The organism is Pseudomonas sp. B14-6 (assembly GCF_013260315.1).
In the GTDB taxonomy this organism is placed as follows: Bacteria; Pseudomonadota; Gammaproteobacteria; order Pseudomonadales; family Pseudomonadaceae; genus Aquipseudomonas; species Aquipseudomonas mandelii.
In genome coordinates, this window is sequence record NZ_CP053929.1 from 6,102,066 (window position 1) to 6,213,514 (window position 111,449).

Sequence of the window (111,449 nt, forward strand, 5' to 3'; positions counted from 1 at the left end):
CCACACGGGCAAACATCAGCACGTTGTAATCGGTCGCCATGGCACAGAGCAGGTTGCCGATGATGAAAATGCCCATCAACGCTACCAGTGCAGCCTTGCGCGGTAATCGGGAGGTGGCCAGTGCCATGAATGGCGCACCGATGGCCACGCCCAGGGCGTAACCGGTCACCAGCCAGCCAGCGCCCGGGATCGACACGCCGAGGTCAGCCGCCACATCGGGCAACAAGCCCATGATGACGAACTCGGTGGTGCCGATGGCGAAGGCGCTCAAGGCCAGAATGAGAAGCGAGAGGGGCATTGGTTAATTCCTTGTCGGAGCGCTGAGCTCCTTGACGATGGCCGCGAGGAACGCCTGGATCACGTCCTCGTTGCGCTTGAAGAAGTGCCATTGACCGGCTTTCTGGCTGCTGATCAGTCCCGCACGTTGCAAGGTCGCCAAATGGGCGGACACGGTCGACTGCGACAGGCCGCAGCGTTGATCGATCTGTCCGGCGCAAATGCCGTACTCGTGGTTGTGGATCTGTTCCGGGAACTGGGTCTTGGGGTCTTTCAGCCAGATGAGGATGTCTCGGCGGACTGGGTGTGCCAGGGCTTTTATTATTTCGTCGAGGTCGATGGTCATGGGTTTGGGCTCGTGATGAGTAAAACGCTATATCGCGATGTGGCGAACTTTAAATCGGTAGATCGCGATATACAAATATGATTTTGGTCTGACGAGCGCATAAATCGCTATATCGGGTTATAACGATACGGTGAGTGTCAACATTCGAAGGCGCAATGCTAAGCTGCGCCCATGAACTATCTCGCCCATCTTCACCTCGGTGGCCAGCGCCCCGGTCAATTGCTCGGCAGTCTGTATGGCGATTTCGTCAAGGGACGGCTGCAAGGGCAGTTCAACCCGGAGATTGAAGCGGCCATCCAGCTACATCGCAGCATCGACGTCTTCACCGACCGCCATCCGTTGGTGGATGCCTCGCTGTCGCGATTTTCCACCACACGCCGGCGTTACGCCGGGATCGTGCTCGACGTGTTTTTCGACCACTGCCTGGCGCGGGACTGGACCCTCTACTCGGACCAGCCGCTGGAGCGGTTCACCTCGGATGTGTATCGGGTGCTGTCGACTGAGCCTCAATTGCCGGAGCGGTTGGCGAGGATCGCGCCGCACATGGTGGCGAATGACTGGTTGGGGTCTTATCAGGAGTTTGATGTGCTGGACCAAGTGCTGCGGGGGATTTCGCGGCGGTTGACCCGGCCTGAGGAACTGGCGGGGGCGATGCAGGAATTGCGTCGGCTGTACGAACCGCTCAGTGAGGATTTCCGGTTGTTCTATCCGCAGCTTCAGGATTTCGCCCAAAACTACCCAGCACCCTAAGCCCCTTGCAGGAGTGAGCCTGCTCGCGATAGCGGTGTGTCATTCAGCATCATTGTTGAATTTAAAACCGCTATCGCGAGCAGGCTCACTCCTACAAGGATTAGTGCTTGTTCAGGGAATTTGTTTCACGCCGCGATGGCGGGGCGCAGCGGTTCCGGTTGCGCCTGAGGGATGGCCCCAAACAACGACTTCTGCACCGCCTGCTGTGCCTCGAACGCCAGCGCCGCACGCTCCCGGCCTTCGCAAGCGATCGGCTTGAGCACTTTGATTTCCACTTCCCCGCGATCATTGGCGAACAACCGCATCAAGTGCGACAGCAAATCATCATCGCCAATGAACGGCGCCAGTGAGTCGAGTTCACCGTCACGTAGATAACGAATCGCCACCGGCTGCAGCTTCACTTCAGAATCAATCGCTGCTGACAACAAGCGACCATGAAAGGTACGCAACGAACGTCCATTGGTGGTGGTGCCTTCAGGGAACATCAGCAGTGGGTGTGCCTGCGCCAGGTGGCGCGTCATCTGTTTGCGAATCAGCTGGCTGTCACCCGAGCCGCGACGGATAAACAGGCTGCCGGCCTTGGCCGCCAACCAACCGGCCACCGGCCAGGTGCGCACTTCGGCCTTGGACAGAAACGACATTGGCGTGAGCATGCCCAGCAACGGAATGTCGGTCCACGACACGTGATTGCTGACCCAAAGCATCGGCTCCTTCGGCAGTTCACCGTGAACCGTCACGCGAAAGGGCAGGGCGTTGCTCAACCGCGCCATGAAAAACCGCGACCAGCGTTGGCGGCGGACCATCGAATGGGCAATGCCCAGCCGCTCGAAAAGCCCGAACACGCTGGCCATGCTCAACCCCAGCGCGACCACCACCAGTACTCGCGCAATCCGTGCGTACACCCGCAACCGGCTCATCAGACTGCCGCCTTGAAGTGCTTGGCATAACGTGGGCAGAGTTCGTCGCGCTTGAGCAGGATGAACACATCGGCGACCTGGAAGTCTTCGTCCCAGCACGGCTCACCGCAGATCTTCGCGCCCAGACGCATGTAGGCCTTGAGCAGCGGCGGCATTTCGGCGATCACGTTGGACGGGAGGTCCAGGACCGGCAGCGGTTTTTTCGGCTCGGCCCGCAGGTGTTCGGTGCACAGATAACGTTCCCGCAGACGCTGCATGATCGCGTGGGCCTGAATCCCGCCGTCTTGCATCGGAATGCTCGCGCAACCCATCAAATAGCTGTAGCCGCCCTGATTCAGCACTTCGGCCAGTTCGCCCCAGAGCACCGCGATGGTGCCGCCGTTGCGATAAGCCGGGTCGACGCAGGTGCGGCCGATTTCCAGGATCGGGCCTTTCAAGTGGACCAGACCATGGAGGCTGAACTCTTCTTCGCTGTAGAACTTGCCCAGGCTGCTCGCGGCCGTGTGATCGAGCAAACGGGTGGTCGCCACCAGGCGCCCGGTGTTCAAGTCACGCACGCCAATGTGGGCGCAGTGAACATCATAGTCGTCCATGTCCAGACCCAACTCCGCGCCTTTGAGCTTGGCGTTGAACTCGCCGCTGAAGACGTTGAAGCGCAAGGCCTGGGCTTCCTGCAAGGCCTCGGCGCCCACCAGGCGTTCGGCTTGCAGGCGGCGTTCATTGCCGGTGTCGCTGATGCGGGCGATCTGAGTCATGGGAATCTCCGTGCGGGCTGGTCAACCCGTCTTGGGTTAAAGCCGATCGACTTTCTTTATGCAGCCGTGTTGTGCAAAGTCAGGCTATGTAGCCCCGGTGTCATCGCCATGAAGCTTTGGTGATGCTTACATGACAGCCCACAAGGAGCCTCTTATGCCCTGGCAAAACCTGTTGAATCGCCGCGATCGCCTGCCCGTCAACCCGGACCTGGCGGAGGGGTTCGCGACCTTGTTGCACACGTTGGGCACGGTCACGCCATTGGAACTGGCGGTGGTCGGCGGGCGTTTGATGTCGACGCCGGGGCTGGCGTTTCTGGTGGGCTATCAGGCGGCGCTGCGCATGCTCTGGCCGAGCGCGCCGCTGAGCCTCGGCGCGTTGTGTGCCACCGAACAGCGCAGTCTGCGGGTGGCGGACATGCAGACGCGTCTGAGCGATTTACGCGTGAGTGGGCGCAAGGATTTCGTCACCGCTGGCGATGCGGCCGACTGGCTGCTGGTTGCCGCGCGCAGTGAAGCGTCCGGCGAAACGCCGCGCTTGAGTCTGGCGGTGGTCTATCCCGATGAACCGGGCGTGCGCCTGGAAAAACTCCCGGCCATCGCGCTGATGCCGGACATCAGCCACGGTCGGTTGTTTCTGGACAACGTCCAGTGCGAACTACTCGCGGGGGATGGCTGGGATGCCTACGTCAAACCGTTCCGCACGCTGGAAGACATCTATGTATTGAGCGCGATGACCGCGTGGCTGTATGGGGTGGGGCAGGACAGTGACTGGCCGCAGGCCCTGCAATTGCGGTTGCTGGCGCTGCTGGCCGGGTGCGCGGAAGTCAGCCGGCAGGCGCCGAACAATCTGGCCGGGCATGTGCTGCTGGGGGGATTGTTTGCGCAATTCGAGGGGCTCAAGGCTGAGCTGAACGAGGCTCTGGCTGATGGCCCGCAGCACTGGGCGGCGATGTGGCAGCGTGATCAGAGTGTGATGGATCTGGCGGCGGGGGCCAGAGGCAAGCGATTGGCCAAGGCATTGGCGGCGATCTGACAGGCCTCTTCGCGGGCAAGTCGGATCGCCGCACCGCTCGCTCCTATATTGGATCGCGAACTCCTGTAGGAGCGAGGCTTGCCAGCGAAGGCGGCCGCATAGGCGACACACATTCCAAAACTGTCATCAACCTCGACTAGGCTCAGCAAGCCCACCCCGCCGAGCCCCCGCCATGTTCAAAGGCTTGCCCCTGATTTTCACGCTGCTGCTCTGCCTCACGGCCCACGCCGAAACCTGGCCCGCCGAGCAATGGGCGACCGGCCCGAACGTCTCCGGCCCCGCACTTCAAGCCCTGGAGACTTACGCCTTTCCACCTCGCGATGACACCACTCGAAAAGGCATCCGCACCGATGCCTTGCTGGTAATCCGCGACGGCCAACTGATCTACGAACGCTACGCCGGCCCGACCACGGCCGACACCGCGCACCTGACCTGGTCCATCAGCAAAAGCCTGATGGCCACGGTCCTGGGTGTGGCCTATGGCGAGGGCCTTTTCAAACTTGAGGACCCAGCGGTGCGGTTTTACCCGCCGTTGGCGAAACACCCGGCAATGACCCTGGCCGACCTGTTGCACTGGGCTTCAGGCCTGGACTGGCAGGAAGACTACGAATACGCCCCGTTGAAGTCCTCGGTGGTCGCCATGCTCTACACCCTGGGTCATCACGACATGGCGGCGTTCACCGCTGATCACGCTGAGTACGCCAAACCAGGCCAGGCCTTTCGGTACTCCAGTGGCGACAGCAATCTGCTGGCCGCCGCGCTGAAAACCATCGTCGGTCCGGCCCGTTACCCGGACTATCCATGGACATCATTGTTCGAGCCGCTAGGGATTCGCCATGCCGTCTGGGAAACCGATGCCACGGGCACTTTCGTCGCGTCCTCTTATGCCTACCTCACCGCCCGGGACCTGGCGCGCGTCGGCCTGCTGATGGCGCGTGACGGTCGTTGGGGTGATCGACAGCTGCTGCCCAAAGACTGGGTCGCCTTCAACCGCGAACCCTTCGCCCGTTATCAAGCCAATCAGGATGATGCGGTCCCCGGCGGTCATTGGTGGCTCAATCGCGCGGTGGAGGGCGCTGCCCGACCCTGGCCGGATGCTCCGGCCGACACCTTTGCCGCTTTGGGCCATTGGGGGCAGGCGATGTACGTGATTCCCGGCGAACAGCTGGTGATCGTGCGCTACGGCGATGACCGCGACGAGATCTATCAGCACAACGAATTGCTCAAGCTCGCGCTCAAGGCCTTTGCCGGGAAGGTGCAGCCATGAACCGCCACCGTTTTGTTCGTCGCCGACCGTTTAGCGCGCTGATGTTAGTAGCGCTGATAGCTTTGCTCGGCTGGATCTGGCAGGAGCGAGTGGCGTTGCGGGCGTTCCCCGACATCATCAGCGGCTACACCGCCAAGGAATATTGCTCGTGCCGGTACGTGATGAAGAACGACGCCGAGTATTGCCACCGCTACGTGAAGCAGTGGTTGCCCACCAGCGGTTTCACCGAAGACCCCGCCAGCCAGCGCGTGACCGTCAGCGGCATGGGCCGCAGCAACAGCGCGCAATGGATCGGCGAACACCAAGGCTGCCGCCTGCAACCCTGAACACGCTGGAATTACTTGTGGTGCAGGGCTGTTGTGGCATTAGAGTTTGCAACCTGCCTCAGGGCGGTTAAGGTTCGCTCAGGTTTATTTGCCCCATGAGTCTCTATGTTCAAGCGGTCCCTTTCCAAAACCCTCGCCTTCCTGCTTCTGGCCGGCGCTTCGTTGTCGGCCGAGGCCAATTGGTATCTCGATGGCGAGTCCTCTCGGCTGTCCTTCATCAGCACCAAAAACGCCAACATTTCCGAAGTGCAGCGCTTCCTGGTGTTGCACGGCAAAGTCAGCCCCAAGGGCCTGGCCGAGGTGGAAGTCGAGATGGAGTCGGTGAACAGCGGCATCCCGCTGCGCGACGAACGCATGCGCAAGGAACTGTTTGAGATCCAGACCTTCCCTGAAGCGCTGATCACCGCGCAGATCGATCTGCGCCCGATTAGCGATCTCGCGCCCGGTGCCCAACTGGAGCTGCGCTTGCCGCTGACCGTCAACCTTCACGGTAAAACCCACGAATACAACGCCGAACTGCTGGCGACCCGTCTTGATGACCGGCGCTTCCAGGTGGTGACCCTCGAGCCGATTATCATCAATGCCGAAGACTTCGATCTGGCACCGGGCCTGGAAAGTTTGCGCAAGGTCGCTGGATTGTCGGCCATCAGTCTGTCGGTGCCGGTGGGTGCGGTACTGATTTTCACGGCGCGCTGACATGGCCGGTGCAATCTTTCCCTGGCGGGCAGGCAACCACTTTGAACTGCTGATCGACGGCCCGGAGTTTTTCCCGCGCATGTTGGTCGCGATTGCCCGCGCCGAAGAACAGGTCGAGCTGGAGTTGTATCTGGTGGAAGCGGGCGCCTGTGCCGAGGCCATGGTGCAGGCGTTGGTGCAGGCCGCCGAGCGCGGCGTGCGTGTGCGCTGTCTGTTCGATGACTACGGCAGCCTCGCGTTCACCCTGACCTTGCGTCAGCGCCTGATGGCGGCGGGGGTGGAACTGCGTTTCTACAATCGCCTGAGCTGGCGACGCTGGGTCGGTAACTTTTATCGCGATCACCGCAAGCTGTTGCTGGTCGATCAGACTCTGGCGGTGGTCGGCGGCACGGGCGTCACGGACGAGTTCTGGACGCCGGGCGAAGACACCAGCGAATGGCATGAAGTGATGGTGGAAATCACCGGCCCCTTGGTCATCGACTGGCAGCTGCTGTTCGACCGGCAATGGATCGCCAACCGCCATCGCCGCGCCTGGAGACCTGCGGCGCACTTCGGCCTGCCGCGTCTGCCACGGGTGCCGTCCATGGGCGAAGGGATGGGGCGGGTGGCCTATGCCGACGCCCGCCAGCACCGCGACATCCTGCAATCGCTGATTCGAGCGCTGAACAGCGGTCAGCGGCGGGTCTGGCTGGCCACGCCGTACTTTCTGCCGACCTGGAAAGTCCGCCGTTCATTGCGCAGGGCTGCCGGCCGAGGCGTCGATGTGCGTCTGCTGCTGACCGGGCCACGCACCGATCACCCGTCGGTGCGCTACGCCGGGCATCGTTATTACCCGCGATTGCTCAAGTCCGGGGTGAAGATCTTCGAATACCAGCCGTGTTTCCTGCACCTGAAAATGGTCTTGATCGATGACTGGGTGAGCATCGGCTCATGCAATTTCGATCACTGGAATCTGCGCTTCAATCTGGAAGCCAACCTTGAAGCGCTGGACCCAGGGTTGACGCGTGCGGTAGTGGCGAGTTTCGAGAAGGACTTTGCGCAGAGCCAGGAAGTGAGCCTGGAGGCATGGCAACGCCGGCCACTGTGGCGGCGGGTCAAGCAAAGGGTTTGGGGATGGGTGGATCGGCTGGTGGTGAATCTGCTGGATCGACGCGGATAGTCGTCACACCCAAAATCACTGTGGGAGCGAGCCTGCTCGCGATGGCGGTGTAACAGCCAACAAAAATGTTGAATGTTATGCCCTCATCGCGAGCAGGCTCGCTCCCACAGGATTATTGCGGTGTGTCAGGGGTTACAGCAATTCAAAGCTCTGCTGCGTCACGTCCTGGGAATCCAGGCCGATCTGCACGTTGAACTTGCCTGGCTCCGCTGCGTATTTGAGCTGGGCATTGAAGAACTTCAGGTCGTCTTCGGTGATGGTGAAGTGCACGACTTTCTGTTCGCCGGCCTTCAGCGTGATTTTCTGGAAGTTCTTCAGTTCCTTGACGGGGCGGATCATCGAGCCGGTCACGTCCTGGATGTACAGCTGCACCACGGTTTCGCCGTCGCGCTTGCCGGTGTTTTTCACCATGACGCTGGCGTCGAGCTTGCCGGTCTTGTTCAGCGTGGTCGACGACAAGGCCATGTCGCTCAGGCTGAAATCGGTGTAGCTCAGGCCGAAACCGAACGGAAACAGCGGGCCGGTGGTGTCATCGAAATACTGCGAGGTGTAGTTGCCCGGTTTGCCCGGCGTGAACGGCCGGCCAATGCTCAGGTGGTTGTAGTAGGTCGGAATCTGGCCCACCGAACGCGGGAAGGTGATCGGCAGTTTGCCCGATGGGTTGTAGTCGCCGAACAGCACGTCCGCGATGGCGTTGCCGCCTTCGGTGCCGCTGAACCAGGTTTCCAGAATCGCGTCAGCCTGTTCCTTCTCTTCGAGAATCGACAGCGGGCGGCCGTTCATCAACACCAGCACCAGCGGTTTGCCGGTGGCTTTCAGCGCCTTGATCAGGTCGCGCTGGTTGGCCGGGATGTTCAGGTCGGTGCGGCTCGACGATTCGTGGGACATGCCACGGGACTCGCCGACAGCGGCAACCACGACATCAGCGTCTTTGGCGGCCTTCACCGCTTCGTCGATCAGCACTTGGGCGGAACGCGGATCATCCACCACTTCCGGGGCATCGAAGTTGAGGAAGTTCAGGTAATCCAGCACTTTCTTGTCGCTGGTGATATTGGCGCCACGGGCGTAGATCAGCTTCGATTTGTCTGAAACAGCGGCGTTCATGCCGTCGAACAAGGTGACCGATTGAGCCGGACGGCCAGCGGCGGCCCAGCTGCCCATCATGTCGATTGGCGCCTTGGCCAACGGACCGACCAGCACGATCTTCGCGGTTTTCTTCAGCGGCAGGGTCTCGCCCTGGTTCTTCAGCAACACCAGGCTGCGGCGCGCGACGTCACGGGCCTCAGCGCGGTGCAGACGGCTTTCGGCGTAGGTGTCGGCCGGATCGTCTTCAGCCTTGCCGATGCGCAGGTACGGGTCCTTGAACAGGCCCATGTCGTACTTGGCGGCGAGCACTTCGCGGACGGCGTTATCGATGTCTTTCTGTTCGATCTCGCCGGCCTTCAACAGTCCCGGCAGCTCTTTGCCGTACAGGGTGTCGTTCATGCTCATGTCGATGCCGGCCTTGATCGCCAGCTTCGCGGCTTCGCGACCGTCACGAGCGACGCCATGCTTGATCAGCTCGAAAATCGCCCCGTGGTCACTGACCGCCAGGCCCTTGAAGCCCCAATCCTTGCGCAGCAGGTCGTTCATCAGCCAGGTGTTGGCGGTGGCTGGCACGCCGTTGATCGAGTTCAGCGCAACCATTACGCCACCCGCGCCCGCATCGATGGCGGCGCGGTACGGTGGCAGGTAGTCCTGGTACATTTTGACCGGGCTCATGTCGACGACGTTGTAGTCGCGACCGCCCTCGACCGCACCGTACAGGGCAAAGTGCTTGACGCTGGCCATGATGCTATCGGCCGCGTTCGCGCCGGTGCCCTGGAAGGCCCGGACCATGACGCCGGCAATGCGCGACACCAGGTACGTGTCTTCGCCGAAGCCTTCGGAGGTGCGGCCCCAACGTGGGTCACGGGAAATGTCGACCATCGGCGCGAACGTGATGTCGAGGCTGTCTGCCGCGGCTTCCTTGGCGGCGATGCGCCCGGACAGACCGATGGCGTCCATGTCCCAGCTCGAGGCCAGGGCAATCGGGATTGGGAAAATCGTGCGGTGACCGTGGATCACGTCATAGGCGAAGAACATCGGGATCTTCAACCGGCTGCGCATGGCCGCGTCCTGCATCGGACGGTTTTCCGCGCGCGTGATCGAATTGAAGGTACCGCCGATGTTGCCGGCGGCGATTTCCTTGCGGATCATCTCCCGAGGCATCTCAGGGCCGATGCTGATCAGGCGCAACTGGCCGATCTTTTCATCGAGGGTCATTTGTTTCATCAGGTCAGTGATGAAAGCGTCCTTGTTCTCCAAAGGTGCGGGCGTCGTGGCGGCCAATACGGTATGACTGGCCAGGCTGACGAACAGGCCCAGCAAACACAGCTTCTTCATGAATAGTTTTCTCAAAGGCCTAAACGGCAGTGAATACGCGCCGATCAGCCAAAATTTAGGGAGCGACTATTGTTGTTCAGGTAAATGCAGCACACTTCTGCAGCGTTTGGCGCTGGGGCATCTTTTAGCCCATTGGCTCGATGCAATCCAGTGGCGGGGGCAGATTATGCCCCAAGAGACCGCTCAGAAGGTCGCTGGTTGTTTTTCAACGGAAGGTGCAAGGGAGCGTCAACCAGATGAATGTACGACACCACACTCGGTCGAGCCTGCAGGTTGCAGCCTTGATGTTGCTCACCACGCTGCTGGCGGGCTGCGGCATCAACAACATTCCTACCCTCGACGAACAGGCCAAGGCTGCCTGGGGCCAGGTGCAGAACCAGTACCAGCGCCGCGCCGACCTGATCCCCAACCTGGTGGAAACCGTCAAGGGCTACGCCAAACATGAGGAAGAAACCCTGACCGCGGTGATCGAAGCCCGAGCCAAGGCGACCTCGATCCAGGTGGATGCCAGCACCCTGGACAACCCGGAAAAACTCAAGCAGTTCCAGCAGGCGCAGGATCAGCTGACCGGCGCCTTGAGCCGTTTGATGGTGGTGTCCGAACGTTACCCGGACCTCAAGGCCAACCAGAATTTCCTTGCGTTGCAATCGCAGCTCGAGGGCACCGAGAATCGCATCGCCGTGGCGCGTCGCGACTTTATCCTCGCGGTGCAGAAGTACAACACCGAAATCCGCACCTTCCCGGGTCGCCTGTGGCACACGGTGATGTACAGCGATTTGCCGATCCGCGAAACCTTCGAGGCCACCAGCCCCGATGCCGAAAAAGCGCCAGAAGTGAAGTTCTGATCGGCTTGACGCGTCACCACGGATGAGGTTGCCAATGCGCGTGTTGAAAGTGGGCCTGGTGCTGGTGCTGTGGGTGTTTGCCCTGACAGCCCAGGCCGAGTTGAAGTTTCCGCAGCTGACCGGACGGGTGGTGGATAACGCCCAGATGATCGAGCCGTCGGTTCGTGAGCAACTGACGCAGCAGCTCCAGGCCCATGAAAAAGCCACGGGCGAGCAGTTGGTCGTGGTGACGTTGCCGAACTTGCAGGGCACCGACATTGCCGATTTCGGCTATCAGCTGGGGCGCTACTGGGGCATCGGCCAGAAGGATAAAAACACCGGCGCGTTGCTGATCGTTGCGCGCGATGATCGTAAATTGCGCATCGAAGTCGGTTACGGCCTGGAAGATCGCCTGACCGATGCGCAGAGCTCGGTGATCATCAACCAGGTGATCACGCCAGCGTTCAAGACCGGCAACTTCAGCAAGGGCATCAGCGACGGGGTCGCCGCGATGCTGGTGGTGCTGGGCGGCAATCCGCTGGATGAACCGTCGACGGTCTATGAGCCGAGAGGGGATGAGGGCGACGATTTCGTATCCCGCCATCCGGGCGTGTTCGTGTTCCTGGTGTTGCTGTTCATCCTGACGATTTTCGTCTGCCAGATGCTCGGTATCCTGCCCAGCGGTGGCGGTGGTCGAGGCAGTTCAGGGGGCGGTTTCGGCGGTGGAGGTTTCGGCGGCGGTGGCGGGGGCTTCAGCGGGGGTGGCGGCAGTTTCGGGGGCGGCGGTTCGTCGGGCGGCTGGTGAGCATAATAATGAATGGGCACTTTTAGACATGGCATTACTGACTGAACACGAACAACGCAAAGTCGCCGAGGCGATTGCCCGGGTCGAGCGCGACACCGACGCCGAACTGGTGACGGTGCTCGCGGCCCGCGCCGACGACTACGCGTACATCCCGCTGCTCTGGGCCAGCCTGCTGGCGCTGGTGGTGCCGGGTATCGTGCATTACCTGACAGGCTGGCTGACCCTGCACAGTTTGCTGCTGGTGCAATGGATCACGTTCATCGTGCTGTGCCTGGTGTTCCGGATTCCGAAAGTCACCACCCACCTGATCCCGCGCTCGGTGCGGCATTGGCGAGCGTCAAATCTGGCGCGCCGGCAGTTTCTGGAGCAGAACCTGCACCACACGGTGGGCAGCACCGGGATGCTGATTTTTGTCTGCGAAGCTGAGCGGTACGTGGAAATTCTGGTGGATGAAGGGATTTCCAAGCGGCTGGACAACAAGAACTGGGACGCGATCGTTGCGGCGTTTACTCAACAGGTGAAGCAGGGCCAGACGTTGCAGGGGTTTGTGACGTGCGTCGAGGCGTGCGGCGAGCTGCTCAAGGTGCATGTGCCGGTGACGCACGTGCGCAATGAGTTGCCGAATCGGTTAGTGGTGTTGGGCTGATTTCACTTCTGGAATTGATACACCTTCTGTGGGGAGAGGGCTTTTGTGGTGAGGGAGCTTGCTCCCGCTGGGGCGCGAAGCGGCCCCCCAAACCAGCCAATGCGGTCATTCAGATAAACACGGTTGCAGGGGGTAGGGCTGCTTCGCAGCCCAGCGGGAGCAAGCTCCCTCGCCACACAATCCCACACAATCCCACTCAACCCAGTAGCGTTTTTGCTTCGGGTTTCGCACCGTTCGGGAAATTACCCGTGCCCTCGTATGCCATCCCCCCTAAAATACCCGCCATTCCCGATCCGCTCCGCCCGAGGCCGTTTTTTCCATGTCTGTCACCGCCACTCCCGCCAGCCTCGCGCCGGATCACCACGCCCAGTTCATCGACCTGCTGCAAACCAGCCTCGACCAGAATGCCTTCATCAAACTGGTCCTGGCCAAGTACGTCGGCACCGAAGCCGATTTGCAGCGGTTGATCATCAAGCAACTGACGGTCAAGGATCAGGCCTGCCTGTCCTTCGTCTACCGCTACAAGACCCGCGACATCACCAAGAACCTGCCGCTTGCCGAGGGCGTCGCGACCATCGGCGCGCTGTTGCCGGCCTCGTTCAAAAATGCGCATTTACTGTCGCTGACTGACGAAGCCCAGCTCGAATACAGCAAAAAGGGCAAGTCTTCGCTGTTCAAGAGCAAACCTCAGCAATTGCGTGAAGTGCCGTCCGCCGAGCATAACCGCGAGAAGAACCGTTTCCTCGACCTGAACCGGCCGTTCCTCGCTGACCTCGGCGTGACAAACAGCAAGCACGAGCTGATCCCGGCGATGTCGCGCAAGTGGAAGCAGATCAACAAGTTCATCGAAGTCTTCAGCCATGCGCTGACCACCTCGCCCTTGGCCCTGGATAAGCCGGTACAGGTGGCGGATTTCGGTTCGGGCAAGGGATACCTGACCTTTGCGATCCACGACTATCTGCGCAACACCTTGAAGGCCGAAGCCGTGGTGACCGGCGTCGAGTTGCGCGAAGAAATGGTCAACCTGTGCAATGCCGCTGCCGCCAAGCTTGAGCATCCGGGGCTGGTGTTCAAGTGCGGTGACGTGCGAAGCGTCGCGCCGAGCGAGCTGGACGTGATGATCGCGCTGCACGCCTGTGACATCGCCACCGACTACGCGATTCACACCGGCATCCGCTCCGGCGCCTCGATCATCATGTGCTCGCCGTGCTGCCACAAACAGATCCGCCTGCAAATCCAGAGCCCGGCGCTGCTCAAGCCGATGCTGCAATACGGTCTGCACCTGGGCCAGCAAGCGGAAATGGTCACCGACAGCCTGCGAGCGCTGTTCCTGGAAGCCTGTGGTTATGAAACCAAGGTGTTCGAGTTCATCTCACTGGACCACACCAACAAGAACAAGATGATTTTGGCGGTCAAACGCGCCGAGCCGGTCGACCCGGCCCAGCTGTTGGTGAAGATCCAGGAGCTGAAGGATTTCTACCACATCAGCGAACATTGCCTGGAAACCCTGCTGCGCGCCGACGGCTACCTCTAAAACACCGCATGACCCTGTAGGAGCCAGGCTTGCCGGCGAAGGCGATAGTGCCGACGCCTTCGCCGGCAAGCCTGGCTCCTACAGGTCACGTAGTGGCAATGCGGGCGGGTTTGATGGCGGTCTTGCGTCCGAGCATCACCGTCACGATCACCCCGGCGGCAAACAGCCAGGTGATCGGCTCGATATGTTCACCAAAGAACAGCGCCGAAAACGCGATGGTGAAGAAGATCTGCAACAGCTGGATCTGACTGACTCGGGCAATGCCGCCCATCGCCAACCCGGCGTACCAGGCAAAGAACCCGATGAACTGCGAGAACAGCGAAACATAACCAAACGCCCACCAAGTCTTGGCGGATATTTCGCCCTGGTGTTGCAGCGCCAAATAGACCACCGGTCCGATCAGCAGCGGCGTCGATAACACCAGCGCCCAGCAGATCACCTGCCAGCCGCCCATCTCCTTGGCCAACCGGCCGCCCTCGGCATAACCCAGGCCGCCCACGGCAATCGCCCCGAGCATCAGCAAATCACCGGCCTGAATACTGCCGGCCCCGCTGATCAGCGCATAACCCAACACCAGCGCACTGCCCAACGCCGCGCAGGCCCAGAAGGCTTTCGACGGTCGTTCGTGGGACAACCACGCGGCGTAAAGCGCGACGCACAGCGGCTGCAAACCGTTGACCAGTGCGCCGTGGGAGGCCGGCAAGGTTTGCATGGCCCAGGCCGACAACACCGGAAAACCGAGGATCACGCCTGCGATCACCAGTGTCAGGCCTTTGACCTGTTTCCAGGTTGGCCATTTTTCCCGGCGCCACAGCAACAACATCGCCGCCGGCACCGCCGCAAACAACGCCCGGCCCAGGCCGTTGAGCAGCGGATGAAGTTCCTGCACGACGATCCGCGTGAAGGGCAAGGTGAGGCTGAAGATCACAACGCCGAGCAGGCCGAGGGCCATGCCGGTGTTTTCGCGCGAGGACATGATGGGGGACCAGAATGTTAGGTGGCGGGAAGAGACTTCATCTAGCCATAAACCACGGGGATCGCGCTGTTACAGATAGGCGCAGAGTTATCCGTACAGTTGAAGGGCGCCTTCGCGGGCAAGCCTCGCTCCTACAGGTATGGTGGTGCCTTTGTAGGAGCGAGGCTTGCCCGCGAAGAACGATAACGCGGTTTTCAGGTAGTAGCTGGTTATTACCCGACCCGCTGGATAAGGACTACCTTGAATACTCCTATGCATTTCCCAGAGGAGTCCTCCCCATGGCTGCCAAGAAAATTCTGATGCTGGTCGGCGATTACGTCGAAGACTACGAAGTGATGGTGCCTTTCCAGGCGCTGCTGATGGTCGGCCACACGGTGCACGCCGTTTGCCCGGACAAATCCGACGGCCAGACTGTGCGCACGGCGATTCACGACTTCGAAGGCGACCAGACCTACAGCGAAAAACCCGGTCACTTGTTTGCCCTGAACTTCGATTTCGCCAAAGTCGCTGAATCCGACTACGACGCGCTGCTGATCCCCGGCGGTCGTGCGCCGGAATACCTGCGCCTGAACGAAAAAGTCCTGGAGCTGGTGCGCGCATTCGACAAGGCCGGCAAACCGATCGCTGCCGTGTGTCACGGTGCGCAACTGCTCGCGGCAGCTGGAGTTCTCGAAGGTCGCGAGTGCAGCGCTTACCCGGCCTGCGCGCCGGAAGTGCGTCTGGCCGGCGGTACGTTCATCGATATTCCGGTGACGGAAGGCCACGTACAAGGCAATCTGGCCACTGCGCCCGCCTGGCCGGCGCACCCGAGCTGGCTCGCCGGTTTCCTTGGGTTGCTGGGCACCAAAATCACGCTGTAACGAGGGGCTTTTCCATGTGCGAGCTGTACGTCAAAGCTGATCCGATTCTCTATGAATCGCGCTCCCGCTCGCTGCGCATCTGCGGGGTGGTCACCACCCTGCGCCTGGAGAATCAGTTCTGGGACATCCTCAGCGAAATCGCCGAGGTCGACGGCATGACCACCAACCAGTTGATCGCCAAGCTGTATGAAGAGGTGATGGACTACCGCGGCGAAGTGGTGAATTTCGCCTCGTTCTTGCGGGTGAGTTGTACGCGGTATCTGAGTCAGCGACGGGTACAGGCGCCGGAGTTGTCGGTGGTGCGGGCGGTGGTGAAATAGGGTTGGTTTTGCGCTGGCCTTACCGGCCCCATCGCGAGCAGGCTCGCTCCCACGGGGGAACGCATTCCAATGTGGAAGCGAGCCTGCTCGCGATGGCGGTGTTACAGGCGACAGATGTCCCGGGCTGGTCTTTACTCTGAAGCGCGAGACCACTCAATCGCCAAGGAGAAAGAGCATGTCCGGATGGTACGAAGTGAGCAAAAGCAGCAACGGTCAGTTCAAGTTTGTACTGAAAGCCGCCAACGCCGAAACCATTCTGACCAGCGAGCTGTACACCACTCGCGGTGCTGCCGACAACGGCATTGCTTCGGTGCAGAAGAACAGCCCGCTGGATGAGCGCTACGAAAAGAAAACCACCAAGGATGGCCATCCTTACTTCAATCTCAAGGCCGGTAACCACGAGATCATCGGCAGCAGCGAGACCTACTCTTCCGCTGGTGCGATGGATAAAGGCATCGCCAGCGTCAAGGCCAACGGGCCGACCACCGTGATCAAGGACAAGACCTTGCCGGTGCTTTGATCGCTCCCTTCAGGACCAACACAATTCCCCCCGTAGGAGCGAACCTGCTCGCGATAGCGGCTTAACATTCGACGAAGATGTTGAATGTCAGTCCGCCATCGCGAGCAGGCTCACTCCCACATGGGTTTTGTGTGCGGCTTGAGATCAACGCAAGGCTTTCAGCAAGTCTTGCAACTGGCTGATCCCGGCCTCGCCGAGTGGAAACACCGGCAACCGCGGATCGCCCACTTCCAGCCCGGTCGCACGCAGCCCCGCCTTGATCGTCGCCGGCAAGCCACCCTTGAGGATGAAGTCCAGCAGCGGCAACTGGCGATAGAACAGTTCACGCGCCTTGCCCAGGTCGTTCGCCAGCACCGCGTCATACAGATCCAGATTGAGCTGCGGAATCAGGTTCGGCGCCGCTGTGCACCAACCTTTCGCACCCGCCGCGAACGCTTCCAGCGCCAGCGGGTTGCAGCCGTTGTAGAACGGCACCCGGCCTTCGCCAAGCAGTTGCAGCTTGTGCATGCGCTGGATGTCGCCGGTGCTCTCCTTGACCATGGTCACGTTCTCCACGGCGTTGACGATCCGCAGGATCAGCTCCACCGACATGTCGGTGCCGCTGGTGGCCGGGTTGTTATAGAGCATGATCGGGACGCCGATGCTGTCGCCGATGGCGCGGTAGTGGGCGAGGATTTCCGCTTCGCTGAGTTTCCAGTAGGACGTCGGCAGCACCATCACCACATCGGCGCCATGGGCTTCGGCGAAACGGGCGCGGCGCACGGCTTTGGCGGTGGTCAGGTCGGACACACTGACGATGGTCGGCACGCGCTTGGCCACATGCTTGATGCTGAATTCGCTGACCTGATCCCACTCCGCATCGCTCAGGTAAGCGCCTTCGCCGGTGCTGCCCAGTGGCGCGATGGCGTGGACGCCGCCGTCGATCAAGCGGTCAATGGAACGCCCGAGTGCGTCGAGATCGACGCCTTCGCCATTGGCGGTGAACGGGGTGATGGTGTAGCCGATGATGCCGTGAATGGTGGGGGTCGACATGTTGTGTCTCCTTCAGGAAATGGGTGGGTTCAGTTCAGGCAATCGGCGTGTTGACGCAGGTGCTGCCGGGCGTAGTAGTTGAACGCGGCGCCGTGGCGCTTGGGTTTCGAGATCCAGTCATGGGCTTCGCGGCCCAGGTCCGGCAGGATCGGTTTGATGGTCCCGGCACTCATCGCCAGCAGTTGCAGCTTTGCGGCACGCTCGATCAGCTGAGCAATGACACAGGCTTCTTCGATGGTCGTGCCGGTGGACAACTGGCCGTGGTGCGACAGCAGGATGGCCCGTTTGTCGCCCAGTGCGCCGGCGATCAAATCACCTTCTTCGTTGCCCACCGGTACACCCGGCCAGCCTTCGAGAAACGCGCAATCGTCGTAGAGCGGGCAGAGGTCCATGTGGGAAATCTGCAGCGGCACTTCGAGCATCGACAGCGCCGCGACGTGGGTCGGGTGCGTGTGAATGATGCAGTTCACGTCGGGCCGGGCGCGGTACACCCAACTGTGGAAACGGTTGGCCGGGTTGGGCATGCCGTGGCCTTCGAGCACTTCCAGGTCTTCGTTGACCAGCAGCAGATTGCTCGCTGTGATCTCGTCGAAACCCAGGCCCAGTTGTTGAGTGTAATAGGTGCCAGGCTGAGGGCCACGGGCGGTGATTTGCCCGGCCAGGCCGGAGTCGTGACCATTTTCAAATAGAATCCGGCAGGTCAGGGCCAGCTTTTGCCGGTCGGTCCACGTATTATCCGCCAGGGTGTTTTGCATCTGGGTCAACGCTTGCTTGACCAATTGCTCTTTGGGTAATGCTAAGGTCTTGGCCATCTCGGTGTCCTTGGGGTGGTTCATGCAAATGACACAGCAGAGGCTATATGACACTTTGTGTCATAGACAAGGGCAAATCGTCGCCTCCTTGATGGATTAATCGTTCTTCATGTCTATCCGTTTGAAATTACTTAGAAAAAAACTTGGCGTGACGCTGGAGGCCCTGGCCGAAAAATCCGGCATGACCAAGAGCTATCTGTCGAAAGTCGAGCGCGGGCTGAATACGCCGTCGATCGCGGCTGCCCTGAAACTGGCCAAGGCGCTGAACGTGAAGGTCGAGGAGTTGTTCTCCGAAGACAACATCAGCCTCGACAGCTACAGCCTGGTGCGCAGCGACGAGCGCCAGTCCCTGGCGGCCAACGATGAAAGCCCCGGCTACGCGGTGCTGGCCCACCAGGTCAGCGAGCGCAGCCTGCTGCCGTTCATGATTTATCCGCCGACAGAATTCGCGGACAAAACCTTCAAGGAACACGTGGGGGAAGAGTTTCTGTTCGTCCACGAAGGGCAGGTGGAAGTGGACTTCATGAACGAGCGCGTGCTGCTCAATCGCGGGGATGCGCTGCACTTCAATGCGCAGAAACCGCACCGGATTCGCTCAGTGGGGGAGGCTCAGGCGCAGTTGCTGGTGGTGGTGCATAGCGCTGAGGAATGAAGTTGCGGTGCTGTTGTGGCGAGGGAGCTTGCTCCCGCTCGGCTGCGAAGCAGTCGTAAAACCTGACAATGCGTTTTCTCTGAAAGAATGCAGGGGCCGCTTCGCAGCCCAGCGGGAGCAAGCTCCCTTGCCACAGGTTCGGTGTTCGCTTCAGACCTCGACGGGAACTGTGAGCTTCGGGCTGCCGAGCGCATGGGTCTTCGAATCAAAAAACCGCAGTTCTGACCCCGTTCCCTCAAACACCTTCGTGTAATGCCGCTTCTGATGCTGGATAAACGCCTTGCTGCGCGGGTAAATCGAGATTGCCACTACCTTGGGTTTCGCCTGGCGCAACGCATGGATGATGTGGCTGTCCTGCTCGCCCAAGGCATGCCCGAACAGGCATAACCCCTCACCATGGCTCAGCAACTGGTCATAGCAAAACGACAGATAATCCGAGCTGCGAATGGTCTTGAGCTTGTCCTGCGCCGGCCCTTCGTTGACGAACAGCGGCACATCGTCCAGCGTCTTGATGGTGTTGTTGATGGCGAAACTGCCCAGCAATGTGCCCTCCGTCGACATCAGCTTGCGCGCCGTGCCGTCCTGATTGCGCACCAGGTGCAAGCCACCGTGCAGGTACAACAAACGGGTTTTATCGGTCGCCGTGGCGCTCAAATCAAAACCCGGTTCGGCGCCCTGGAACAGATCGGTGATGGCATCCGGCTGATGCTGGATCGCCCAATAGTTGAGCAAGTCGTAATTGGTGGTGAACACCGTTCGATAGCGTCCCAGTTCCTGACTGATCGTCGCCAGGGTCGAGGGCACCACAAGCCGCCACGGGATGTGCACCGCGTGGACTGTGTTGATCAGCGCTTCCTTGATCGCGTAGTAACGATTACGCGGCGCAGCGGAGCTGACGGCCAGGGCCTTGTTGACCCGGCTGGTGATTTTCAGCGCGCTCAGCACCTGTTCGAAACTGCGGGTCTGCATGGCGTCGAACACGCTCAGCTCGGACTGGCTCAGGGGTTTTTCTTCGACGGTGCGGGCATTTTCGAACAGCGAGTCGTAGCCGAAGTCGTCCCACACCGCACGGCTGGCGCCGTTGCCGACCAGCAAACCGCTGAACGAGGCGGTGGCGCGCAAGGCGTTCCAGTCTTCAAGTTGGGCATCAACATCCTGGAAATCGGTCATTGCGGTCAAAGTCTCAAAGCAAAAGGTCTGATGGGCGGCGACTTTATCACGACCGGGACTTGAGCCAGATCAAGTTACTGCCTGCCCGAAGCGTCGATCCTGTGCGCACCCGCCGGATCGGCACCACCGATTCGGCCTAGCCAGGAGAATCGCTCATGAGCAGCACGTTTTTCATTCCCGCCGTTAACATCATGGGCAATGACTGCCTGGACGAAGCCATGGTTGCCATTGGCAAATACGGCTTTCGCAAGGCGCTGATCGTCACCGACACCGGGCTGGCCAAGGCCGGTGTGGCGAAGATGATTGCTGAAAAACTGGCAATGCAGGACATCGACTCGGTGATCTTCGACGGCGCCAAACCGAATCCGAGCATGGCCAACGTCGAGCGCGGCCTGGGCCTGCTCAAGGAAAGTCGCTGTGATTTTGTGGTGTCGCTCGGCGGCGGTTCGCCCCATGACTGCGCCAAGGGCATCGCGTTGTGTGCGACCAACGGCGGGGAGATCCGCGACTACGAAGGCGTCGACCGATCGACCCAACCGCAATTGCCGCTGATCGCGATCAATACCACCGCCGGCACGGCCAGCGAAATGACCCGTTTTTGTATCATCACCGACGAATCGCGCCACGTGAAAATGGCCATCGTCGACCGCAACGTCACGCCGTTGCTGTCGGTCAACGACCCGGCGCTGATGGTCGCCATGCCCAAGGGATTGACCGCCGCCACCGGCATGGACGCGCTGACTCATGCCATCGAAGCCTACGTGTCCACCGCCGCCAATCCGATTACCGATGCCTGCGCACTGAAAGCCATCACCTTGATCAGCAGCAACCTGCGTCTGGCCGTGCGCAATGGCAGCGACATGGCGGCACGGGAAAACATGGCTTACGCACAGTTTCTCGCCGGCATGGCGTTCAACAACGCCTCCCTGGGATTTGTCCACGCCATGGCTCACCAGTTGGGCGGGTTCTATGACTTGCCGCATGGCGTATGCAACGCGGTGCTGCTGCCCCACGTGCAGAGTTTCAATGCGCAGGTCTGCGCCCCGCGCCTGACCGATGTGGCCCACGCGATGGGCGCCGATATCCGTGGCTTAAGCCCGGAAGAGGGCGCTCAAGCGGCCATCACGGCGATCCGCAGCCTGTCCAGCGACATCGAGATTCCCGCCGGTTTGCGTGAACTCGGCGCCAAGCTCAACGACATCCCGACGCTCGCGACCAACGCGCTGAAAGACGCGTGCGGCCTGACTAATCCACGGGCGGCGGATCAGCGCCAGATCGAGGAGATTTTCCGCAGCGCGTTCTAGTCGGTTTGCCGGCCGGGCGCGAGCCTCACGCACACCATCGCGCCCAAGGCCAGCAAGGTGCAAAACAGGGACAGTGGCCATGCTTGCTGGCTTGCGATCAGACTGGCAATCGCGCCGATGATGGCGGCCATCAGCTGGTGGATGAAACCACTCAACGCCATCGCATAAGCCCCGCCGACCGGCGAGCCGTCGTTGGCCAGGGACAGGCTGATCGGGTAGTTCAAAGACTGCCCGAACACGGCAAAGCAGTATGGCAACCAGAGCAGCAGCGCAATGGAAGTGCCCGCGATGCTCCCCAGCAACATCACCGCGCTACCGCCCAATACCAGGCCCACGCCCGCCGTCATCAGCCAGCGTTGACCGGTGCGAAGCACGAAGGCATTGACCCCCAACGCCCCCAGGAAATACGCCGCGCTGATCGGCCAGCCCAACAGCCCGTATTCCACGGCCGACCAGTTGAAGGGGCCTTGCAGAATCAGCGGCGCTGCGGTGTTGAACGCAATGATCACCCCATAACCGAGGCCGCCGGCGAGTGCCGGCAGCAGGAAGGCGCGATCACGCAAAATGCGCCAGTAACTCGGCCAGGCGGATGACTGAACAGGCTCCTCGTTCAGCAACGGGAACGTGACCCGCACCACCGCCATCGCCATCAACAGACTCGCGCCACCCAACAGATAGAAAATCGCCGGCCAGCCCAGCGCCACCTGAATGATCGACCCCAGGTACTGGCCGATCCCCAGCGCCACTACAAACGAAATCGAGATCCAGGACAGCGCCTTGGCCAGCAGGTCACCGCGGAAACTGTCGCGGATCAATACCCGCGCCATGACCGAAATCCCGCTGGCACCCATCCCCTGGACCAGACGCCAGAACAGGAACGTTTCAAGCGACTGGCTCAAGGGCAGGGCAAGGTTACCCAGCCCGTAGATACCGAGTGCGGCGAGCAACACCGGCTTTCGGCCAATGCGCTGCCCCAGGCTGCCCCAGAACAACATCGGCAGCGCCATGCCGATCAGGTACACGGCCAACCCCCAGGACACCTGCGAGGCGTCGGCTGACAGACCCCGGGCAATGTCCGGCAACGCCGGCAGGTAAATGCTCATGCCCAGTTGGGCGAGAAACACCGTGCTGCAGGTGACGAGGAGGGTGGTGCTGCTCTTCATGGGGTCTTCCTTGGGTTTCTAGCTGAGGTCCCGGGTGTGTGCGGGTAAAAGCTCGGTGACGAGTTCACAGAAATGGCGTATCAGCATCGGCTCCATGTCGGCGCGCAAGGTGATTCTGATCGCAGCCTTGCCTTGTTCGACCACGGGGAAAAAGACTGTCGAGGTAAAGAAACCGAGATTGGCCAATTCGATGGCAATACGGTTGGCCAGCGTCGCTTCACCGCAGTGGATCAAGCGGATGGCCATGTTACTGCCCTGTTGTGCGGTTCGTATCAGGCTGTCAAAGAGCCGGATATTAGCCTGAAGTTTTTCCTGTAGCGCGACGAATGCCGGCGTGCGATGCAACTGGATGGAGGCCCTTCCCGCACCGATGGCCGCGCTGTTCAGACTTTGCGACCAATTGCTGGGGCCGCCATAACGTTGAATCAGTTTTTTCTGCCGTTCATTGCCCAGCATCACCAGCCCGCCGCTGGCGCCAAATGACTTGGCCAATGAGGCGACGATCAAGGCGTCATCGTCCAGAGCCTGCAACCTTGGGCGTACCAGACCGGCCCCGCAAGTGCCAACGGCGGACAGTGCGTGGGAATCGTCGAGATAGAGAAAAAGGCCATAGCGATCCCTCAAGTACAACAGACCGTCCATGTCGGCGACTCCGCCCATGCTGTACGCGCCGTCGGCAACATACGCGACCCTGTTGTGGTGCTGGCACTGCGTTTCGAGGAAGTCCATGTCGTTGTGCGGACTGGTCACGACCTTGGTTTCGTCGGCGCAGGCGGCTTTGAGGTGATTCATCGAGTAGTGTGCCAACCGGTCAAATACCATCACCGGTGGCTGGTTCTCGGTAAATACGCCACTGGCCAGCAGCGGCAGGATGCCGGCACTCGCCGCGCTGCACGATAAGGTGCTTAGGCACGTGGCGCCGAACAGTGCCGAGAGCTCGGTTTCGTACAGCTCCAGGATCGCCAGTTTGCAGCGGTTTTTCGAGTTGGCGACGCGCAAGGTACCGGTTTCCCACAAGGTGGTCATGGCACCGTCGAGCAAATCGGGATGGTGATCCAGGCCCAGGTAGGAGGTGGTGCAGAAGTGATGAAAGGCGCGCCCATGTTGGTCAACCATGCGGTTGCTGCTTCTGATGTCGACGTTCAATCCCGCGACTTTCCCTGCTTCCGCAGTGTCCCAGCTGTGGTCCGCCAACGAGATCAGTTTTCTATAGTTGGTGAAAGTGTTTGTAGTGTGTGTTGTCGGGTCCATTTGAGGTGTCTGTCCTTGAGTGATGAAATCGTCCGTGTGTTTCCAGACTTTACAGACAGCGGCGGGGGCATTGAATCGGCCGTTTCCTGTTCGGTTGAGTGTTACAAGAGATTTATGTGTAGGGCGACGCCCTGCGATGCTGTGGGCCAAAACCGGGCTATCCCGCCGACTCAGCCGAACTGAAGTCATCGAGCTGGTCAAGCAACTGGCGACCAGCGCCGACGTGCTGATCGAAAACCTGCGCCCCGGCGCCCTGGCAATGATCACTGATGTCCTGCGGGAGCGATCCGCGCCACGCCGCCGATCGGGTGGGAGCGAGCCTGCTCGCGAAAGCAGCCTGACAGTCCCCGCTCAACCCGCCGCCACCAACCCCTTCCCTGGCGCCGCACTGAACTGAATCAACGCGACCCCGGCGATCAACAACACCGCCCCCAACACCCGCGGCAACGTCATCTGTCGTTCCACCAACCCAAACCACCCGAAGTGATCCAGCACCAGCGAAGCCACCACCTGTCCCGCCAGCGCCAACGCAATAAACCCCGACGCCCCCAGCTTGGGCAGCAGCATCAGCGCCAACGAAATAAAACACACCCCAAACGCACCCCCCGCCCACATCCACAACGGCGCCTTGCTGATGAACGCCAGTGACGGCAACGGCAAGCGCATTGCCAACATGATCGGCAACAACACGACGATACTCACCAGCAACGACGCAAGCGTTGCCCACAACGGATGGCCCAACCCACGCGTGAGGTTGGCGTTGATCGCGCTCTGAAACGGCACCACCGCCCCGGCAACCACGGCCAGCAGCAACAGCCCGGCCCAATGCAATGTACTCATGATCATTCTCCAACAGGTTTTGCTGGACTCTAGAGTATTCGTCGCGCAGATTTAAATTCCGAATTGCTATCCAGAACATGCATCAGATGAATGATCTTCGGCGTATCGACCTCAACTTGCTGGTGATCCTCGACGCCTTGCTCAGCGAGCAGCACGTCACGCGCGCGGCGCAGCGCTTACACCTGAGTCAGCCGGCGGTCAGTCATGCTCTGGCGCGGTTACGCGACTTGCTGGGAGACCCTTTGCTGGTGCGCGCGGGTGCCACGCTCGTACCCACGCCGCGAGCCATGGAATTGATCGCACCCTTGGCCGAAGCACTCGCTCAGGTGCAATCCCTGCTGGCCCCGAACGCTTTCGACCCGGCCACGGCCAAGCGCACGTTTCGTCTGGCAATGTCCGACTATGGCGCCGCCATCGTCCTGCCAGGGCTGATTCGCACCTTGCGCCGGGAAGCGCCGGGCATCGACCTGCAAATCAGTCACGCCAGCCGCGAAGGCATGCTCGACGCAGTACTTAATGGCGACATCGACCTGGCAGCAGGTGTCTTCCCTGAACTGCCAAACGAGCTGCGCAGCACGCCACTCTTCGAAGAGCACTACGCCTGCCTGGTCGACCGCAACAGCCTGCCTGCCAATGGCGTACTCGACCTGCCGACCTACCTCGCACGGCCACACGTCCTGCTGGAAATGCGCGGCAGCGGCACGCCTGAAATCGAGCGGGCGCTGACGGCGTTACGTGAACGCCGTCGCGTCGCGATCAGCCTGCCGCACTGGAGCGTCGCCCCGGAATTAATCAGTGGCACGGACCTGATTCTTACCGTGGCTTCACGTGGGCTGCGCGAGATTGATGAGCGCTCGCTGGTCGTAGTTGCGCCGCCGTTTCATATTCCGTCGTTTACGTTTGTGTTGGTCTGGCACACACGGCGGGGCGGGGATCAGGCGTTGAACTGGTTGAATGGGCGGATTGGGGAGGGGATAGTGCATAGCGACCTGACTACAGGCCCATCAAATAACCGTTGAGGTAAACAAATTGCTCACCGGCCTCAACCACCTGACCCTCGCCGTCGCCGACCTGAACCGCAGCGTGGCGTTCTATCAAGACCTGCTGCAACTGCGCCTCGAAGCCACTTGGGACACCGGCGCCTATCTGTCACTGCCGGGTTTGTGGCTGTGCCTGTCCGTTGATCCGCTGCGCAACTCGGGCCCCGCCGCCGATTCCACCCATTACGCCTTTACCATCAGCGCAATCGATTTCCCCGTGTTCGTCGAACGCCTGCGATCCGCCAGCGTACAAGAATGGCGCGACAACCGCAGCGAAGGTGCGTCCTTCTATTTCCTCGACCCGGACGGCCACAAGCTCGAAGCCCACGTTGGCGATCTGGCGTCTCGGCTGGCCGCCTGTCGAGAGCGCCCGTATGCGGGAATGAAGTTCTTCGACGATCAGTCAGTCGATATACCCGGGACCTGATATAGACTTGCGCCCATTCACCAAATAGTTAAAGGGACTTTCAATGACCCCATCGCTGCTAATGGCCGTTCTCGCCTCGGGTTTCATTTATGGCATCACACCGGGGCCGGGCGTATTGGCGGTGTTCGGGATTGGCGCCGCGCGTGGACGGCGGGCCGGGGCGGGGTTTCTCTGTGGGCATTTGTTGGGGGACGTGGTCTGGTGCAGCACGGCATTGATCGCGATTGTCGGTGCCCGTGAAATCGGCAGCACGGCGTTTGATGTGCTGGGCGTACTCAGCGGGCTGTACCTGTTTTGGCTCGGTTTGCGCGCCATACGGGCGAAGCGCAGCAGCGCCGATGCCCCTCAAGGCCCGGCTCGCCAGCCCTTTTGGCACGGCATTCTGTTTGGCCTCACCAATCCCAAGGCCTACCCCGTGGCGGTGGCGACGTTCACTGCGCTGCTGTCCAGCCGGGCGGAGTTGCTGCACTGGTCAATGTTGCCTTGGTTGATTGTCCTGAGCTTCGTCGGCGGTCTCATGGCCTACGCTATCCTCATTGGCATTGTTGGTGCACGGCAAGTTCGCACCTTGTATCAGCGCCATGAACTGGCGATCACACGGTTATGCGGGGTGATGTTTATCGGTTTCGCCATCAACGCCCTCGCTCATGCACTGCCGGGGCTGGTGACGAACAAGGCTTGAGGTTGAGCGCACGGATGCGTCAATGCCCGATGGGTCATGGAGGGGCTTTTTATTGCTGCATTGTCCGGAAACGCTTATCGCACCATGGCAACCAGAAATTCCGCGCCGTTGGCGAGCTACATCGATCTCTTGCTGGACGCCGTCTGTGCGGTGGATAAACAAGGTCGCTTCGTATTTGTCAGCGCGGCCTGCGAGCGTATTTTCGGCTACACCCCGGACGAGCTGATCGGCCAGCCGATGATCGACATGGTGCACCCCGCCGATCGCCAGCGCACCCTCGACGCCGCGCGCGAGATCATGGGCGGTGATCCCAAACTCAACTTCGAGAACCGCTACCTGCGCAAGGACGGCGCGGTGGTGCATATTCTGTGGTCGGCGCGCTGGTCTGAAGTCGATCAGTTGCGCATTGCTGTGGCCCGGGACATCACCGAGCGCAAGCAGGCCGAATCCCGGCAAGCGGCGTTATACGCGATCTCCGAGGCGGCCCACGCAGCGGAAGATTTGCTGGCGTTGTTCAAGCGCATCCACTTGATCATCGGCGAATGGCTGCCGGCACTGAATTTCTCCGTGGCGTTGTATGACGAGCACTGTGCGCAGCTGAACTTTCCGTATCACGTCGACGACCATGAACTGCAGCCCGAGCAGCCCGGAACCATGACCGGGCGCCTCTGTGCCGAAGTGATTCGCAGCGGCCAGCCGATTTTGCTGACCCTGGACCAGGACACTCTGCCAGAAGGCTTTGAGGCATCGGTCTCCGGACAGGACTCGCCTTGCTGGCTGGGTGTCCCGTTGAACTCGCAAAACGGCATCATTGGCGCGCTGATCGTCAAAAGCGTACCGGGTGGCGAGCGCTACACCGAGCAGGACAAGGAGCTGCTGCAATACGTCTGCGCCCAGGTCGCCACCGCGATCGAGCGCAAGCAGTTACATGCCCGGTTACAACGCATGGCCCAATACGACCAACTGACTCAACTGCCCAACCGGGCGTTGCTGCGCGACCGGCTTCAAAATTCGCTGGCGCAGGCTCGCACGGATTCCGGGCGGATGGCATTGCTGTACGTCGACCTCGACCGCTTCAAGGAAGTCAACGACACCCATGGCCACGCAGTCGGCGACATGCTGTTGCAAGCGGTCGCCAATCGACTCAAGGGCTGCGTGCGTGAGACCGACACGGTGGCGCGTATCGGTGGGGATGAGTTTGTGGTGTTGTTGCACAGCATCCACGCGTCGGAAGACGCTGACAACGTTGCGGGGAAAATCCGTCAGGTGCTGGCGCAACCCCTGCGCCTGGACGGGCAAAGCGTGAATATCCGGCCGAGTATCGGCGTCGCGCATTACCCCGAGCATGGCACCGAAGAACAGCAACTGTTCCGGCATGCCGATGACGCCATGTATGCGGCCAAGCGCCAACATCATCAGCGCCTAGGGGCCTGAAAAATCGGCCACCGTTCGTCGCGGCGATTTCATTTTTTCTAAACCTTTGTGGTGATCGAAATTCAGATTTTATGCGGGCTCCTGCTCGCCGCGATCATCACCAAGAGGTAGAGAATCATGCCTAACTCAAGAAACTCGAACTCGGGAAACTTCGCCAACGATCGAACGAAGGCGTCAGAAGCCGGTCGCAAAGGTGGGAAAACTACCACTACGACCGTCGATAAAGACCCTGCGAAACCCGATATGGGCCGCAAAGGTGGTCAGAAGTCGAAGTAGTCGCAAGGTAGTTTTGATTGAGAGGCGGGGGCGAAAGCTCCCGCTTGAATTTTTATAGAAGGAGGGCGCGACCATGAGCCGGATGGCCACCCGATTACGCACTGCCAGTCTTGTCACGTTGCTGGGCCTGTTTGCCAACAGTGCCTTCGCCCAGTCGCCCGCCGAGTTCATCAACGATGCGTCGGCCAAAGGCATGGCCGACATCGAAGCCAGTCGCCTGGCGCACCAGAAATCCGAATCCAAAGAGGTCAAGGACTACACTATCGTGGTCATCAATGACCGCACGACCGCCAACCAACACTTGGCGAAAATCGCCAAACAGCTGGATTTGCCGGTTGCCCCTCGCGAAGAAGTGGTCGACAAGGCCAAAGCCTTGATGCCGGAAGTGAAGGACGGCGCATCCTTTGACCAGGCTTATACCGCCAGTCAGGTGAAGACGACCCAGGAAGCCATCGAGCAGCTTCAACAAGTCGCTCAGACCACCGACGTGCCGCAAATCAAAGCCTTCGCTGAGGAAACCTTGCCCAAACTGCAGAACCACCTGGAAATGGCCAGAGCGTTGCAAGCCAGTCGCTAGACCAGGCGATTAACGGTGTTGAACGCAAACGGCGCGTGATTCACATCACGCGCCGTTTTGTATGTGCTCAGCACTCATTCAAGTCCTGTTTGCGCTTGCTCGTAGTGGCCAGCCCCGCCAGGCCATGCACGTCTTTTTCGCCCATGGCGCGATAGTGTCTGCGTAACGCTTCCAGTTGCTTGAGGTCCAGCAATTCCAGTCCCAGCATCGCGTTCTGCGCCTCCTTGTTCACCCGCAGCAACTCATCGATTTTCAAGTGCAGGATGTCGGTGTCGCGGTTCTGCGTGTTCTGGATCAGAAACACCATCAGGAACGTGATGATCGTGGTTGAGGTGTTGATGATCAGTTGCCAGGTGTCGTTGTAATCAAATATCGGCCCGCTCAATCCCCACAGACCAATCAGTATCAACGCCCCCATAAACGTCTTCGGACTGCCGGCCCACAGGGCGAGTTTCTGCGAGATTTTTGCGAATTTCATTGCCGTGTTCCTTATAGGGATGCGCCTGATTTTTCAGACAGCGACGGCGGGTTGAAAATTCTACTTAATGGACCTCTGTTCAATGAAAAACCGGTTTTTTGCTACGGCTCTTCTTTTCCCTTTATTGGCCTGAATCTTTCTTTGTGCCGGTTTGTGTCTAGTATCTAGGGCAGTCAATTTGCCAGCATGCAAACCACGGATCGACACCAGCTAAGAGGTCACTCATGGAATTCTTCGAAAAGCTCACAAGTCTAGCCGCCAAAGTTCGTTTGCAAGGCGCTGCAATAAAGACAGAAGAAGCAACCAAGAACGCGTTTGTCATGCCCTTTATCAGCACGGTGCTGGGCTACGATGTTTTCGATCCGACTGAAGTGACTCCTGAATTTGTTTGCGACATCGGAACAAAAAAGGGAGAAAAAATTGATTACGCAATCATGAAAGGCGGAGAGGTACAGATTCTTATAGAGTGCAAAAAAATAGGCGAGCCATTGCACATCAATCACGCCTCCCAATTGTTTCGTTACTTCCATGTAACCAGTGCTCGAATCTCCATCCTTACCAACGGTCAGGTCTACAGGTTTTTCACCGACTTGGACGCGCCCAACAAAATGGATGAGAAGCCGTTTCTTGAACTCGACCTGTTGGACATCGACGAGTATTCCGTCCCTGAATTGGTCAAGCTCACGAAGTCTGCCTTCGATGTCGATTCGATCATCAGCGCCGCCGGTGAATTGAAGTACGTCAGCCAGATCAAGAAGGTCATCGCTTCGCAGGTCAGCAAACCTGATGACGACTTCGTGAAAGTGTTCGCTTCGCGTGTATACGATGGGGTGATTACACAGAAGGTCCGTGAGCAGTTCCAGGAGTTAACGAGAAAGGCGGTAGTGCAGTTTCTCAACGACCAAATCAACGACAGGCTCAAGTCGGCGATGAGCGGAGCCATTCAACCGGCCTTGGCCTCGTTACCAGTTTCTTCCGGCGGTGTTGAGCAGTCGGATGTGCGGGACGAGTTAGAGGACAAGGTGCTGACGACACTGGAAGAGCTGGAGGGCTATCACATTGTTCGAGCGGTGGTTCGGTCTGTTGTCGATGCAAAGAGGATTGTTCAGCGAGACACGCAGAGTTACTTCGGCATTCTGCTCGATGACAACAACCGCAAACCGATCTGCCGCTTGCACTTCAATCGCTCGCAAAAATACATCGGTATTTTTGACGAAGAAAAGAATGAGACCCGGCACGCCATAAACTCGATAGACGATATCTACGAATACTCAGATCACTTGAAGAAGACTGTTGGGTATTACGACTAGCACTGTTTGCTGACTGGTAAAAGAAGCCGGCCCTCTAGGCCGGTTTTTTGCGCGGATCCAATAGTTCGTCAATTTCACATTGCCGACGGCTTGCCAAGACCAGGATGGTTATCAACTTTCTTGCAGCTCGGGACAGACGGGTTCTAGTGTCGCTCTCTCATCACCTTTTGGCTGCGTCGACTTCAAGTGAGGCAAGTTCAGGTAATAGACCGATTTTACCTGTTACAACATCAGTGGGGCACGTTTCGCCATAGGTCGGATAGGGCAGGGCGCGCCAGTCGAGGTATCGTAGCGAACCGGTTGTGCGCCGCTGGCCACAACAACGTATCGACAGGAGAACGCAATGAGTTGGTCCGCCAGACAATACGTCGCTTTTGAAGATGAACGCACCCGCCCGGCCCGTGATTTGCTCGCGGCGGTCCCGCCCGTGGACGCGCGATCGGCCATCGACATCGGTTGCGGTCCTGGCAATTCGACTGAGTTGCTGGTGGAGCGCTTCGCCAATGCCATGGTGCGTGGCCTGGACAGTTCGACCGATATGATCGACGCCGCCCGCAAGCGCTTGCCCCAGCTGCAATTCGACACGGCTGACATTGATACCTGGAACGAGCCGGGGCCGTTCGATGTGATTTTCGCCAACGCGGTGTTGCAGTGGGTGCCCGACCACGCGACGTTACTGCCTTCTCTGGCCGCCCGACTGACCGAGGGCGGCAGCCTGGCCATTCAAATGCCCGACAACCTCAACGAGCCGTCCCATCGCCTGATGCGCGAAGTCGCTGCCGATGGACCGTGGGCCAGCAAGTTGGTGGACGCCGCCGGGCAACGCACGGACATGGCGAGTGCCAGCGAGTACTACTCGATGCTGCGACCGCATTGTGCGCGAGTCGATGTGTGGCGCACCACGTACCATCACCCGCTCGCGGGCGGCGCCTCGGGTGTGGTCGAGTGGTTCAAGGGCAGCGGCTTGCGGCCGTTTCTCGAACCGCTGAATGACGCGGAGAAGGCGCAATACCTCAAGCAGTATCAAGCAGCGATCGAGCAGGCCTATCCGGCGCTGAGCGATGGTTCGGTGCTGCTGCCGTTCCCGAGGTTGTTTATCGTCGCGACGCGCTAGGGCAAAAAGGGACGGATAACGCCGAACGTTATCGGTCCCTTTGCCTGGCACTCAAGTATTCAAAAATAAACGAAGCAAAGCCGAACAACCCGATCATCGAAATGATCATGATCCCCAACTCTGAATTGTCCATGTTGATCTCTAGTTGAAAGGTGAGCCGGCACAATAAGGTATCTGTGGACAGGTCCGACGCAGCGATACGTTGTCTTTACCGGGTATCGGAAATTCATATGCAAAAATTACGATGACCCGGCGTGGCCCTCAGCGCTGAACGCTGACCAGCATCATCATCGGCCGCTCCCGCTCTTCGGCCAGGGCCGGTTGCGCCGCCACCTCGGCATCACTCGGGCCCCATTCGTTGACCTGTCGGATGCTGAAACCTGCGCCAATCAGCGTATTCAGCAACGTGCCTATCGTGCGGTGCTGCTTGATCACGCCTTCGGCCAACCAGTTGGTCACCCGCTCGCCTTCCCGTTGATAACTGTCCAGCGGCCAGCGCTTGTTCCCTTCGCTATCAATCAGCCAGCCCGGATTGCGCGGTGCCATGAAGATTGGGTGTTCGATGGAAAATACGAAACGTGAACCGGGTTTCAGGGCCTCATGGATTTTGGCGAACAGACCCGGAAGATCCTTGATGTAGTGCAGCGCCAGGGAGCTGTAGGCGAGGTCGAAACTGGCTGCGGGCAGGTCGAGTTGTTCCAGATCGGCGCGGGCGTATTGGATGTTGTCCGCTGACGTGGTTTTGCGCGCCTGCTCCAGCATTTTTTCCGAGACGTCCAGACCGAGCACGCTGTCGGCGCCGTGTTCACTGGCCCAGCGGCAGAACCAGCCGTAACCGCAGCCGAGGTCTACGGCCTTCAGGCCTTTCATGGGCGGCAGCATTGCTTTGAGCGCAGGCCATTCGGGCGCTGCGTCGAGACCGCTGACGGAGCGCGCCATCTGGCTGTAGCCCTGGAAAAACTCCGGGTCGTCGTAGATGTTTTGAGTCATGTTTGGATTGCTCTGTTGAGATCGTTCACGGGCGGCACCTGATGTGCGGCCGATTGGGTTCCCTCGGAGAGTGATGGCGCGTGTTCGTCGATGGCCGCGCAGGGGAGAGGGTGGTTGAAGATAGGGGAGATGCTAGCGGGTTGGGCGATGAGGGGAAACGGGTTGAACGTTGGGGATTTGTAAGCTCGATCCAATCGCAAACTGGCCATCCAGAACAATGCCAGGCAGTTAAGCGTGACACCGAACCTGTGGCGAGGGAGCTTGCTCCCGTCGGACTGCGCAGCAGTCCCTTTTTGGAGGCCGCTTCGCGACCCGGCGGGAGCAAGCTCCCTCGCCAAAGTGATAGAGCGCTCGTGCGATCTCTTGGTGACCAATGACAGCCGGTCATGACACGCAAAGGGCGCCTCGAAAGGCGCCCGCTCTAACGTCAGAACTATTCCGCATCCATGCGTCGAGCGATCACGTCCAGCACATCGCAACCGTCGCGCAAGGGCACGCAGCAGAGCAATGCAAAGTCGCTGAGAATCACTGCGTCAGACGTGATGTCGCCTCGCATCGCGAGGTTTTCAAGCAGCTGCGTCACGGCCCGGATTCTGTAACTGGCGGTGCTGAGCAGTGAATGCAGCGGTTGGGTGGTGTTGACGTAGAGCGAGGGAAGGTCGTCGGCGTTGCTGGTTAAAGCCATATATTCGTTCATGAGTGATTACCGTTAGTAGGTGAAACACCTACCACTCGATCGTCGCCAAACAATAGGGTGGCAGCTGTACGCAGGTTGGCGAACCGGACAACGGTGAAACCGGCAGACCCGAAGGTCTCCCACGCACAGCTACCAAAAAAAGCGCAGCAAAGTGCAGTCAGAAAAAACTCCGATAAGCCCGGAGTGAATCTGAATCGTTGTCATCGAGTCGCCAAACCCGATACGTCTTTTGGACGCGCTCGGACTATAGGCCTCGTGACAAAAACACTGCAATGCGCAAGTCTACGGACAATTCCCACCGTCGTGTAGGACCTTGCCTTTTTGAAAGTCGGCTTCGCTCGAAGCCCCGGCAGATGGGCAATCGGTACTGAATTTGGCCGCTACCGAGACCATTAATGGATTGAGAGAAATGATGCGAGAAAGCTTGAGGCAAAAGATGATCGAGGTCTGCAACAAGAAAATGGAGCAGAAGGGGCCGACTGTCGGACTCTCGTTCTACGCTTTCTTTGCAAACAAAAATGATGATCCCGTGCTTTTAATGGAAGCCGCCCAATGGTGGATCGCTGAGCACAAACTCGACCATTTTGAAAAGGCCGCAAAAATAAAGCAGATGGTAGAGCGGAAAGACTAGGAGCACTGGCGCAGTCTGTCCCGTCCTGGCAATGATTTACGCCTGTACGCAGATTTCTGCCACATCCTCAGCAGGAAAAATCACCTGAATCCCACCCAGAAAAAAACCGGCTATCAAGGACCGGTTTTTTGTCAGGGCTGCACGTCAGGCAACACCCGCAAGCAAACTTTCGTAAGGTATCCGCAACCCGTCGTGTAGACGTTTGATCATCGACAAGCTCAGTTTGCGCTTGCGGTTCAGCACTTCGGATACGCGCCCGCTCGTCCCAATGAAGGGTTCCAGGTCGCGAGGGGTCAGCCCTTGCTGTTCCATACGAAATTTAATGGCCTCAATCGGATCGGAGGGCGGCATTGGGTAATGCTCGTCTTCGTACTTTTCGATGAGCAGCGCCAGAATTTCCAGCTCATCACCTTCAGGCGAACCAATGTCTGCCCCCCACAGTTGCTCTATACGAGTAAATGCAGCGGTCAGATCTTCCTGGCTGCGAATCGGTTTAATGTCCATTACACGGTCTCCGCGTTGATCTGATCATATTGGGCGTGGGTGCCGACGAATCGTATGAAACCAAGCTGTCGCAGATAGTCGATTGCCAGAATCACTCGATATTTGTTGCCGCCGATGTTGAATACAACCCTGCCGCCCTTGAGGATGCTCGCCGTTCTCAGCTCCGCCTTGACCTCTTGTGGCGTGCGATAAATGGCTTTTTCCATATGTCGATACCATTCAACAAGCGGTGTTTCGGCGTCAGTGTAAGCCGGACTGCTTTCCCAGAATTCCCGCAAGGTCCCTTTTGCAATCACACGCACCGCACATCCTCCCGTTTTGGGAGATAGTAGTCTTCGCTCAAGAGAGATGCAACGTCACTGTGCCATGCCGCAATGGTTCGCAAGGGGTTTGAAACCGACTTGCAATGATGAAATCTGTTAATGAGGCAAGAAAAACGCTAACAAAACATCACTTTTGCGCGAAAACGCTAAATTCCGCCTTGAAACACAAAACCCCAGACACAAAAAAACCGGCCATCAAGGCCGGTTTTGTCATTACCTGCATCCCCCGTCAAAAAACAACGTGAGACAAAAATTCGATTGGAGCGGGTGAAGGGAATCGAACCCTCGTTATCAGCTTGGGAAGCTGGAGTAATGCCATTATACGACACCCGCTCAGAGCGGCTGACTTTGTACCAGATGTGCGCGTGGAAATGAAGTTTTTCTTTGCGCGGGATAGCTTTGGCGCAGGTGACACAAGACATCAGACCACGTGACGGTCGTTCGCGGGCAAGCCTCGCGCCTACAGGAATGCGTTCAACACTGTAGTGCGAAGCTTGCTCGCGATGACGCTGTTTCAGATGGCCAATGCATGTTGGTCCTGGACGTAGTGGTAACGCGGTCGGCTGGTGTGTTGTGCCGGTTTCAGGAAGCCCATCAGTGCGTCGCGGCTGTCTCGGCAGGCGGCTTTGTGTTCCATGTCGAGAAAGTGGCCGGTGGCCTGCAGGGTGCTGAAGGTGGCGTCTTGCACGTGGTTGGCGAACAACCGGGCGCCATCGGCGGCGGTGTATTCGTCCCATTCGCCGTTCATGAACAGCACGGGCACGTTGATTTTCTCTGCCGCTTTGAGAAAGCACTGGCGGTCGCTATGGAGCAGGTCGCTGATGTGGAAGTGCATCTGCCCGTATTCATGCTCGGCGAGGGAGCTGACGTGGCGATAGTTGAAACGCTTGAACAACGTCGGCAGGTGTTTGCCGATGGTGCTGTTCACCAGGTTGCCGACCCGATCCCCATCCCGACTGCCGAGGTAATCAATGCCGCGCTCGAGGTAATCGAGCATGTGCGCGTTGATCTCCGGGGAGAACGAGCTGATCACGGCTTTTTCGATGCGCCGTGGCTGTTGGGCCAGGGCGACCAGGGTCGCGGCGCCACCCCAGGAAAACGACAGCACGTGTTCGGCGGCGAAGTGGTCGATCAGCTCCAGGAGGATCTGCCCTTCGACTTCCTTGGTCAGCAATTTCTCATGCAGGTTGTGGGCTTTTGACTTGCCCGCGTAGGGCTGGTCGTAGCAGACCACATTGAACTGCGGGTGAAGGTTTTTCACGGTTTGTGCAAACGACGCAGTCGTGGCCATCGAGCCGTTGACCAGAATTATGGTCTTCTCTGCGGCGTCTGCGCGATAGAACTCCGTGTAAACCCGATACTGACCCTGTATATCCAGCACAGCGATTTCTGGCCTCATGTCATAAGACTCCAAGCAAGCGGGTATGCGCGCAAATGAGATTGCACGAGCTTTGTGACAGGTAGGCATACGCCTTGAATTTGGAGGCCCATGTCGATCCAGTGCAGTCCGGTCGACGGGTATTGTTATTGGCGGGCAGTCTGCCGGTCTGAGGCGGAACCTGAGGGTTCTCTAACCGGCAAAAAGTTTCTTAGAAGTATGTTGTGACTCGTCGGTCACATTTCGGCCGACGTCCTGATTCAAGCAGGGGTCACGTCATCGCGCAAGTGTCATTCGTAAATTGTTCGACAACTTCTGCTGAGCGGTAGGCTGCTTAGATCAAATGGATCTCTTCGGTGCGCAAGGCTCGGTACTCGCCCGGTTTTAGCGCGTTATCGAGCACCAGCGGGCCCATGCTTTCGCGGTGCAGGCGCAGCACTTTGTTGTCGAAGTGGCCGAACATCCGCTTCACCTGATGGTACCGGCCCTCGACGATGCTCAGTCGCGCCGCTTTCGGCCCGAGTACGATCAGCTCGGCCGGTTGCGTGGTGAGGTCCTCGAACGCGAAGTACAGACCCTCGGCAAATTTCAATGCGTATTGCGGGCCAATCTCCTGCTCGGTCTCGACGTAATAGACCTTCGGCAGTTTGGTCTGCGGCTGAGTCAGGCGCCGCGACCAGCTGCCGTCGTTGGTGATCAGCATCAGGCCGGTGGTGTTGAAATCCAGGCGACCGGCGATGTGCAGGTCATCGCTGTCCGGCTCATGGATCAGGTCGAGTACGGTCGGATGCTCCGGGTCGCGGGTGGCGCTGACGCAGCCGGGCGGTTTGTGCAGCATGAAGTAGCGTGCGGGCTTGCCGACTTGCAGGACTTCCCCGTCGACCTCGACACGGCTGAACTCGAGCACTTCGGCATGCGGGTCGCTGACGATTTTTCCGTCAACCTGAACGCGCTTTTCCACCAGCAACAGGCGTACCTGCTTACGGTTGAAGCGCGGCAGGTTGCTGAGGAAACGGTCAACGCGCATGGCTGGGGATCGGTTGGAAAGGGGCCGCGTATCTTACGTGATCGGCCGGGCGGCTGCTTACAACTGCGCCTCGACCTCGGCGCAGCGCGGGCACAGGCAGGATTTGTCGCGCAGTTCGGCTGGCAGCGCTTCAAGCACAGCGGGGTCGATACTGACGCCAAAGCACCAGCACGCCTGATCGACGGTGCGCGGGTCGGCCAGGGTGCAGGCGTTGGCGGCGCCGCAGGCGGGGCATTGGTCTGGCTTGTTCATGCAGGACTATTCATAGCTGGAGTGAGGCAATTCCACGCAGGTTCGGTTACGGCCGGCCTGTTTGGCCCGGTACATCGCATGATCGGCCCGGGAGAGCAGGGTGTGCAAGGTTTCATCGACTTGCAAGGTGGTGAGGCCGATGCTGACGGTCAGCTGCAGTTCCTTGCCGTCGTAGGCATAACGCTGTTGTTCGACATGTTGACGAATTTTCTCGGCGATCATCAGACCGGTCTCACCGTCGGTGTCCTTGAGCAGCACGATGAACTCTTCGCCACCCCAGCGGCAGACGATGTCGGAGTGTCGCAGGCAACTCTCCAGATCCCGCGCGAAACCGATCAGCACCTGATCGCCGGCCAGGTGACCGTAGGTGTCGTTCAAAGCCTTGAAATGATCCAGGTCCAGCAACATCGCGGTCAGCGGCTTGGGCTCGCGCCGGGCTTCGAGCATGGCCTGCGCCGCCAGCAGGTCGAAGCCACGACGATTCGGCAGTTCGGTCAGGCTGTCGAGCGTCGCTTGTGCCTGGATCTTGCCTTGGTAGCGCTTGATCACACGGTTGAGCAGCAACAGCACGATCAGCGTGACAAGCAGACAAATCAGCAGATTGAGGTACAGCGACTGGCGGATTTCACTGAGGGCGCCGTCCTCGCGCTTGTCGACAAACAGGTACCAGTTCAGCTCGGGAATGAACCGCACGTTGAGGAAATGGCCCTGGCCCTGGACGGAATATTCGTAGCTGCCGCTGTGAGGTTTTGGCAGCTGGCTGACCAGGTCCTTCATGTAATCGAGGTCGCCGAGCTTCTGGCCGATGTGCGCGCCTTGCGGGCCACCCTCGGCGCCCGTCAGCACCAGGCGGCCGAAGTTGTCGACGAAATACACGCTGCGCTGGTAACGCTGTTGGTATTTGTCGATCAGCTTGATCACCGCATCGACCGTCAGGCCAACGCCGGCAGCGCCGATGAAACGGTTGTTGTAGTCATAAACCTTGTAGTTGATGAAGAAGGTCAGGTTGTCTTTGTTGGCGAGGTCCGGGTCGACATTGATCTCGTAGGGATCGGCCATGTCGCGGACACGGAAATACCAGGCATCGCGAGGTTCCGTGGACTTGACCTGTTTGAGCACGCCTTTGGCGTGGTAGTAGGTGAGGCTGGTATTGGAGACAAAAAATGCCGTGTAGGCGCCGTAGTGGGTCATGACCTCGTTGAGGTAGCGAGTCATTTTCTCGGCGTCTTGCTCGCCGTTGACCACCCAGTCACGCATGAAGGTGTCGCGGGACATCATCGAGGAAATCAGGATCGGTCTGACAAGGTCTTTCTGGATTTCCGAGTAGACCGTGTCCGAGGTCAGCGGCAGTTCGGTGTTGACGATGCTGTCACGGATGGAGGCTCGCGAGGCGTAGTAACTGAGGAAAGAGGTCGCGAGAAAGCCTGCGCCCAACAACGCGATGAGCGTCAGGACCAACGAACGTTGCGAATACAGCGGCGAGTGAAGCGGCATGGCGATTCCGTCGGCAGTGACCCAATGGCAGGCATTCTAATGGCACTGCGGGGAAAATAACTGCTCTATGTGCAGCGCGAATGATTGTCCACACACGCCTCCTGCGGGAGCTTGATCATTCCCACGCTCCGCGTGGGAATGCATCCTGTGACCCTTGCGATGGGACGCGGAGCGTCCCGGGCGGCATTCCCACGCAGAGCGTGGGAACGATCATTTGGCGAGGTAAGCACGCCATCCGCCTAAATGGCTGATATTGGCGGCCCCCTCCAACCCATACGCTTCACAGATAAACCCGCTCTCCCAACGCCCGTCCGCCAGTTGCACCTTGCCCAACCCCAGCGGCGCAGGAATCCCCGTCAGAAAAGAGCCCAGTTCACTGCTCGGCAATTCCCAAACCTCCACCGCAATCGCCACGCCGCCATCCTTCACCCGCACCATCCCCGGACGAAACGGCGGACCGCCGGCCAACGCATACAGCTGATAATCCGGCGAACTGTAAGTCGTCTCAACTAACCGAGCCCCGCGTCGCTTCAGTTGCCAGTTCAACGCCAACCCATCCAGATGCGCGCCACAGACCACCAGTCGTGCGCGATCATGGCGGGCGACAGTCGTCGGTGCAGGCTCAGCCGAGCGGCGCTGCAAAGCATCCGCCACCCCCAACAAATACTGATCGGTAAACGCCCGGCCAAACACGGTCACACCCCAGGGCAAACCATTGCCCATGAAGCCGCTGGGCACGGCGACGGCCGCGTAATCGAGCAGGTTCATGAAGTTGGTGTAGTAACCCAGTTCCGAATTGCGCAGGACCGGTTCGGCGTCCAGTTCCGCCGATGTGACGGGGCGGCCGATGGTGGGCGTGACGACACAATCAAGATTTTCCAGCGCCTTGTCGCACAACGCCTTCAAGGCTTGCAGCCGATATTGGGCACGGAACGCCTGCACGCCCGTCACCGCCGGCGCCTTGGCCAGCACCGCGCGAATCACCGGCAAAACGGCTTCGGGATTCTGCTCCATCAACTCGCCGGCCACGCTGTAACGCTCGGCCACCCACGGGCCTTCATAGAGCAAACGCGCCGCTTCGAGGAAAGGCGACAGTTCCAGTTCCACAGCTGTACCGCCCAGCGCCTTGAGCCGATCGATGGCATCACCGAACAACAACGGGCCTTCAGGGCAGCCGAAGAATTCCAGGTCCTGCGCACGCGGAACGCCGAAACGGAACGGACGCGGCGTACCGAACGCCGACCCGTCATTCCACAGCGGGTTGCTGCGGCTGTATTCATCTCGCGGATCGAGGTGTGCGGTCAGTGCCAGCAACTGGCTGGCCTCCCGAGCCGTTGCGGTGAACGTCGTCACGCAATCGAGCGTGCGACAGGCCGGCACCACACCCGCCGTGGAGATAAGCCCTTTGGTGGCTTTCAATCCCACCAGATTATTCAACGCCGCCGGCACACGTCCCGATCCTGCCGTGTCCGTACCCAACGAAAAACTCGCCACGCCCAGCGCCACCGCCAGCGACGAGCCGGCGCTGGAACCGCCCGACGGATACTCCGGCAATACGCTGTTCGGGCACGCGCCATACGGCGAGCGGCTGCCGTTCAACCCGGTCGCGAACTGATCCAGATTGGTCTTGCCCAGCGGAATCGCGCCCAGCGCCAGCAACTGCTCGACGATGGTCGCCGAACGCTGCGGCACATAGGCAAACGCCGGGCACGCGGCGGTGGTGGGAATGCCCGCCAGGTCGATGTTGTCCTTGATCGCGAAGGGCACGCCGTACAGCGGCAGGCTGTCGAGGTCGCCACCGTCGAGCGCGGCGAGGTACGGTTCCAGTTCCTCGACACTGAGCAAGTGGATGAACAGGTGATAATCCGGGTTCAGCGCTGCGGCTTTGTCACGCAGGCCCAGCAGCAATTGGCGGGGCGTGATGTTGCCGACGCGATAAGCGCTACGCAGGGCGTCGAGTTGCAGATTGATATTCATGGCGTCATTCCTTTTCAAAATGGGTTCAGTCGAGTTCCAGCACCACGACGCGCTGTCCGGCGCGCACCGCCGAACCCGGTTGCACGCGGACCTCGCGCACCACGCCGGCCATGGGCGCGAGCAGCGGAATTTCCATCTTCATCGACTCCAGAATCACCAGCACATCACCGGCGACAACCCGGCTTCCGGTCTGGACCTGAACCTGCCAGAGGTTGCCGGCGATGTGGCTGTCAACGCTCATTTCGTTGCTGGCGAGTGGTGCGTCTTCGGTGGCTTCGGGGGCTGGTTCCTCGCTGTCGAAATGCGCCTGGCCGCTGGCGATCCAGCGCTCGCGTTCGGCGTTGAACGCGCCTTTTTGCTGATCGCGAAACGCCGCGATGGTATCTGCCTCTTTCGTCAGGAAGGCTTGGTAATCCGCGAGGTTCAACTGACTGTGTTCGATGTTCAAATCGAAGCGCCCGAGCGGGAAGTCCCGACGGATGCGCAGCAGTTCTTCGGCGCTCACTGGGTAGAAACGGATCTGATCGAAAAAGCGTAGCAGCCACGGTTTGCCGTCGAACGCGGCGACTTCGCGATAACGGTTCCACATCTGCAACGTGCGACCGACAAACTGATAACCGCCGGGGCCTTCCATGCCGTACACGCACATGTAGGCGCCACCGATGCCCACCGAGTTTTCCGCCGTCCAGGTGCGCGCGGGGTTGTACTTGGTGGTGACCAGGCGATGGCGCGGGTCGAGCGGGGTGGCGACCGGTGCGCCGAGGTAAACGTCGCCCAGGCCCATCACCAGATAGCTGGCGTCGAACACCGTGCGCTGCACTTCGTCGAGGTTCGGCAGGTCGTTGATGCGACGGATGAACTCCAGATTGCTCGGGCACCACGGTGCGTCCTTGCGCACGGTGGTCATGTATTTTTCGATCGCCAACTGACAGGCCGGGTCGTCCCAGGACAGCGGCAGATGCACGATGCGCGACGGCACTTGCAGGTCCCGGGCGGCGCACACGGCATCCCATTCACCGGCGACAATGCCGAGCAGGTCGGCCAGCGGCAGTTGTTCGGGTTGGTAGTGGATTTGCAGCGAGCGAATGCCCGGTGTGAGGTCGATGACACCGTGCAGGGTTTTGCTTTCCAGGGCTTGCATGAGGGCGTGGGCGCGGAAGCGCAGGACGAGGTCAAGTTCAGGTGCGCCGATCTCAAGGAGAAGGTGCGTATCCCCCGACAACCTCGCAACCAACCGCGTATCCCCCTGACCCAACTCCAAAACAACAGGCGAAAAAAGTCCTTGTGGGAGCTGGCCTGCCAGCGATGAAGCTGATGCGGTGTCTGGTTGGTCCCCATCGCTGGCAGGCCAGCTCCCACAGGGGGGATTCCATTTCAGGGCCAGGTTGCGGGCGGTTTTGAGATCGACGGGGTGGAACTGAATCTTGTCGCCAGCCTTGAGCTGCCCAAGCTGCCAAAGGTCCGCCTCAATCACCGTCACCGGGCAGACAAACCCGCCCAGGCTCGGACCATCCGGCCCCAAAATCACCGGCATGTCCCCGGTGAAATCCACCGCACCAATGGCATATGGATTGTCATGGATGTTCGATGGATGCAGCCCCGCTTCACCCCCATCGGGCCGAACCCATTCAGGCTTCGGCCCGATCAATCGCACGCCGGTGCGGCTGGAGTTGAAGTGCACTTCCCACTGGGTCGCGAAAAAGGTGCCGATGTAGTGCTCAGTGAAATATTCCGGTGCACCGTGAGGGCCATAGATCACCCGGATCTGCCGCACGGCGGGTAACTCGCTGACGTGGTCCAGTTGTTGACCGACGCGGCTGTCGATCAAGGCAGGCACATGCAACACATCGCCCGCCCGCAACGCACGACCACCATGTCCACCAAACTGTCCGAGGGTGAAGGTGCTTTTGCTGCCCAGATAATCCGGTACTTGCAGGCCACCGCGCAGGCTCAGATAGCTGCGAGCGCCGGCCCCGGCAATCGTGCCGAGGCTCAGCGTAGCGCCCGCTGGAATCAGCAACGCCGTGTTCATCGCGACGGTTTCACCGTTCAACGTCAGCGGGATGACGGCCCCGGTCACCGTCACCACGGCCTCGCAGTTGAAGCGCAGCAACGGCCCGCTCATGGTGATTTCCAGCGCCGCGGCGCCTTCGTCATTACCCAGCAGAAGATTGCCCAGACGCAACGCGCGACTGTCCATCGGCCCCGACGGCGGTACGCCTACCGCCCAATAACCGAGACGGCCGGGATAGTCCTGAACGCTGGTCTGAGTCCCGGCGCTGAGTACTTCAAAGGTGTTGGCCTGATACACCAGGCCTTCCAGGCAACGGGTCCAGGGCTGGCCGCTGGCGAACGGCGCATCGAGCAGAATTTGCCGCAGGTAATCGCGGTTGGTTTCCACGCCGTACAGCAGGCTGTCACCCAGCGCCTGATGCAGATCCGCAGCGGCCTCTTCACGGGTCGGCGCCCAGCAGATGACCTTGGCGATCATCGGGTCGAAGTACGGCGGGATCTCGCAACCGGCTTCGACCCAGGTGTCGATGCGCAGGTGTTTGCCGTCGGCAGCAGGGAAGTTCAAGGCGGTCAGCAAACCTGGGCTCGGCTGGAAATCACGACCCGGATCTTCAGCATACAGCCGCGCCTGAATCGCATGACCGTCGGCTTTCAAGCCTCGGCTCAAGTCGCTCAATGGCGGCAAATCACCGGCTGCCAGTTCCACCATCCAGCGCACCAGGTCCACGCCCCACACTTGCTCGGTGACGCCGTGCTCCACCTGCAAACGAGTGTTCACTTCCAAGAAGTAGAAGCGCTGATCTTCGCTGTCGAAGACAAATTCCACGGTGCCGGCGCTGCGGTAATTCACCGCTTTCGCCAGTTTGATCGCCGCCGCGCAGAGTTCTTCAGCCATGCCTTCGGGTAAGTTCGGCGCGGGAGTCTCTTCGAGGACTTTTTGATTGCGGCGCTGCACCGAGCAGTCGCGCACGCCGAGGGCAATCACGTCGCCGCGACCGTCGCCGAACACCTGGACTTCCAGGTGGCGGGCGCGCTGGATGTACTTCTCGATGAACACGCCGGCGTCGCTGAAATTGTTCTGGCCGAGGCGTTTGACCGCTTCGAAGGATTCACTCAACTCGGCCGCGCTGCGGCACACGCGCATGCCGATGCCGCCACCGCCCGCCGTGCTTTTGAGCATCACCGGGTAGCCGACCTGTTCCCCGGCAATCAGCGCCGCGTCGAGGCTGTCGAGCAGTTCGGTGCCTTCGAGCATTGGCACGCCGTGTTGCTTGGCCAGGGCGCGCGCGGTGTGTTTGAGGCCGAACACGCGCAGTTGCTCCGGCGTCGGGCCGATGAAAGCGATGTCGGCGGCTTCGCACGCTTCAGCAAACGCAGCGTTTTCCGAGAGAAAACCGTAGCCGGGGTGGATCGCCGTGGCGCCCGAGGCTTTGGCGATGGCGAGGATTTTGTCGACGGCCAGATAGGTGCCGGCGGCGGCGCCTTCCCCGAGGCTGTGGGCTTCATCGGCCTGCAGGATGTGCAGGCTCGCGGCATCCGCTTCGGAGTAAACGGCAACGCCCTTGACCTGCACGTCACGCAGGGTGCGCAGGATGCGGCAGGCAATGGCGCCACGGTTGGCAATCAGGACTTTTTCGAACATGGCATAGACCCCGGAGGGGATGCGGGCCGTCCCGCAGTTTTTCGATGAGCGCCAGGGTCGTCCCCGACGGCAGAATCACTAACCTTGAAACACCACTGAACCCCTGTGGGAGCGAGCCTGCTCGCGATAGCGGTGTGTCAGTCAACATCGATGTTGAATGTGCTGACGCCATCGCGAGCAGGCTCGCTCCCACATTTGGATTGAGGTGTTCTTACTTTTTGAGGCACTGCCCGGAACGGGCCTGGCACAGGGCGAACAACCACCGCCGCAACCGCGCGAATTTCAGTTCCATACCAAAAGCTCCGCAGGGGTCGGGTTGTAGGCGTTGCACGGATTGTTCAGTTGCGGGCAGTTGGAGATCAGTACGATCACGTCCATTTCGGCGCGCAGGTCGACGTATTTGCCCGGCGCCGAAATGCCGTCTTCAAAGGTCAGCCCGCCGTCGGCGGTGACCGGCACGTTCATGAAGAAGTTGATGTTCGGTCCGATGTCCCCTTTGCCCAGTCGCCCGTCATGCACGCAGGCGCGCAGGTAGTTGTCGCGGCAACTGTGCATGTAGCGTTTCTCCAAGGCGTAGCGCACGGTGTTGCTCTCCTGCGCGCAGGCGCCGCCGAGGGTGTCGTGACACCCGCAGGTGTCGGCGACGATGGTCAGCATCGGCTTGCCGAGGTTGGAATAAAGCACGCTGCCGGTACTCAGGTAGACGCTGTTCTGCCGGCGCAACGTGCGCTGCACGTCATAGCGTTCCTTCGGATTGGCCACGCTGTAGAACAAGGTGTCGACGGCCTGGTTACCTTCCAGGTCGAGAATGCGCAGGGTCTGGCCGGCCTTGACCTCCATCAGCCACGGTTCGCCGGCCGGAATGGTGGCGCGGTAGACCGCGGTTTCAGGCGACTGTTGAGCGGTAGCGATTGCAAGTGACATGGCAGCGATCCTCAGGCGAACAAACGGTCGGTGTTGATGAAGCCGCGCTCGTTTTCCGGGCGCGAGGTGCGGCAATGTTCGGCGACGCTGGCGTCGGCGTTCATCCAGCTGAGCTTCAGGGGTTTGGGGGCGTAGTCCGGCGATGGGTCCATCGGATGCTGCAACGCGGTGAGCACCACCAAGGTGTCCATCGGCGCGTACAACTCGATGTAATCGCCGGCCTTCGAGTTGCCTTCGACAAAGTGGAAACGTCCGGCTTCATCGACGTTGACGCGGCTGAACAGGTTGAGAGTCATCAGCAGATCCGACAGGCCCAATCCCCACTTGCCCAGTTCCACCAACAGGTTGTCGGCGCCGTTGCGGAAAAAGCCGTTGCGCAGTTCCTGATAACGGCCGGCGCCGTATTTTTCCGCGACTTCTTCAGCGCAGAGCACGCCGCCGAGGCTGTCGCTCCAGCCACAGGTGTCGGCGGTGATCGCGGCGAGCACGCGGCCCATGTCCGAGTAGAGGCAATGGCCGCGGGTGAGCTTGGCGGTGTGTTGGCATTTGAGGCTGTCGGGCAGGTTCAGGCGTTCGGTTTTTTCATTGGCATTGAGCAGCGTCAGGCTGACGTTGGCGCCGCCCCGCAGGTCGGTCAGGCGCAGCAACTGGCCGCGTTTCAACACGAACGAACGATGGCCGCCGCCAGGGAGCATTTCTTCGGCGAAGGGCGGGAACAGTTGGGTCGAATCAGTCATTTCAAAATTCCTCTAAGCGATACGAAGCGTGCCCGCCAGCGCAGCCGGCAAGGCATCGACGGCGGCGCGGTTGACGCGGCGGTCGCTGTTCAAAGGGATGTCGTAAGTGATGCGCGCGCCATAGGCACCGGGGGCGTGCGGGTCGACGCGGACCTTGTCGAACACCAGCAAACGAGTGCCGAGGCTGAAACCTTCGGACAGGTCATGGGTGACCATGAACACCGTCAGTTGCGTCTCGCGCCACAGCTCCAGCAGCAAGGCGTGCATGTCTTTGCGGATGCCCGGATCGAGCGCGCCGAACGGTTCGTCGAGCAGCAACACGCGGGGTTTCATGATCAGCGCCTGGGCGATGGCCAGCCGTTGTTGCATGCCGCCGGACAGCTGCGCCGGGTACTTGTCCAGCGAATGGCCGAGGCCGACCTTGTGCAGCAGCGCCGAGGCCTGTTCGCGGGCGTCTTTTTTTGCACTGCCGAACAAGCGCCCGAGCAAGGGCGAGCGCGGCAGTTCGAGGCCGAGGGCGACGTTATCGAGCACGGTCAGGTGCGGGAACACCGAGTAACGCTGGAACACCACGCCACGGCTGGAATCCGGTTCGCCGGCCAGCGCCTGACCGTCCAGCAGAATCTCGCCGCGACTGGCGCGTTCCTGGCCGAGCAACAGGCGCAGGAAGGTCGACTTGCCGCAACCCGACGCGCCGACCAAGGTGCAGAATTCACCTTCGTTAACGTTCAGGTTCAGGCCTTCGAGCACGACTTGATCGGCGTATTGCTGCCAGACGTTTTTTACCGTGATGAAGCTCATGCGCGGGCTCCTTCATACCAAGGGAACGCGCGTTGGGTCAGGTGTTTGAGGCCCCAATCCATCAGCCAGGCGAGCAGGGTGATCCACACCACGTAAGGCAGAATCACGTCCATCGCCAGGTAGCGGCGCACCAGAAAAATCCGATAGCCGAGGCCGTCGGTGGAGGCGATGGCTTCAGCGGCGATCAGAAACAGCCACGCCGAGCCGAGCATCAAACGCAGCGAGATCAGCAGCCGTGGCAACAGTTGTGGCAGCACCACGCGCAGCATCAATGTCCAGGTCGACGCGCCGAGGGTCTGGGCCTTGATCAACAACTCGACCGGAATTTCCCGGGCGCGCTGTTCCAGATCACGGGCCAGGCACGGGGTGATGCCGATCACGATCAGCATCACTTTCGACAATTCCCCCAGCCCGAAGACGATGAACAGAATCGGCAGGATTGCCAGTGGCGGCACCATCGACAACACCGTCAGCAACGGCGACAACGGCGCGCCGAACAGCGGCAACGTTCCGGCGGCGATGCCCAGGCACAGCCCGGCCAGCGCACTGATGCCGAGGCCGATGGCCAGGCGGCGCAGGCTGGACGCGGTGTCTTGCCACAACAGGTATTCACCGGTGCGGGTGTCGGCAGTGAACGCCAGGCGTTTCACCGCGTCGGTCATCTGCACGGCGCTCGGCAATAGCTTGTCATTGGGGTTATCCGTCAGCCGCTCGGCCGAGCCCATGAAGTAGGCGAACAGCACCAGGGCGAACGGCAGGATCACCAACAGCAGACGACTCGGGCGATCCGGGTGGCGATTGATCAGGCGCATGGCCAGTCCTCCGGTTTACAGCTTGGCGTCAGTGGCCATCTGCACGTAGGTCGGGTCGAAGCGCAGCTTGAGGTTGGTCTTGTCGCCGCTGGTCACGCCATTGGCGAAGGCCATGCCGACGGCGCTGGTGTCTTTGGCGCCTTCACCCAGCAAGCCGTGCTGGAACGAAAACTCGGCGACCTTGCGCATGGTTTCCGGCAATTGCTTGCTGGTGGAGAAGTCGAGGGCTTCCTTGGGCGTGGCGAACAATTTGGTGGTGTCGAGTTGCGACTGGAAACCGGCCAGGTCGGTGCCCGAAGCTTTGGCCATGTGTTCGAGTGCGACCTTGCTGGCGGCGTTTTTCGCGTTCATCAACGCGACCACTTCGAACCAGGCGCCAGTCAGGGCTTTGCCCAGGGCCGGGTTGTCTTTGAGGGTGGCGCTGTTGACCACCATCATGTCCATGATTTCGCCGGGAATCTGGCTGGAGTTGAAGACTTCGGTCACCCCGGGCTTGGCTTTGATATCCGAAAGCATCGGGTTCCAGGTGGTGACGGCGTTGACCTGATCGGTGTTGAAGGCGGCCGAGATATCGGCGTCCGAGGTGTTGACCACTTTCAGGTCTTTCTCGGTGAGGTCGACCGAATCCAGCGCCCGGGCCAGCAGGTAGTGCGACACCGACAGTTCGACCAGATTGACGTCCATGCCCTTGAGGTCGGCGACCTTCTTGCCGTCGCCCTTGAGCACGATGCCATCGTTGCCGTTGGAGAAGTCGCTGACGATCAGCGCGGTGCTGTCGACGCCTCCGGCCGCCGGAATGGTCAGCGCGTCCATGTTGGTCATGGTGCAACCGTCGAACTGGCCGGCGGTGTATTGGTTGATGGATTCAACGTAGTCATTGAGCTGCACCACATCGATTTTGATGCCGTACTTCTTCGCCCATTTGTCGACGATGCCTTGGCTGCCGGCGTATTCCCAGGGCATCCAGCCGGCGTAGATGGTCCAGCAGACGCTGAAGTGGTCTTTTTGAGCGGCGTGGGACGGGAGGCTTACGAGGGCTGCGAAGGCAGCGGCGAGCAGGGCGGGTAAACGAAGCTTGAGCATGGGTGGTTCTCCAGTTGATCAAGGGCGGGCAGGAGTCAACGCGGCACCGCGAACGGTGGCTTGTCTCCCGGGCTTTTGTCCCGCCGTGTAACCTCAACTGGAGGTCGCCAACTCTCGGACCAGCCACTCGCCTTAGCGAGCCGGAACCCTAGTCAGCCATTGCAAATTGTGGTGCCGCGAACCTTGTGATGACTCCTGCACGGGTTTGCTAAAGCGAGAGCCGTGCCAAGTTGGCTTGAGGGCTCTAGGGTAGGGGATTGCGCGATGAGCGCTTGGGGCAGGCGAGGCGGTGTTGCCTTGTGATGGTGCGCGGGTGCACCGCTAAGGGACGTTCGTGGCCGCTGATCTGAAGGTCCGCACCCTTCGGCACTCGCCCCGGCATTGCCAGTCAAATGGGTGTCAGCCGGCCTGTTGCGGCTGTGGGTCTTTCAGGAGGCCGCCATGTTTCGTCGACTGTTGTTCGGTATGGTTCTCGGTCTTGGGCTATCCGGCTGCTATTACTACGCCGGTGGTTACGATGTGTATTCCGCGCCTTATTACTACCCCGGCTATTCTCCCTATTCCTACTATTACGGCCCACGTTATTACTACGGCCCGCGTTTCTATGGGGGCTATCGCTACTACTATTGGGGCGGGCACGGGCCACGTCATTACGGCGGTGGATACCGCGGTGGCCACCATTAATCAGCGGGTGAATAGATGAAAAACCTTTCATCGGCTACTTGTTTCAATCTGTTTCAGGAACGCACCAGATTTGGAAAACGATGTCTGATCTTTCGACAGTCACCGAATAATTGACTGTCGCCTGCCAGCGTCGCTGGTATGGCTCACTCGCGGTCCAGGAGGCCGCCATGCTCTGTCGAAAACAGCTCCACCGAATTCTTCTGATTGCAGTATTGGGATTGTCTCTTGGTGCGTGCGTGCCCTATTCCGATGGAGGAGGCAGCTACTACCGTTCCGATGTCTATACCTCGCCAGCGCCCGCCTATTATTCCGGTGGCGGACCTTACTATTCAGGTGGCGGCGGTTACTACACGCAGCCGCGCCGCTACTACGCGCCACCGGCGCGGTATTACCAGCCAACGCCGCGGTATTACCACCAGCCGCGGGTTTATCAACCGGCCCCTCGTTATTACCAGTCGCAACGGGGCGACTACCGGGCCCATGGTTGGGACGGCCGTAACCGCGGCGGTTGGAGCAACGATAACCGTGGCCATGGCGGACGCAACAATCACGGCGGACGAGGCGACCATAACGGTCGCGGCGATCACGACGGCCGGGGTGGCCGTCGTTAACCTCATCAATTAAACGCGATACCTGTGGGAGCGAGCCTGCTCGCGAAGGTGGTAGGTCAGGCGACATCAATGTCGACTGACACGCCCCCTTCGCGAGCAGGCTCGCTCCCACATTTTTTAGTATTCCGACAGATCGGCCAGCGGATGCCGACCTTCCCAGACTTTATGAAAGTGCGCCTCTACCACCGCATCCGGCACGTTATTGATGTCAGGCCAGTGCCAGTGCGGCTTCTGGTCCTTATCAATCAAACGCGCCCGAACCCCCTCGCTGAACTCCGGATGACGGCAGCAGTTGAGGCTGATCGTGTATTCCATCTGAAAGACCTGCGCCAATGACATGTGCCGGGCGCGGGCGATCTGTTCCCACACCAGATGAGCGGTCAGGGGCGAACCTTCGGTCATGGTCTTCGCCGCTCGACTTAACAGCAGATCCGAATGGTCGCGCAGAGCGCTGATGGCTTTCCAGGCGCAGCGCACATCGCTGATATCCAGCAGTTCATCGATTTGCTGGCGTCGAGGCAGCCACTGCGCGGCGGGCATTTGCGCTACGGCTTCCTGCTGCAAGGCCTTGAGCAGACTGTTGAGCTGCATTGGCGTCTGTTCCTGCCAATTCAATTGCAGCAAGCCTTCGATCAGTTCTTCTTGCTGTTCATCGAGCAGGAAACGGTCGGCGAGGCCCAGGTCGATCGCATCACGACCGTTCATATGCGCGCCGGTCAGCCCCAGAAACAGCCCGAGCTTGCCGGGCAGGCGTGACAGAAACCAACTGGCGCCAACGTCCGGATACAGACCGATACTGATCTCCGGCATCGCCAGGCGGCTGCTCGGCGTGACAATCCGGATGCTTGCGCCTTGCAGCAACCCCATGCCACCGCCCAGCACATAACCATGGCCCCAGCAGATCAGCGGTTTGGGGTAGGTATGCAGATTGAAGTCCAGGCGATATTCCGCAGCAAAGAAGTGCGCGGCCAACGGCGGCACTTCCCCGGGGTGAGCGCGGCAGGCTTCGACCAGACTGCGCACTTCGCCGCCGGCGCAAAAAGCCTTGGCGCCGTTACCGCGCAGCAGAACGCAGACGATTTGCGGATCCTTGGCCCACGCGTCCATCTGATCGCGCAGGGCATTGATCATCGGCAAGGAGAGGGCGTTGAGCGACTTTTCGGCATCCAGGCTGGCGATGCCGATGCGCGCACCGTCGGTGCCGGTGAGTTCTTCGAAGTGCAGATTCATCGTGACCTCGATAGTGAAATTGAGCGTTCAGTATGATCGCTGTACAGGAAAGTGCCGGATCTGCGTCAGATCAATTGACAAGTGTGGTGGGCTTTCCTAGGGTTCGCCCCATTGTTTTTGCCGGATGTAACCATGACTGCTGATGACCGTATCAAACTCGAACCGGGCTGGAAGGAGGCACTACGTGCCGAATTCGACCAGCCCTACATGGCAGAGTTGCGTAATTTCCTGCAGCAGGAGCGCGCGGCGGGCAAGGAGATTTATCCTCCGGGCCCAATGATTTTCAACGCCCTTAACTCCACGCCGCTGGACAAGGTCAAGGTCGTCATCCTCGGTCAGGACCCGTATCACGGCCCGGGACAGGCCCACGGGCTGTGCTTCTCGGTGCAACCGGGTGTGCCGGCGCCACCGTCGCTGGTAAACATCTATAAAGAGTTGAAACGCGACCTGAACATCGACATCCCCAACCACGGCTATCTGCAGAGCTGGGCTGATCAAGGCGTGTTGATGCTCAACACCACGATGACGGTCGAGCGCGCCAACGCCAATGCGCACAAGGACAAGGGCTGGCAGTTTTTCACGGATCGAATTATTGAAGTGGTCAGTCAACAGCAACCACATCTGGTGTTCATGCTGTGGGGCGCGCATGCCCAGAGCAAACAGAAACTCATCGATGCCACCAAGCACCTGGTGCTGACGTCGGTGCACCCGTCACCGCTGTCCGCTTATCGCGGTTTTCTCGGGTGCGGGCATTTCAGCCGGACCAACAAGTTTCTTGAACAGAATGGCGAAACGCCGATTGAGTGGCGGTTGCCGCCAGTCTAAAAAAGCTTCGCGGGCAAGCCTCGCTCCTACAGGTCCTGCGCGAATCTGTAGGAGCGAGGCTTGCCCGCGAAGAAGGCGACTCGGTCCTCAGTCTGACTCAGGCTCGCGATTCCAATACCTGAACAACGGCTCCGCCAGAAACAACACAAACAACAACCGCATCACCTGCATCGCCGTCACCAGCGGGACGGACAGTTGCAAGGTCTCCGCCGTCAGGCTCATCTCCGCAATGCCGCCAGGCATCATGCCCAGCGTCAGCGAACGCAGATCCAGATGCGTCAGCGCACTCAAGCCCAGTGCCGCCGCCGTAGCGATCAGCATGGTCAAAATCGTGCCGACCAAGGTCCGTCCCATAAAAGAGGGCGCCCGGCGGAAAAACTGCCGATTGAAATGACAGCCCAGGCCGCTGCCGATCAGCCATTGGCCGATCTGGCTCCCGCCATGGGGCAAGCCGATGTGCAAATCCCAACCGATGCTCACCGTTGCACTGACCAGCAACGGCCCGAACAGCCACGGATTGGGTTGACGAAGACGTTCCCAGAGCCAGGCCGCCAAGGCGCCCGCCGGGAAAAGAAGCGCCAGCCACCACCAATTGACGGCGGAGGGATGAAAAATCGGTGTGCCGCTGCCCAGCAAATACTTGAAGGCTGCCGGCACGCAAAGCACGACGACCAGCACTCGCAGACTTTGCCCCGCCGCGACGCGACTGAGCACCGCGCCATTGCGCGCGCCGAGGTTGACCATCTCCCCGGAGCCACCCGGCATGCTGGAAAAGAACGCGGTAGCGCGATCCTCCCCGGTGCGCCGCATCAACCAGACCCCGACCACGGCGGACAGGCTGGTGATCAACGCACCGAAGAAAATCAGGCCGAAGTGACTCAACACCTGCTCCATCACCACTGGGGTGAAATGCAGGCCGATGCCGATCCCGACGATCCATTGGCCGCACTTGCGGCCACCAGGGATTTCCGCCAATTGCCAGGGTGTCAGGCAGCGCACCAGGATGATCGCCAGCAACGAGCCAACCATCCACGGCAGCGGCCAGCCGACCAGACTGGCCAGGTAACCGCCCAGCGCGCCGACCAACGGCGTACCCCACCAGGCGTTGAAAGGTGGTCGATCAGACATCGGCGATGGCGCGTTGAGCAGCCGAACGTTTACGCCAGATCCGCAGCAGTGGCATCAGCAGCATGATCGCGGTCAGTACCCAGACACCGAAAGTGATCGGGCTCGACCAGAGGATCTCCAGCGCACCGTTGGAGATCGACAGCGCACGGCGCAGGTTTTGCTCCATCAAGCCACCGAGGATGAAGCCCAGCAGCACGGGCGACAACGGGAAGTCCAGCTTGCGCAGGATGTAACCGAAGATGCCGATGCCGATCATCAGGAAGAGGTCGAAGGTGGTGGCGTGCACCGCGTAGACGCCGATCCCGGTAATGATCGCGATCACCGGCACCAGCGCCCAGTTCGGCACGGCGAGGATGCGGGTGAAGATGCGGATCATCGGGATATTGAGGATCACCAGCATGACGTTGGCGACGAACAACGAGGCGATCAGGCCCCAGACGATGTCAGGTTGTTGCTGGAACAACAGCGGGCCGGGCGTGATGTTGTACAGCGACAGCGCGCCGATCATCACTGCTGTCGTCCCCGAACCTGGAACGCCGAGGGTCAGCATGGGCACCAGTGCACCGCAGGCTGCACCGCCGATGGCGGTTTCCGGGGCGGCGAGGCCGCGCATGTCACCTTGGCCGAAGGTGCCCTTGGCGCCGGCGATACGCTTCTCGGTCATGTAGGCCACGGCGCTGGCGAGGGTCGCGCCCGCACCCGGCAACACGCCCATGATGAAACCCAGCAAGCCGCAACGGATGTTCACCATGAACACCGCCGAAGCTTCCTTGACGTTGAACATCATTCGGCCGGTCGCTTTCACCGCTTCCTGACCGCGATGGGTCTTCTCCAGCAGCAGGAGGATTTCGCTGATGGAGAACAGGCCCAGCACCAGCACCACGAACTGAATGCCGTCAGTCAGATGGATGTTGTCTCCAGTGAAACGGTACACGCCGCTGTTGGCATCGATCCCGACGCACGACAGAAACAGACCGATGAGCGCGGCAATGAACGTTTTCAGCGGACGATCACCGGCCATGCCGCCGAGACAGACAATCGCAAACACCATCAGCACGAAATATTCTGCCGGACCGAAGGCAATCGCCCATTTCGCCAGCAACGGCGCGAACAGCACCATGCCGCACGTGGCGATGAACGCACCGATGAACGAACTCCATGCCGACAACGACAGGGCCACACCGGCCATGCCTTTGCGGGCCATCGGATAACCGTCGAGGGTGGTCATGACAGTGGACGCTTCGCCCGGAATGTTCAGCAGGATCGAGCTGATCCGGCCGCCGTATTCACAGCCCAGGTAAACCGCCGCCAACAGGATCAAAGCCGACTCCGGTGGCAGGCCCAGGGCGAACGCGATCGGGATCAACAACGCCACGCCATTGATCGGGCCCAGGCCGGGCAACAGGCCGACCACGGTACCGATCAGGGTGCCGCAGAGTGCGGTCACCAGGTTATACGGGGTCAGCGCGACGCCGAAGCCCTGACCCAAATAGCCAAGAGTATCCATATCAGTTCTCCAGAACGTCGAGTACGCCCAAAGGCAGTGGCACGTCCATCAACTTGTCGAACAGCAGGTAAAGACCGATGGCCATCAGGCTGATGATCACCGCGCTCGGTAGCCAGCGGCCGCCATACAGGCGAGCCATGGGGACGCCGATCAGGATGCTGGCGACGATGAAACCCAGGGGTTCGAAGGTGCCGGCGAACACCAGCAACAGCACCACACAGATGCCGATCTTGATCAGCGTTTCGCGGTCCAGTTTCGGGTCGTCGTCACTGTGGATGATCGGCGTCGGCCGAAACACCATGTACAGCAGGCCGAGCCCCATCAAACCGAGCATCAGTAGCGGAAACGCGCGAGGGCCTACCGGTTCGTAGGAAAAAGCCGCCTGGTACGGCCAGGCCATCAGTGCCAGGCCAACACAGGCCAGCAACAGCACCGAAGCAAAAATGCGTTGTAAGAGCATGGGAAACTCCTGTGCCACGGCCCCGCAAGTCGGGGCCGCAGCCGCTAGACAGAGGCGATCACTGGATCAGGCCGAACTCTTTGGCCAGCACTTTGTAGTCCGCAACCTGCTTCTTCACGTAGGTGTCCAGCTCCGGGCCGGTCATGGCGAACGGGAAGAGTTCACGCTGATCGCGCAGCTTGGCGAAGTCTTCGGACGCCAGCAGTTTGTCGAAGGCGTCTTTCCACCAGGCGTAATCTTCGTCGCTGACCTTTGGCCCGAGGTAGAAACCGCGAACCACTGGCCAGACGATGTCGTAGCCTTGCTCCTTGGCGGTCGGGATGTCTTTCATTTCCGGCTCGTCCAGGCGCTTCTCGGAGAACACGGCGAGCAAGCGCATGTCACCGCTCTGGATGTGCGGCATGGAGTCGGAGATGTCGGTGCTGCCGACCTGGATGTGGCCGCCGAGCAGGGCGGTGGCGATTTCACCGCCGCCTTCAAGGGCGACGTAACGCAGGTCACGCGGGTTGATCCCGGCGGCCTTGGCAATCAACGCCGTTTGCATCCAGTCCTGGCTGCCGACGGTGCCGCCGGAGCCGATCACCACTTTGCTTGGATCTTTCTTCAGTGCTTGCACGAGATCGTCGAGGGTCTTGTAAGGCGAATCGCTTTTTACTGCGATGGCGCCATAGCTGGTGCCGACGGCGGCGAGCCAGCGAACGTTGGTTTCATCGAACCGACCGAACTTGCCCTGGGCCAGGTTCAGCAGAGAACCGCTGGACCACGCCACCAGCGTGCCGGCGTCGGCCGGACGTTGGGCAACTACCGCGTTGTACGCCACCGCGCCGACACCGCCGGGCATGTAGGTCACGCGCATCGGTTTGGTCAGCAGTTTTTCGTTCACCAGCGCGCTTTGCGCCAGTTTGCAGGTCAGGTCGAAACCGCCGCCTGGCGAGGCCGGGGCGATGCATTCAGGGCGTTTTGGCTCGGCCATCAGTTGGCCGGCGAACAGCATGCAGCTGGCGGCGAGGGCGAAACGGCGCAGTGATCGATTCATTGTTGTCTCCACGGGAGTTTTTGTTTTTGGGGATGTTTCAGGTGCGGCGGATTCGCGTCGTGCAGCCGGTAGGAGCGCTGACAAACGTGAACGAGAGGGATTGAAAAAACGGGTGGGACGGGCAAACCTGAAGCTGTCTGGCCAGCATGGTGCAGTACCTCGTTATTGTTCTTATTGGCGAAAACGCATCGAGGCGTTTTTCGGGAGCTACATTTCAAAGCACGATCGGGTGGCCTGCAGTCGAAACCATCCGTGGGGCGACTCTAACGGGCTAACCTTTCGCTAACCTTTCAGTTGGCTTTCACAGTTTTCAGGCTTCACAGTGGCGGATGCGGCTGTAAACTCCGCGCCAAAGAATGGCGTCGACCATCCCTGAACGAGGTAACAATCCATGCGTGTCCTGCTCGTCGAAGACCATCTGCAGCTCGCCGAAAGTGTCGCCCAGGCGCTCAAGAGCACCGGGTTGACCGTGGATGTGCTGCACGACGGCGTGGCGGCCGACCTGGCGTTGAGCAGCGAGGAATACGCGGTGGCGATCCTCGATGTCGGCCTGCCGCGCATGGATGGTTTCGAAGTGCTGGCGCGCCTGCGGGCCCGGGGCAAGAACCTGCCGGTGCTGATGCTGACCGCACGCAGCGACGTCAAGGACCGGGTGCACGGGCTCAACCTGGGCGCCGACGATTACCTGGCCAAACCTTTTGAACTGACCGAACTCGAGGCCCGGGTCAAAGCCTTGTTGCGGCGCAGCGTGCTGGGCGGTGAGCGTCAGCAGCGCTGCGGCGTCCTGGCCTATGACCTGGACACTCGGCGCTTCACCCTCGGTGAAGAATTGCTGACCCTGACCTCTCGCGAGCAGGCGGTCCTCGAAGCATTGATCGCCCGGCCCGGTCGGGTGATGAGCAAAGAGCAACTGGCCGCTCAGGTGTTTGGCCTCGATGAAGAAGCGAGCCCGGATGCCATCGAAATCTACGTCCACCGCCTGCGCAAGAAACTGGATGGCCAACCGGTCGCCATCGTGACCTTCCGCGGCCTCGGCTATTTGCTGGAAAGCCGCGATGCATAAGCCCAGCAGCCTGCGCTGGCGGTTGTTGTGGAACCTGGCGCTGTTGTTGGTGGTGTTAATGCTGGCCAGTGGTTTGAGCGCGTACTGGAATGGTCGCGAAGCCGCTGACACCGCCTATGACCGGACCCTGCTGGCGTCGGCGCGGACCATCGCCGCCGGCGTGTCCCAGCGCGATGGCAGCCTCAGCGCCGACGTGCCCTACGTGGCCCTCGATACCTTCGCCTACGACAGCGCCGGGCGGATTTTTTACCTGGTCAACGACATCAATCAGAAACTGATTTCCGGTTACGAAAACCTCCCGCCGCCGCCCCCGGGAACGCCGCGTACCGATGACTATCCGGCGCTGGCGAGCTTCTATAACGCTAAATACCGAGGGCAGAACGTGCGCGTGGTGAGCCTGCTCAAGCCGGTGAGCGAGCCGAACATGAACGGTATGGCGGAAATCCGCGTGGCAGAAACCGACGAGGCGCGGGTCGCGATGGCTCGCAGTCTGGCGGCGGACACGTTGCTGCGTTTGGGCATGTTGGCCATCGGCGCGTTGCTGATGGTGTGGTTTGCGGTCAGCGCGGCGTTGCGTCCGCTGGAGCGCTTGCGCACGGCGGTGGAAGAGCGTCAGTCGGATGATTTGCGGCCGTTGCCGCTGGTGGAAGTGCAGCATGAGTTGTGGCCGCTGGTGCGCGCGCTCAACCACTTTACCGAGCGACTGCGCGGGCAGTTCGAGCGGCAGGCGCAGTTTATTGCCGATGCCGCACATGAGCTGCGCACGCCGTTGGCGGCGCTCAAGGCGCGACTCGAACTGGGCCTGCGTTCAAACGAACCGCAAACCTGGCGCAGCACCCTGGAAACCGCTGCCCAAGGCACGGATCGCCTGACTCACCTGGCCAATCAATTGCTTTCGCTGGCGCGGGTAGAGAACGGGGCCCGGGCGATTGCCGAGGGCGGCGCGCAGTTGTTGGACCTGAGTCAGTTGGCGCGCGAACTGGGCATGGCCATGGCGCCGTTGGCCCATGCCCGCGGCGTCGCCCTGGCGCTGGAGGCGGACGAGCCAGTGTGGCTGCGCGGCGAACCGACGTTGCTGAATGAACTGCTGAGCAACCTGGTGGACAACGCCCTCGCTCACACGCCGCCGGGGGGCAATGTGATTCTGCGGGTCACGGCGCCGGCGGTGCTGGAGGTCGAGGATGACGGACCGGGAATTCCCGTTGATGAGCGGGATCGGGTGTTCGAGCGCTTTTACCGGCGCAACCAGCAAGTGGCCGGGTCCGGGCTGGGGTTGGCGATTGTCGGTGAGATTTGTCGCGCGCACCTGGCGCAGATCAGCCTGCACGATGGTGAGTCGGCGGGGTTGAAGGTGCGGGTGAGTTTTATTGCGGGGGAGTGAACACTTAACCTGTGGCGAGGGGGCAAGCCCCTTCGCCACAAAGATCAGTAAAACATCGACCGCGACTCTTCCAGATCCCTGCACATCGCCTCATTCTCCGGGTCGATCCCCAGTTTCTTGAACGCCGGCACGCTGAACGCATCGATACGGGCCAGCGGGTGGTCGGTGTCCTTGTGGCAATACAGGCTGGCCACCTGAACCAGATCGACATAATCGACCCGCTCGGACTGGCGTTTGAAGTCCAGGTACAACCCCGGCAACTGCACCAGCATTTCCGGGAATTCCCAGACCCTGAGCAGTTTGTCGCCGATCAAGGGATGAATGCGATCGATGACATGGTTGAGGCTGACCGCATCAGACAGCAATTCGTAGTGGTCTTCGGCGTAGGTCAGGATAGGCAGTACACCAATCTGATGCACCAGCCCGCCAAGGGCTGCCTGATCTGGTTTGAGTTGCGTGTAACTGCGGCACAGCGCATAGCTGACCCCGGCGATTTCCAGGCTTTTACGCCAGACATCGCGCATTTTCTGCGCCACCACTTCAGAGCGGGCGTGGAAAATTTGCTCCATCACCAAGCCGATCGCCAGATTACTGCTGTAGTTGACGCCCAACCGTGTGATCGCCGTGTGCAGGTCAGTCACTTCCTGGGTCGCGCGCAGCAGCGGGCTATTGACCACTTTGATCAGACGCGCCGACAACGCCGTGTCACGGCCGATCACTTTACTCAGGGTGCTGACACTGACTTCCGGGTCTTCAGCGGCCTTGCGAATCTGCAGGGCCACTTCCGGTAACGTTGGCAGAACCAGGTCATCGTTATCGATGGCCTCAACCAAATCCTGTTGGACCTTATCCGCCAGCTCGCTCATTTCTTTTCTCTAGGGTGTTACAACAAGTGCTGCGGTTAACGCTGGATTTCGCGATCGCGATCCAGTTGATAAGGCAGGTCGAGCAGGTGCAGGGCCGGCCCTTCGAGGGTGCCCAGATGAATGTCACCACCTTCTGCTGCTTCGGCTTGCAGCACGGCCAGGAGTTCAATGTTTTGTCCGGCGCTGGCGGCCAGCACCACTTCGCCGATAGAACTGCCGTGTGATGGGGAAAACAGTGACGTGCCGGGCTCGGGCAATTCGCTGGCATCCAACGTCAAGCGATACAAGCGACGCTTTAGTTTGCCCAGGTACTGCATGCGCGCGACGATTTCCTGGCCGGTGTAGCAACCCTTTTTGAAACTCACGCCACCGACGGCTTGCAGGTTGAGCATCTGCGGGATGAACAGCTCGCGGGTGCTCGGCATGACCTGGCCGATCCCTGCGCGGATCTGGCCCAGCAGCCATTGATTCAGAGTGCCTTCGGACAGCAGGGCGGACAGCTTGCTTTTGATGAGGTCGGCCTGATCGGCGGCGACCCACAGTTCGGCGCGGTCCGGCGAGACACGAATGGCGATCAGACTTTCATGACGCACGACGCTGTCGGTGTCTGCCGGCAACTCAAGACCCAGGCTGCTCAGTGCGGCGTCGCCATGATCGAGTCCGAAGCGGACCCAGGCGGCGCTTTCATCGGTCAGTTTGGATTTGGAGAACACGGCGTACTTTTTCAGGTCCGCCAACTGCGGCTCAAGCAGCTCGCTGGCCATCGCCAGCAGCACGCCGTCACCTTCCAGCACGATGCGGAAACTCGATTGCATCCGGCCTTTCTGCGTGCAGCGTGCGCCGAGGCTGGCCTGGGTATCGCTCAGGTAATTGAGGTTGCAGGTCAATTGGCCTTGCAGGAATTTGCTGGCGTCCGCGCCGCGGACTGCAAGAACGCCTTCATGGGACAGGGTGCAGAAAAAAGCAGAATCGGCCATGGGTCATCGCAGGGTAAAGAGTCTGGGGGACATCATAAGGGGGCGCTCTCGAAATGGGTAGTTCACAAAGGTCGATGGCGCCCGACCAAAGCCGAGTGTTCGACCGGGGCCGGGGCTGTATACTTGCCGCCTATTTGAGGAGCGCTCCATGGTCGAAGATGTTGAACTGAATCGCCTCTACTGGCACAGCCGCCGCGGCATGCTTGAGCTTGACGTGTTGCTGGTGCCGTTCGTTAAGGAGGTCTACCCGCACCTCAACCAGAAAGATCGCGAGTGCTACCGCAATCTGCTTGAATGCGAAGACCAGGACATGTTCGGCTGGTTCATGGAACGCACCGAATCGGAAGATCCGGAGCTTCAGCGCATGGTTCGCATGATCCTGGATCGTGTCCAGCCCAAGTAATGCGTTCGAATGCCGCTGGCATGCCTCACGGCAGTTGCTGGCGGCGTATCTTATGGCCCAGCTGTTCGCGCTGGGTTCTTTGTTTCTGCTCTCCTTACCGCTCTGGGCCAGTCTGCTCGGCATGACGCTGTGTGTGGTTCACGGAATCTGGCTGCTGCCACGCCTGATTTTGCTTACGCATCCACAGGCATTTCGCGGTTTGCGGCGCGATGCCGACGGCTGGCAGTTGTGGAATCAGGCTTCAGGTTGGCAGCCCGTGCAGCTAAGGCCGGACAGCCTGGCGTTACCGCTGATGGTGGTGCTGCGTTTTCGACTGCGAGGCGAGCGGCGAGTCAGATCAATCTGCGTTCCCCACGACTCGCAGGCGGCGGATGTGCACCGGCGCCTGCGGGTCAGGCTTACATTCAGTCGACGTAGGTGGGCGGCACCAGAATAGTGTCCAGCGCAACGGGTAGCATGTTCGGGTAGTCGAGGGTGTAATGCAGGCCGCGACTTTCCTTGCGCTCCATGGCTGACCGAATCATCAGCTCCGCCACCTGGGCCAGGTTGCGCAACTCGATCAAATCGCGACTGACCTTGTAGTTGCTGTAGAACTCGTCGATCTCGTCCAGCAACAGCCGCACGCGGTGCTGCGCGCGTTGCAAGCGCTTGTTGGTGCGCACGATGCCTACGTAGTCCCACATGAATCGCCGCAGTTCATCCCAGTTGTGCGCAATGATCACGTCTTCGTCGGAGTCGGTGACCTGACTGGCATCCCAGACGGGCAGGGCGATCGGAACCGACACCTGCGGCAGCTGTTCCAGAATGTCCGCCGCGGCCGAACGGGCATAGACAAAACACTCCAGCAGCGAGTTGCTGGCCATGCGGTTGGCACCGTGCAGGCCGGTGAAACTGGTTTCGCCAATGGCATACAGCCCCGGCACGTCGGTGCGACCGTGCTGATCGACCATCACACCGCCGCACGTGTAGTGCGCCGCCGGAACCACCGGGATCGGTTGTTTGGTGATGTCGATGGAAAACTCGAGGCAGCGTTCATACACCGTCGGGAAGTGAGTCTTGATGAACGCTTCGGGCTTATGGCTGATGTCCAGATAGACGCAGTCGACACCCAGGCGCTTCATCTCATGGTCGATGGCACGGGCGACGATGTCCCGGGGCGCGAGTTCGGCGCGGGGGTCGAAACGCTGCATGAAGCGTTCGCCGTTGGGCAGCTTCAGGTGTGCGCCTTCGCCGCGCAGGGCTTCAGTGATCAGGAAACTCTTGGCTTGCGGATGATAAAGGCAGGTCGGGTGGAACTGATTGAACTCCAGGTTGGCCACCCGGCAGCCGGAACGCCATGCCATGGCAATGCCGTCACCGCAGGCGCCGTCGGGGTTGCTGGTGTAGAGGTAGACCTTGGCTGCGCCGCCGGATGCCAGGATGACGAATCGAGCACCGTACGTGTCGACTTCGCCGGTGCTGCGATTCAGCACGTAAGCACCCAGGCAGCGATCGCCTTCCAGGCCCAGGCGTTTTTCGGTGATCAGGTCGATGGCGACCCGCTGTTCCATCAGTTCGATATTCGGTCTGAGTCTGGCCTGGGCGAGCAGAGTTTTGAAGATCGCCGCGCCCGTGGCATCGGCCGCATGAATGATGCGCCGATGGCTGTGACCGCCTTCCCGGGTCAGGTGAAACTCGAATCCACCGTCTTCAGTGCCGGATTGTTCATCGCGGGTAAACGGTACGCCTTGATCGATCAGCCACTGGATGGCTTCTTTACTGTGCTCGACGGTAAAGCGCACGGCGTCTTCGTGGCAGAGGCCACCGCCGGCATTGAGGGTGTCATCGACGTGGGATTCGACAGTATCGGTGTCGTCCAGAACGGCAGCAACGCCGCCCTGGGCCCAGAAAGTCGAGCCGTTGGCGAGGTCGCCTTTACTCAGTACGGCGATGCGCAAATGACCGGGCAAGGTCAGCGCAAGGCTCAAACCGGCAGCGCCGCTGCCAATGACCAGAACATCGTGTTGAAACTGTTGGCTCATTTCAGGATTCCGCTCAAAGCGACCCGGGTCGGGGTTGGCGCAAGACTCGTGGAACGGCGAGTCAAGGCAGCCACACAGCCCACTAGTATATAGAGGGGGGAGCGGCACAATACCCGAGCGCATATGGCATTGTGAAACTACTGTGACGGAAAATACCTGACGCTTCGTCGGATGATTTTTCGGCCGGTTCGGCGACAAGGTGACTGTATCAACGATTTAACAGTCTTTTTCTGTCCAGGGTTGCACAATGTCGCTTTCGCCCGGCTATAAATATTTGGAACTTTTGCCAAAGGCCCAAGATCAATAGACGGTGCCTGAAAAGAAGGACAGTGTCGGTTTCAGGAGGGGGACTTGCGTTTTGGTCCTGGCCAGTGAATCCGATGACAAGATTATTCGCGCAGCCGGGTCATGCCGAGCTGCGCTTTTCGTGCGTGCCAAAACAGAGCCCGCAGGAAACTTGCTTGGAGGGGGAGAACTTTTGCGAAAAGCCCGAGTCTATGTTTGCAAGTCTGGTCGTTTAGTTATGCAAGCCTCCTCCGAGCTTATCGAGGAGTGTTCATGCTAACCCAGGAAGAGGATCAGCAGCTCGTCGAGCGCGTTCAACGCGGCGACAAGCGGGCTTTCGATCTGCTAGTGCTGAAATACCAGCACAAAATTCTCGGGTTGATCGTGCGTTTCGTGCACGACACCCATGAAGCCCAGGATGTGGCACAGGAAGCCTTTATCAAGGCCTACCGCGCACTTGGAAACTTTCGCGGAGATAGCGCGTTTTATACGTGGCTTTACCGCATCGCCATCAACACGGCGAAGAATTATCTGGTTTCACGCGGCCGCCGGCCGCCGGATAGCGATGTCAGTTCCGAAGATGCAGAGTTCTACGATGGCGATCATGGCCTCAAGGATCTCGAGTCGCCAGAGCGTGCATTGCTGCGGGATGAGATCGAAGGCACCGTCCATCGAACCATTCAGCAACTGCCAGAAGATTTGCGTACAGCTTTAACTTTACGTGAATTCGATGGTCTGAGTTACGAGGACATTGCGGCAGTCATGCAATGTCCGGTGGGTACCGTGCGCTCCCGGATATTCCGCGCTCGGGAGGCCATCGATAAAGCCCTGCAGCCGTTGTTGCAGGAAAACTGAGACAGCGGCGATAGCCAAGAGAGGAACGCCATGAGTCGTGAAGCCCTGCAGGAATCGCTGTCCGCAGTGATGGATAACGAAGCGGACGAACTGGAATTGCGTCGGGTATTAAATGCCTTTGACGATGTAGAAACCCGTGAAACCTGGGCTCGTTATCAAATCGCTCGGGCAGTTATGCACAAGGATCTGCTGCTTCCTCGTCTGGACATCGCCGCGGCAGTTTCTGCTGCTTTGGCCGACGAAGCCGTACCGGCAAAAGCCTCCCGTGGTCCATGGCGCAGCCTGGGTCGACTGGCTGTCGCTGCTTCGGTGACCGTTGCCGTACTGGCAGGTGTGCGTTTGTACAACCAGGACGAGATCGCGGGTGTCGAACTTGCCCAGCAATCCAGTCAACCGGGTCTGGCCGTTCCTCAGGTCAAAGGTCCAGCTGTATTGGCAGGCTACAATGAGAGTTCGGAAGCCACTGGCCCTATGGCCAACGGCGTATTGCAAGGTCAACCAGGCTGGCACGATCAGCGTCTGCCAGGCTACTTGCGCCAACATGCTCAACAGGCTGCACTGAAAGGTACTGAGAGCGCTCTGCCTTACGCTCGTGCAGCAAGCCTGGAAAACCGTTAAGGAGGATCATGCGCGCCATACCTCTACTTTCGCTTCTGCTCGGTGGCTGGTTCATTGTTCCAGCCCACGCCGATGAAGCCCAGGACTGGTTGACCCGTCTTGGTCAGGCCGAGCAACAGCAAAGCTTTTACGGCACTTTCGTTTACGAGCGTAACGGTAGCTTTTCTACCCATAACATCTGGCACCGTGTCCAGGATGGCAAGGTCCGTGAGCGTTTACTGCAGCTCGACGGCTCAGCACAGGAAGTCGTTCGCATTGATGGGCATACTCAATGCGTCAGCGGCGTCCTGATAGCAGGGCTTGGGGACTCTCCCAACTCCGCTGCTCGTGCACTCGATCCACAAAAGTTGAAGAATTGGTATGAGCTTGCCGTCATTGGCAAGTCGCGTGTGGCTGGGCGTGCGGCAGTGATTATTTCATTGAAGCCACGTGACCAGCATCGCTACGGTTTTGAGCTGCACCTTGATAAGGAAACCGGCTTGCCGTTGAAGTCATTGCTACTGAATGACAAAGGGCAGTTGCTTGAGCGTTTCCAGTTCACCCAGCTGAATACCGACAACGTGCCGTCTGACCGCGACTTGCAGGCAGGCGACGATTGCAAGGTGGTCAAACTCGACAGCGACAAGGCTTCCGCCGTCAAGGCCGCCCAAGTCTGGCATTCGGACTGGCTCCCGCCCGGTTTCGAGCTGACCAGCAGCAGCACCCATAAAGATACGGAGACCAAAACCCAGGTCACCAGTCTGATGTACGACGATGGTCTGGCGCGGTTTTCGGTATTCCTTGAGCCGTTGAATGGTGCCACCGTTACCGACACCCGCACCCAGTTAGGCCCAACCGTTGCTGTTTCTCGGCGCTTGACGACCCCTCAAGGCGAGATGATGGTGACCGTGGTCGGTGAGATTCCAATAGGTACTGCTGAACGGATTGCGCTGTCCATGCGCTCCGATGCCACTGCAACCAAGTAGTGAGCTGATATCGAAATGTTTGGTGAGCATTTCAATTTGCAAAAAAACCTGAATTTTTCTATAGGTCAGAGCCTCACGGCTCTGGCCTTGTTTTGTTGTTCCCGGAACAAAAATACCGGCGTATCTTTCCCGGTGTTCCTTGCTCCATATCGCTTAACCATGCTCGTCGTAACGGGAGCCGTATGTCGATACCACGCTTGAAGTCTTATCTGTCCATTTTCGCCACCGTGCTGGTGCTCGGTCAGGCGGTCACTGCTCAAGCAGTCGAATTGCCTGACTTTACCCAGTTGGTCGAGCAGGCCTCGCCCGCGGTGGTGAACATCAGTACCACGCAAAAGCTGCCGGACCGCAGAGTGTCTGACCAGATGCCCGACCTTGAAGGCCTGCCACCCGCGCTGCGCGATTTTTTCGAACGGGGCATGCCGCAACCGCGCTCGCCTCGCGGTGATCGCCAGCGTGAAGCGCAGTCCCTGGGCTCGGGCTTTATCATCTCGCCGGACGGCTACATCCTGACCAACAACCACGTGATCGCCGATGCCGACGAAATTCTCGTTCGTCTCTCCGACCGCAGTGAGTTGAAAGCCAAGCTGATAGGCACCGACCCACGTTCCGATGTGGCGCTGCTGAAAATCGAAGGCAAGGACCTGCCAGTCCTGAAACTGGGTAAATCCCAGGACCTGAAGGCCGGCCAATGGGTCGTAGCGATCGGCTCGCCGTTCGGCTTCGACCATACCGTGACCCAAGGCATCGTCAGCGCTGTCGGTCGTAGCCTGCCGAACGAAAATTATGTGCCGTTCATCCAGACCGACGTGCCCATCAACCCGGGTAACTCGGGTGGTCCGCTGTTCAACCTGGCCGGTGAAGTGGTCGGGATCAACTCGCAGATCTACACCCGCTCCGGTGGCTTCATGGGCGTATCGTTCGCGATCCCTATCGACGTGGCCCTGGACGTATCCAACCAGCTGAAAAGTGGCGGTAAAGTCAGCCGTGGCTGGCTGGGTGTGGTGATCCAGGAAGTGAGCAAGGATCTGGCCGAGTCGTTCGGTCTTGAGAAGCCGGCCGGTGCGCTGGTGGCTCAGATCCAGGAAGATGGCCCGGCTGCCAAGGGTGATCTGCAAGTCGGCGACGTGATCCTGAGCATGAACGGTCAGCCAATCGTCATGTCTGCCGATCTGCCGCACCTGGTGGGCGCACTCAAGGAAGGCGCGAAGGCCAACCTTGAAGTGATCCGCGACGGCAAGCGCAAGAATGTCGAACTGACGGTCGGCGCGATCCCTGACGAAGGTAAAGAGCTGGACTCGAAACTCAAGTCCGGTGTTGAAACCAACAGCAATCGTCTGGGCGTCGCCGTCGCCGATCTGACTGCTGAGCAGAAGAAAGCCTACGACCTCAAAGGTGGTGTGGTGATCAAGGAAGTTCAGGACGGTCCTGCATCGCTCATCGGCTTGCAGCCAAATGATGTGATCACTCACCTGAACAACCAGGCAATCAACGATAGCAAGGAGTTCGCTGAAATCGCCAAGGCACTGCCGAAGAATCGATCGGTGTCCATGCGAGTTCTGCGTCAAGGTCGTGCCAGCTTCATCACCTTCAAACTGGCTGAATAAACCGGTTGTCGGCTGAATGAAAAACCGCCTCGAAAGAGGCGGTTTTTTTGTGTCTGCGTTTTATGTTCCGCAAGCAGGTCAGCCCATCATGTCCTTGACCATACGTTCCTGCTCCATCAACTCACGTTGCCGGGCGTCGATACGCGACGACAACGGGAAGTTGGTGCCGGCCTTGCGCTTGGCGAAGTCCAGTTGCTGAATGGCCTGGCGATAGTCGCCAACCAGGGCGAAGTACTCCGCGCGAGCCTGATGCAGACCGATGATGTTGCCTGACAGGCCGCGAGTCTCGGCCACCTGATACCACACGTCCGGATCGTCCGGGCGCGATTTCAGCAGGCCTTCGAGCGCCTTTTCCGCATCGGCGGCGCGGTTTTGTTTCAACAACAGATCGACACGCACCTGGTTCAATGGATAGTTGCCAGGGTACTGGGTGAGCATCCGGTCAACCCGTGTTTGAGCATCGGGCAGGCGATTGTTGGTGATATCCAGGTCGACCTGCGCCAGGTTGTAGATGATCTCGTTCGGTGATTTGGCCAGCAGCAGCTTGAGGTTCTCACGAGCTTCATTCAACTGGCCGCCCTTGATCTGGGCGATTGCCAGGCCATAACGAGCGACGTCATTTTTCGGGTTCTCGTCGAGCTGCGCGCGAAAGCGCTTGGCGCCCAAGCCTGGGGTTTCTTCATAGACCAGCTGAACGCGTGCACGAATCAGCTGATAGCGCATGGTGTCTTCGACGCCGCCCGCTTTGGCCTGTTCGGCGCGGTTGCGGGTGTCGGCGATCCGCGATTCGGTCACCGGGTGAGTCAACAGGAATTCTGGTGGCTTGGCGTCAAAGCGGTATTGACGCATCAACCGCTCGAACATGGTCGGCATCGACCGCGGGTCATAACCGGCCTTTTCCAGATTGAGGATGCCGATACGGTCGGCTTCCTGTTCGTTCTGGCGCGAGAAACGTCGTTGTTCCTGAATCGCCGCCGCCTGAGTGCCCGCAATCGCCGCGATCCCGGCGTCACCGGCACCGGCAGCAGCAATGACGATCCCGGCCAACAGAGCCGCCATCATCGGCACTTGCATGCGCTGCTGGGCTTCCACGCCTCGGGCAAAGTGGCGTTGCGACAAGTGAGCCAATTCGTGCGCCAGTACCGAAGCGTATTCGCCCTCGGTCTGCGCATTGAGGAACAGACCGCCGTTGACCCCGACAATACCGCCCGGCGCCGCAAAGGCGTTGAGCTGCGGGCTGTTGATCAGGATGAACTCCAGGCGCCGGTCATTGACCTGGCTGGTTTCCACCAGGCGGTAAACGCTGGATTCGACGTAATCCTTGAGCTGCGGATCGTTGAGCTGCGAGACCTGGCTGCGCAACAGCGCGAGCCACGCACGGCCCAGTTGATATTCCTGTTGCGGCGAGACAATGGCAGAACTGGCGTCGCCGAGTGACGGCAAGTCGTCGGCGAAGCCCGGTGAGGCGAGCAGGCAAGCGAGCGTCAGCAGGGTAGGGCGCAAAAAAGTCATGCACAAAGCCTTAGTCGACAAAGACCTTACTGTAGCCGGACACTTGGCCCGGGACCAGATATTCTAGGCAACTCCACCACCTGACCCGGAGCGATGCAATGACCGATGCTGTAACCCATGACGCCGAACTGGATGCCAGTGGCCTGAATTGCCCGCTGCCATTGCTCAAGGCCAAGCTGGAGCTGAATCGACTGGCCAGTGGCGCGGTGCTCAAGGTCATCGCCACCGATGCGGGTTCCCAGCGCGACTTTCGCACCTTTGCCCGATTGGCCGGTCATACGCTGCTTCGCGAAGAAGATGAGGCGGGTGTTTACCGCTACTGGTTGAAAAAAGCCTGAAACCTGCTGCGTTCATTTCTAAGGATTATTGATGTTCAAGGTGTTACGCGACTGGATTCAGCGCTACTTTTCCGATGAAGAAGCCGTGGTGCTGGCGGTGCTGCTGTTTCTGGCCTTTACCGCCGTACTGACGTTGGGCGGCATGCTCGCGCCAGTGCTGGCCGGGATGGTGCTGGCGTATCTGATGCAGGGCCTGGTCGTTACCCTCGAACGCCTGCGCATGCCCGGTGGGGTCGCGGTGGGGTTGGTCTTCGCCTTGTTCATGGGCGTTTTGCTGGTGTTCATTATTGTCGTGGTGCCGTTGCTCTGGCATCAGTTGATCACGCTGTTCAACGAACTGCCCGGGATGCTGGCCAAGTGGCAATCGCTGCTGTTGCTGCTGCCCGAACGCTATCCGCACCTGGTGTCGGACGAGCAGGTGTTGCAGGCCATCGAGGTGGCGCGGGGCGAGATCGGCAAGTTCGGTCAGTGGGCACTGACGTTCTCGCTGTCGAGTCTGCCTCTGCTGGTGAACATCATGATCTACCTGGTGCTGGTGCCGATCCTGGTGTTCTTCTTTCTCAAGGACCGCGAGATGATCGGTCAGTGGGTGCGCGGCTACCTGCCGCGTGAACGGGCGCTGATTACCCGGGTTGCCCATGAGATGAACCGGCAGATCGCCAATTACATCCGCGGTAAAGTCATCGAGATTTTCATCTGCGGCGGTGTGACCTACATCGGGTTCGTCGTACTGGGGCTCAACTAAGCGGCGTTGCTGGCGTTGCTGGTGGGGGTGTCGGTGGTGGTGCCTTACGTCGGCGCAGTGGTGGTGACGGTGCCGGTCATGTTGATCGCGCTGTTTCAGTGGGGCTGGAGCGATCAGTTCATTTACCTGATGGCGGTCTACGGGATTATCCAGACGCTGGACGGGAATGTGCTGGTGCCGCTGCTGTTTTCGGAGGCGGTGAATTTGCATCCGGTGGCGATTATCTGTGCGGTGCTGTTGTTTGGCGGGTTGTGGGGATTCTGGGGGTGTTCTTTGCGATTCCGCTGGCGACGCTGTTCAAGGCTGTGCTGGATGCCTGGCCGCGCAAGGAGCCGGTGGTGGCGCCGTTGCTTTAGCAGTCAGCCGGGATGAGGCAGTGGGGCAGGTGGCGGCTCCCGAGCAGGCCCGGTCCCACATCGGATCGCGTCAGGCTGGCCAACTCGGTCAACCGTGGGAGCGAGCCTGCTCGCGATAGTGTCCGAACAGACGACGATAAAACTCAGGCCTTGTTCAACGCCTGTGCAGCCGCCAACACCGCATCCACATGCCCCGGCACCTTCACACCGCGCCATTCCTGACGCAGCACTCCGTCCTTATCAATCAGGAATGTGCTGCGATCGACGCCCATGTATTCCTTGCCATACAGCTTCTTCAGCTTGATCACATCAAACAGCTGGCAGAGCGCTTCTTCCTTGTCGCTGATCAGCTCGAAGGTGAACGCTTGCTTGGCCTTGAAGTTCTCGTGGGATTTCAGGCTGTCACGCGAAACACCGAAGACTTCGGTGTTTGCCGCTTTAAAGGCGTCAAGCTGATCGCGAAAGCCCTGGCCCTGAGTGGTGCAGCCCGGCGTGCTGTCCTTCGGATAGAAGTAGATCACCACTTGCTTGCCTTTAAGGCCCGCGAGGCTGACGGTCTGTCCATTGGTGGCGGGTGCTTCGAAGTCGGCAACCGGTTGGTCGATGGCAACGGCCATGAAAGCTTCCTTACATTGGGTTTTGTGGGCGCCACGGTTCGATCAGTGCGTCCAGGTTCAGCGCGTCGGCGAAATCCAGGAACTGATCGCGCAACCAGCTGATCTGCACGCCCGCCGGCAAGGTCACGGTAAACGTGGCGTTGAGCATGGTGCCGCCGGTTTGCGGCGCCTGATACGTGTCGCAGGTCAGGTTTTCCAGCTCGACGTTGTGGTCCATGAAGAACTGGCACAGCTCGTTGATGATGTCCGAGCGATAGGCCGAGCTGACATAAGCGACGTAAGGCAAAGCCTGAGGACGATTCTCCAGCGCCGCGCTGCGCACCACGTTAACGGTGAATGCATGCTTCTTGGCAAGGCCCGGCAGGCTGCCTTCAAGGCGCGCCAGGGCGTCCCAGCTGCCGGAGATTTCGAGGATCAACGCGCTGCACTCGCCATGACGGGTCAGGCGAGAAGTGACCACGGCGCAGCGGTTTTCATGGCTGGCGCGGCACAGGACGTTAGTCAGCTCCATGGGGTTGGCGCCGAGGGCACTGATGACAAGGAATTGTTCGCGAACTGTGGGGGTGGACATGCAGCATTCCTAAAGCGATGAGCGGTCGATACTTTTACGGGCTTTTACTACCGGGGGCGAGCCTGCGGATGCGAATTCAAAAAACCCGGGCCGAAGGTTGCAACGTGCTCCATCAAGGCAGGAGCGAGGGGTGGCAACGCTGGATCGGGGCTTGTGATGCCGAAAATGGAGGCTCAAACCCGACGTGCGAGCTTATCAGTACCGATCAAAGCCTGAAGGGTAGCGAAAAGCAGCGCCAAGGGGAATGGCAGCAGCGCAGTACTTTGCTTGTACAAGCATCTTGGCGCCAGTACCATTACCGCTCTCTTTTTCCGGCAGGAGCGGTTGCATGATTGCGGGCAGTATGGTGGCACTGGTCACACCCATGGATGCACAAGGTCGTCTCGACTGGGACAGCCTGAGCAAACTGGTGGACTTTCACCTGCAGAACGGCACCCACGCGATCGTGGCCGTCGGCACTACAGGTGAATCGGCCACCCTTGACGTGAACGAGCACATCGAAGTGATTCGTTACGTGGTGAAGCAGGTGGCAGGGCGCATTCCGGTGATCGCCGGTACCGGCGCCAACTCGACGCGCGAAGCCATCGAGCTGACCACCAATGCGAAGACCGCCGGCGCCGATGCTTGCCTGCTGGTGACGCCGTACTACAACAAGCCGACCCAGGAAGGCTTGTACCAGCACTTCAAAGCCATCGCCGAAGCCGTCGACATCCCGCAGATCCTGTACAACGTGCCGGGCCGTACCGCCTGCGACATGCTGACCGAAACCGTGATCCGCCTGTCGACCGTGAAAAACATTATCGGCATCAAGGAAGCCACCGGCGACCTGGCCCGCGCCAAAGCCATCATCGACGGCGTCAGCAAAGACTTCCTGGTGCTGTCCGGTGACGACGCCACCGCAGTCGAGCTGATCCTGCTCGGCGGCAAAGGCAACATCTCGGTCACCGCCAACGTCGCCCCGCGCGACATGAGCGACCTGTGCAACGCTGCCCTGAAAGGCGACGCCGTCACGGCCCGCGCGATTCACGAAAAGCTGATGCCGCTCAATAAAACCCTGTTTATCGAATCCAACCCTATCCCCGTGAAATGGGCGCTGCATGAAATGGGCCTGATGCCGGACGGTATTCGTCTGCCGCTCACCTGGCTCAGCGCTGCCTGTCACGAACCGCTGCGGCAGGCCATGCGCCAGTCCGGCGTACTGGTTTAATTGAGGAAGCACTACGCATGAAGCGATTGGCCGGACTTTCCGCACTTGCCTTGATTATCTCCAGCACCAGTGGCTGTGGATGGGTCTGGGGCCCGGAAGGTTATTTCCGTGACCGTGGTAGCGATTACCTGGAAGCGCAACAGACTGCACCTATGCAACTGCCAACGGATGTCAGCACCGCCAAGCGTCTGGATCCGCTGCTGCCGATCCCGCGCAACGTGGCTGATGACACCGCCAAAGGCGAATACATCGTGCCGCGTCCGCAGCCACTGACGGCATCGGCTGACGCCAGCGCCTACTCGCTGCAGAAGAGCGGTGATTCGCGCTCGATCCTGGCCCAGAATCCACCTGCCGAAGCCTGGCCAGTGGCGATACAGTTCTTCCAGGACAACGGTTTCCGCCTGGACGAACAGAAGCCGCAAACCGGTGAATTCACCACCACCTGGCAGCGTTCCGACGAACTGTCGGCAGCGATGGCCAAGCGCCTGAGTTCCGCTGGCGTCAGCACCGACAGCGAAACCCGCGTTCGAGTGCGTATCGAGCCGGGCGTTCAGCGCAACACCAGCGAAATCTACGTGGTCAGCGCCGAGCGTCCTGCCGGCAGCACCGCCGACGTGGCCTTCACCAACCGTTCGGTCAACACTGGCCTGGACGCGGCACTGGTCGACGACATGCTCGCGAGCATGAGCCGCATCTCGGAAAAGGGCGGTTCGGTTTCCATGCTGGCTTCGCGTGATTTCGATACGCCGAGTCGTGTCAGCCTGAGCGAAGACGGCAGCGGCAACCCGGTTCTGAACGTCGGCAATGACCTGGATCGTGCCTGGTCGAGCGTTGGTCGTGCGCTGGAACAGGGCGAATGGCGCGTTGAAGACATCAACCGCAGCCTGGGCCTGTACTACATCAATCTCTCCGAAAAAGCCGAGAAGAAAGACGAGAAGCCTGGCTTCTTCAGCAGCCTGTTCGGCAGCGCGCCGAGCAAGGAAGAAGTTGAAGCCCGTGCCGAGCGTTATCAGGTTCGCCTGAGCAAGGTAGGCGAGAACGTCCAGGTCACCGTCGAGAAAAACATCAACACCGTGGCGCCGGCAGAAGTGGCGCGCAAAGTGTTGAGCGTGATTCAGGACAACCTGGGCTGATCACATGCGTTTTGCCGTTCTCGGCAGCGGTAGCCAAGGGAACGGCACGCTGATAGCCAGTGCTGATACGTATGTGCTGGTGGATTGTGGTTTCTCCCTGCGGGAAACTGAAAAACGCCTGCTGCGCCTGGGTGTGAACCCTGCGCAGTTGAGCGCGATACTCGTGACCCACGAACATGCCGACCACGTGCATGGCGTGGGTTTGCTGTCTCGGCGCTACAATCTGCCTGTCTACCTCAGTCGCGGGACCCTGCGCGGGATGCGCAAACCGATTGAACCGGCTGGCCTTCTGGCTGGCGGCGAGCAACTGCAGATCGGCGCACTGAGCATCGGCGTCATTGCCGTGGCCCACGATGCACAGGAACCGACGCAGTACGTTTTCAGCGACGGTGAGCGGCGCTTTGGCCTGCTGACCGATCTGGGCTCGTATTGCAATAAGGTGCTGGACGGCTATCGGGACCTCGATGCGCTGATGATCGAGTCCAACCATTGCCGTGACATGCTCGCTCGCGGTCACTACCCGTACTTCCTGAAGCAGCGGGTGGGCGGTGAACTGGGACATCTGAACAACCACCAGGCGGCATTCCTGGTGTCTGAGTTGGGCTGGCAAGGCCTGCAACACCTGGTCCTGGCCCATCTGAGCAGCAAGAACAACCTGCCGCAGCTGGCCCGGCAATGTTTTGTCGACACCCTCGGGTGCGACCCGGACTGGCTGCAACTGGCCGATCAAGATTCAGGGCTCGACTGGCGACACATCGCCTAGCCCACCTACTTAGCAAGCGGAGCCCATCATGGAAAAACGTGAAGAACTCTACCGCGGCAAAGCCAAATCGGTTTTCAAGACCGACGACGCTGACCGCTTGATCCTGCTGTTTCGCAACGACACCTCGGCGTTCGACGGCAAGCGCATCGAGCAGCTCGACCGCAAAGGCATGGTGAACAACAAGTTCAACGCCTTCATCATGCAGAAACTCGAAGCCGCCGGCGTGCCGACCCAGTTCGACAAACTGCTGGGCGACAACGAATGCCTGGTGAAGAAACTCGACATGATCCCGGTCGAGTGCGTCGTGCGTAACTACGCCGCCGGCAGCCTGGTCAAGCGCCTGGGCGTCGAAGAAGGCATGAAGCTCAACCCTTACACCTTCGAACTGTTCCTGAAGGACGACGCCAAGGGCGACCCGTTCATCAACGAATCCCACGTCGTGGCCTTCGGTTGGGGCACCGCCGAGCAACTGGTTCGCATGAAAGAACTGTCGCTCAAGGTCAACGAAGTCCTGAGCAAACTGTTCGACGACGCCGGCCTGCTGCTGGTCGACTTCAAACTCGAATTCGGCGTGTTCTCCGACGGCTCTATCGTCCTGGGCGACGAATTCAGCCCGGACGGCTGCCGCCTGTGGGACAAGGCCACCGGCAAGAAAATGGACAAAGACCGCTTCCGCCAGGGCCTCGGTGATGTCATCGAAGCCTACGAAGAAGTCGCCAATCGTCTGGGCGTACCGCTTTAATCGACGCAAGCATCTGATAGCACGGAAAAATTTCGCTTAGGGGGTTCGCTTCCGGCGAAAGTGTTGTTATGATGCGCGCCGTTGGAGAGATGCCAGAGTGGCCGAATGGGACGGATTCGAAATCCGTTGTACCTTCACCGGTACCTAGGGTTCGAATCCCTATCTCTCCGCCATTACATAGAAAAAGCCCCGTAGCTGAAAAGTTACGGGGCTTTTTTGTTTCCAATGTCCCGTCCTGAATAAGGTTTACACCTGTTTCAGGACTAGACATGGATTTAGCTTGTTCATTATCAGTTCCCTTGATTAGAAGAACTGCCACTTCGCTGTCTCAAAAGCGGGGTGGCAGCCGTGCGTGGTGTGAGACCCGGCAATCAAGGTAACCGGTAGGCCCGAAAGCCTCCCACGCACAGCCGCCATAAAACCGATTCGCTGACGAAAAAAAACGCCGCATAGGTTCTGTGGCGCTTTGCGCCTTGATTGTCCCCGGGGTCTCACGCCCGATCGCTGAATGTGCAGCGACGTCTGGAGAGTATCCCGACAAAGATAGGGGCAACAAGGCGGTAGCTTGCTGAAATGCACAGTAACGCGCTTCCTTACGCAACTCTCGGAGTTTGCCTACAACTTCAGCGAGAGTCACCCGGATATTCTGGTACCGACCCCACTCTGACAAAGAAGCGAAGCCCGACCAAGCGAGAAAAAAAGGCGCATCCCGCTCATTAGCTATCATGCAATAAAGAGCGAAATCACCGGATAGCGGGGAAGAGCATGAATAGATGGCGGCGGCTTTGGTTGATTATCAAGCTGATTGCAGCCTTGGCGGCCTGTGTGGCCGTCGCTGTTCAGGCTTTTCTCTACATGCTGGACAGCTCCGACGCCGTGCAAATTCACCCATTGAGCATTTTGGTTGTCGGGCTGATTTTTGGCTTCATTACTTTTGGACTTCTCTCATTGATTGAGAGGGGTGTGTTGCGACTGGTGGCGCCGATCATTTCCAGACCTCAAGCAGAACCTGTAGGCAATGCCGGTGCAATGCCGGAACGGCCACTGACCTTTTCAACCGAAGACCCCACTCATCAGAGAAATCTGTGACCTTGCGCTGGCAGCTTTCGCAAGAGCCCGTGGACGGATCTCACAGGCGTAATTCCGGGCTGACACAAACGAGAGAATCGTCCTACTTCGCACGCGGATACGTCCGAGATTGATCGAAGGTATATTCGTTTTTCAGCGAAGGCATCCGTAATGACTTCGCGGTCGAGCAGGTGGCTGGACGTTACGCACCATCTTCTGGTTGATCGGTTAATCGATGATTTATTCCCTCAAGGAGGAGGTAGCGATGTACAGCAGCAGTGAAGATGGTTTTCAGAGTAATGATCAGACCGGGGTGTCACGAGGCAAGCCAATGCCTGGGGATCTTCATCTGGATACCGGGCGGTTGGCCAACATTTTCAAAGCGCGAATAAAGAATACCGGGTGCCCGTTCTGTGAGCATGATGAGTGGGAGTTACCACTCCAGGCCGGGGCGACGGGTGTCGGGTTGCCTTGGGCGTGTGGCAAAGAGTATTTCCGCTCCGGCACGCCGGCGGTGATGCTTAATTGCAAATACTGCGGATTTATTCGCCTGCATTCGCTCAATGTGCTGGCAGATATCGTCGTCGAAGACAGCAGCAAAACCGTAGCGCTGGAGGTCTGCGATGAGTGAACCTTTTGTGCTGGTAAACCTTGATGAGCATTACCCCGACCGCTTCCCGAGCAACAAAAGAAGTGGCACTGACGAGAATGGACGAAGACCATCAGGTCCTCCAGGAGAAAACCCATTGGAACCGCGAGTATCTAAACTTGAGACGCATATCGAATACGTCCGACGTGACATTGGTGACCTTCGCGTGGAGTTTCGTGAGCACCGTCAAGAGGCTCGAACGGATTTTCGGGAGCACCGCAAAGACGCTCGAACGGATTTTCGTTTACTGTTCGGCGCGTTGATCACCACGGCGCTGGGCTTGGCAGCCATGATGGGAAAAGGGTTCGGTTGGTTGTAAATGAGCGAGTAAAAAGAAAAACCGGCTAAACGCCGGTTTTTTCGTGCAATTTGCCGACACCCTGATTTTGTCTGCGCTCTGAGGTCGCCAGCCCCTCAAAACGAAGGCGGCGTAATCACCCAGATCACCACCGCGTCCACCTCACCAGGATTGCCATACCGATGCGGCTCCTGGCTCGAAAAACTGAAACTGTCCCCTTCATTCAGCTGGAAATAACGCTCCCCCACCCACAGCTCAAAACTCCCCGACAGCAAATACCCAGCCTCTTCCCCTTCATGGCTGTAACTCTGCTGACTGTAAGTCCCGGGTGGAAACCGTGAGTGCAGCATTTCCAACTGCCGATTCGGCTGCGGCGTCAGCAGCTGATCCACAATCCCGTCCTCATAATGCACGCTCATCCGAGTGTTCTTGCGCACCACAACGCCGTTGTCTTCAGGCGCTGTAGTGCCCTCGCTGGCAAAGAACCATTGGATGGTCACACCCAAACTACGCGCGATATTGAACAGCGCAGGAATCGACGGATAAGCCAGATTCCGTTCCAGCTGGCTGATATACCCCGCCGTCAGCTCGCTCATCTGCGCCAGTTCCGCCAGGGTCATGCCCCGACGTTTACGCAACCCACGAATCCGTGTGCCGAGAAAATGCGGTTCTGCCGTGGCGCTGTCCTGTGTGGGCGCGCTGCTGGCAGGCGGCATCTTGCTGCTGTTGCTCATGGCGTGCTCCAAACCGGGGTGTGTAAAAGCCCCGGAGTATAAAACAGCCTCAAAGCGCCCAGGCGACTTTCAAACCTTCGTAGATGGCTTCTTCGGCGGTGCGCGGGGCGAGGCAGTCGCCGATGCGACGAAATTCCACCAGACCTTGCAGCTCGGCGCCGAGGGTGTCGACGGGTTGATGGCCCTGGCAGAGCACCAGTGTGTCGATGTTTTCGAAGAGCATCGGTTCGCCGCTGGCGGTGTGTTGCAGGTAGACGGTGTTGTCGTCGCAGCCGTAGAGGCGGGCGTAGGGGGTGATCGGGATGCCGAGTTTGTGCAGTTCGCCGGCCAGTTGATCGCGCACGTACAGCGGCAGGTTTTCCCCGCAATGGGTGCCGTTGACGGCGAGTTGCACCTGGTGCCCGGCGCGTACCAGACGTTCGGCGATGCCGGGTCCGATCCAGTCGGCGCGCCAATCGACGACCACCACGGAACGACCGATTTGCACCTCCTCGCGCAGCACTTGCCAGGCGTCTACGACCTGCAATTCGCCGCCTCGCTCGAAGTCCGGCCAATACGGTTCGGCGCCGGTAGCAACGATCACCATGTCCGGCCGCTCGCGTTCGACCAGCGCCCGGTCCACGCGGGTATTGCGCACAACGCGCACCCCGGCCAGCTCCATTTCGCGTTGCAGGTTGGTGCTGGCGCCGCCGAATTCGGCACGCCGGGGCAGCAGTTGCGCCAGCAGGACCTGGCCGCCGAGTTGCGAGCTGGCTTCGTAGAGTGTCACGTCATGGCCGCGCTGGGCGGCCACGGCGGCGGCTTTCATCCCAGCCGGTCCGCCGCCGGCGATCATGATGCGCTTGCGTTGGGCCGCTGGTTGTCGCTGGCCGAAGATCAATTCACGCCCGGTTTCCGGGTGCTGGATGCAGGAAATCGGCAGGCCTTTGTGGAAGTGGCCGATGCAGGCCTGGTTGCAGGCGATGCAGGCGCGCACGTCTTCGACATGGCCAGTGTCGGTTTTGTTGGGCATTTGCGGGTCGCAGATCAGGGCGCGGGTCATGCCGCAGACGTCGGCTTGGCCACGAGCCAGAATCAGCTCGGCTTCTTGCGGCTGGTTGATGCGGCCGGTGACGAACAGTGGAATCGACAACCCGGCCTTGAACGTTCCGGCTTCCTTGGCCAGATAAGCGGCTTCGATCGCCATCGGCGGCACGATGTGCACGGCGCCGCCTAAAGACGCCGAGGTGCCGGCGACGATGTGCACGTAGTCCAGAATCGGTTGCAGGGATTGCACGGCGGCCAGGGATTCGTCCTCGGTCAGCCCCTCGGGATCGCGTTCATCGGCGGAAATGCGCAGGCCGACGATGAAGTGCTCATCGGTGTTGGCGCGCACCGCCGCGATCACTTCCCGCAGGAAACGCAGGCGCTGTTCCAGCTCGCCGTTATAGCCATCGGTGCGACGGTTGACCCTGGGGTTGAGGAATTGCGCCGGCAGGTAGCCATGGCTGGCGACCACTTCCACACCGTCGATTCCGGCCTGGTACAGACGTCGGGCAGCGGCGCCGTAACCGGCGACGATCTCGTCGATCATCGCTTGATCCAGCGCACGCGGCATCACCCGGAAACGCTCGTTGGGCACCGCTGACGGCGAGTAGGCGACGGCCAGCAAGCCATCGCTGGACTCCATGATTTCCCGACCTGGATGGAAGATCTGCGACAGCACCACGGTGCCGTGCGCATGGCAACGTTCAGCGATCGTCCGATAGCCCTCGATGCAAGCGTCGTCAGTGGCCATCAGCACATGGGAGGTGTACCGCGCGCTGTCATGCACCCCGGCCACTTGCAACACGATCAGCCCGACGCCACCTTCGGCCCGAGCGGTGTGGTAAGCGATCAGTTGCTCGTTGACCAGGTTGTCGGTGGGCATCGAGGTGTCGTGACCGCTGGACATGATGCGGTTTTTCAGGCGTTTGCCACGCAGCTGCAAGGGTTCGAACAGGTGTGCAAAAGCGGGGGACGAGGTCGGCATGGGACGGTTACTCCAGGCAGGCTGCAGCCGAAAGGCCGGCTTTTCGGTGTTGTTATTATTTGCCTATAGAAATTTACCTGTAGTAAAAAATCAACTTGTTTTTTTACTGTGCCTCGCAGTAGATTCGTTTGGCGCCCGCACCTGGGGCGAACCTCACAACAATAAAAAAGGGTCACGTCGACGTTGAGTCGAGTGGCACCGGCAAGAGGAACCACTGATGAAATCGAATACGCTCAAGCACGGTTTTTATCCCTTGATGCTGTCCTTGGCCGTCAGCCTTGGCAGCGCTCAGGCAGCACCGGACATGGTGGTGGTGGGTTACGGCGGCGCCGGCCAGAAAGCCCAGGATGTGGCGTTCTTCCAGCCGTTCAGCATTGCGGATCGCAGCAAGCTGATTCAAAGCGAATACAACGGTGAGATGGCCCGGATCAAAGTGATGGTCGACACCGGCAACGCCGATTGGGACGTGGTGCAGATAGAAGGCCCCGACCTGATGCGCGGTTGCGATGAAGGAATGTATGAAAAACTCGACTGGAAAACCCTCGGTCGCGTCGAACAATTGATTCCCGACGCCGCGCAGCCGTGCGGTTCGGCAGCGCTGGTGTGGAGCGTGGCGATTGCCTACGACACGCAGAAGCTGGCGCAGGCTCCGACGTCGTGGGCCGACTTCTGGGATGTGCAGAAAACCCCCGGCAAACGCGGGCTGCGCAAGCGTGCTGTGTACAACCTGGAGTTCGCGTTGCTGGCCGACGGCGTGAAAGTCGAAGACGTTTATTCAGTGTTGAACACGCCGCAAGGTGTCGACCGGGCCTTCGCCAAGCTCACCGAGCTCAAACCCTACATCCAGTGGTGGGAAGCCGGCGCGCAACCGGCGCAATGGCTGACGGCCGGGGATGTGGTGATGACCTCGACGTACAGCGGACGTGTGGCCGCTGCCGCGCAAAACGGCAGTCACCTGGGGCTGGTGTGGCCGGGCAGTCTGTATGGCATGGATTACTGGGCGATCATCAAAGGCTCGAAACATGTCGATCAGGCCAAGCGCTTTATCGCGTTCGCCAATCAGCCGGACGCGCAGGTCAAGTATGTCGAGCAGATCCCTTACGGCCCGACCAATACGCAAGCGGCAGCCAGACTCGACGGCAAACTCGCGCAATGGGTACCCACGGCGCCGCAAAACCTGAAAGGCGCGCTGTCGATGGACGTGGCGTTCTGGGTCGATCACGGCGAAGAACTCGAAGAGCGTTTTAATGCCTGGGCCAGCAAGTAGCCGCTGGCGGCTGGACGTTTCACCGCGTCCGGCCTTACTGTTTTGCGCAGTCGATTACCCTGGAGAACCGCAACAATGAACGAGATCGCCCACCCGCTGCGCAGCACGACGGAACAGCATCTGCGCGAGGAACTGGCCGCCTGTTATCGATTGATCGCGCACTTTCGCATGACCGATCTGATTTTTACCCACATCTCGGTGCGACTGCCGGGGCCTGAGCATCACTTCCTAATCAATCCATACGGGCTGATGTTCGATGAGATCACCGCGTCGAATCTGGTGAAGATCGGCCTTGATGGCCGGGCCGTGGAGCCGTCGCCGTATCCGGTGAATCCGGCAGGTTTTGTGATTCACAGCGCCATTCATGGTGCGCGTGACGATGCGCAGTGCGTGCTGCACACCCACACCCGATCCGGCTGCGCGGTCGCGGCGTTGAAGTGCGGGTTGTTGCCGGTGAATCAGATCTCCATGGAGTTCTACGGGCGGGTGGCCTATCACGACTATGAAGGCGTGGCGCTGGACATGAGCGAGCAGCAGCGTCTGGTGAAGGACCTTGGCGACAAGCCGGTGCTGATGTTGCGTAATCACGGTTTGTTGACCGTTGGCCAGACCGTGGGGCAGGCCTTCTTGCGCATGTACTACCTGGAAAAAGCCTGTGAAATCCAGCTCGCTGCGCAAGCTGCCGGTGAGTTGGTCTTGCCGCCGAGCGAGGTGTGCGAACACACCGAACGTCAGTTCAATGATCCTGGCCGGCCGCTGGACGAAGGGGAGTTGAGCGACCCGGATGCCATGCAGTTGGCCTGGGCCGCGCTGTTGCGATTGCTTGAGCGGGTGGCGCCGGGTTATCGCGACTGACTGGAGACTTGCCACGCTCTTGCTGTACAGTCGTTCAGCCCGCGGCGTTCACCGCCGCGCCCTAATGATTGATCCACGGAGAGTGTCGCGCATGAGTCAGGAAGCCCGTTTTTCCCGCATGGAGCCGGAGTTGCGCAAGGCCAACCTGATCGAAGCCACGCTGGTTTGCCTCAAGCGCCACGGCTTTCAGGGCGCATCGATCCGCAAGATTTCCGCCGAGGCCGGCGTCTCGGTCGGGTTGATCAGCCATCATTATTCCGGCAAGGACGAATTGGTGGCCGAGGCCTACCGGGCGATTACTGGCAGGGTCATGGGGTTGCTGCGCGACGCCATGGAACACGCGGCACCCAGCGCCCGGGAACGCTTGTCGGCGTTTTTTCGCGGCTCGTTTTCAGCCGAATTGCTCGACCCGCAATTGATTGATGCCTGGCTGGCATTCTGGGGGGCTGTACGCACGGCGGAATCAATCAACCTCGCGCACGAGCATTCCTACGGCGAGTATCGCGGCATCTTGCGTAAAGTCCTGACCGAATTGGCGCAGGAGGAGGGCTGGGAACACTTCGATGCCGACCTGGCCGCCATCAGCCTTAGCGCGTTGCTTGATGGTTTGTGGCTGGAGTCGGGACTCAACCCGGGCACCTTTACCCCGGAGCAAGGCATTCAGATTTGCGAAGCCTGGGTCGACGGCTTGCAGGCCGGCGGTCGTCAACGGTTTTGCGTTCAGACGACGGGCTGTTGATCGGTCGTTCAGCTGCCGATACTCTCTGGCGCCAAGGCAACAAAACACTCTAATAAGAAACACGCCTTCGGGCATACGCGGGACACCTAGCGATGACTCCTCGGGTACTGATCGTCGATGACGATCCGCTGATTCGCGAACTGCTGCATGCCTACCTGTCCCAGGAAGGTTATGACGTGCATTGCGCCGCCACCGCGGAGCTGGCCGAAACCTTTCTGGCGAGCCAGACGGTGGATCTGGTGATGCTCGATATCCGCTTGCCGGGCAAGGACGGGCTGACCCTGACCCGGGAGCTGCGGGTCCGTTCGGAAGTCGGGATCATTCTGATCACCGGGCGCAACGATGAAATCGATCGCATCGTCGGCCTCGAATGCGGCGCCGACGACTACGTGATCAAACCCCTCAACCCACGCGAGCTGGTGTCCCGGGCGAAAAACCTGATACGCCGGGTTCGCCACGCGCAGGCGCCCCAGCCGGTGGCGGCCATTGCAAAACCGGTCAAGCAATTCGCCGACTGGGCGCTGGACACCGATCGCCGACGGCTGATCGACGCCACTGGCAGCGAAACCCTGCTGACCCACGGCGAATACCAGCTGCTCAGCGTGTTCCTGCGCAACAGCGGCCACACGTTGAGCCGAGATCAGTTGATGGACCAGATCCGCAACCGCGAGTGGGTGCCCAATGATCGTTCCATCGACGTGTTGGTCGGACGTTTGCGGCGCAAGTTGCACGACGACCCGGCCGAGCCGCAGTTGATCATTACCATCCACGGTGCCGGTTACCTGTTCACCGCCAGCGTAGCGGCCTGACTCTTATGTGGCGGCTGTTTGCGCTGCTGCTGGGGTTGGTCGCCCACAGCACAATGGCGGCGGAAAAGATTCGCTATTGCGACTATCCGGTCTACCCGCCGATCTCCTGGAGTGACGGCAAGCAGGTGCGCGGCCTGGCCCCGAGCGTGGTGAAAAACCTCTTCGAGAAACTCGGCTATGAAGTCGACATCATCGTGCTCGGCAACTGGAAGCGCTGCTTGCTCGACGCCGCTGAAGGCCGGGTCGATGTGGTGTTGGCCTACAGCACCGCACAACGCGAGCAGAGCATGATGTTTTCCACGGTGCCGGTGTTGCGTGAAGAGGTCGCACTGTTCATCAACCGCCAGCGTCCGGTGAAATTCGAGCGTCTGGAGGACCTGGCCCATTACCGTGGCGGGCTGCTGTTCGGTGAAAGTTATGGCGTGGAATTCGACCGCTTGGTCGCCCAGCACCAAAACATCGAGTGGGTCTCTGACAGCCGCCAGAACTTCGGAAAACTGATTCGCGGGCGCATCGACTTCATCACCTCGGAGCGACGCACCGGCGAGCTTTACGTCGAGAACCTGCCGGGCGCACAAGACATCGTCGCCTTGCCGACCTCCTTGAGCGTTGACTACCTGCGGATTGCGGTATCACGCCGTTCACCACTGGCCAGCCGCATGCCGGACATCGATGCGCAACTCAAACGCATGGTCGATGCCGGGGAGGTCGAGCGTTTGCTCGACGAAAGCGAAGTCACGTACCGCGACATGATCAACCTGCCGGCGAATTCGAAATGATCGGCGCACGGCCCGGAGGGCTGTTGCGGCGTCTGCTGTTGTTCATTCTGTTGTTCAGCCTGTGCTTCACCGTCCTGGCGAGCACCGTGCAGTTGTACTTCGAATACCGCCGCGAGATGCGCGAGATCGATTCGCGCATGGAGCTGATTCGCGCCGGGTATCTGGCCAGTCTGGAGCGCAGTCTCTGGGACTTGAACCAGGAACAATTGAATGTGCAGTTACGCGGCCTGGTGGATTTTTCCGACGTGGCACGGGTGCATCTGATCAGCCCTGATTTCGATCTGCTGCATGGCAACGCGGAGCCGATAGGGCCGTTGCGCATTGAGCGTTTTCAATTGGACTATCAACCGCCGTCCGGGCCGTTGCGGCATCTGGGCCAGTTGGAGGTCAGCACCGATCTGGGCGCCGTGCACCAGCGTTTGTATGCCACCGGTTTGACCAGCCTGTTATGGATGAGCGTGTTCTTATGCGGGCTGGCGGTGGCGCTGTCGGGGCTGTTTTACCGCTTGGTCACGCGGCACCTGCAAGTCATGGCCGAGTTCGCCCGGCGCGTTGCCGCCGGTGACTGGCACGACCCCTTGCAGCTGGACAAGCGCCGTGGCGCCGACGAGGACGAAATCGACACCGTGGCCCATGCGCTGGACGACATGCGCCGGGCAATCCTCAGTGACATTGACCGCCGGGAAACCGATCGACTGGCCCTGCAAGACAACCGCGATGAACTGCTGCGAAGGGTCGAGCGCCGCACCGCCAGCCTGATGCGTGCCAAGGATGAAGCCGAAGCGGCCAACCTTGCGAAATCACGGTTCCTGGCGACCATGAGCCACGAACTGCGCACGCCGCTCAACGGCATCCTTGGCATGGCCGAATTGCTGCGTGACGCCCACTTGGATGAGCGCAACGGCAAACGTCTGGATGCGTTGTACAAGGCGGGCGAAGGGTTGTTGTCGATTCTCAATGAAGTGCTGTATTTCGCTCGATTGGAAGAGGGCGTCAGCCACCCGGAACCGGTCGACTTTTCCCTCCAGCGGTTGCTCGACGAGGTGCTGACGCTGCTGGAACCGCGTGCGCTGAGCAACGACACGACGCTGCACTGCTGGGTGGATCCGCAGGTTGCCGACCGGCACCATGGCGCCGAACAATTCTTGCGTCAGGTACTGAGCAACTTGCTGGCCAACGCGATCAAGTTCACCGAAGGTGGAGAGGTCAGAGTCGAGGTCGTGCTGCTGGCTCCCAACCCGCAACAGACCGGGCAACGGCTGCGCCTGAGCGTGACGGACAACGGCATCGGCATTGCGCCGGCGGTGCAGGATAAGATTTTCGAGCGCTTCACGCAGGCCAGCGAGGAGGTGGCGCAACGCTTCGGCGGAACCGGTCTCGGATTGGCCATTTGCAAACATCTGGTGGAGCAGTTGGGCGGGCAGATCGGTGTTGAAAGCCAGGTCGGGCAGGGCAGCTGTTTCTGGTTTGAAGTGACGTTGCAACCGTCGACCGACACCACCGAGGTGGCGTCAAGCAGCGAACCCGGCAGGTCGCTGAAGATTCTGGTGGTCGAGGACGTGGCGCTGAACCGTGAAGTGGTCAGCGGCTTGCTGCAACGGGACGGGCATCAGGTCTGGCTCGCCGAAGACGGCGAGCAGGCGCTGATGCAATGCGCCGGGCAGACGTTCGATTTGATCCTGCTCGACGTGCACCTGCCGGGCATCAGCGGCGTCGAGTTGTGCACATTGATTCGCGGCACCGAAGGCCCGAACCGCCAATGCCGAATCTTCGCCCTGACCGCCAGTGTGCAACCGGCGCTGGTGCGCGGTTATCTGGATGCCGGGATGGACGGCATTCTCGCCAAACCTCTGAAACTCGACAATCTGCGTCAGGCCCTGGCCGGGCATTCACCCATACCCACGCCGCAGCCTGTTGACGAGGCAATGGATTGGCCGTTGCTGGACACCCACCGCACCTTGCTCGGTGAACAGAAACTCCAGGGATTGCTGGCGGTGTTGCGCGATTCGATCAGCCAGCATCGCGAAGCGCTCACGGAAGCGATCGAGGCCGACGATTGCACCGAAGTCGCTCACCTGGCGCATCGCCTGGCCGGCAGCAGCGACTCATTGGGCTTTCGTGCATTGGCCACTGTGCTGCGCGCGCTGGAAGAGGCTGCGCTGGTCAACGACGAATCAAGGTTGCGGATATTGGCACCGCAGGTTCACGCGCACTTGCAGCATTCGCAACAGACGCTGACCGACCTGCTGCACCCCTGACATACAAGTTCGTTACGACTTTTTACAACTTCGAGCGTTAAGGTCAACGGGAGCTTACATGGCCTTCCAATAATCGAGATAACCGCCACAGCGCGGTCTTCGAAGCTTATTGGAGATAATAATAATGAACCGCCGTAAAGCTGATCCCTCCTCGCGCCACGCGCACCTTGCTGATGGGGTGCGGACATGAGCGAATCTATCGAACGTAATGGCATCCACCTGACCCGCGCTTTAAAAAGCCGACACATTTTCATGTTGTCACTGGGGGCGTGATCGGCACGGGGTTGTTTATGGGCTCCGGAGTGACGATCAATCAGGGCGGGCCGGTGGGGGCGATTCTCGCTTACCTGGTCGCCGGTTTCCTGATGTACCTGGTGATGGTGTGCCTGGGCGAATTGTCCGTGCAAATGCCGGTGTCCGGCTCGTTTCAAACCCACGCGACCAAGTTCATCGGGCCGGCCACCGGCTTCATGATCGGCTGGGTGTACTGGATGAGTTGGGCGACCACCGTGGGACTGGAGTTCACGGCGGCAGGCATGCTGATGGAACGCTGGTTTCCAACCATTCCGATCTGGTACTGGTCGGCGCTGTTCGTGGTGGTGCTGTTCGGACTGAATGCGTTGGCGACACGCGCTTTTGGTGAAGCGGAATACTGGTTTTCCGGGATCAAGGTCGCGGCGATCCTCGGGTTTATTGTGGTCGGCGTGCTGGTGATTTTCGGCGCGATCCCACTGACCAGTGGTGCACCGGCACCGATGATGACCAACCTGATCGGCGACTCGCTGTTCCCCAACGGTTTGTCGGCGGTGTTCGCAGTGATGATGACTGTGGTCTACGCCTTCCAGGGCTGCGAGATCATGGGCGTGGCCGCCGGCGAAACCGATCAGCCGGAAAAAAGCATCCCGCGTGCCGTGCGCAACGTGGTGTTTCGCGTGTTGATTTTCTATGTGCTGGCGATCGTGGTGCTGTCGGCAATCGTGCCGTGGCAGCAGGCCGGGTTGATGGAAAGTCCGTTCGTTCAAGTGTTCGACATGGTCGGCATTCCTTATGCGGCTGACTTGATGAACTTTGTGATTCTTACGGCGATTCTGTCGGTGGGTAACTCGGGCCTGTATGCCTCTACGCGCATTCTGTGGGCGATGTCCAAGACCGGCATGGCGCCGAAAAGCCTGTCGCCGTTGAGCAAGCGCGGCGTGCCGTTGCGGGCGCTGAGCATCACCTTGTGCTTCGCGCTGGTGTCGTTGATGACCAGCTTCGTCGCGGCGGACACGCTGTTCATGGTGTTGATGGCGGTGAGCGGCATGTCGGGCACGGTGACCTGGATCGTGATCGCGCTGGCGCAGTACAAATTCCGCAAGGCTTACCTGCGCGATGGCGGCAAGCTCAGCGACTTGAAATACCGCGCGCCGTGGTTCCCGCTGTTGCCGCTGACTTGCATTGCGTTGTGCTGTTCGCTGTTCGTGTTCCTGGCATTGGATGAAACGCAGCGCCCTTCGCTGTATTGGGGCTTCGGGTTTATCGCGGTGTGCTACGCCGCGTACTTCCTGACTCAACGCAAGCGCCAGGCGGTGCTGGCACCGAGCTTGCCGACGGCGTAACCGCACACACCAAGACAAAACCCCATGGGAGCAAGCCGTGGCGAGAGGATCAATCCCCTCGCCACGGCTTGCTCCCATCGTTGTTTTTGGTGGGTTACGCGCTGTAGGCAGTTGTTCAAAGTTGTAACAGCGCAGTCGTCGCATGGCTGGATGTCAGAACTTAAACCAACAAAATCAACTGCTTACTAATTAATCGCAGCTGTTACAGCCCGTTCTTCAGCCAATTGCCGTCTTGCTGAACACTCGTTTAGTATGGCCCTAAGTCGCACCACCTCACGCCAAACACAATAATTCGAGGATTCGCATGACTACTCACATTTCTCTGCTGTGCCAAGTAAAAGCCGGCGTGGCCTGGATCACCCTCGATCGCCCCGATCAGCGTAATGCGCTGGACATTCCGACCCTGAAAAACCTGCACGCCGTGCTCGATGAGTTCAACGCCGATCCCTCCGTTCGGGTCGTGGTGCTGACCGGCAGCGGCCGCAGTTTCTGTTCCGGCGCGGATCTCGCCGAGTGGGCCGATGCCGAAGCCCGTGGCGCCCTCGAAAGCTACGGCTGGACCGAAACCGCCCATGCATTGATGAGCCGTTTGTACAGCCTGGAAAAACCGACCATCGCCGCCATCAACGGCACCGCCGTCGGCGCCGGGATGGACCTGACGCTGTGCTGCGACCTGCGCATCGCCGCGCAATCGGCGCGCTTCAAGGCCGGCTACACCAGCATGGCCTACTCGCCGGACGCCGGTGCCAGCTGGCATCTGCCGCGCCTGATCGGCACTGAACAAGCCAAGCGCCTGCTGTTCCTCGACGAGTTGTGGGGCGCCGACCGTGCCTTGGCCGCCGGTCTCGTCGGCGAAGTCTGCGCCGATGAACAACTGCACGACGTGACCACCGAATTGGCCACGCGCCTGGCCAACGGCCCGACGTTCGCTTTCGCCCAGACCAAAAAACTCATGCGCGAAGGCGCCCAGCGCAGCCTGCCGGAGCAACTGCAAGCCGAGCTCGCCGCCGGCCTGCTTTGCGGTCGCAGCAAAGACGGCGCCGAAGCCTTGCGCGCCGCCATCGAAAAACGCCCGGCACACTTCAGCGGCCAATAGGCCCGATGACTGGCCTCGTACACCTACTCAGCACATGAACAACAGGTAGCCCCATGAATTTCCAACTGACCCAAGAACAAGACATGTTGGTGGACGCGGTACGCAGCTTTGTCGCCAAGGAACTGCTGCCTCATGAGGAAGCGGTCGACCGCGCCGACGAAGTCTCCCCGGAGCTGGCGGCACAGATCCGTGGCAAGGCGATTGCGGCAGGTTTCTATGCCTTCAACATGCCCGAAGAAGTGGGCGGTGGCGGCCTCGATTACCTGTCCCAGGCGCTGATCGAGCGTGAACTGTCCAAGGTTTCGTGGGCGCTGCATGTGTTTGTCGCGCGGCCGTCGAAAATCCTCATGGCTTGCACCGGCGAGCAGATCAACGACTACCTGCTGCCGTGCATCCAGGGCGAGAAAATCGATTGCTTCGCGCTGACCGAGCCGGGTGCCGGTTCCGACGCCAACGCGATCAAGACCCGTGCCGTGCGCGACGGCGATGACTTCATTCTCAATGGCAGCAAGCACTTCATCAGCCACGCCGGTCACGCCGATTTCGCCATCGTTTTCGCGGTCACCGACACCTACGAACACAACGGCAAACAGCGCAACGCCGTGACGTCGTTCCTGGTCGACCGCGACACGCCGGGCATGACCATTCGCCGGGGTCCCAAGTGCGTGAGCAACCGCGGTTATCACACCTTTGAAATGTTCTTCGACGACTGCCGCGTTCCCGCCAATAAAGTGCTGGGGGAAGTGGGCAAGGGCTGGGACGTGGCCAACGCCTGGCTCACGGCCGGACGGGTGATGGTCGCCGCCAACTGCGTCGGCCAGGCGCAACGCGCGCTCGATGTGTCGTTGCAATGGGCCGCCGACCGCAAGCAGTTCGGCCAGCCGATCGGCACCTACCAGGGCATCTCGTTCAAGCTCGCCGACATGGTCACGCAGATCCGCGCTGCCGAACTGCTGACCTTGCACACCGCCTGGAAAATGGACCAGGGCACCATGACCGACGGAGAGGCCGGCATGGCCAAGTTGTTTGCCAGTGAAGTGCTCGGCAAGGTCGCCGATGAGGCGGTGCAGATCTTTGGCGGCATGGGCCTGATGGACGAATGCCCGGTGGAACGCATCTGGCGCAACGCGCGGATCGAGCGCGTCTGGGAAGGCACCTCGGAGATCCAGCGCCACATCATTTCCCGCGAATTGCTGCGGCCACTGTTGCGCTGACCGGTCGGGAGAATGGCTATGTCGCAAACGATTCGTGACAACCTCAAACGCATGCTCGCACCGCGCCACCTGGCGTTTATCGGTGGCCGCAGCATGGCCCGCGCGCTCAAGCGCTGCGCCGACGGCGGTTACCTTGGCGAGATGTGGCTGGTCAATCCGCAGCACGACAGCCTTGAAGGCGTGCCGTGTGTGCGCCGTATTGCCGAACTGCCGTGCGGCCCGGACGCGGTGTTCATCGCGACCAACCGCGAGCTGACCCTGACCTGCGTTGCCGAACTGGCCGCCAAGGGCGCAGGCGGGGCGATCTGCTACGCCTCCGGGTTCGCCGAAACCGGTGCCGAGGGCCAGGCCTTGCAGCAACAATTGCTCAAAGCCGCCGGCCACATGGCCTTGCTCGGCCCCAACTGTTACGGCCTGCTCGACTACTTGCACAGCTCCGCGCTGTGGCCGGTGGCCCATGGCGGAAAACCGGTGGAGAAGGGCGTCGCCGTCCTGACCCAAAGCGGTAACTTTGCCTACAACCTGTCCATGAGTGACCGCTCGCTACCAGTGGCCTACATGGCGTCGGTCGGCAATCAGGCGCAACTGGGCATCGCCGAATTGATGGACGTGTTGCTCGATGAGCCGCGCGTCACCGCCATCGGCTTGCACCTCGAAGGCCTGAAAAACGTCCCGGGTTTCGCCCGCGCGGCGCACAAGGCATTGGAGAAGGGCATTCCGATCATCGCCTTGAAAACCGGCGTGTCGCAGATCGGTGCCGAGCTGGCGCTGAGTCACACAAGCTCGCTGTCCGGTTCCGATGCGCTGTACGACAGTCTGTTTGCACGCCTCGGCGTGATCCGCGTCAGCGGCCCGGTGAGTTTCGTCGAAACCTTGAAAGCGGCGGCGTGCGGCAAGTTGCCGGCGGGCAACAGCCTGATCGCACTGGCCTGTTCGGGAGGCGATGCCGGGCTGATTGCCGACTACGCCGAGCGCAACGAGCTGAGCTTGCCGAAACTCGACGAAGGTCAGCGCGATGAGCTGGCGCAAGTGCTGCCGAGCTACGCCAATCTGGTCAATCCGCTGGATTTCACCACGGCGATCTGGGGCGACGGCGAAGCCTTGAACCACATGCTCGACAGCGCCCTGCGCACCGAAGCCGATGCGGCGATGCTGGTGCTCGATTACCCGGCCGAATTTACCGGCGAACGCAAGGAATGCGACCTGCTGCTGGAGCTGTTCTGTGCAGCGCTGATCCGCCACGGCAAGACCGGTTTTGTCACCTCGGCTTTCCCGGAATTGCTGCCGGCCCACGCTCGCGAACGTCTGCATACCCAAGGCGTGGCGGCGTTGCAAGGCGTCGAAGACGGGCTGGCCGCGTGGGGGCGGATTGCTGGCTATCAACGCAACCGTCAGGCGCTGCTGGCGCTCGGTGAATCAGTGCTGGTGCCGCACTGCCCTCAGGCGCTGGAAGGCGAAGGTCGCTTGCTCAATGAATGGGATTCGAAAAAAGCGTTGCGCGCCTTCGGCCTGCAGACGCCCAACGGCGTGTTGAGCTCACCGGACGAGGCGTTGAGCGACGCCAACGCGCTGGGTTATCCGTTGGTATTGAAAGCGGTCAGCTCCCAACTGCCGCACAAAACCGAAGCCGGCGCCGTGGCGTTGAACCTCAAGGACGGCGCCGCTCTGAACGCTGCCCTGGAAAAAATGCGCGCCAGCCTCGTCGATTACGCGCCGCACGTGCCGTTCGATCAGGTGCTGCTGGAGCCCATGGCCAAGCCGCCATTGGCCGAGCTGATCGTCGGCATCAAACGCGAAAACGACTTCGGCCTGGCTCTGGTCATCGGCGCGGGCGGAATTCTGGTGGAGTTGCTCAAGGACAGTCGCAGCCTGTTGCTGCCCACCACCGATGGCGCCATTCGCCAAGCGTTGCTCGGCCTGCGCAGTGCCGCGTTGCTGCAAGGTTTTCGCGGTCGCCAAGTGGCGGATCTGGACGCGCTGGTGGCGGCGATTCGAGCGGTGGCCGATTACGCCTGCGAGAACGCCGGGCAGTTACTGGAACTTGATGTGAACCCATTGTTGGTCGGTGCCGATGGCACGACTGCGGTCGATGCGTTGATTCGCCTCGGCCACGAGTGAGGACTTGAATATGCAAAGCACAACATTGACCGGCGGTCAGGCCCTGGTCCGCCTGCTGGCCAACTACGGCGTCGACACCGTGTTCGGCATCCCCGGCGTACACACGCTGGAGTTGTACCGTGGCCTGCCCGGCAGCGGCATTCGCCATGTGCTGACGCGCCATGAGCAAGGCGCCAGTTTCATGGCCGACGGCTACGCCCGAGTCAGCGGAAAACCGGGTGTGTGCTTCATCATCACCGGGCCGGGCGTGACCAATGCCGCGACCGGCATCGGCCAGGCCTATGCCGACTCGATTCCGATGCTGGTGATATCCAGCGTCAACCACACCGCCAGCCTCGGCAAAGGCTGGGGGTGCCTGCACGAAACCCAGGACCAGCGCGCAATTACCGCGCCGATCACGGCGTTTTCGGCGGTAGCCCTTAGCGCCGAAGACCTGCCCGAATTGATCGCCCGTGCCTACGCGGTGTTTGACAGTGAGCGTCCGCGCCCGGTGCACATTTCCGTGCCGCTCGACGTGCTGTCGGCAAAGGTCAGCCGCGACTGGAGCAATGAAGTGGTGCGTCGCCCGAGCCGTGGCGTACCGGCCGCTACGGCGCTGGATCAGGCCGTGGCCAAACTGCAAAGCGCCAAACGGCCGATGATCATCGCGGGCGGTGGCGCATTGAATGCGCAGCAGCAAGTGCATGAACTCAGCACCCGACTCGCCGCGCCGCTGTTTACCAGCGTGGCCGGCAAAGGCCTGTTGCCGCCGGATGCACCGCTCAATGCCGGCTCGACCCTGTGCGTCGAGCCGGGCTGGCAACTCATCGCCGAGGCGGACGTGGTGCTGGCCGTTGGCACCGAAATGGCCGACACCGATTTCTGGCGCGAGCGTCTGCCGCTGAATGCCGAGCTGCTGCGCGTGGACATCGACCCGCGCAAGTTCAACGATTTCTACCCGTGCGCGGTGGCGCTGCAAGGCGATGCGCAACACACCCTCGCCGCGTTGCTGGAACGTCTGTCGCCCGTCAATCGCGATGCCAGTGCAGCGATCGCGTCCGTCGCAGCGCTGCGTGAAGCGGTGCAAAACAACCACGGTCCCTTGCAGTCGATCCATCAAGCGATACTCGAACGTATCGCTGCGGAGCTGCCGGACGATGCCTTCATCAGCACCGACATGACCCAACTGGCCTACACCGGCAACTACGCCTTCAACAGCCTGGCACCACGCAGCTGGTTGCATCCGACCGGCTACGGCACGCTGGGTTATGGCTTGCCGGCGGGCATCGGCGCCAAGTTCGGCGCGCCGCAGCGGCCGGGTCTGGTGCTGGTTGGCGACGGCGGTTTTCTCTACACCGCGCAAGAACTGGCCACCGCCGTCGAAGAGCTGGACAGCCCGCTGGTGGTGTTGCTCTGGAACAACGACGCGCTGGGACAGATCCGCGACGACATGATCGGGCTGGATATCGAGCCGATTGGCGTTCTGCCGCGCAACCCGGACTTTGCCGCCCTTGCCCGTGCGTTCGGTTGCACGGTCAGCGAGCCGCAAAGCCTGGCCGAGTTGCAAACCGACTTGCGCCACGGCTTCAAGCGCAACGGCGTGACCCTGATCGAACTCAAGCACGCGTGCGCGCAGTGACTCCAATTTTGTAAAAAGGATACCGCCATGCGCTTTTCCGATCTGACTCAACGCATCGCCGGTGACGGCGCTGCCGCCTGGGACATCCACTACCGCGCTTTGGCGCTGAAAGAGCAGGGCGAAGACATTCTGCTGCTGTCAGTCGGCGACCCGGATTTCGACACCCCGGTGCCGATTGTGCAGGCGGCCATCGACAGCCTGTTGTCCGGCAACACCCACTACGCCGACGTGCGTGGCAAACGCGCACTGCGTGAAAGCATCGCCCGGCATTACGCCAAACGCAGTGGCCAGCACGTTTCGGCGGAGCAGGTCACCGTGCTCGCCGGGGCGCAATGCGCGTTGTTCTGCGTGGCGCAGTGCGTACTGAATCCGGGCGACGAAGTGCTCGTCGCCGAGCCGATGTACGTCACTTATGAAGCCGTGTTCGGTGCCTGCGGTGCGGTGGTGATTCCGGTGCCGGTGCGTTCCGAAAACGGGTTTCGGGTGTTGCCCGAAGACGTCGCCACCCGCATCACGCCGCGTACCCGGGCGCTGGCACTGAACAGTCCACACAACCCGTCCGGCGCCAGTTTGTCGCGCAGCACCTGGCAGGCGCTTGCAGATTTATGCATCACCCACGACCTGTGGCTGATTTCCGATGAGGTCTACAGCGAGTTGCTGTTCGACGGCGAACACATCAGTCCGGCGAGTTTGCCGGGCATGGCCGAGCGCACCGCGACACTCAACAGCCTGTCGAAATCCCACGCCATGACCGGCTGGCGCATCGGCTGGTCAATCGCGCCACCGGCGCTGGCCGAGCACCTGGAAAACCTCGCGCTGTGCATGCTCTACGGTTTGCCGGACTTCGTGCAGGACGCCGCCGTCGTCGCGCTGGAAAGCAACTTGCCGGAACTGGACACGATGCGCGAAGCGTATCGCCAACGCCGCGATCTGGTCTGTGAATGCCTGGCCGACTGCCCCGGCGTGCGGGCCTTGAAACCCGATGGCGGAATGTTCGTGATGGTCGATATCCGCGACACCGGGCTCAGCGCCCAAGCGTTTGCCGACCGCTTGCTCGACCGTCATGGCGTGTCGGTGCTGGCCGGTGAAGCCTTCGGTCCGAGCGCAGCCGGGCATATTCGCCTGGGCCTGGTGCTGGGCGCAGAACCCTTGCGTGACGCCTGCCAGCGAATCACCTGTTGCGCCACTGAACTGATGGAAGCCCATGTCTATGCATAACCACAAGACGCTGTTTATCGATGGCCGCTGGCAGACCCCGTCGGGGCAGGGCATCGCCGAGGTCATCAATCCGGCCACTGAAGAGGTCGCAGGTTCGGTGCCGCTGGGCGATGAGCGCGATGTCGACAACGCGGTGGCTGCGGCGCGCCGGGCCTTCGGTCCATGGTCGCGGACGCCGTCGAGTGTTCGCGCCGGTTACCTGCGTGCCCTCGCCGACCAGTTAAGTGCCCGGGCCGATGAAATGGCTGCGGTCATCACCACCGAGTTGGGGATGCCGGTGCAATGGTGCCGTTCGGTGCAGGTCGACGGGCCCATCATCGGCCTGGAGCAATACGTCGAACTCGCCGGCTTGATGGATGAAGTGCGCGAGGTCGGTAATTCGCTGGTCATCCGCGAGGCGGTCGGTGTGTGCGCCTTCATCAATCCGTGGAACTACCCGCTGCATCAACTGATCGGCAAACTCGCCCCGGCTTTGGCCGCCGGTTGCACCGTGGTGGTCAAGCCGAGTCAGGAAACGCCGTTGCATGCCTTTTTGCTGGCGCAGATGATCGAAGCGATCGGGTTGCCGGCCGGCGTATTCAACCTGGTCAGCGGACCGGGCTCGAAAGTCGGCGAAGCGCTGGCCAAGCACCCGGACGTGGACATGGTGTCGTTCACCGGTTCCACCGGTGCCGGGGTTCGCGTGGCGCAAGCGGCGGCGCCTTCGGTGAAGCGCGTGTGCCTGGAACTGGGCGGCAAGTCGCCGCTGTTGATTGCCGAGGATGCCGATCTGGCCGCCGCCGTGCGCTACGGCGTGCAGGACGTGATGATCAACTCGGGGCAGACCTGCACTGCGTTGACCCGCATGTTGCTGCCGGCCAGTCGTTACGCCGAGGCCGTGGAACTGGCGATTGCCGAAACCCAAAGTCTGCGCATGGGCGATCCGCTGGACCCGCAGAGTTTCCTCGGGCCGATGTGCTCGGCGGCGCAGCGTCGCACCGTGCATGACTACATTCAGGCCGGACAACAAGAAGGCGCGCGGCTGGTTTTCGGCGGCGAAACAGCGCAAGCGTTTGAACGCGGTTACTACGTCAGTCCAACGCTGTTCGCCGATGTGGATAACCGCATGCGCATCGCCCAGGAAGAAATCTTCGGCCCGGTGCTGTGCCTGATTCCCTACACCGATGAAGCGCAAGGGATTCAGATCGCCAACGATTCGCCGTTTGGCTTGTCCAGCGGTGTCTGGGCCGGCAGCACCGAACGCGCCTTGCAGCTGGGACGACAGTTGCGCGCCGGGCAGTGCTTTCTCAACGGCGCGGCGTTCAATTATCAGGCGCCGTTCGGCGGCTACAAACAGTCAGGCAATGGCCGGGAATGGGGAGAAGAAGGGCTCAATGAATTTGTGGAAGTGAAGGCGATCCAGGTGTGACCGTTGACGGTTCAAACGATCTGCGCACGGTTATTGCCCACCCATAAAACCTGTAAACGTTTAGGAAATTGCCATGAAAGTCTTGATTGTCCACGCTCACCCGGAGCCGAAATCCTTTACCGCCGCCCTGCGTGACCAGGCGGTGACGACGCTTGAGGCTCAGGGGCATGAGGTCCGGGTCAGCGACCTGTACGCGATGAACTGGAACCCGGTGGCCAGTGCCGATGACTTTTCCTCGCGGGAGAACCCCGAGTACCTGGTGTACGCGCTGGAGCAACGGCTGGGGGTGAAGAGCCAGTCGCTGGCGCCGGACATCCAGCAAGAACTCGACAAACTGCTGTGGGCTGACTTGCTGATCCTGAACTTCCCGATTTTCTGGTTCTCCGCCCCGGCGATGCTCAAGGGCTGGATTGATCGGGTGTTGGTTTCGGGTATTTGCTACGGCGGCAAACGTTTTTACGACCAGGGCGGATTGAGCGGCAAGAAGGCGCTGGTTACCGTCACCCTGGGCGGCCGTGAGCATATGTTCGGTGATGGCGCGATTCATGGTCCGCTGGAGGATATGTTGCGGCCGATCCTGCGCGGCACGCTGGCCTATGTCGGGTTTGACGTGCTCGAGCCGTTCGTGGCCTGGCATGTGCCGTACATCAGTGACGAAGCACGCAAAGATTTCCTGCAGGGTTATCAGCAGCGTCTGGAGCATCTGAGTGATGACCGGCCGATGCAGTTTCCGCGCTTGTCACAGTTTGATGAGGCGTTGTATCCGTTGCCTGGTTGAAAGGGGCTTTTGGCGGGGGCTTGAGGGTGTGTTTTCCGGCCCCATCGCGAGCAGGCTCGCTCTTACAGAGGGTTTGTGTACGCCACAGATCTCCTGTGGGAGCGAGCCTGCTCGCGAAGGGGCCAGCGAGTTCAACCCCGAAAAACGAAATATGCCGAAGCTGTTCCCGGTCACTGAACAGGTTCGGCAGAGGTGATCGGGTTTAAATTTCCTTCACCGGCGTTTCACCCTCAACCCCTTTGATCAACCCGATGGCATGCAGGCAATCCGCCTTGTTCACATACGACTCGCCACTGGCGATCGTCTCGTGGTTCCCCGCTCTCAAGCGCCAGCGCCATTGTCCTTTGCCGGTGCTCGGCGTGCCTTTGGATTGCCTGTAAATCTCGAAATACATTCTGCTCGCTCCATGCGATGGGTCATCGCGACAACCTGTGTGTCGCATCGGGGGCAAGCCTAGCGGAGCTGGGTTTTTTGGCCATCAGGCATTTGTTTCCAGGCATTTGAAAATATTTCAGCCCGCGCTGCCGGGTCGGTGTGGATGGCCAAAACCCCGCAGTTTCGCCCTTGCATCACCTCCCTCGGTCCTGCTTAATACGACACGGCTCATGGCGTCGAGCAGCTGTCGACGACCTCGGATTGTAGAAAAATCACTATAAAAAAGAGCAATCAATTGACTCATCAGCACGGAACGCAACTGACCGGGCATGTGCAGCTTTCGCTCGTGATACCGGTTTTCAATGAGGCGGCGACCATTGATTTGTTCATCGCGCGGATCACTGACGTCTTCAAGGATGAAACGCTGATCGGTCTGGAAATGGTGTTCGTCAACGACGGCAGCACCGACACCACGCTCGACCTGCTGCTGGAGCGCCAACAGACCGATTCGCGCCTGCGCATCGTCGATCTGAGCCGCAATTTCGGCAAGGAAGCGGCCCTGACTGCCGGCTTGCAGACCGCCACCGGCCAGGTGGTGGTGCCAATCGACGTCGATTTGCAGGACCCGCCTGAAGTGATCCTCGAGATGATCGCCCTTTGGCGTGAAGGCTATGAAGTGGTGCTGGGTCATCGTGTGAGTCGCAAGACCGACTCCTGGGCCAAGCAAACCTCGGCCAACTGGTTTTATCGCCTGCACAACAAAATCGCTGAGCAACATCTGCCGGAAAACGTCGGCGATTTTCGTCTGATGGACCGTTGTGTGGTGGATGCCCTGCAAACCCTGCCCGAGTCCCGGCGCTTCATGAAAGGCCTGTTTGCCTGGGTCGGGTTTCGCACGACGCATGTGAACTACGAGCGCCTTGAACGGGTGGCGGGGGCGAGCAAGTTCAACGGCTGGCGGTTGTGGAACTTCGCGCTGGAAGGCATCACCAGTTTCAGCACCGAACCGCTGCGCATCTGGACGTATCTGGGGCTGTTCGTCTCGCTGATCTCGTTCTCGTTTGCCATTTTCATCATCTTGCGAACCTTGATCTCCGGTGTCGATTTGCCGGGTTATGCGTCGCTGATGGTCGCCGTCACGTTTCTGGGCGGCCTGCAATTGATCGGCATCGGCGTGCTGGGTGAATACCTGGGCCGCACGTATATCGAGTCAAAACGCCGCCCGGTGTATCTGGTGCGGCGCGTCTACGACCCCAAGGACTGAACCATGGATCTCAAGGAAACCGACATCCTCGGTTCGAGCATCGACCAGCACTGGTATTACGCCTCCAAAGCGGCGGCCACCACGCGAATGCTGGGTAACACGCCGGTCACAAGGATTCTCGACGTAGGCGCGGGCTCCGGATTCTTTTCCCACCATTTGCTGAGGCATTCGGCGGCCCGTGAAGCCTGGTGCGTCGACATCAGTTACGACCAGGATTCGGACGCCACCACCGCCGGTAAACCGGTGCATTACCGTCGCGGCATCGACTCGGTGGATGCCGATCTGGTGCTGCTGATGGATGTGCTGGAACATGTCGATGACGACGTCGGGTTGCTCAAGGTTTACGTCGATAAAGTCCCCTCCGGCAGCCGTTTCCTGATGACGGTGCCAGCGTTCCAGTTTCTCTGGAGCGGGCACGATGACTTCCTGGAACACAAGCGCCGCTACACCTTGGCGCAGCTGGAAACGGTGGCCCGGGACGCCGGTTTGAACGTGAAACAGGGGACTTACTACTTCGGCCTGGTGTTCCCGATTGCTGCGACCCTGCGCTTGTTGCCCAAGGGCGCACAACCGTCGCCACCACGCTCGCAACTCAAGCAGCACCATCCACTGGTGAATACGGTTTTGAAGACGCTGTGCAGCGTCGAACTGCCCTTCATGGGCGCGAATCGTCTGGCCGGATTGACCGTGTTTGTCCTGGCGCAGAAGCCGTGACGTCAGCCGAAAAATCCGCCCTGATCCAGCGTGGCCTGCGTTTTGCCGTGACCGGGTTGCTCGTCACGGCCCTGCATGCGCTGGTCGCCGTGTTGTTCATCCATTACGTGCTGCCTCTACCGCCCTTGGCCAACGGCGCGGCGTTTGCCGTGGCGACCGTGGTGTCTTACCTGATCAATACCACGTGGAGCTTTTCCGCCCGTTTGCACGGCAAAACGCTGCTGCGCTTCATGATGGTTTCCGCTGCCGGATTCCTGCTGGCGATGCTGGTGGCCTGGGCTGCGCAAATGGCCGGGCTGCATTATTTGCTGGGGATTGGCGCAGTGGCGCTGACTCTTCCGGCCTTCACCTTTGTATTGCATAACTTCTGGACGTATCGATGAAGGATTTCGCTAGACGCCTGCCACTCAACCTCTTGCCGCTGTTGATCGGTGTTGTGGCCTTTTTCCTCATCATCGGGCCACGGGCGCTGAACCCGCAAAACATCGCGTGGCTGGGCAATGGCGATCCGGCGACCCATTACCTGGGATGGGCTTTTTTCCGGCAGTCGCCGTGGACTTTTCCCATAGGGCTCAATCCTTCCTATGGAATGGAACTGGGCAATGGCATCATTTTTTCTGATTCCAACCCGCTGCTGGCATTCTTGTTCAAACCCTTTGCTGCGCTGTTGCCGACGCCTTTTCAGTATTTCGGCCTCTGGTTACTGACCTGCTTCGTCCTGCAGGCGTGGTTTGCCTGGAAGGTAGTGGGGCTGATGTCGTCGCATGTGGGTGTGCGTGCCGTGAGTACGGCGTTGTTGCTCTTTGTTCCGCCAATGCTCATGCGCATGCCCTTTCATTTGTCCCTGGGCGGGCATTTTCTGCTGCTGGCTTCGTTTTACCTGGCCCTGCATCCGCAACTGCGTCGTCGACGCCTGGCCTGGGGCGCATTGCTGGCGACGGTCGCGTTGGTCCACGCGTACTTTCTGGCGATGGTTGCACTGATCTGGATCGCTGATCTCGCGGCCGGGTATTTCAAGAAGAAACTGACGCTGCGCTCTGCCTTGATCGAGTTTCTTGCACTGTTTTCACTGGTCAGCTTTTGCTGCTGGCAAGCCGGGTATTTTTCGGTCGGCACCGAAGGCGCGATCTCAGGCGGTTTTGGCATCTACGGCATGAACCTGCTGTCACTGATCGACTCGGGGAACTGGTCCTATGTGCTGAAGGATCTGCCCGGTGTCCAAGGGTTCGGTGACGGCGAAGGGTTTGTCTTTCTGGGACTTGGCCTGATCACGCTGGGCCTCTATGCCGTGGTCGGTTTACTGCAAGGCAATACCGGCTTCGGGCAACAGGTGCGGCGGCGACCCTTTTTGCTGTTGGCGCTGATTGGGCTGACGGTGTTCGCCATTTCAAATCATGTGGCGTTGGGCTTGCTCGAGTTCACCTATCCGCTGCCGCCCGTGGTGATTTCCATCGCCAACATCTTCCGCGCCTCGGGGCGAATGTTCTGGCCGGTGTACTACGCGATCATCTTCGCCATCATTTTCCTGGTCATTCGCGCCAACACGCCGCGCACGGCCTTTTGCCTGCTGTCGCTGGCGTTGCTGATACAGATGGTGGACACACACGCCGGCTGGGCAGGGGTGCGCAAGCAATTGATGATGGAACCGGCGTCGAAGTGGGCGTCGCCCATGGTCGATCCGTTCTGGGAAAGCGCGGCAGCCCATTACAAGAACATTCGCTGGATCGTTCCGCAGAATCTGTCCCCGAAGTGGATGTCGGTGGCTGATTTTGCCGGCGCCCACGGTCTGGCGACCAATGCCGTTTACCTGGGGCGGATGGACACGGCCAACTGGATCGAATCCGAGCAGCAGACGGCCCGGGAAATGGCGTCGGGTAAATATGACGCCGACTCGTTGTACCTGCTCGATGAGCGTGCGTTGATCCAGTCGGTGAGAAACATTAATACCCAAACGGATCTCTTCGCCCGGATTGACGGCTTCACGGTGCTGGCTCCGGGCTGGAAGCAGTGCGGCACTTGCTTGCAGGCGACCTCGCAAATCAATCCGCTGGACCTGGTACCCGCCCTCGAACCCGGACAAAAGACGCTGTTCACTTACGGCAACAAGGGCGGCGCGTTGCTGGCCAAGGGCTGGTCCGAGACTGAACCCTGGGGTGTCTGGTCCAAAGGCCCGGACGCTGAAGTCATGTTCCGGACCCTGGCGCCCGTGCATTCCTTGCGTCTGGAGACGACGGCGTTTCTACCTCCCGGCCATGGGCGTCAACGTGTCGGCATCAGCATCAACGGCCTGCCGGCAACGAACACCCAACTTGAACAGGCTGACGGCAACGTGATCGATATTCCCCTCACGGCCGAGATGCAACAACGGGTGTCGAGTCAGGGTGTCGTCAGGTTGCAACTGCAGTTTGCCGACGCCGTCAGCCCGAAACAGTTCGGGCTTGGCCAGGACGTTCGCCAACTTGCGCTCGGATTGAAGACCTTGACGGTCAATTGAAAGCCAACGCACGTAGACGCCCCCGTCGCGCCTTTCTAAACTGCCCGCAGTGTTGGGGAACGGGGGCAAGGAATGAATCGCAACGAACTGCGCAAGGCTGACATCAACCTGATGGTGGTGTTCGAAACGTTGATGCTGGAGCGCAACGTCACGCGTGTGGCGGAGAAGCTGTTTCTCGGCCAGCCGACCATCAGTGCCGCGCTTAACCGCTTGCGGACGATGTTCAACGATCCACTGTTCATTCGCGTCGGCCATCGCATGGAGCCGACCGCGCGGGCCGAGGAAATCATCCTGCACCTGTCGCCAGCGCTGGACTCGTTGTCAGTGGCCCTTAGCCTGACCCACGATTTTGATCCGGCCAGCAGCACCATGACCTTTCGCATCGGGCTGTCGGATGACGTCGAGTTCGGCCTGTTGCCGCCGCTGCTGCGCGCCTTACGCCAGGAAGCGCCGAAGGTGGTGTTCGTGGTTCAGCATGTCGATTACTGGCGCATTCCCGACTTGCTGGCCTCCGGTGATATCACGGTCGGCATCAGCCAGACCCGCGGCCTGCCAGCCAATGCCAAACGCAAGTTGTTGCGGCACATCCAGCCGAGCATTTTGCGCGCCGACGCCTCGGACACCCCGCTGACCCTCGATGAATATTGCGCACGACCGCACGTGCTGGTGTCGCACACCGCCAATGTCAGTGGCTACGCTGATGAATGGCTGGCGGAGATCGGCCGCACGCGCCAAGTCGTGCTGTCGGTGCCGCAGTACAGTTCGTTGCCGGCCTTGCTCGCTGGCACCGACCTGATCGCCAGCCTGCCGGATTACGCCGCCGAGGCGATGGCCGCTTCGGGTCAGTTATTCAAGGAAGCCTTTCCGTTCAAGACCCCGACACTGGACTTGTCCATGGTCTGGCTCAGCCATGTCGATACCGATCCGGCCGAACGCTGGTTGCGCACGCGGCTGGAGGCGTTCATGAGTGAGCGCCTTGAGTCGCCGCTGTCCAAATGAGTCGGACGACGCTGTGTTATATGTAGGTCCTTTCTGCACACTACCAGGAGCCAGACCATGCCCCACCTGCACATGGAATACACCGCCAACCTGCCTGAGCTTAACGCCGACATGGCGTTGATTCGGCTCAATAATGCCTTGGTGGCTTCCGGTCAGTTTGCTGCGGAGTTCGATATCAAGAGCCGTGCGGTGAAGGTCGAGACGTTCAAGATCGGCACGGCGATGGGGGAACGGGCGTTTGTGCATGTGAAGCTGGCGCTGCTGAGCGGTCGCTCGCCGCAGATCAAAAAACAGTTGTCCGAGAGCCTGTTGGCCGTAGTGCAGGAGCTGTGTGAATGGCCGACGGGGGTTGAAGTCCAGTTGTGCGTGGAGATCCTCGACATCGACCGGGAGTCCTACACCAAAACGGCCATCGGCCACTGAGTTTCAGGCCATTTCCTGCTCGGCGCAGGCTTTGATCACCTGCTCGCGCAGCCACGTGTTGGCGCTGTCCTGATCGACACTTTGACTCCACTGCATGTCCAGGGTGAAACCCGGCAAGCCGTTGGGCGCTTCGCAGTGATTGAAGATCGCCTCGTTGGCCAGCAATTGCTGGATACGGCGGGGCAACGTCAGGATGAAGTCAGTGCCGGTGATCATTTTCAGCGCCGCGCTGTAGCTGTTGGAGCGCGCGATAATCTGCCGTTTATGCGCCTGTCGCGCCAGCCAGCCATCGACCATGTTGGTGGTGGAGGTCCACGGTGTCGGAAACACATGCCGGCGTTCGACAAACGCCTTCAGGCTTAAACGGGGTTCCAGTGGCGTGGCGCGTTTGTCGAAGACGCAGACCAGATCATCTTCGAGCAACAACCGGGATTTGAGGTCGCTGTGGCTGCGATGAAGATGGGGGCCAAAACAAATCACCAGGTCGAGGCTGCCATCGCGCAGGTCTTCGGCGGGGATGTCGGTTTCGAACTTGTGCATGTTGACCATCACCGGCAGGTCGGCGAAATCAAAGCTTTTCAACAGGCGCGGCAGGATCAACTGCTCGAAGTATTCCGGTGCGCAGATGTTGAACGTGACCGGTTGCAAGGTCGGGTCGAACGCCTGGGCGCCGGCATGGCAGAGGTTGATGCTTTCGAGGATCTTCAGCACGTGGGTGTACATGGTGCTGGCTTTGTAAGTGGGGCGCATACCCGTGCGGGTATTAATGAATAACTCGTCTTCAAAACTGGTGCGCAGTTTCTTCAGGCAGTAACTCACGGTGGACTGGCTGACGCACAACGCCTCCGACACACCGGTGACGCTGCTTTGCTCATACACGGCGACAAACACCATGAGGTCTTGCATATCGAGCTTTCTAAGCAAGTTACTGTTCAGCATCCGTTCTGTCTCGCTGTGCTCCTTGCGCTGACTGTGCGCAAACGTGTGCGAACGATCCTAACGGAACGATGGTGCCAGGAGAATGCCCTGTAGGACGTTTCACAGTCAGTTGTGGGACAGAAAATGTAACGAACACGACTTATGAATTTAATCCCACAAAACATGGCCGAAGGCCTTTACCCATGAGCGGTGGCAGGCACCGTGCGACAAGGTGCTGGACAACGTGCTCAGGTAGCGCCAGGAAATTGCCGGGCGTAATGCCGCGGATTGAAACGCAGGGCGATCAGGATCATCAGCGCCATGACACCGGTCAGGCACCACCAGGCCGATTCGAAGCTGCCCGACCGATCTCGGACCATCCCGGCCATCAGCGGCGAAAGACCGGCGATCAGGTAGCCGATGCCTTGTACGAAGGCCGTCAGCCCGCCGGCGCGTTGCGGGTTGTCGAGATGATCCAGCGACACAATCAGGCTCATCGGGAACAGACCGCCGATGCCCAGCCCCAACAGGCACGGCCACAGCAGGCTGAAGTGTTGCGGGCTGAGGATCAGCCCACAGAAACCGGCCATGATCAGCGCCAGCAACACCACCAGCACCAGGCGTCGGTCACGGCTGCGGTTGGCAATGGCGGGGGTCACCAGCCCGGACAGCACTTCCATGGCCGTCAAGAAGCCCAGCAGCAAACCGGCGTTTTGTTCGCTCCAGCCCTTTTCCACGTAGTACGGCGCCAGCCAGGCCAGCACACAGGTGTAGGACGCAGTGCCCAAACCGAAGAAGACGGCGAGTAACCAGGCGCGGGAATGAGTGAGGAACGATGTGTTGCGTGGTGCGAGTACCGTTGGCGCCGATGTCCCCGCACGCCCCAGGCCCCAGAACAGCAATGCCACCAGGGCCAGCGCGGCCCAGATTGCCAGGCCCGCGCGCCAACTGCCGGTACGGGCCATCACCAGGGGCGCAAACGAGGCCGCTATCGCCGCACCGCCCATGATCGACGTCACGTAGAGCCCCATGCACACGGCAACGTTGTCGCTGAACCTGGATTTGATCAGCGCCGGCATCAATGCCTGGATCAGCGCAATACCGATGCCGGCCAGCATGGCGCTGAGGATCAGTTCGGCGGCCGAGTCCACGAACAGCCGCGAGACCGTGGCCAGACCAATGATCGACAGTGAAATCACCACCGTGCGTTGTTCGCCAAGGCGTTGGCTGACGCTCAAGCCGAAGAACATCGCCAGCCCCATGGCCATGACCGGCAGCATGGTCAGCAGCGAGGCCAGGCTGAAACTCAACGGGATGTCCCCGCGAATGGCCGACAGCAAAGGCCCGACGGCCGCCATCGACGGACGCAGGTTCAGGGCGACGAGGAGGATGCTGACCATCAGCCAGAGGGCAGGGCGGGTAGTTGCGCGAACGTTTTCCATCAATCGGGCCTTGAAAAATCAGGAGCCGATTAGGCGCGCGAGGGCGGGAGGCCGCAAATCAGATAGTGCGCAGCGGTATTTAAAAATTAAATACCGGTGCCACACCGTGGATCCCCTGTTGGAGCGAGCCTGCTCGTGATAGCGGTGTTTCAATCGATGCATGTGCTAACTGACACACCGCTATCGCGAGCAGGCTCGCTCCCACAGGGATCGGCGGTGTTTGGGAGAATGATTGTTTAGCCAGCCCACACCCAAAGTTCTTCAAATCCCGATTTAACGACCTGAGCGCCCGTGTGACGCTGCTGCTCATCTGTTTTCTGCGGTTATCTCTATGGACGGTTGTCCCGTCGCACTTCCCTCTGAATTAGCCTTCTGGGCGTTATGGCACTGCCGTCACGCACGCCCACCGGATGCCTGCCTTTCCCGTTGATTCTTCTGACAGGTCCCGCGCTGTGCGCCGGGATCAAACCGGCAGCGCCTGCGCGTTTGCCTGACGCGGAAACAAGAGAATTCCCATGAGTTGTGCCACGACCTCCTTCGCCACGAAGCAAGAAGCTTTGACCTTTCTCGAACAGAACCCGGATATCGAGATGTTCGAGCTGTTCATCCTCGACAACAACGGCGTGCCACGGGGCAAGTTGCTGCATCGTGATGAACTGCTGGCGGTGTACGAAAGCGGACGGCCGTTGCCAAGCACCATTCTCGGCCTGACCATCAACGGCGATGACGTGGAAAACTCAGGCCTGGTCTGGGACGTCGGCGACATCGATTGCCGGGCGTACCCGATCAGCGGCAGTCTGACGCGCATGCCGTGGCGGTTGATTCCGACGGCGGCGGTGCAGGTCAGCATGCACCCGAAGGAAGGCATGCCGGCGACGATTGCTGATCCACGGCATCTGCTGGCGAAGGTGATCGAAGGCTTGCAGGCCGACGGTTATTACCCGGTGATGGCGGCGGAGCTGGAGTTCTATTTGCTCGATCAGCAGCGCGACAGCAACGGTCGGCCGCAACCGGCGCGGGACGTCGATGGCGGGCGCCCGCGCTCGACGCAGGTCTACGGTTTGCGGGAGCTGGAGCAGATCGAGCCGTTTCTGGCAGATCTCTACAGTGCCTGCAAACTGCAGGGCATTCCGGCGCGCACGGCGATTTCCGAATACGCGCCGGGGCAAGTGGAAATCACCCTCGAACACCGCACCGATGCCCTACAGGCGATGGACGAAGCGGTGCGTTACAAGCGACTGGTCAAGGGTGTTGCGCATAAACACGGGATGGCCGCCTGCTTTATGGCCAAACCGTTCGATGACCTGGCGGGCACCGGCATGCACATGCACGTCAGCCTGGCGGACAAGGACGGCAACAACCTGTTCGCCAGCGAGTCCGCGGACGGCACGCCGCTGCTCAAACAAGCGGTCGGCGGCATGCTCAGTACCTTGCTCGATTCGTTGCTGCTGTTCTGCCCGAACGCCAACTCCTACCGTCGATTTCAGACCAACAGCTATGCGCCGCTGGCAGCGACTTGGGGAGTGGACAACCGCACCGTGAGTTTGCGCGTACCCGGTGGCCCGGCGTTCTCGCGGCACATCGAGCACCGCATCTGCGGCGCCGACGCCAACCCGTATCTGGCCGCCGCAGCAATTCTGGCCGGCATCCATCGCGGCATTCGTGAACAGCTCGACCCGGGCGCGCCCGTGGAAGGCAATGGTTACGCCCAGGCCACGGAGTTGTTGCCAACCGATTGGCTGACCACCTTGCGGGCGCTGGAAGGTTCGACCTGGGCGCGTGAAGCGTTCGGCGCGGAATTCCTCGGCGTGTACCTGGCGGTAAAGCGCGCCGAGTATCGGCAATTCATGGGCGAAGTTGGCGAGCAGGACTGGCGTTGGTATTTGCATCAGGCCTGAACAAAAGCTGAACCATTCTCAAATAAGTAAAAGTACCGAGTGGATAACAGGAGCCAACTAATCGTTGGCTTCTTTTTCACAAAAAATTGATGGTTGGCTGCCTAAAGTTAGTGCTGTCACGGTAAATGAAATTTTCACATTTGCCATGAACACTTCTTTTCAGGAATAGCCCATCACTATGTTGAAGTTCAAACCCGTGCGCCCGGAGTGGGTGACACTGATTGCCAGCGCCTTTCTGCTGATTGGCTTTAATCTAGTACTCTGGCAGCGCTTGTTTGACATCACCGCCGCGGACGGTAAAGGCATCGTCATGCTTGTCGCCTTTGGCGTGATGATTCTGGCGGCCTTCAATATTGTGCTGACCTTTCTGGCGTTCCGCTACGTAATGAAGCCGGTCCTGATGCTGATGTTTATGGTCAGCGCGGGCGTGGCGTACTTCATGAGTCAATACGGTGTGCTGATTGACACCGGCATGTTGCGCAACTTCGCGCAAACCAACGCGACGGAAGTGCGTGACTTACTCTCACTGAAGTTGCTGGTCTATATTCTTCTGCTCGGTGTTTTGCCTTCATGGTTGTTGTGGAAAGTTCCGGTTGATTACCGCCGCTGGCACCGTGAGTTGGTAAGTAAGGCGCTGGTGAGTGTTGCTTCAGTTGCGGTGATCGGTGGTGTCGCGCTGGTGAACTATCAAGGGCTGTCTTCGTTGTTTCGCAATCACCATGAATTGCGCCTGATGGTGGTGCCGAGTAACTACATCGGTGCTTCGTTCGGCTTTCTGCGCGAGCAAGTAGTCTCTGCCCGGCAACCCTTCGTCAAGGTCGGTGAAGATGCCCAGCGAAATCCCGCCTGGCAAACCCACGGCCGTAAATCCCTGACAGTGCTGGTTGTCGGCGAAAGTGCCCGGGCCGAGAACTTCGGCATCCTCGGTTACGACCGCGACACCACCCCCAAACTGGACAAGGAACCCGGCCTGATCGCTTTCACCGACGTGCATTCCTGCGGCACGGAAACAGCCGTGTCCGTGCCGTGCATGTTCTCGAACATGGGCCGCAAGAATTACAACGCCAGCACCGCGAAGAATGAAGAGGGCTTGCTGGACGTGCTCAAGCGCGCCGGTCTCGACGTGATCTGGCGTGACAATCAATCGGGCTGTAAAGGCACGTGCGATCGGGTCACCCTCGATGACGTCAGCAACCTCAAGGACCCGGTGTTGTGCGCCAACAGTGAATGCCGCGACGAAATTCTCCTGCAAGGTCTGCAGCACTTCATCGACACGCTGGACAAGGACACCGTGCTGGTCCTGCACCAGATGGGCAGCCATGGCCCGGAATACTTCAAGCGTTACCCGAAAGAGTACGAACGCTTCACGCCCGTCTGTGAAAGCAACGCACTGAACAATTGCAGCCGCGAAAGTATCGTCAATGGCTACGACAACACGCTGGTGTACACCGACCACGTGCTGTCGACGTTGATTGATACGTTGCGCAGCAACCAGGACAAAGTCGATACCGCGATGGTTTACCTGTCGGACCACGGCGAGTCGCTGGGCGAGTACAACTTGTTCCTCCATGGCACGCCTTACATGCTGGCGCCGGAACAGCAGAAACGCGTGGCCATGCTGGCGTGGTTCTCCGACAGCTACCAAAAGTCGTTCTCGGTGGACACCCATTGCCTGCAACTGAGCCGCGACAAGCCGCTGAGCCAGGACAACCTGTTCCATTCGATGCTCGGTCTGCTTGAGGTCAACAGCAAGGTCTACAACCAGGATCTGGACATGTTTGCCGGTTGCCGCGGCGCTGTGATCGACGGAGTGTTGGCCAAAGAGTAAGTGTTTCGACCTTTTTTTCACGCATCGGTCGCTAATCTGCTACCGGTACATATTCCGACAAGAGTCATTGCACATGTCCGCGCAGCCCCCTTCCGCCATCGAGCTTGAGTTCGCCCGGCGCTACGATCAGGAACACGCCCGCGTCTGCCTTCAGCCGCGACCGCGTGGCCTGGCGGGGCGCATGGCGTTCTGGCGCGACGAGCAACTGGTGCGCAACGCGCTCAAGGTCGCCGGCGAACCGGGCCTGATGCTGGATGTGGCGTGCGGTGCCGGGCGTTACTGGCCGGTGTTGGCCGAGCACGCGAACCGGGTGATCCTCGCGTCCGACCCGTCGCAGGACATGCTCAACCACGCCCAGACACATCATTCGCAGAGTCTGCTCAAGCGAATCAAAACGTTCCAGAGTTCAGCCTTCACCCTCGGCTTGTCGGCGAACGCGGTCGACAGCATTTTTTGCATGCAACTGTTTCAGCATATCGACAGCCCGGAGCATCGGTTGGCCCTGCTGGCGGAGTTCCATCGTGTGAGTCGCGATACGGTGATTGTGGCGGTACGAGTCGATGCACATTTCAAGCTGCGCCGCCCAGGCACAACGGGCGCTCCCCCCGGCAGCTGGCCGGCAAGGCCGAAGTCGAAGCCGAATTCAGGCTGGCGGGTTTCAGTTTGCTCAGTCATCAGGACTTCTTGCCCGGTTGTGCTCGGATGCGGGTCTATGTGCTGCGTAAGGTCGGTTGACCTCCGCTTGTCAGACATTTCTTGCCGTCTGGCAGGCATTTTCGCTAAAGCTCTTGT

109 protein-coding genes, 2 tRNA genes, 3 pseudogenes and 1 riboswitch (1 of these 115 only partly in view) are annotated in these 111,449 nt (G+C 60.1%); of the genes and pseudogenes, 69 read left to right on the forward strand and 45 right to left on the reverse strand.

Features of this window, described 5'->3' with window-relative positions; all coding sequences use genetic code 11:
• Together HP062_RS27825 and HP062_RS27830 are read right to left on the reverse strand one after the other, a co-directional pair.
• Window positions 1-298: the 5' end (the start) of an MFS transporter gene (locus tag HP062_RS27825; protein WP_172792364.1), read on the reverse strand. The gene continues 869 nt to the left of window position 1, outside the view; only the first 298 of its 1,167 coding nucleotides appear in the window; its start codon is at window positions 296-298; its stop codon lies off the left edge, out of view.
• Between the two features lie 3 nt (window positions 299-301).
• Window positions 302-622, reverse strand: a complete 321-nt coding sequence (locus tag HP062_RS27830) for a helix-turn-helix transcriptional regulator (protein ID WP_010462509.1) — start codon at window positions 620-622, stop codon at window positions 302-304.
• A 171-nt stretch (window positions 623-793) separates the two neighbouring features.
• On the opposite strand from HP062_RS27830, the gene HP062_RS27835 reads away from it, so the two are divergent.
• Window positions 794-1,372 (forward strand): ACP phosphodiesterase, encoded by a 579-nt coding sequence (locus HP062_RS27835; protein WP_010462507.1) that lies wholly within the window; start codon window positions 794-796, stop codon window positions 1,370-1,372.
• 125 nt (window positions 1,373-1,497) lie between these two features.
• On the opposite strand, the gene HP062_RS27840 is transcribed toward HP062_RS27835, so the two are convergent.
• Window positions 1,498-2,289, reverse strand: a complete 792-nt coding sequence (locus tag HP062_RS27840) for a lysophospholipid acyltransferase family protein (RefSeq protein ID WP_010462505.1) — start codon at window positions 2,287-2,289, stop codon at window positions 1,498-1,500.
• Window positions 2,289-3,044: an L-ornithine N(alpha)-acyltransferase gene (gene olsB / locus HP062_RS27845; protein WP_010462503.1), complete on the reverse strand. Its 756-nt coding sequence runs from the start codon at window positions 3,042-3,044 to the stop codon at window positions 2,289-2,291. Before olsB ends, HP062_RS27840 begins: the two co-directional genes overlap by 1 nt.
• Window positions 3,045-3,198: 154 nt before the next feature.
• On the opposite strand from olsB, the gene HP062_RS27850 reads away from it, so the two are divergent.
• The 5 genes from HP062_RS27850 (at window position 3,199) to HP062_RS27870 (ending at window position 7,525) form a co-directional block, all read left to right on the forward strand.
• Window positions 3,199-4,077: an acyl-CoA dehydrogenase family protein gene (locus HP062_RS27850; protein WP_172792365.1), complete on the forward strand. Its 879-nt coding sequence runs from the start codon at window positions 3,199-3,201 to the stop codon at window positions 4,075-4,077.
• Window positions 4,078-4,249: 172 nt separating this feature from the next.
• Window positions 4,250-5,344, forward strand: a complete 1,095-nt coding sequence (locus tag HP062_RS27855) for a serine hydrolase (RefSeq protein ID WP_172792366.1) — start codon at window positions 4,250-4,252, stop codon at window positions 5,342-5,344.
• Window positions 5,341-5,670 (forward strand): amidase, encoded by a 330-nt coding sequence (locus HP062_RS27860; RefSeq protein WP_077749545.1) that lies wholly within the window; start codon window positions 5,341-5,343, stop codon window positions 5,668-5,670. Before HP062_RS27855 ends, HP062_RS27860 begins: the two co-directional genes overlap by 4 nt.
• A gap of 105 nt (window positions 5,671-5,775) precedes the next feature.
• Window positions 5,776-6,366 carry a YceI family protein gene (locus HP062_RS27865; RefSeq protein ID WP_010462496.1) on the forward strand — a complete coding sequence of 197 codons (591 nt, stop codon included), beginning with the start codon at window positions 5,776-5,778 and terminating at the stop codon, window positions 6,364-6,366.
• A gap of 1 nt (window position 6,367) precedes the next feature.
• On the forward strand, window positions 6,368-7,525 hold the full coding sequence (locus tag HP062_RS27870) for a phosphatidylserine/phosphatidylglycerophosphate/cardiolipin synthase family protein (protein WP_172792367.1): 1,158 nt from the start codon (window positions 6,368-6,370) through the stop codon (window positions 7,523-7,525).
• A gap of 132 nt (window positions 7,526-7,657) precedes the next feature.
• Here HP062_RS27870 and bglX read toward each other — a convergent pair whose 3' ends face one another.
• Window positions 7,658-9,949: a beta-glucosidase BglX gene (bglX, locus tag HP062_RS27875; protein ID WP_077749543.1), complete on the reverse strand. Its 2,292-nt coding sequence runs from the start codon at window positions 9,947-9,949 to the stop codon at window positions 7,658-7,660.
• Between the two features lie 236 nt (window positions 9,950-10,185).
• Here bglX and HP062_RS27880 point away from each other — a divergent pair, with 236 nt between their 5' ends.
• The 4 genes from HP062_RS27880 (at window position 10,186) to HP062_RS27895 (ending at window position 13,758) form a co-directional block, all read left to right on the forward strand.
• Window positions 10,186-10,794: a LemA family protein gene (locus tag HP062_RS27880; protein WP_010462493.1), complete on the forward strand. Its 609-nt coding sequence runs from the start codon at window positions 10,186-10,188 to the stop codon at window positions 10,792-10,794.
• Window positions 10,795-10,828: 34 nt separating this feature from the next.
• A complete protein-coding gene (locus tag HP062_RS27885; RefSeq protein WP_010462491.1) occupies window positions 10,829-11,578 on the forward strand; it encodes a YgcG family protein in 750 nt (249 codons plus the stop codon).
• A 28-nt stretch (window positions 11,579-11,606) separates the two neighbouring features.
• Window positions 11,607-12,224, forward strand: a complete 618-nt coding sequence (locus tag HP062_RS27890) for a TPM domain-containing protein (RefSeq protein ID WP_010462489.1) — start codon at window positions 11,607-11,609, stop codon at window positions 12,222-12,224.
• A 319-nt stretch (window positions 12,225-12,543) separates the two neighbouring features.
• A complete protein-coding gene (locus HP062_RS27895) occupies window positions 12,544-13,758 on the forward strand; it encodes an SAM-dependent methyltransferase (RefSeq protein ID WP_102595906.1) in 1,215 nt (404 codons plus the stop codon).
• An 85-nt stretch (window positions 13,759-13,843) separates the two neighbouring features.
• On the opposite strand, the gene HP062_RS27900 is transcribed toward HP062_RS27895, so the two are convergent.
• On the reverse strand, window positions 13,844-14,734 hold the full coding sequence (locus tag HP062_RS27900; RefSeq protein ID WP_077749584.1) for a DMT family transporter: 891 nt from the start codon (window positions 14,732-14,734) through the stop codon (window positions 13,844-13,846).
• 278 nt (window positions 14,735-15,012) lie between these two features.
• Here HP062_RS27900 and HP062_RS27905 point away from each other — a divergent pair, with 278 nt between their 5' ends.
• The 3 genes from HP062_RS27905 to HP062_RS27915 all read left to right on the forward strand — a co-directional run bounded on the left by HP062_RS27905 (window position 15,013) and on the right by HP062_RS27915 (window position 16,434).
• Window positions 15,013-15,594 carry a DJ-1/PfpI family protein gene (locus tag HP062_RS27905; protein ID WP_102595575.1) on the forward strand — a complete coding sequence of 194 codons (582 nt, stop codon included), beginning with the start codon at window positions 15,013-15,015 and terminating at the stop codon, window positions 15,592-15,594.
• A gap of 14 nt (window positions 15,595-15,608) precedes the next feature.
• Entirely contained in the window at window positions 15,609-15,914 is a 306-nt protein-coding gene (locus tag HP062_RS27910) for a ribbon-helix-helix domain-containing protein (protein ID WP_008025707.1), read from the forward strand.
• Window positions 15,915-16,089: 175 nt separating this feature from the next.
• Window positions 16,090-16,434, forward strand: coding sequence for a YegP family protein (locus HP062_RS27915; RefSeq protein ID WP_010462476.1), 345 nt, complete (start codon window positions 16,090-16,092; stop codon window positions 16,432-16,434).
• A 144-nt stretch (window positions 16,435-16,578) separates the two neighbouring features.
• Here HP062_RS27915 and HP062_RS27920 read toward each other — a convergent pair whose 3' ends face one another.
• Both HP062_RS27920 and HP062_RS27925 read right to left on the reverse strand, forming a co-directional pair.
• Window positions 16,579-17,466 (reverse strand): dihydrodipicolinate synthase family protein, encoded by an 888-nt coding sequence (locus HP062_RS27920; protein WP_172792368.1) that lies wholly within the window; start codon window positions 17,464-17,466, stop codon window positions 16,579-16,581.
• 29 nt (window positions 17,467-17,495) lie between these two features.
• Window positions 17,496-18,278, reverse strand: a complete 783-nt coding sequence (locus HP062_RS27925) for an aldolase (RefSeq protein ID WP_010462472.1) — start codon at window positions 18,276-18,278, stop codon at window positions 17,496-17,498.
• 109 nt (window positions 18,279-18,387) lie between these two features.
• On the opposite strand from HP062_RS27925, the gene HP062_RS27930 reads away from it, so the two are divergent.
• Entirely contained in the window at window positions 18,388-18,930 is a 543-nt protein-coding gene (locus HP062_RS27930) for a helix-turn-helix domain-containing protein (protein ID WP_077749587.1), read from the forward strand.
• A 150-nt stretch (window positions 18,931-19,080) separates the two neighbouring features.
• Here HP062_RS27930 and HP062_RS27935 read toward each other — a convergent pair whose 3' ends face one another.
• Window positions 19,081-20,100, reverse strand: coding sequence for a DUF4917 family protein (locus HP062_RS27935; protein WP_077749588.1), 1,020 nt, complete (start codon window positions 20,098-20,100; stop codon window positions 19,081-19,083).
• A 155-nt stretch (window positions 20,101-20,255) separates the two neighbouring features.
• Between HP062_RS27935 and yiaY the strand changes: the two genes are divergently transcribed.
• Complete coding sequence (yiaY, locus tag HP062_RS27940) at window positions 20,256-21,404, forward strand: L-threonine dehydrogenase (RefSeq protein ID WP_172792369.1); 1,149 nt, start codon at window positions 20,256-20,258, stop codon at window positions 21,402-21,404.
• Here yiaY and HP062_RS27945 read toward each other — a convergent pair.
• A complete protein-coding gene (locus HP062_RS27945) occupies window positions 21,401-22,567 on the reverse strand; it encodes a multidrug effflux MFS transporter (protein ID WP_172792370.1) in 1,167 nt (388 codons plus the stop codon). The genes yiaY and HP062_RS27945 overlap by 4 nt on opposite strands.
• A gap of 18 nt (window positions 22,568-22,585) precedes the next feature.
• Window positions 22,586-23,818: an aminotransferase class I/II-fold pyridoxal phosphate-dependent enzyme gene (locus tag HP062_RS27950; RefSeq protein WP_083374850.1), complete on the reverse strand. Its 1,233-nt coding sequence runs from the start codon at window positions 23,816-23,818 to the stop codon at window positions 22,586-22,588.
• Between the two features lie 136 nt (window positions 23,819-23,954).
• Here HP062_RS27950 and HP062_RS31360 point away from each other — a divergent pair, with 136 nt between their 5' ends.
• On the forward strand, window positions 23,955-24,215 hold the full coding sequence (locus HP062_RS31360; RefSeq protein WP_172790560.1) for a hypothetical protein: 261 nt from the start codon (window positions 23,955-23,957) through the stop codon (window positions 24,213-24,215).
• Here the strand turns inward: HP062_RS31360 and HP062_RS27960 are convergent.
• Window positions 24,170-24,658: a DMT family transporter gene (locus HP062_RS27960; protein WP_145307430.1), complete on the reverse strand. Its 489-nt coding sequence runs from the start codon at window positions 24,656-24,658 to the stop codon at window positions 24,170-24,172. The two genes, HP062_RS31360 and HP062_RS27960, sit on opposite strands and share 46 nt — an antisense overlap.
• 77 nt (window positions 24,659-24,735) lie before the next feature.
• On the opposite strand from HP062_RS27960, the gene HP062_RS27965 reads away from it, so the two are divergent.
• From HP062_RS27965 to HP062_RS27990, 6 genes are all read left to right on the forward strand, one after another.
• Complete coding sequence (locus tag HP062_RS27965; protein ID WP_077749594.1) at window positions 24,736-25,677, forward strand: LysR substrate-binding domain-containing protein; 942 nt, start codon at window positions 24,736-24,738, stop codon at window positions 25,675-25,677.
• A gap of 10 nt (window positions 25,678-25,687) precedes the next feature.
• Entirely contained in the window at window positions 25,688-26,125 is a 438-nt protein-coding gene (gene fos / locus HP062_RS27970) for a fosfomycin resistance glutathione transferase (RefSeq protein ID WP_172792371.1), read from the forward strand.
• A 43-nt stretch (window positions 26,126-26,168) separates the two neighbouring features.
• Window positions 26,169-26,807, forward strand: a complete 639-nt coding sequence (locus tag HP062_RS27975; protein ID WP_010462451.1) for a LysE family translocator — start codon at window positions 26,169-26,171, stop codon at window positions 26,805-26,807.
• 84 nt (window positions 26,808-26,891) lie between these two features.
• Window positions 26,892-28,241, forward strand: a complete 1,350-nt coding sequence (locus HP062_RS27980; protein WP_172792372.1) for a GGDEF domain-containing protein — start codon at window positions 26,892-26,894, stop codon at window positions 28,239-28,241.
• A gap of 117 nt (window positions 28,242-28,358) precedes the next feature.
• Complete coding sequence (locus tag HP062_RS27985) at window positions 28,359-28,517, forward strand: KGG domain-containing protein (protein ID WP_010462447.1); 159 nt, start codon at window positions 28,359-28,361, stop codon at window positions 28,515-28,517.
• Between the two features lie 73 nt (window positions 28,518-28,590).
• Entirely contained in the window at window positions 28,591-29,094 is a 504-nt protein-coding gene (locus tag HP062_RS27990; RefSeq protein WP_010462446.1) for a DUF4142 domain-containing protein, read from the forward strand.
• 67 nt (window positions 29,095-29,161) lie between these two features.
• Here the strand turns inward: HP062_RS27990 and HP062_RS27995 are convergent, their stop codons facing one another.
• Window positions 29,162-29,572 carry a low affinity iron permease family protein gene (locus tag HP062_RS27995; protein ID WP_172792373.1) on the reverse strand — a complete coding sequence of 137 codons (411 nt, stop codon included), beginning with the start codon at window positions 29,570-29,572 and terminating at the stop codon, window positions 29,162-29,164.
• Window positions 29,573-29,796: 224 nt separating this feature from the next.
• Between HP062_RS27995 and HP062_RS28000 the strand changes: the two genes are divergently transcribed.
• Window positions 29,797-30,882 (forward strand): type I restriction endonuclease, encoded by a 1,086-nt coding sequence (locus HP062_RS28000; protein ID WP_077749597.1) that lies wholly within the window; start codon window positions 29,797-29,799, stop codon window positions 30,880-30,882.
• Window positions 30,883-31,225: 343 nt separating this feature from the next.
• A complete protein-coding gene (gene tam, locus HP062_RS28005) occupies window positions 31,226-31,996 on the forward strand; it encodes a trans-aconitate 2-methyltransferase (RefSeq protein WP_172792374.1) in 771 nt (256 codons plus the stop codon).
• 261 nt (window positions 31,997-32,257) lie between these two features.
• Here tam and HP062_RS28010 read toward each other — a convergent pair whose 3' ends face one another.
• Window positions 32,258-32,986, reverse strand: a complete 729-nt coding sequence (locus HP062_RS28010; protein ID WP_077749599.1) for a bifunctional 2-polyprenyl-6-hydroxyphenol methylase/3-demethylubiquinol 3-O-methyltransferase UbiG — start codon at window positions 32,984-32,986, stop codon at window positions 32,258-32,260.
• Between the two features lie 433 nt (window positions 32,987-33,419).
• On the reverse strand, window positions 33,420-33,683 hold the full coding sequence (locus HP062_RS28015) for a hypothetical protein (protein ID WP_010462435.1): 264 nt from the start codon (window positions 33,681-33,683) through the stop codon (window positions 33,420-33,422).
• Window positions 33,684-34,092: 409 nt separating this feature from the next.
• Between HP062_RS28015 and HP062_RS28020 the strand changes: the two genes are divergently transcribed.
• Window positions 34,093-34,314 carry a DUF6500 family protein gene (locus HP062_RS28020; protein WP_229801735.1) on the forward strand — a complete coding sequence of 74 codons (222 nt, stop codon included), beginning with the start codon at window positions 34,093-34,095 and terminating at the stop codon, window positions 34,312-34,314.
• 144 nt (window positions 34,315-34,458) lie between these two features.
• On the opposite strand, the gene HP062_RS28025 is transcribed toward HP062_RS28020, so the two are convergent.
• The 14 genes from HP062_RS28025 to HP062_RS28090 all read right to left on the reverse strand — a co-directional run bounded on the left by HP062_RS28025 (window position 34,459) and on the right by HP062_RS28090 (window position 49,281).
• Entirely contained in the window at window positions 34,459-34,818 is a 360-nt protein-coding gene (locus tag HP062_RS28025; protein ID WP_077749600.1) for a type II toxin-antitoxin system HigA family antitoxin, read from the reverse strand.
• Window positions 34,818-35,120 carry a type II toxin-antitoxin system HigB family toxin gene (locus tag HP062_RS28030; protein ID WP_169856199.1) on the reverse strand — a complete coding sequence of 101 codons (303 nt, stop codon included), beginning with the start codon at window positions 35,118-35,120 and terminating at the stop codon, window positions 34,818-34,820. The genes HP062_RS28025 and HP062_RS28030 overlap by 1 nt, the downstream gene beginning before the upstream one ends.
• Window positions 35,121-35,400: 280 nt before the next feature.
• Window positions 35,401-35,474: transfer RNA gene (locus tag HP062_RS28035), tRNA-Gly, on the reverse strand.
• 181 nt (window positions 35,475-35,655) lie between these two features.
• Entirely contained in the window at window positions 35,656-36,540 is an 885-nt protein-coding gene (locus tag HP062_RS28040; protein ID WP_077749602.1) for an alpha/beta fold hydrolase, read from the reverse strand.
• Window positions 36,541-36,853: 313 nt separating this feature from the next.
• The gene (locus HP062_RS28045; RefSeq protein ID WP_010462322.1) at window positions 36,854-37,546 is read right to left on the reverse strand and encodes a pseudouridine synthase; all 693 of its coding nucleotides are present in this window, start codon (window positions 37,544-37,546) and stop codon (window positions 36,854-36,856) included.
• A 57-nt stretch (window positions 37,547-37,603) separates the two neighbouring features.
• A complete protein-coding gene (locus HP062_RS28050; protein WP_010462319.1) occupies window positions 37,604-37,798 on the reverse strand; it encodes a cysteine-rich CWC family protein in 195 nt (64 codons plus the stop codon).
• Between the two features lie 6 nt (window positions 37,799-37,804).
• Complete coding sequence (locus HP062_RS28055) at window positions 37,805-39,292, reverse strand: sensor domain-containing diguanylate cyclase (protein WP_172792375.1); 1,488 nt, start codon at window positions 39,290-39,292, stop codon at window positions 37,805-37,807.
• A 210-nt stretch (window positions 39,293-39,502) separates the two neighbouring features.
• Window positions 39,503-41,269, reverse strand: coding sequence for an allophanate hydrolase (gene atzF / locus HP062_RS28060; RefSeq protein ID WP_172792376.1), 1,767 nt, complete (start codon window positions 41,267-41,269; stop codon window positions 39,503-39,505).
• A gap of 25 nt (window positions 41,270-41,294) precedes the next feature.
• Window positions 41,295-44,924, reverse strand: coding sequence for an urea carboxylase (gene uca, locus HP062_RS28065; RefSeq protein ID WP_172792377.1), 3,630 nt, complete (start codon window positions 44,922-44,924; stop codon window positions 41,295-41,297).
• Window positions 44,925-45,206: 282 nt separating this feature from the next.
• On the reverse strand, window positions 45,207-45,848 hold the full coding sequence (locus tag HP062_RS28070; protein ID WP_172792378.1) for an urea amidolyase associated protein UAAP2: 642 nt from the start codon (window positions 45,846-45,848) through the stop codon (window positions 45,207-45,209).
• Window positions 45,849-45,859: 11 nt separating this feature from the next.
• The gene (locus tag HP062_RS28075) at window positions 45,860-46,585 is read right to left on the reverse strand and encodes an urea amidolyase associated protein UAAP1 (RefSeq protein ID WP_172792379.1); all 726 of its coding nucleotides are present in this window, start codon (window positions 46,583-46,585) and stop codon (window positions 45,860-45,862) included.
• A gap of 12 nt (window positions 46,586-46,597) precedes the next feature.
• Window positions 46,598-47,386 carry an ABC transporter ATP-binding protein gene (locus HP062_RS28080; protein WP_010462305.1) on the reverse strand — a complete coding sequence of 263 codons (789 nt, stop codon included), beginning with the start codon at window positions 47,384-47,386 and terminating at the stop codon, window positions 46,598-46,600.
• Window positions 47,383-48,198, reverse strand: coding sequence for an ABC transporter permease (locus HP062_RS28085; RefSeq protein ID WP_010462303.1), 816 nt, complete (start codon window positions 48,196-48,198; stop codon window positions 47,383-47,385). Before HP062_RS28085 ends, HP062_RS28080 begins: the two co-directional genes overlap by 4 nt.
• Window positions 48,199-48,213: 15 nt before the next feature.
• A complete protein-coding gene (locus HP062_RS28090; RefSeq protein WP_172792380.1) occupies window positions 48,214-49,281 on the reverse strand; it encodes a putative urea ABC transporter substrate-binding protein in 1,068 nt (355 codons plus the stop codon).
• 62 nt (window positions 49,282-49,343) lie between these two features.
• Window positions 49,344-49,444: riboswitch (guanidine-I (ykkC/yxkD leader) on the reverse strand.
• Between the two features lie 278 nt (window positions 49,445-49,722).
• On the opposite strand from HP062_RS28090, the gene HP062_RS28095 reads away from it, so the two are divergent.
• Window positions 49,723-49,965 carry a hypothetical protein gene (locus HP062_RS28095; protein ID WP_083374831.1) on the forward strand — a complete coding sequence of 81 codons (243 nt, stop codon included), beginning with the start codon at window positions 49,723-49,725 and terminating at the stop codon, window positions 49,963-49,965.
• 167 nt (window positions 49,966-50,132) lie between these two features.
• Window positions 50,133-50,576: a hypothetical protein gene (locus HP062_RS28100; protein WP_077749610.1), complete on the forward strand. Its 444-nt coding sequence runs from the start codon at window positions 50,133-50,135 to the stop codon at window positions 50,574-50,576.
• A gap of 117 nt (window positions 50,577-50,693) precedes the next feature.
• Here the strand turns inward: HP062_RS28100 and HP062_RS28105 are convergent, their stop codons facing one another.
• Window positions 50,694-51,806, reverse strand: a complete 1,113-nt coding sequence (locus tag HP062_RS28105) for an enoyl-CoA hydratase/isomerase family protein (RefSeq protein ID WP_010462294.1) — start codon at window positions 51,804-51,806, stop codon at window positions 50,694-50,696.
• Window positions 51,807-51,938: 132 nt separating this feature from the next.
• Between HP062_RS28105 and ung the strand changes: the two genes are divergently transcribed.
• Complete coding sequence (gene ung, locus HP062_RS28110) at window positions 51,939-52,631, forward strand: uracil-DNA glycosylase (RefSeq protein WP_010462292.1); 693 nt, start codon at window positions 51,939-51,941, stop codon at window positions 52,629-52,631.
• Window positions 52,632-52,718: 87 nt separating this feature from the next.
• Here ung and HP062_RS28115 read toward each other — a convergent pair whose 3' ends face one another.
• The 4 genes from HP062_RS28115 to HP062_RS28130 are packed head-to-tail and all read right to left on the reverse strand — an operon-like array spanning window position 52,719 to window position 56,762.
• A complete protein-coding gene (locus HP062_RS28115) occupies window positions 52,719-53,759 on the reverse strand; it encodes an AbrB family transcriptional regulator (RefSeq protein ID WP_083374829.1) in 1,041 nt (346 codons plus the stop codon).
• A complete protein-coding gene (locus HP062_RS28120) occupies window positions 53,752-55,266 on the reverse strand; it encodes a tripartite tricarboxylate transporter permease (RefSeq protein ID WP_083374828.1) in 1,515 nt (504 codons plus the stop codon). Before HP062_RS28120 ends, HP062_RS28115 begins: the two co-directional genes overlap by 8 nt.
• A 1-nt stretch (window position 55,267) precedes the next feature.
• Complete coding sequence (locus HP062_RS28125; RefSeq protein WP_010462287.1) at window positions 55,268-55,726, reverse strand: tripartite tricarboxylate transporter TctB family protein; 459 nt, start codon at window positions 55,724-55,726, stop codon at window positions 55,268-55,270.
• 58 nt (window positions 55,727-55,784) lie between these two features.
• Complete coding sequence (locus HP062_RS28130) at window positions 55,785-56,762, reverse strand: tripartite tricarboxylate transporter substrate binding protein (protein ID WP_010462285.1); 978 nt, start codon at window positions 56,760-56,762, stop codon at window positions 55,785-55,787.
• Window positions 56,763-57,153: 391 nt separating this feature from the next.
• On the opposite strand from HP062_RS28130, the gene HP062_RS28135 reads away from it, so the two are divergent.
• Together HP062_RS28135 and HP062_RS28140 are read left to right on the forward strand one after the other, a co-directional pair.
• Window positions 57,154-57,825 carry a response regulator gene (locus HP062_RS28135; protein ID WP_007898613.1) on the forward strand — a complete coding sequence of 224 codons (672 nt, stop codon included), beginning with the start codon at window positions 57,154-57,156 and terminating at the stop codon, window positions 57,823-57,825.
• Window positions 57,818-59,206, forward strand: a complete 1,389-nt coding sequence (locus HP062_RS28140; protein WP_010462282.1) for a sensor histidine kinase — start codon at window positions 57,818-57,820, stop codon at window positions 59,204-59,206. The genes HP062_RS28135 and HP062_RS28140 overlap by 8 nt, the downstream gene beginning before the upstream one ends.
• Window positions 59,207-59,250: 44 nt before the next feature.
• Here HP062_RS28140 and HP062_RS28145 read toward each other — a convergent pair whose 3' ends face one another.
• Window positions 59,251-60,072 carry an HDOD domain-containing protein gene (locus tag HP062_RS28145; RefSeq protein WP_010462279.1) on the reverse strand — a complete coding sequence of 274 codons (822 nt, stop codon included), beginning with the start codon at window positions 60,070-60,072 and terminating at the stop codon, window positions 59,251-59,253.
• Window positions 60,073-60,107: 35 nt separating this feature from the next.
• Complete coding sequence (locus HP062_RS28150) at window positions 60,108-61,049, reverse strand: folate-binding protein YgfZ (RefSeq protein ID WP_172792381.1); 942 nt, start codon at window positions 61,047-61,049, stop codon at window positions 60,108-60,110.
• Between the two features lie 148 nt (window positions 61,050-61,197).
• On the opposite strand from HP062_RS28150, the gene HP062_RS28155 reads away from it, so the two are divergent.
• Window positions 61,198-61,452, forward strand: coding sequence for a succinate dehydrogenase assembly factor 2 (locus HP062_RS28155; RefSeq protein WP_172792382.1), 255 nt, complete (start codon window positions 61,198-61,200; stop codon window positions 61,450-61,452).
• Window positions 61,436-61,888, forward strand: a complete 453-nt coding sequence (locus HP062_RS28160; protein ID WP_077749614.1) for a protein YgfX — start codon at window positions 61,436-61,438, stop codon at window positions 61,886-61,888. The genes HP062_RS28155 and HP062_RS28160 overlap by 17 nt, the downstream gene beginning before the upstream one ends.
• Here HP062_RS28160 and nadB read toward each other — a convergent pair.
• Window positions 61,857-63,473 (reverse strand): L-aspartate oxidase, encoded by a 1,617-nt coding sequence (nadB, locus tag HP062_RS28165; protein ID WP_010462271.1) that lies wholly within the window; start codon window positions 63,471-63,473, stop codon window positions 61,857-61,859. The two genes, HP062_RS28160 and nadB, sit on opposite strands and share 32 nt — an antisense overlap.
• A gap of 558 nt (window positions 63,474-64,031) precedes the next feature.
• On the opposite strand from nadB, the gene rpoE reads away from it, so the two are divergent.
• From rpoE to HP062_RS28185, 4 genes are all read left to right on the forward strand, one after another.
• Window positions 64,032-64,613, forward strand: coding sequence for an RNA polymerase sigma factor RpoE (rpoE, locus tag HP062_RS28170; protein ID WP_007944079.1), 582 nt, complete (start codon window positions 64,032-64,034; stop codon window positions 64,611-64,613).
• Between the two features lie 30 nt (window positions 64,614-64,643).
• The gene (locus HP062_RS28175; RefSeq protein WP_077749615.1) at window positions 64,644-65,231 is read left to right on the forward strand and encodes a sigma-E factor negative regulatory protein; all 588 of its coding nucleotides are present in this window, start codon (window positions 64,644-64,646) and stop codon (window positions 65,229-65,231) included.
• Between the two features lie 8 nt (window positions 65,232-65,239).
• A complete protein-coding gene (locus tag HP062_RS28180; protein ID WP_077749616.1) occupies window positions 65,240-66,196 on the forward strand; it encodes a MucB/RseB C-terminal domain-containing protein in 957 nt (318 codons plus the stop codon).
• A gap of 182 nt (window positions 66,197-66,378) precedes the next feature.
• Window positions 66,379-67,803: a DegQ family serine endoprotease gene (locus HP062_RS28185; protein WP_010462264.1), complete on the forward strand. Its 1,425-nt coding sequence runs from the start codon at window positions 66,379-66,381 to the stop codon at window positions 67,801-67,803.
• A 78-nt stretch (window positions 67,804-67,881) separates the two neighbouring features.
• Here HP062_RS28185 and HP062_RS28190 read toward each other — a convergent pair whose 3' ends face one another.
• Window positions 67,882-69,315, reverse strand: coding sequence for a M48 family metalloprotease (locus HP062_RS28190; protein WP_010462262.1), 1,434 nt, complete (start codon window positions 69,313-69,315; stop codon window positions 67,882-67,884).
• 98 nt (window positions 69,316-69,413) lie between these two features.
• Here HP062_RS28190 and HP062_RS28195 point away from each other — a divergent pair, with 98 nt between their 5' ends.
• Window positions 69,414-69,653, forward strand: coding sequence for a sulfurtransferase TusA family protein (locus HP062_RS28195; protein ID WP_007898654.1), 240 nt, complete (start codon window positions 69,414-69,416; stop codon window positions 69,651-69,653).
• Between the two features lie 31 nt (window positions 69,654-69,684).
• Window positions 69,685-70,754: pseudogene (locus tag HP062_RS28200) on the forward strand (AI-2E family transporter).
• A gap of 143 nt (window positions 70,755-70,897) precedes the next feature.
• On the opposite strand, the gene HP062_RS28205 reads toward HP062_RS28200, so the two are convergent.
• Both HP062_RS28205 and HP062_RS28210 read right to left on the reverse strand, forming a co-directional pair.
• On the reverse strand, window positions 70,898-71,371 hold the full coding sequence (locus HP062_RS28205) for a peroxiredoxin (RefSeq protein ID WP_010462257.1): 474 nt from the start codon (window positions 71,369-71,371) through the stop codon (window positions 70,898-70,900).
• Window positions 71,372-71,381: 10 nt separating this feature from the next.
• Window positions 71,382-71,942, reverse strand: a complete 561-nt coding sequence (locus HP062_RS28210; protein ID WP_010462255.1) for a glycine cleavage system protein R — start codon at window positions 71,940-71,942, stop codon at window positions 71,382-71,384.
• 328 nt (window positions 71,943-72,270) lie between these two features.
• On the opposite strand from HP062_RS28210, the gene dapA reads away from it, so the two are divergent.
• The 8 genes from dapA (at window position 72,271) to HP062_RS30840 (ending at window position 77,823) form a co-directional block, all read left to right on the forward strand.
• Window positions 72,271-73,149, forward strand: a complete 879-nt coding sequence (gene dapA, locus HP062_RS28215) for a 4-hydroxy-tetrahydrodipicolinate synthase (RefSeq protein ID WP_010462253.1) — start codon at window positions 72,271-72,273, stop codon at window positions 73,147-73,149.
• Window positions 73,150-73,166: 17 nt separating this feature from the next.
• The gene (gene bamC / locus HP062_RS28220; RefSeq protein WP_077749619.1) at window positions 73,167-74,282 is read left to right on the forward strand and encodes an outer membrane protein assembly factor BamC; all 1,116 of its coding nucleotides are present in this window, start codon (window positions 73,167-73,169) and stop codon (window positions 74,280-74,282) included.
• 4 nt (window positions 74,283-74,286) lie between these two features.
• The gene (locus tag HP062_RS28225; RefSeq protein ID WP_008153089.1) at window positions 74,287-75,045 is read left to right on the forward strand and encodes an MBL fold metallo-hydrolase; all 759 of its coding nucleotides are present in this window, start codon (window positions 74,287-74,289) and stop codon (window positions 75,043-75,045) included.
• Window positions 75,046-75,073: 28 nt separating this feature from the next.
• Entirely contained in the window at window positions 75,074-75,787 is a 714-nt protein-coding gene (gene purC, locus HP062_RS28230) for a phosphoribosylaminoimidazolesuccinocarboxamide synthase (protein ID WP_008034929.1), read from the forward strand.
• 83 nt (window positions 75,788-75,870) lie between these two features.
• Window positions 75,871-75,960, forward strand: a tRNA-Ser gene (locus HP062_RS28235).
• A 592-nt stretch (window positions 75,961-76,552) separates the two neighbouring features.
• Window positions 76,553-76,876: a hypothetical protein gene (locus HP062_RS28240; RefSeq protein WP_172792383.1), complete on the forward strand. Its 324-nt coding sequence runs from the start codon at window positions 76,553-76,555 to the stop codon at window positions 76,874-76,876.
• Window positions 76,877-77,120: 244 nt separating this feature from the next.
• Window positions 77,121-77,486, forward strand: a complete 366-nt coding sequence (locus HP062_RS28245) for a hypothetical protein (RefSeq protein ID WP_077750054.1) — start codon at window positions 77,121-77,123, stop codon at window positions 77,484-77,486.
• On the forward strand, window positions 77,479-77,823 hold the full coding sequence (locus tag HP062_RS30840) for a hypothetical protein (RefSeq protein ID WP_197678981.1): 345 nt from the start codon (window positions 77,479-77,481) through the stop codon (window positions 77,821-77,823). Before HP062_RS28245 ends, HP062_RS30840 begins: the two co-directional genes overlap by 8 nt.
• A gap of 95 nt (window positions 77,824-77,918) precedes the next feature.
• On the opposite strand, the gene HP062_RS28255 is transcribed toward HP062_RS30840, so the two are convergent.
• On the reverse strand, window positions 77,919-78,518 hold the full coding sequence (locus tag HP062_RS28255; protein WP_042932918.1) for a cupin domain-containing protein: 600 nt from the start codon (window positions 78,516-78,518) through the stop codon (window positions 77,919-77,921).
• A 67-nt stretch (window positions 78,519-78,585) separates the two neighbouring features.
• Window positions 78,586-80,547: an FAD-dependent oxidoreductase gene (locus tag HP062_RS28260; protein WP_083374820.1), complete on the reverse strand. Its 1,962-nt coding sequence runs from the start codon at window positions 80,545-80,547 to the stop codon at window positions 78,586-78,588.
• Window positions 80,548-80,764: 217 nt separating this feature from the next.
• On the opposite strand from HP062_RS28260, the gene HP062_RS28265 reads away from it, so the two are divergent.
• The 14 genes and pseudogenes from HP062_RS28265 to HP062_RS28330 all read left to right on the forward strand — a co-directional run bounded on the left by HP062_RS28265 (window position 80,765) and on the right by HP062_RS28330 (window position 98,302).
• Entirely contained in the window at window positions 80,765-81,814 is a 1,050-nt protein-coding gene (locus tag HP062_RS28265) for an ABC transporter substrate-binding protein (RefSeq protein ID WP_077750049.1), read from the forward strand.
• A gap of 75 nt (window positions 81,815-81,889) precedes the next feature.
• Window positions 81,890-82,669, forward strand: a complete 780-nt coding sequence (locus HP062_RS28270) for a class II aldolase/adducin family protein (RefSeq protein ID WP_172792384.1) — start codon at window positions 81,890-81,892, stop codon at window positions 82,667-82,669.
• A 91-nt stretch (window positions 82,670-82,760) separates the two neighbouring features.
• Window positions 82,761-83,408 carry a TetR family transcriptional regulator C-terminal domain-containing protein gene (locus HP062_RS28275; RefSeq protein ID WP_010462200.1) on the forward strand — a complete coding sequence of 216 codons (648 nt, stop codon included), beginning with the start codon at window positions 82,761-82,763 and terminating at the stop codon, window positions 83,406-83,408.
• A 92-nt stretch (window positions 83,409-83,500) separates the two neighbouring features.
• The gene (locus HP062_RS28280; RefSeq protein ID WP_010462198.1) at window positions 83,501-84,217 is read left to right on the forward strand and encodes a response regulator; all 717 of its coding nucleotides are present in this window, start codon (window positions 83,501-83,503) and stop codon (window positions 84,215-84,217) included.
• A 5-nt stretch (window positions 84,218-84,222) separates the two neighbouring features.
• Window positions 84,223-84,996, forward strand: a complete 774-nt coding sequence (locus HP062_RS28285; RefSeq protein ID WP_154913887.1) for an ABC transporter substrate-binding protein — start codon at window positions 84,223-84,225, stop codon at window positions 84,994-84,996.
• On the forward strand, window positions 84,993-87,254 hold the full coding sequence (locus HP062_RS28290) for an ATP-binding protein (protein WP_172792385.1): 2,262 nt from the start codon (window positions 84,993-84,995) through the stop codon (window positions 87,252-87,254). The genes HP062_RS28285 and HP062_RS28290 overlap by 4 nt, the downstream gene beginning before the upstream one ends.
• A 186-nt stretch (window positions 87,255-87,440) precedes the next feature.
• Window positions 87,441-88,852, forward strand: a pseudogene (locus HP062_RS28295) (amino acid permease).
• 304 nt (window positions 88,853-89,156) lie between these two features.
• Complete coding sequence (locus HP062_RS28300) at window positions 89,157-89,948, forward strand: enoyl-CoA hydratase/isomerase family protein (RefSeq protein ID WP_077750041.1); 792 nt, start codon at window positions 89,157-89,159, stop codon at window positions 89,946-89,948.
• Between the two features lie 53 nt (window positions 89,949-90,001).
• Entirely contained in the window at window positions 90,002-91,162 is a 1,161-nt protein-coding gene (locus HP062_RS28305; protein WP_010462188.1) for an acyl-CoA dehydrogenase family protein, read from the forward strand.
• 18 nt (window positions 91,163-91,180) lie between these two features.
• Window positions 91,181-93,280: an acetate--CoA ligase family protein gene (locus HP062_RS28310; RefSeq protein WP_172792386.1), complete on the forward strand. Its 2,100-nt coding sequence runs from the start codon at window positions 91,181-91,183 to the stop codon at window positions 93,278-93,280.
• Between the two features lie 10 nt (window positions 93,281-93,290).
• Window positions 93,291-94,898 carry a 5-guanidino-2-oxopentanoate decarboxylase gene (locus HP062_RS28315; RefSeq protein WP_172792387.1) on the forward strand — a complete coding sequence of 536 codons (1,608 nt, stop codon included), beginning with the start codon at window positions 93,291-93,293 and terminating at the stop codon, window positions 94,896-94,898.
• A 27-nt stretch (window positions 94,899-94,925) separates the two neighbouring features.
• Window positions 94,926-96,116 carry a pyridoxal phosphate-dependent aminotransferase gene (locus tag HP062_RS28320; protein WP_172792388.1) on the forward strand — a complete coding sequence of 397 codons (1,191 nt, stop codon included), beginning with the start codon at window positions 94,926-94,928 and terminating at the stop codon, window positions 96,114-96,116.
• Window positions 96,109-97,524 carry an aldehyde dehydrogenase family protein gene (locus tag HP062_RS28325; RefSeq protein ID WP_010462179.1) on the forward strand — a complete coding sequence of 472 codons (1,416 nt, stop codon included), beginning with the start codon at window positions 96,109-96,111 and terminating at the stop codon, window positions 97,522-97,524. The genes HP062_RS28320 and HP062_RS28325 overlap by 8 nt, the downstream gene beginning before the upstream one ends.
• Before the next feature lie 73 nt (window positions 97,525-97,597).
• A complete protein-coding gene (locus HP062_RS28330; protein ID WP_172792389.1) occupies window positions 97,598-98,302 on the forward strand; it encodes an NAD(P)H-dependent oxidoreductase in 705 nt (234 codons plus the stop codon).
• Between the two features lie 202 nt (window positions 98,303-98,504).
• Here HP062_RS28330 and HP062_RS28335 read toward each other — a convergent pair whose 3' ends face one another.
• Window positions 98,505-98,696, reverse strand: a complete 192-nt coding sequence (locus HP062_RS28335; RefSeq protein ID WP_010462174.1) for a DUF1508 domain-containing protein — start codon at window positions 98,694-98,696, stop codon at window positions 98,505-98,507.
• A gap of 276 nt (window positions 98,697-98,972) precedes the next feature.
• Here HP062_RS28335 and HP062_RS28340 point away from each other — a divergent pair, with 276 nt between their 5' ends.
• From HP062_RS28340 to HP062_RS28365, 6 genes are all read left to right on the forward strand, one after another.
• Window positions 98,973-99,941, forward strand: a complete 969-nt coding sequence (locus HP062_RS28340) for a glycosyltransferase family 2 protein (protein WP_010462173.1) — start codon at window positions 98,973-98,975, stop codon at window positions 99,939-99,941.
• A gap of 3 nt (window positions 99,942-99,944) precedes the next feature.
• Window positions 99,945-100,655, forward strand: coding sequence for a bifunctional 2-polyprenyl-6-hydroxyphenol methylase/3-demethylubiquinol 3-O-methyltransferase UbiG (locus HP062_RS28345; protein ID WP_172792390.1), 711 nt, complete (start codon window positions 99,945-99,947; stop codon window positions 100,653-100,655).
• On the forward strand, window positions 100,652-101,038 hold the full coding sequence (locus HP062_RS28350) for a GtrA family protein (RefSeq protein ID WP_172792391.1): 387 nt from the start codon (window positions 100,652-100,654) through the stop codon (window positions 101,036-101,038). The genes HP062_RS28345 and HP062_RS28350 overlap by 4 nt, the downstream gene beginning before the upstream one ends.
• Window positions 101,035-103,149 carry a DUF6311 domain-containing protein gene (locus tag HP062_RS28355; RefSeq protein WP_172792392.1) on the forward strand — a complete coding sequence of 705 codons (2,115 nt, stop codon included), beginning with the start codon at window positions 101,035-101,037 and terminating at the stop codon, window positions 103,147-103,149. The genes HP062_RS28350 and HP062_RS28355 overlap by 4 nt, the downstream gene beginning before the upstream one ends.
• A gap of 72 nt (window positions 103,150-103,221) precedes the next feature.
• Complete coding sequence (locus HP062_RS28360) at window positions 103,222-104,148, forward strand: LysR substrate-binding domain-containing protein (protein WP_172792393.1); 927 nt, start codon at window positions 103,222-103,224, stop codon at window positions 104,146-104,148.
• 57 nt (window positions 104,149-104,205) lie between these two features.
• Window positions 104,206-104,571: a 5-carboxymethyl-2-hydroxymuconate Delta-isomerase gene (locus HP062_RS28365; RefSeq protein WP_172792394.1), complete on the forward strand. Its 366-nt coding sequence runs from the start codon at window positions 104,206-104,208 to the stop codon at window positions 104,569-104,571.
• 3 nt (window positions 104,572-104,574) lie between these two features.
• Here HP062_RS28365 and HP062_RS28370 read toward each other — a convergent pair whose 3' ends face one another.
• Entirely contained in the window at window positions 104,575-105,510 is a 936-nt protein-coding gene (locus HP062_RS28370; RefSeq protein WP_077750029.1) for a LysR family transcriptional regulator, read from the reverse strand.
• Window positions 105,511-105,737: 227 nt separating this feature from the next.
• Window positions 105,738-106,931 (reverse strand): cyanate transporter, encoded by a 1,194-nt coding sequence (locus HP062_RS28375; RefSeq protein WP_154913901.1) that lies wholly within the window; start codon window positions 106,929-106,931, stop codon window positions 105,738-105,740.
• Between the two features lie 515 nt (window positions 106,932-107,446).
• On the opposite strand from HP062_RS28375, the gene HP062_RS28380 reads away from it, so the two are divergent.
• The 3 genes and pseudogenes from HP062_RS28380 to HP062_RS28390 all read left to right on the forward strand — a co-directional run bounded on the left by HP062_RS28380 (window position 107,447) and on the right by HP062_RS28390 (window position 111,392).
• A complete protein-coding gene (locus HP062_RS28380; protein WP_077750027.1) occupies window positions 107,447-108,829 on the forward strand; it encodes a glutamine synthetase family protein in 1,383 nt (460 codons plus the stop codon).
• A 178-nt stretch (window positions 108,830-109,007) separates the two neighbouring features.
• Entirely contained in the window at window positions 109,008-110,657 is a 1,650-nt protein-coding gene (locus tag HP062_RS28385) for a phosphoethanolamine transferase (protein WP_172792395.1), read from the forward strand.
• Window positions 110,658-110,730: 73 nt separating this feature from the next.
• A pseudogene (locus tag HP062_RS28390) lies at window positions 110,731-111,392 on the forward strand (class I SAM-dependent methyltransferase).
• The last annotated feature ends 57 nt before the right edge of the window (window positions 111,393-111,449 follow it).

Excerpts from the sequence above, each read along its gene's own strand:
- HP062_RS28305 (WP_010462188.1), top strand. The coding sequence starts at position 90,002 with ATGAATTTCCAACTGACCCAAGAACAAGACATGTTGGTGGACGCGGTA.
- HP062_RS28365 (WP_172792394.1), top strand. The coding sequence starts at position 104,206 with ATGCCCCACCTGCACATGGAATACACCGCCAACCTGCCTGAGCTTAAC.
- HP062_RS28265 (WP_077750049.1), top strand. The coding sequence starts at position 80,765 with ATGAAATCGAATACGCTCAAGCACGGTTTTTATCCCTTGATGCTGTCC.
- HP062_RS28020 (WP_229801735.1), top strand. The coding sequence starts at position 34,093 with ATGATGCGAGAAAGCTTGAGGCAAAAGATGATCGAGGTCTGCAACAAG.
- HP062_RS28195 (WP_007898654.1), top strand. The coding sequence starts at position 69,414 with ATGACCGATGCTGTAACCCATGACGCCGAACTGGATGCCAGTGGCCTG.
- HP062_RS28345 (WP_172792390.1), top strand. The coding sequence starts at position 99,945 with ATGGATCTCAAGGAAACCGACATCCTCGGTTCGAGCATCGACCAGCAC.
- HP062_RS28325 (WP_010462179.1), top strand. The coding sequence starts at position 96,109 with ATGCATAACCACAAGACGCTGTTTATCGATGGCCGCTGGCAGACCCCG.
- HP062_RS27840 (WP_010462505.1), bottom strand. The coding sequence starts at position 2,289 with ATGAGCCGGTTGCGGGTGTACGCACGGATTGCGCGAGTACTGGTGGTG.
- HP062_RS28050 (WP_010462319.1), bottom strand. The coding sequence starts at position 37,798 with ATGAACAAGCCAGACCAATGCCCCGCCTGCGGCGCCGCCAACGCCTGC.
- HP062_RS27835 (WP_010462507.1), top strand. The coding sequence starts at position 794 with ATGAACTATCTCGCCCATCTTCACCTCGGTGGCCAGCGCCCCGGTCAA.
- HP062_RS27870 (WP_172792367.1), top strand. The coding sequence starts at position 6,368 with ATGGCCGGTGCAATCTTTCCCTGGCGGGCAGGCAACCACTTTGAACTG.
- HP062_RS28090 (WP_172792380.1), bottom strand. The coding sequence starts at position 49,281 with ATGCTCAAGCTTCGTTTACCCGCCCTGCTCGCCGCTGCCTTCGCAGCC.
- HP062_RS27985 (WP_010462447.1), top strand. The coding sequence starts at position 28,359 with ATGCCTAACTCAAGAAACTCGAACTCGGGAAACTTCGCCAACGATCGA.
- HP062_RS28225 (WP_008153089.1), top strand. The coding sequence starts at position 74,287 with ATGCGTTTTGCCGTTCTCGGCAGCGGTAGCCAAGGGAACGGCACGCTG.
- HP062_RS28155 (WP_172792382.1), top strand. The coding sequence starts at position 61,198 with ATGGTCGAAGATGTTGAACTGAATCGCCTCTACTGGCACAGCCGCCGC.
- bamC (WP_077749619.1), top strand. The coding sequence starts at position 73,167 with ATGAAGCGATTGGCCGGACTTTCCGCACTTGCCTTGATTATCTCCAGC.
- HP062_RS28105 (WP_010462294.1), bottom strand. The coding sequence starts at position 51,806 with ATGAATCTGCACTTCGAAGAACTCACCGGCACCGACGGTGCGCGCATC.
- HP062_RS28120 (WP_083374828.1), bottom strand. The coding sequence starts at position 55,266 with ATGGATACTCTTGGCTATTTGGGTCAGGGCTTCGGCGTCGCGCTGACC.
- HP062_RS28100 (WP_077749610.1), top strand. The coding sequence starts at position 50,133 with ATGCTCTGTCGAAAACAGCTCCACCGAATTCTTCTGATTGCAGTATTG.
- nadB (WP_010462271.1), bottom strand. The coding sequence starts at position 63,473 with ATGAGCCAACAGTTTCAACACGATGTTCTGGTCATTGGCAGCGGCGCT.
- HP062_RS28370 (WP_077750029.1), bottom strand. The coding sequence starts at position 105,510 with ATGCTGAACAGTAACTTGCTTAGAAAGCTCGATATGCAAGACCTCATG.
- HP062_RS28040 (WP_077749602.1), bottom strand. The coding sequence starts at position 36,540 with ATGAGGCCAGAAATCGCTGTGCTGGATATACAGGGTCAGTATCGGGTT.
- HP062_RS28015 (WP_010462435.1), bottom strand. The coding sequence starts at position 33,683 with ATGAACGAATATATGGCTTTAACCAGCAACGCCGACGACCTTCCCTCG.
- HP062_RS28190 (WP_010462262.1), bottom strand. The coding sequence starts at position 69,315 with ATGACTTTTTTGCGCCCTACCCTGCTGACGCTCGCTTGCCTGCTCGCC.
- HP062_RS27860 (WP_077749545.1), top strand. The coding sequence starts at position 5,341 with ATGAACCGCCACCGTTTTGTTCGTCGCCGACCGTTTAGCGCGCTGATG.
- HP062_RS31360 (WP_172790560.1), top strand. The coding sequence starts at position 23,955 with ATGCTGTGGGCCAAAACCGGGCTATCCCGCCGACTCAGCCGAACTGAA.
- HP062_RS28140 (WP_010462282.1), top strand. The coding sequence starts at position 57,818 with ATGCATAAGCCCAGCAGCCTGCGCTGGCGGTTGTTGTGGAACCTGGCG.
- HP062_RS27865 (WP_010462496.1), top strand. The coding sequence starts at position 5,776 with ATGTTCAAGCGGTCCCTTTCCAAAACCCTCGCCTTCCTGCTTCTGGCC.
- HP062_RS28180 (WP_077749616.1), top strand. The coding sequence starts at position 65,240 with ATGCGCGCCATACCTCTACTTTCGCTTCTGCTCGGTGGCTGGTTCATT.
- HP062_RS28360 (WP_172792393.1), top strand. The coding sequence starts at position 103,222 with ATGAATCGCAACGAACTGCGCAAGGCTGACATCAACCTGATGGTGGTG.
- HP062_RS28255 (WP_042932918.1), bottom strand. The coding sequence starts at position 78,518 with ATGCCGCCTGCCAGCAGCGCGCCCACACAGGACAGCGCCACGGCAGAA.
- HP062_RS28315 (WP_172792387.1), top strand. The coding sequence starts at position 93,291 with ATGCAAAGCACAACATTGACCGGCGGTCAGGCCCTGGTCCGCCTGCTG.
- HP062_RS28010 (WP_077749599.1), bottom strand. The coding sequence starts at position 32,986 with ATGACTCAAAACATCTACGACGACCCGGAGTTTTTCCAGGGCTACAGC.
- HP062_RS28275 (WP_010462200.1), top strand. The coding sequence starts at position 82,761 with ATGAGTCAGGAAGCCCGTTTTTCCCGCATGGAGCCGGAGTTGCGCAAG.
- HP062_RS28025 (WP_077749600.1), bottom strand. The coding sequence starts at position 34,818 with ATGGACATTAAACCGATTCGCAGCCAGGAAGATCTGACCGCTGCATTT.
- ung (WP_010462292.1), top strand. The coding sequence starts at position 51,939 with ATGACTGCTGATGACCGTATCAAACTCGAACCGGGCTGGAAGGAGGCA.
- HP062_RS28080 (WP_010462305.1), bottom strand. The coding sequence starts at position 47,386 with ATGAGCTTCATCACGGTAAAAAACGTCTGGCAGCAATACGCCGATCAA.
- HP062_RS28285 (WP_154913887.1), top strand. The coding sequence starts at position 84,223 with ATGTGGCGGCTGTTTGCGCTGCTGCTGGGGTTGGTCGCCCACAGCACA.
- HP062_RS28085 (WP_010462303.1), bottom strand. The coding sequence starts at position 48,198 with ATGCGCCTGATCAATCGCCACCCGGATCGCCCGAGTCGTCTGCTGTTG.
- HP062_RS28300 (WP_077750041.1), top strand. The coding sequence starts at position 89,157 with ATGACTACTCACATTTCTCTGCTGTGCCAAGTAAAAGCCGGCGTGGCC.
- HP062_RS27930 (WP_077749587.1), top strand. The coding sequence starts at position 18,388 with ATGTCTATCCGTTTGAAATTACTTAGAAAAAAACTTGGCGTGACGCTG.
- HP062_RS28095 (WP_083374831.1), top strand. The coding sequence starts at position 49,723 with ATGTTTCGTCGACTGTTGTTCGGTATGGTTCTCGGTCTTGGGCTATCC.
- uca (WP_172792377.1), bottom strand. The coding sequence starts at position 44,924 with ATGTTCGAAAAAGTCCTGATTGCCAACCGTGGCGCCATTGCCTGCCGC.
- HP062_RS27920 (WP_172792368.1), bottom strand. The coding sequence starts at position 17,466 with ATGTCGACCCCCACCATTCACGGCATCATCGGCTACACCATCACCCCG.
- HP062_RS27995 (WP_172792373.1), bottom strand. The coding sequence starts at position 29,572 with ATGAAATTCGCAAAAATCTCGCAGAAACTCGCCCTGTGGGCCGGCAGT.
- HP062_RS28270 (WP_172792384.1), top strand. The coding sequence starts at position 81,890 with ATGAACGAGATCGCCCACCCGCTGCGCAGCACGACGGAACAGCATCTG.
- HP062_RS28185 (WP_010462264.1), top strand. The coding sequence starts at position 66,379 with ATGTCGATACCACGCTTGAAGTCTTATCTGTCCATTTTCGCCACCGTG.
- HP062_RS27935 (WP_077749588.1), bottom strand. The coding sequence starts at position 20,100 with ATGACCGATTTCCAGGATGTTGATGCCCAACTTGAAGACTGGAACGCC.
- HP062_RS30840 (WP_197678981.1), top strand. The coding sequence starts at position 77,479 with ATGAGTGAACCTTTTGTGCTGGTAAACCTTGATGAGCATTACCCCGAC.
- HP062_RS28055 (WP_172792375.1), bottom strand. The coding sequence starts at position 39,292 with ATGCCGCTTCACTCGCCGCTGTATTCGCAACGTTCGTTGGTCCTGACG.
- HP062_RS28075 (WP_172792379.1), bottom strand. The coding sequence starts at position 46,585 with ATGACTGATTCGACCCAACTGTTCCCGCCCTTCGCCGAAGAAATGCTC.
- HP062_RS28135 (WP_007898613.1), top strand. The coding sequence starts at position 57,154 with ATGCGTGTCCTGCTCGTCGAAGACCATCTGCAGCTCGCCGAAAGTGTC.
- HP062_RS27850 (WP_172792365.1), top strand. The coding sequence starts at position 3,199 with ATGCCCTGGCAAAACCTGTTGAATCGCCGCGATCGCCTGCCCGTCAAC.
- HP062_RS27915 (WP_010462476.1), top strand. The coding sequence starts at position 16,090 with ATGTCCGGATGGTACGAAGTGAGCAAAAGCAGCAACGGTCAGTTCAAG.
- dapA (WP_010462253.1), top strand. The coding sequence starts at position 72,271 with ATGATTGCGGGCAGTATGGTGGCACTGGTCACACCCATGGATGCACAA.
- tam (WP_172792374.1), top strand. The coding sequence starts at position 31,226 with ATGAGTTGGTCCGCCAGACAATACGTCGCTTTTGAAGATGAACGCACC.
- yiaY (WP_172792369.1), top strand. The coding sequence starts at position 20,256 with ATGAGCAGCACGTTTTTCATTCCCGCCGTTAACATCATGGGCAATGAC.
- HP062_RS27895 (WP_102595906.1), top strand. The coding sequence starts at position 12,544 with ATGTCTGTCACCGCCACTCCCGCCAGCCTCGCGCCGGATCACCACGCC.
- HP062_RS28150 (WP_172792381.1), bottom strand. The coding sequence starts at position 61,049 with ATGGCCGATTCTGCTTTTTTCTGCACCCTGTCCCATGAAGGCGTTCTT.
- HP062_RS27975 (WP_010462451.1), top strand. The coding sequence starts at position 26,169 with ATGACCCCATCGCTGCTAATGGCCGTTCTCGCCTCGGGTTTCATTTAT.
- HP062_RS28385 (WP_172792395.1), top strand. The coding sequence starts at position 109,008 with ATGTTGAAGTTCAAACCCGTGCGCCCGGAGTGGGTGACACTGATTGCC.
- HP062_RS27945 (WP_172792370.1), bottom strand. The coding sequence starts at position 22,567 with ATGAAGAGCAGCACCACCCTCCTCGTCACCTGCAGCACGGTGTTTCTC.
- HP062_RS28175 (WP_077749615.1), top strand. The coding sequence starts at position 64,644 with ATGAGTCGTGAAGCCCTGCAGGAATCGCTGTCCGCAGTGATGGATAAC.
- HP062_RS28205 (WP_010462257.1), bottom strand. The coding sequence starts at position 71,371 with ATGGCCGTTGCCATCGACCAACCGGTTGCCGACTTCGAAGCACCCGCC.
- HP062_RS28280 (WP_010462198.1), top strand. The coding sequence starts at position 83,501 with ATGACTCCTCGGGTACTGATCGTCGATGACGATCCGCTGATTCGCGAA.
- HP062_RS28245 (WP_077750054.1), top strand. The coding sequence starts at position 77,121 with ATGTACAGCAGCAGTGAAGATGGTTTTCAGAGTAATGATCAGACCGGG.
- purC (WP_008034929.1), top strand. The coding sequence starts at position 75,074 with ATGGAAAAACGTGAAGAACTCTACCGCGGCAAAGCCAAATCGGTTTTC.
- rpoE (WP_007944079.1), top strand. The coding sequence starts at position 64,032 with ATGCTAACCCAGGAAGAGGATCAGCAGCTCGTCGAGCGCGTTCAACGC.
- HP062_RS28145 (WP_010462279.1), bottom strand. The coding sequence starts at position 60,072 with ATGAGCGAGCTGGCGGATAAGGTCCAACAGGATTTGGTTGAGGCCATC.
- HP062_RS27885 (WP_010462491.1), top strand. The coding sequence starts at position 10,829 with ATGCGCGTGTTGAAAGTGGGCCTGGTGCTGGTGCTGTGGGTGTTTGCC.
- HP062_RS28125 (WP_010462287.1), bottom strand. The coding sequence starts at position 55,726 with ATGCTCTTACAACGCATTTTTGCTTCGGTGCTGTTGCTGGCCTGTGTT.
- HP062_RS27980 (WP_172792372.1), top strand. The coding sequence starts at position 26,892 with ATGGCAACCAGAAATTCCGCGCCGTTGGCGAGCTACATCGATCTCTTG.
- HP062_RS28115 (WP_083374829.1), bottom strand. The coding sequence starts at position 53,759 with ATGTCTGATCGACCACCTTTCAACGCCTGGTGGGGTACGCCGTTGGTC.
- HP062_RS28335 (WP_010462174.1), bottom strand. The coding sequence starts at position 98,696 with ATGTATTTCGAGATTTACAGGCAATCCAAAGGCACGCCGAGCACCGGC.
- atzF (WP_172792376.1), bottom strand. The coding sequence starts at position 41,269 with ATGAATATCAATCTGCAACTCGACGCCCTGCGTAGCGCTTATCGCGTC.
- HP062_RS28310 (WP_172792386.1), top strand. The coding sequence starts at position 91,181 with ATGTCGCAAACGATTCGTGACAACCTCAAACGCATGCTCGCACCGCGC.
- HP062_RS27990 (WP_010462446.1), top strand. The coding sequence starts at position 28,591 with ATGAGCCGGATGGCCACCCGATTACGCACTGCCAGTCTTGTCACGTTG.
- HP062_RS27900 (WP_077749584.1), bottom strand. The coding sequence starts at position 14,734 with ATGTCCTCGCGCGAAAACACCGGCATGGCCCTCGGCCTGCTCGGCGTT.
- HP062_RS27910 (WP_008025707.1), top strand. The coding sequence starts at position 15,609 with ATGTGCGAGCTGTACGTCAAAGCTGATCCGATTCTCTATGAATCGCGC.
- HP062_RS27880 (WP_010462493.1), top strand. The coding sequence starts at position 10,186 with ATGAATGTACGACACCACACTCGGTCGAGCCTGCAGGTTGCAGCCTTG.
- HP062_RS28260 (WP_083374820.1), bottom strand. The coding sequence starts at position 80,547 with ATGCCGACCTCGTCCCCCGCTTTTGCACACCTGTTCGAACCCTTGCAG.
- HP062_RS28290 (WP_172792385.1), top strand. The coding sequence starts at position 84,993 with ATGATCGGCGCACGGCCCGGAGGGCTGTTGCGGCGTCTGCTGTTGTTC.
- HP062_RS28320 (WP_172792388.1), top strand. The coding sequence starts at position 94,926 with ATGCGCTTTTCCGATCTGACTCAACGCATCGCCGGTGACGGCGCTGCC.
- HP062_RS27960 (WP_145307430.1), bottom strand. The coding sequence starts at position 24,658 with ATGAGTACATTGCATTGGGCCGGGCTGTTGCTGCTGGCCGTGGTTGCC.
- HP062_RS27950 (WP_083374850.1), bottom strand. The coding sequence starts at position 23,818 with ATGGACCCGACAACACACACTACAAACACTTTCACCAACTATAGAAAA.
- HP062_RS28380 (WP_077750027.1), top strand. The coding sequence starts at position 107,447 with ATGAGTTGTGCCACGACCTCCTTCGCCACGAAGCAAGAAGCTTTGACC.
- HP062_RS27855 (WP_172792366.1), top strand. The coding sequence starts at position 4,250 with ATGTTCAAAGGCTTGCCCCTGATTTTCACGCTGCTGCTCTGCCTCACG.
- HP062_RS27830 (WP_010462509.1), bottom strand. The coding sequence starts at position 622 with ATGACCATCGACCTCGACGAAATAATAAAAGCCCTGGCACACCCAGTC.
- HP062_RS27890 (WP_010462489.1), top strand. The coding sequence starts at position 11,607 with ATGGCATTACTGACTGAACACGAACAACGCAAAGTCGCCGAGGCGATT.
- HP062_RS28355 (WP_172792392.1), top strand. The coding sequence starts at position 101,035 with ATGAAGGATTTCGCTAGACGCCTGCCACTCAACCTCTTGCCGCTGTTG.
- olsB (WP_010462503.1), bottom strand. The coding sequence starts at position 3,044 with ATGACTCAGATCGCCCGCATCAGCGACACCGGCAATGAACGCCGCCTG.
- HP062_RS27965 (WP_077749594.1), top strand. The coding sequence starts at position 24,736 with ATGCATCAGATGAATGATCTTCGGCGTATCGACCTCAACTTGCTGGTG.
- HP062_RS28045 (WP_010462322.1), bottom strand. The coding sequence starts at position 37,546 with ATGCGCGTTGACCGTTTCCTCAGCAACCTGCCGCGCTTCAACCGTAAG.
- HP062_RS27925 (WP_010462472.1), bottom strand. The coding sequence starts at position 18,278 with ATGGCCAAGACCTTAGCATTACCCAAAGAGCAATTGGTCAAGCAAGCG.
- HP062_RS28070 (WP_172792378.1), bottom strand. The coding sequence starts at position 45,848 with ATGTCACTTGCAATCGCTACCGCTCAACAGTCGCCTGAAACCGCGGTC.
- HP062_RS27905 (WP_102595575.1), top strand. The coding sequence starts at position 15,013 with ATGGCTGCCAAGAAAATTCTGATGCTGGTCGGCGATTACGTCGAAGAC.
- HP062_RS28000 (WP_077749597.1), top strand. The coding sequence starts at position 29,797 with ATGGAATTCTTCGAAAAGCTCACAAGTCTAGCCGCCAAAGTTCGTTTG.
- HP062_RS28210 (WP_010462255.1), bottom strand. The coding sequence starts at position 71,942 with ATGTCCACCCCCACAGTTCGCGAACAATTCCTTGTCATCAGTGCCCTC.
- HP062_RS28130 (WP_010462285.1), bottom strand. The coding sequence starts at position 56,762 with ATGAATCGATCACTGCGCCGTTTCGCCCTCGCCGCCAGCTGCATGCTG.
- HP062_RS28330 (WP_172792389.1), top strand. The coding sequence starts at position 97,598 with ATGAAAGTCTTGATTGTCCACGCTCACCCGGAGCCGAAATCCTTTACC.
- HP062_RS28240 (WP_172792383.1), top strand. The coding sequence starts at position 76,553 with ATGAATAGATGGCGGCGGCTTTGGTTGATTATCAAGCTGATTGCAGCC.
- HP062_RS28375 (WP_154913901.1), bottom strand. The coding sequence starts at position 106,931 with ATGGAAAACGTTCGCGCAACTACCCGCCCTGCCCTCTGGCTGATGGTC.
- bglX (WP_077749543.1), bottom strand. The coding sequence starts at position 9,949 with ATGAAGAAGCTGTGTTTGCTGGGCCTGTTCGTCAGCCTGGCCAGTCAT.